We start from the raw sequence: 113,431 nt of genomic DNA on the forward strand, positions 1-113,431 counted from the left end.
ATTCTTCTGCAAGCCTTTCACTCTACACGGGCCGTTCACAGGTTCTTCAATTCAATTAACCTGTTTGTTAATAATCAAAAGATTAGATCTCCTCGTTGTAACCCACAACTAACTAAATTCTAACGAGGAGAATTAAAGTGAATATTTCAAAAGCTAAGCGTGGGATTGCTGTTATTTCAGCTACTGCGTTTCTAGCAATTTCAGCGGCGCCCGCCAATGCGGCTGCACCTGTTTACATGGAGGCTGTTGCTACATCAGCAACACTCACTCCAATCACCTCAGCCGGCGACATGATCGGCACCTACCTAGTTCCGGGAATTCCTGACGGATTAGGTGTAATCAAGAACGGAAACTCACTTCGCATCATCACAAACCACGAATGGAGCGCAACTAACGCTGTTGCTGCAGGTCGTACAACAGCTGGCGGACTCGTCTCAGGTTCATTCTTGAGCGATATGACCTATGACATCGCATCAAGTAAGGTGACCAAGGCTGTTGATCTATTTAAAGATGTCGTTTGGTATGACTACGCATCCGGCAAGTACGGGCAGAACCCAGGCGCTCCTGCAAGTGCTGCAGTTAAGGATTCTTACGGAACCCTAAATCACTCTTACCTACTTAATCGTTTCTGCTCAGGTTCTCTAGCTCCAGCAGGATCATTTTTTGACAAGACATCTGGCTTTGGCGTTAACGATGCAGTGTTTCTTGCCGGAGAAGAAGGCGGAGATGAATCTCGCGCATTCGCTACAAACTTAACAACTGGTCAACTAGTTCAGCTTCCAGCTCTTGGGTTGGCTGCTTGGGAAAACGTCATCCCTGCGCCAACTAAGGGTAAGACAACTGTGCTTATGACCAACGAAGATGGCGCTGCGACAGATAGCCAGCAATGGATGTACGTCGGAACAAAGACCAAGACTGGTGCCTGGTATGAAAAAGCGGGCTTTACAAATGGAAAGTCATACGTTCTAGCAGCGGCTGCAGATGCAGTTGTAGCAAATGACAATGAAATCCGTGCAAAGTACGGAAAGAACACTCCTTTCCCAATCACATTCGCTGAAGTGAACACGAAGGCAAATGGTAAGGATCAGAATATCGAAGCCAACGCTAAGGGTATTGAACTCTCACGCGTTGAAGATGGTCACTTTGATCCAAATAAGCCAAATGATTACTACTTCGTAACAACTGAATCAAATAAGGATCCAAAGGCAACTGCTGCTAACCCAGCAACTCCAACAGTTTCACGTGATGGTGGAGCCCTATGGCGCATACGCTTCAAGGATGTTTCAAAGCCACTAAGCGGCGCAACTCTAGAGATGTTGCTTGATGGTTCAGAAGATATCTACATGTCAAAGCCAGATAACATTGCAGTAGATTCACTTGGAAACGTCCTAATCCAAGAAGATCCAGGCAACAATGCACACGTTGCACGTATCGTTTCTTACCGCATTAGCGATGGCAAGCTAGCAACAATTGCTCAATTCGACTCAAAGTACTTCGATTCAACTCGCCCTAACTACATCACTCAAGATGAAGAATCATCGGGAATTATCGACGTCAGCAATGAATTGCGTACTTCAAAGAACGATAAGGCTAGTTACTACATGTATGTAGCTCAGATCCACGCAACACCTGCAAAGGCTCGTCCAGATATGGCTGCAGATGATGCAACCCTGGCCAAGGCTGTTGAAGGTGGACAGTGGTACATCTTGAAGATTACGAACTGGACCGACGTCTACAAGTAATACTTTCTTGCGAGGGATAAGGAAAGAGGCCAGACGATCCTGGCCTCTTTTCTTTTGCTTACCAAGAGCTTGTGCCTAGGCCACCATCGAAGTCGTAAGTACTTCCGGTGGCCCAGGCATTTGCATCAGATAATAAAAATTCAGTAACACCGACTACTTCGATAGCTGTTGCATAGCGAGCCAGGGGAGTAGCAGCTTTCCAAGCAGCAACGCCTTCTGGCCAAGCTTGATCAATTCCGTCACGACCGATTAAACCTAAACGCAGTCCAAGTACACGCATTGGGGCATGTGCGCGAGATGCTGAACGAGTTAAGACATCTAGGGCTGCTTTACTTGCGCCATAAATTTCGTGGCCCGCGCGCGGATTTAGCGCTTCAACAGATGAGATATTCAAAACAACCTGCACACCTGACTTTGCTGCTTCATCGATAATCTCTTTAGGCGCATCAACGTTGATACGCATCATAAGTTCTATTTCAGAGCGCGATGCGGCAGCCGGATCGAGGATCGCTTGGTTAGCCGCATTATTGATTACATAATCTAACTTTCCCGCACGTGCGAGTGCTTCTTGTACAAGTGAATTTCCTGATTTAGTAACAGATAGATCTTCGGCAATGACATGTAAATTTGGACGGGCATGGATCTCGCCAGTATTTACTTGGGCGCAGACGGTGAAGCCAAGTTCTAGAAAGCGATCAACGTAGGAGCGCCCGATAAAGCCAGAGGCACCGGTGATTAGGATGCTGTTGCCAGCAAAGTTCATCGAAGTGGGTCCAGCGCTTTTACTCGATGATTTACCCGCTTAATCAAATCTGTTAGATCGATCTTGGTGCTGGTTCGGTTAGCAACTACTTGATCACCTGCCACCCAGACATCCGTGACATCGCCGCGGCCTGCTGCAAAGACCAAGAGCGCGTTGACATCATGCACTGGCGTTAAATGTGCGGCATGAAGATCAATGGCAATGAGATCTGCCTCTTTACCAATTTCGATACTTCCGACTCGGTCGGCTAGTCCTACCGCGTGCGCTGCTTCGATAGTTGCAGCGCGCACAATAGAAGTTAGATCAACATCGGCAGGGGATTGGCGCAGTGCAACAACATGGGCTGCCATACGCATAACCGAGAACATATCTAGATCATTAGATGAAGAACAAGAATCAGTGCCAAGGCCAACTTTGATGCCAGATTTACGCAGGTCATTAAAACGCGCAAGGCCTGAGCCAAGTTTTAAATTACTGCCTGGGCAATGGCCTACTGATGCGCCTTTACTTGCCGCAATCGCCATATCGGAATCTGATAAATGCACGCCGTGTCCGAAGATAGTTGGGACATCCAAGATTCCAGTATCGCGACAAACTTCGGTTGGAGTCTTGCCGTAACGAGTAGCCACATCGTCGTTCTCGGCTTGTGTTTCCGAGACATGTAAGTGAATACGTACGCCAAGTTCTTTAGCGATCGCAGCTACCTGCGTTAAGTTTTCTGGTGAATCTGTATATGTTGAATGCGGCATTAAATATGTCGGAATATATGGGCCACCGATTTCAGCAAGTACTGCCTTCCACTGATGTGCGCGTTCGATGCGTTGCTCCCATTGCAGACCATCTAGGCCTGGGAAATCAAAGAAGATCGGCCCTGCGATATGGCGCAGACCAACCCGCACTGCGCCACGATGTGTTGCGGCAGGATTTAAATACATATCCATTGTCGTTGTTGTGCCAGATAGCAAAGCTTCCAGCGCACCGAGTTCGGTACCTAGTTCGCAGGTTGCCTCATCCATGATCGCACCTTCAGCGGCCCAGACGCGTTCTAGAAAACCTTGCAGGTTTACGCCCTCTGCCCAACCGCGCAACAGCGACATTCCTAAATGGGTATGGCTATTAATAAAACCCGGAGCGATTAACTTGCCCGATGCGTCATATGTTTTTGCTGCAGCAGGTTTATCTGTGCCCATGTATGCGATCTTGCCGTCTTTGATACCGATCGAGATATTTTCTAATATCTCATCGCTACCGTTAGAGGTTACTGCGTACCGCGCATTGGTGATTAAGAGATCCATGGTCAATTTTTCCAACTAAGAAGCCAGGATTTTTATCGCACCATCAATGATTGTGATTACATTTCCCGCACAGCCCTTAATGACTTCACCGACGCCTTCGTGGCTAATCTCTTCCTTAGAAAGGCCTGCTGCTGGGTTGGCAACAGCTGCAATTGCTGCGTAACGAAGACCTGCCTCACGAGCCAAAGTTGCTTCAGGTACACCTGTCATTCCGACAACAGTTACACCCAACATCGCGCACATGCGGATTTCAGCCGGTGATTCAAAACGGGGACCGTTATAGACGGCGTAGATTCCACCTTCGTGCAATTTGATATCTGCTTTCTTCGCAGATTTTGCAAGCGCCGTTTGAATCTTCTTGTCATAGATATAGGTCATATCAATATGTTGAACGCCGCCTTCTTGGACACCATCAAAGAAGGTATCTGCGCGACCATGAGTGAAGTCGATGAAATCATCAACTAACTGCAATGCACCCGGCTTTAACTTCTTATCAACGCCGCCAACAACGTTTACGCCGATAACGAGTTCTGCGCCCCAGTTCTTTAGCGCTTGAATATTTGCGCGATAGTTAACTTGGCTAGGTGGCACGGTGTGGTTAACGCCATGGCGAGTTAAGAAAGCAACTTCTGCGCCATGCCATTTACCCGTTGTGATAACTGCCTGACCGTATGCGGTGTCGACAGTTGTAGGGGATTGGCCTTCGAGCGCTGGAAGGTTGTAGAAACCTGTGCCAGCGATGATTGCGATCTTCAATTTATTACTCCTTTAGACCGGCCATGAGACGGCCGATGTAGTTGCGATCTGCATCTTTGGAGTCAACGATCGCAACGATCTTTCCACCCGACATAACCGCGATGCGGTCTGAGAGGGAGAGAATTTCATCGAGTTCGGCAGATACCAAAAGTACGCCAGCGCCGTTATCGCGCGCTGAAATTAACTGGTTATGGATAAATTCGATTGAACCAACATCCACACCGCGAGTTGGCTGAGCTGCAACCAGAACAGGAAGTTCTTGGCTTAGCTCACGCGCCACAACAACTTTCTGCTTATTTCCACCAGAGAGTGAACTCGCTAGATTAAAGGCTGAAGGTGTGCGGATATCGAACTTCTCAACAAGTTGTTCGGCATTCTTAGCAACTTCGCCAAGGTTTCGAATCCAACCTTTAGCAAAAGGCGCTTGATCGAATTGGTTTAACACCAAGTTATCGGCGATCGAGTAATTAGCGACTAGACCATGCTTTTCACGATCTTCAGGTACATGTGAAATACCAGCTTCATGAACTGAATGTGGGGCCATATCTCTAGAAGCAACGCCGCTGATTAGAACTTCGCCTTCCTCGCGATGGCGCATACCGCAAATTGCTTCGACTAATTCGCGCTGACCATTTCCTTCCACGCCTGCAACACCAAGAATCTCGCCTTTATGAAGTACGAGATCTACTCCCTTAACTGACAAGATCTTGCGATCATCGCGAACTTGTAGCCCTTTAACTTCTAGAACAATTGCGCCGCGTTTGGCCTCAGTGCGATTGACCTGCAGAACAACAGAGCGCCCCACCATCATCTGCGCCAAGCCTGCTTCGTCGGTCTCTTTAGGAGTTGTTGTTCCGACTAGCTTTCCACCACGCAAAACGACTACGCGATCGGCAACAGCCATAACTTCGTGGAGTTTGTGGGTAATCAAGACAACGCCAACGCCTGATTTAGCGAGGTTACGAATAACACCTAATAGTTCATCAATCTCTTGTGGAGTTAGAACTGCAGTTGGCTCGTCGAGAATCAAAAGCTTTACATCTTTACGCAGCGCCTTAAGAATTTCCACGCGCTGCTGCATACCAACTGGAAGATCTTCGATTACCGCATCAGGATCTACTTCGAGGCCATAACGCTTTGATAGCGCGATGATTTCTGCGCGTGCTGCCTTCTGATTGATAAATAATCCGCGCTTTGGTTCATCTCCCAAGATCAAGTTTTCAGCAACAGTCATAACCGGTACCAACTGGAAGTGCTGGTGAACCATACCGACGCCACGTGAGATAACTCCTGCGGTATCGCCGAAGACGATTGGAGTGCCACCGATCTTGATCTCGCCAGAATCTGGCTTAATCAAACCAAATACTGCTTTGAGCAAAGTGGATTTTCCGGCGCCATTTTCGCCAAGCAGTGCAACAACTTCGCCAGCGTTAACAGTTAGCGAAACATTGTCGTTTGCAACAACTCCGGGATAGCGCTTGGTTACGCCAGTTACTTCAAGAAGAGCGCTCATTGTTACTGTCCCTTCTCATATGGTTGACCTTCTGCGGCAGGTGGTCGCACCTTGCCGGCAGAAATTGTTAAGACAACGATCGTTAAAACATATGGAAGTGCCGCGGTAAATTGAGAAGGAATATTCACAACCTGATCGATCATCAACTGGCTGGCATAAGCCTGAGTTAGCCCGAAGAAGAGCGCTGCTGCGAGTGCACCGAGTGGATTCCAGCGGCCGAAGATCATCAAGGCAAGTGCGGTGAAGCCCTTGCCGGCGATAAAGCCGCGTTCAAATGAACCAACTAGTTCGAGTGCCAGGTATGCGCCAGCAAGTGCACCGATCGCACCTGCGATCGTGACGTTGATGTAGCGCAGACGAGCTACTGAAACACCTGCAGTGTCAGCGCTAGATGGGTGTTCGCCAACTGCACGAGAGCGCAAGCCCCAAGGCGTGTGATAAATCCCCACATAGAGAATCAGAATTATCGCAAGACCTATGAAGGTAAGTGCTCCGTGGATAAAGAGAACTTGTCCAAAGAATGGAATCTTGGAAAGTAGTGGAATTTCAAATGATTGGAAGACCGAGGGAATTGTCTTTCCCTGAACGTAGAGAAATGAAGTCAGTCCAGTAGCCAAAATATTAATAATAGTTCCGGCGATAATCTGATCCATGCGCCAAGAAACTGCCATCAACGCCAAGATAAAGCCCATCAGCGCACCAACCATGAGAGCGGCGATGAGTCCGATGACGATGTTTTGAGTCAGATAAGAAACAAAGAAGGCGACGAATGCTGAGATAAGCATCGTTCCCTCAATACCAATATTTACGATACCGGTACGTTCGCACATGATTCCGACCATCGCTGCGAGTGCAAGGGGGAGTGCGAAAGCAGTACCTGTTGCGTAAACGGAAGTTGTTATATCTGCGTCACGAGAGTAGAAGAAAGCTGTCGCAGCAACTGCGAGCAAGATATAAATATTGCGCTTGGTGAGGTGTTTCATAATTAGTTACCCCATCCGCTAGTCATAGATTTATTCGAACTATTCTTAAAGAAGCGCGTAATTAGCGGCGCTGTTACAAAGAGCAGAATCAGCGCCATCAGGAGATCCACAATTTCTGGGGCAACGCCGGCATCAAATTGCATATTGGCAGCACCTGCTCGCATGCCACCAATCAAGATTGCGCCCGGGATAATTCCGATCGGATGAACGCGGCCCAGTAGTGCAATTGTGATTCCATCAAATCCCAAACCTAAGTTAAATGCTGGTGCGTAGCGATAAGTGATACCCAAAGTTTCGATTGCACCACCCAAGCCAGCAATCGCACCAGACACGACCATCGCTGAAACAACTGTGCGCTTCACCGAGATACCTGAATACCAAGCGGCATGGCGGTTGCGACCAACGGTTTCGATTCGGAAACCGCTGGTTGTGCGACCTAGAACCCACCAGATAAAGACGCCAAGGATTACTGCGATAAAGAATCCTGAAGGCAAGCTTCCAATGATTGGAAGCCTTGCACTTTCTGCAATCTCTGAAGTTCGCGTTAAGAATTGACCTGGCTCGCGCAATTTTCCTGATGCCAAATAATCAGCAATTGCCATCACAATACTGTTAAGCATGATCGTTGTAATAACTTCATGGACACCGCGGTAGGCCTTCAATAGACCTGAAATTGCGGCAACAATTGATCCGAAGAATGCGCCGATTATCAACGCAACTGGAATGTGAATATATCCAGGAAGACCATCAAAGGTAACGCCGGCCCAAGCAGCCGCAAGTGAGCCAGAGAGAAGTTGTCCTTGAGCGCCGATATTAAATAAGCCAGCGCGTAAACCAACTGCAACTGCGAGTCCGCTTAAGACAAGAGGAGTTGATTTGCCAAGCGTTGCTCCAATTCCTTCAATGGAACCAAAGGCGGTTTTAAAGAGTGACTTGTAAGCAACAACTGGATCGAGTCCTTGCAACTTTATTAATATTCCGCCAATAAAGAGCGCAATAAAAACTGCAATTATCGGAATCAACCAAGAGCCAACATCAAACTTTTTATCTGTCTTTTCCAGATCGGTTTTTATGGATTTCGTCTCGCTCATAATTGGCTATCTTATTGGTTTTTTGTAATAAAGAAAGAGGAAGGAAACTGTAAAGATGGCTGGAGAAATGAAAGAGCGGGTGTGCATTTGCACACCCGCTCTTTCAACTAACTCTCAGATTATTAATTAACCCTTGAAGCCAGTTGCAATTGAACCAGCAAGAACTGCTGTTGTTGTCTTCTTCAAACGTACCTTGACTGCTGCAGGAACTTTTGATTCCAAGTCGTGGTGTGGTGCAAGACCAACTTGACCTGTGTAGTTTCCGCCCTTGATTGTTCCGGCCTTAGCCTGACCAACAAGTGTTGCAACTCCAAGTACTAGCTTCTTCTCTGCAGAAGTGACGAGACATGACTTTGCTTCAGGAACTGTGTAGTACTGATCGATGTCAACACCGATGCAGAGCGCGCCAGCCTTTTGGGCTACCTTGCCGATAGCACCGTTACCAGTTGATCCACCTGCACCGAAGATAACGTCGTATCCCTGTGTAAGTAGCTGGTTAGCAGTTGTTGCGCCCCATGCTGGATCTGAGAAAGCGTTATCGCCAGCTGCGTGGTAAACAACAGTTGACTTGATCTTCTTGCTGCGCTGCTTAGCTGCGTATGCAATTCCGCCTTCGTATCCTTCACCGAACTTGCGAACAGGAAGTACTTCCTTCATACCGAATACTGCGCCGACCTTGTTGGTCTTTGTTAGGTATCCAGCGAGGTAACCGGCCAAGAAGCCAGCCTTATCTTCGTCGAAGATCAAACCTGTGTAGTTAGTTTCTGTTGATGCGTTGAACTGATCAACACCGATGAACTTGATCTTTGGATAAAGCTTTGCAGCAGCTGCTGAAGCATCACCCATCAAGAAGCCGACAGTTACGATTGCGTTGTAACCCTTGTCAGCGAAAAGTTTGATGTTCTTTGCGTAATCTTTTGAATCTGTAGTTTCGATGTACTTAGCGAAACCGCCGGCTTTCTTAGCGCCTGCTACAGCGCCTTCCCATGCTGCTTGGTTGAATGACTTGTCGTCAATCTTTCCAAGGTCAGTTACGAGACCAACGCAAAATTCGCCAGCCTTACCGCAATCTGCTTCTGTTGTTGCAGCATTTGCTGGAACAATGAAGCCAACTGTTGCAAGAGCGAGTGCAGCTGTAATGGCTGAAATTCTCTTAATCAAGTGGAGCTCCTTATATAGACGCGGTCGATTAGGGCAATCGACCTACAAAACGTTTGTGGGGTAAGAGTAACCGAGCCCAAGAAATGCGCTATTCACCCGCCGTTTTATGCACGTTAATCTTTATTACTTTTTGATTAACTTGAACCTTCAACTTGAGGTTTAGGTCCTATGATTTACGCATGAGATCAAAGAGATTGGCAGCATTCGCAGTGCTAGCGCTCTTATTCTCGGGTTCGCCCACCGCTGAGGCTTTATCTAAAGGCTCTTTCTACCTAGAGCTAAAGACTGGTTGCTATAGCGCCAATAAAGCGCCAACTAAATCAAGCCGCTGGACCGATACAAATTACAAAACTCTTTATCCAACCGGTTGCACTGACCCACATCATTACGAAGTCTTTTACATCGGCAAGATAAAGGCGAAAGATTTAAATTCTGATGCTGCAAAGAAAGAGGCGGGAATCGCTTGTGATAATGCCGCGATTGCCACGCTTACTGGACAGAAAGAGTTGCCACCGACTTTAACTTATGGATATTTCTTTCCAGATCCTGGAGCTGAAGAGAAGAAGTACGGCAAGAAGATCTTGTGCTTCTTTAGAGTTGCCGATCCCAAGAACGACAAGTTAACGCTTTCGATCAAACGCACTTTCCGCGAAGTCAGTTACGTTTAATTCCTCTCGCTCGCGCCCTTACCGAAGTATCTCTTCTGCGCTTTGCGCGCCTCTGAATAATGCGCGTATGCCTTCTGGGTGCTTTCCAAAGTAGAGACTGCAGGAATCGGAACTTCCCACCACGCTTCTCCACCCGGTGCATAAAGCAGCGGATCGCTATTTATATGGATCAGCGTTGCAGTTGGGTGCGCCTTAGCAACCTTCATCGCTGCAGATAGATCTGCAATGGCGTTAGGAGTTTCAGCGATGCGAATTACATTCATTCCGAGGCTCTCGGCATTTGTTGCAAGATCAACTGGCAAGACATCGCCGGTTTCGTGGTTATTGGCTTTCTTATCGCGGAAGCGGTACTTGGTACCAAAGCGTTGTGAGCCAATATCTTCAGAGAGATGGCCGATCGAAGCAAAGCCATGGTTCTGCACCAAGACGACAATAAATTTCAGGCCTTCTGCAACCGCGGTAACGAGTTCGGTATGCATCATTAAGTAAGAGCCATCACCCATCATCACAACTGGTGTACGTGATGAATCAGCGCGAGCGACACCTAAACCTGCAGCGATCTCATATCCCATACAAGAGAAGGCATATTCCATGTGATATCCAAGTGGATCACGTACGCGCCATAACTTATGGAGATCACCAGGAAGTGAACCGGCTGCACCAACCAGAACATCACGCGGATCGGTTGCCGCCTGTACTGCACCGATGATCTCGCTCTGGCTTGGCTTGGCTAACTTTTGATCAATAAAAGATGCATCAACAATTGCATTCCAGGTTGTCTTCTCTTCAGCAATCTTCTTGGCATATGCCGCATCTAGCGCATATCCATTTAGCTCTTGTAAAAGTTCAGTTAACGCCTCGCGCGCATCGGCAACAACCGGAATTGCGCTGCCATGCTTAAAGGCATCGAAGGCGGTTACGTTGATATTGATGAATTTAACATCTGGGTTTTGAAAGACGGTGCGTGATGCGGTTGTGAAATCGCTATATCGAGTGCCGATACCAATTACTAGGTCCGCATCTTTAGCTAGTCGGTTTGAGGTAGTTGTTCCTGTTGCGCCCACTGAACCGCACATTTGTGGGTGATCCCAATTAAGTGAACCCATTCCGGCTTGTGAAACACCAACTGGAATACCAGTTGCTTCCACGAACTTAGTGAGCGCTGCATGTGCATCGGAGTAGATAACTCCGCCACCAGCAACGATAAATGGACGCTTTGCGTTGCGAATCGCCTTTGCAGCAACTGCGCTGACACCCGCATCTGGGCGTGGACGGCGGATATGCCATTCGCGATCTGCCAAGAATTCTTCAGGAACCTCAATCGTTTCGGCCTGCACATCTTCTGGAAGACAGATAGTTACTGCACCTGTTTCGGCAGGATCGGTTAACACACGCATTGCGCCAAGCAGCGAACTAAAGATCTGCTCTGGACGGTTGATGCGATCGAAGAATTTAGATAGCGGCTTAAATGCATCATTAACCGACATTGTGAAGTCATATGGTTGTTCTAACTGCTGCAGAACAGGATCGGCAACGCGGTTAGCAAAGGTATCTGCCGGAAAGAGCAACACAGGTAAACGATTCGTCGTTGCAACTGCGGCACCTGTGAGCATATTTGTTGCTCCTGGCCCAACCGATGATGCGCAAGCAAAGGTAGAACGGCGACGAGTCATGCGGGCATAAGCCGATGATTCGTGAACCATTGCTTGTTCATTACGCGCCTGGTGATACGGCATTAAATCTGGATCAGTCGTTGATAACTGCTTTAGCGCTTGTCCGATACCAGCAACGTTGCCGTGTCCAAAGATTCCAAAGACACCCTGAATAGTTCGCTCGCGATGTGTGCCATCAACTGTGTATTGACGTGCCAAGAATTCGACGATTGCTTGACCGACGCTCATCTTACGAGTTGCCATTTGTAGCTCCCTTGATGTCTCTATTAAATAGTTCTAGATCAATTAGTTCTGTGGGAAGCCGAGGTTGATTCCACCATGGCTTGGATCTAACCAGCGGCTAGTAATCGCCTTGCCGCGAGTAAAGAAGTGAACGCCTTCTTCACCGTGCGCCTTAGTGTCACCAAATAACGATTGTTTCCAACCACCGAATGAGTAGTAAGCAACTGGCACAGGAATCGGAACGTTAATTCCGACCATGCCAACTTGAATCTCATTCTGGAAGCGACGCGCTGCGCCACCATCGTTGGTAAAGATCGCAGTTCCGTTGCCGAATGCACCGCTATTAATTAGCGCAACGCCTTCGTCGTATGTCTTTACGCGAACAATAGAAAGGACTGGACCGAAGATTTCATCCTTATAAACACTTGAAGTAGTTGGTACTTGGTCGATCAGGGTTGGTCCAAGCCAGAAACCTGCAGCCTCACCGTCGGCCTTTACGCCGCGACCATCAACAACAACCTTTGCACCATCTTTAACAGCGACATCAATGTATGAAGCGACCTTGTCACGGTGTTCTTTGGTAACAAGTGGACCCATATCGCAACCACGGCGACCATCACCGGTGCGAAGCTTGTCCATACGAGTAACAATCTTCTCGATTAGCGCATCTGCAACTGGCTCAACTGCAACGACAACTGAGATCGCCATGCAACGTTCTCCCGCAGAACCAAAGCCTGCGTTGATTGCTGAATCCGCAACGAGTTCAAGGTCGGCATCTGGCAGAACCAACATGTGGTTCTTTGCGCCACCTAGTGATTGCACACGCTTTCCAGCCTTCGCACATTCTTCGTAGATATAACGTGCAATTGGAGTTGAACCAACGAATGAAATTGATTCAACATCAGGGGAGTGCAGCAATCCATCTACTGATTCTTTATCGCCATTGAGAACGTTAAAGACGCCATCAGGCAGACCCGCTTCTTTCCAAAGCTTTGCAATCCAGATTGATGCAGTTGGATCTTTCTCAGATGGCTTCAATACAACTGTGTTACCGGCAGCGATTGCGATTGGGTAGAACCACATCGGAACCATCGCTGGGAAGTTAAATGGAGAGATGATGCCAACTACGCCAAGTGCCTGGCGAGTTGAATAAACATCCACACCTGTTGAAACGTTTTCAGAGTAATAACCCTTAATAAGTTGTGGCATTCCAACTGCAAACTCGACTACTTCTTGGCCACGGGTAATTTCACCGAGGGCATCAGATAAAACTTTTCCGTGCTCGCTAGTGATGATCTCGGCGAGCTCACCCTTTTTAGCATTTAGAAGTTCGCGGAATTTAAAGACGATCTGTTGACGCGCTGCGAGTGAAGTCTTTGACCAACCAGGAAATGCCTTCTTCGCAGATGCGATAGCAGCGTTGATCTCTGCCGCATTTGCCAGCGCAACGCGCTTTGTCTCAACACCTAAAGCAGGGTCATAGACAGGAGCTGTGCGTCCTGATGTGCTTGGTACTTCTTTATTATCAATCCAGTGGCCAACAGTTGTAGTCATAGCCTCATCCTATGACGGCAACCCCAGATTTATAAACGGTCCGAATCTTGATACTGGCCACATCGTGCGGCGCGATTGCCAGCGGGTTCTGCTCCAGAATCATCAAATCCGCCTGCATCCCGACAGCGATCTCACCGAAGCGCTTTTCATTAAAGCCTTGGTAGGCAACGCCTGCGGTGTAGAAAGACAGACTCTCTTCAATCGTTATCGCCTCGTGTGCGCTCCAACCTTCAGCCGGCCATTTATCAGGCGACTGGCGATGGGTTGGAACAGCCAGCGCCAATAAAGGAATGTATGAGGTAACTGGCCAATCGCTTCCGTAACTCATACGCGCACCACTTTTGATCATCGACTTCAGTTGATATTGACGATTATTTCGCTCATCACCAATGCGCGGTGCAATAAGTTCTTTATTCATCGGATCTAGATAAGTCCACAAAGGTTGATAATTTGCGATCACGCCAAGAGATGCAAAACGTGGCAGATCTGCTTCATCAATTAACTGCGCATGTGTAATTACCGGACGGCGATCCCACTTGGGATTTACTGCAACCATCTTTTCAATCGTATCTAACGACTGACGCACCGCAGCATCGCCGATGGCGTGCATATGTAATTGAAAACCTAGCGAATCAAATAGAACAGCGGCATCCAAGATTTCGTCATCGTTCCAGATCAATAGACCCTTTGATGTTGGATCATCTAAATATGGAGATAACAAAGCAGCAGTGCCGGCAGATAAAGCACCATCGCCAATAATCTTTATCGTCTTACATGCCAACTTCGACTTTGGACCAAGTGCCTTAACTTGTTCGCGAATCTGCCCGAAGTAGTTGACGTTATCTCGCCATGAATCAGGCTGTGCCAACAGATATAGGTCCATATCAATCTTTAGCGCACCACTTTTATCAGCGGCCATATATGCCTCTGCCATACCCTCGCGAACCCACGCATCAACGGATGCGGTTACTCCACTTTCTAAGTAGCGCTGCGATGACCAAGCAATTGCTGCCACATCATCTTCCAGCGTGCGCTCTGGCGCATGTTTCATAATCAAATCCATGGCAGATGGCTCGCGAAGTGTGCCGCGTGCTGATCCATCAGGGTTGCGGGCAATCGTTCCGCCATCAGGATCAACGGTTGCAACGGTGATTCCAGCAATCTCAATAGCTTTGCTATTTACCCAAATCGTATGGTGATCAACTGCCTGCAATACAACAGGACGATCGCTAACAACTTCATCTAACCAAGTTGCTAAGAAGTCTCCACCGTTAACAGCGGCAGCTTCATAAGCGCCGCCAATAATCCACGGCGTATTTGGATTGGCATCTGCAAACCTTTTTACTTCGGCAACCATTTCAGCAACAGTCTGCAGACCATTTACCAGCGGTCCTTGCGCTTCGCGTCCACCAAATAACGGATGCGCATGTCCATCCATAAATGCTGGTGCCATAAATGCGCCTGCTAAATCGACAACGTTATCTCCAGGTTGAGCTGCACCATTTACCTCAACGATCTTCTCGCCATCGATGCGCACAGAGTCTGCAACACAACCGATGCCACACCAGATAGTGCCGCCGCTAAAGAAAGTTGCCACTTGTGCTCCCGCCCTAGTTTCTAGAAAACTCTAGAAAAGAATTGGCGCAAGTCTAGGGGTTACTTCTTTTTATATCCCGCCGGGCACTTAGGACTAACTGCCGTTACCTTCTTAGTGGTCTTTCCCTTTACGCAAGAGATTGTGATCTTCTTAGAGGCGACCGGCGCCACAACCTTCTCCTGAGAAAGCTTTACGTTGATAGTTGGCGCAGAGAATGTAAATCCCTTAGCAGAGAGATAGAGCCATCCGTTCTTCTCGTTAACGATAGTGGTGGCAACTTTCTTCTCACCTTCATCGGAGGTAATTGAAATCTCTGCCTTGATCGGAGCGCTTGAGAAACCATAGAGACAACGCGCAATATCGCTACGCATCGACAAGTCGTAACTTCCGGAGGCGAGAGAGCCATTTGCTTCATAATGCGGTGAAGCAACTTTATAGGTGAGCGATTGCGATTCTTTATCAAATGTCGGAGGACCAGGTAGATAAGTAAGGGCATTGGTTGTTACAAGACCTGCAACGTTTCCTGTGTTATCTGAACATTTCTGAACATCACTGGAATTCTGGCCGTAATTCATTGCTTTAAAGGCCCAAGTTGTGTTTGTCGATGTTGCCTTATCTTTATATGCGGGGGCAAAGGCCGCAGCTAAATCAACCATTACAGCTGAAGAGGAACCGTCGTTGATGCGTGCTTCTCTTATTCCATCCCCGCTCTTTCCGAAGTATCTATCAGTAAAAACAATGTCTCGAACTTTCTGTGGAATCTCTGCATTAGGAACAGAGAAGTTCAACGTTGGAACACGTACTGGTTCGGCTTCGACTGAAATTTCCTGTCCAGTTTTCCAATTCTTAATCGTTACATCAGGCAGTGCCAAACGTCCGTGGTACCAACCAGATAACTTTGTTCCCATGCGCAGCGAAACACCAAAGCGATAGCCCGCTGGAAATTCACGAACGGCTTCACAGACATTTACATCAGTTCCGACACAACGCGAACCGTCTGGCAAATACCAATTTCCAGTATCGCCCCAGTTAACCCAAGAAGCACGAGCGGTGCCGTTATCACGCGGCTGAATCAATCTATATTGCCCAGGAATTTCTTCGACAGGCGATATTCCAGTCTTTAGCTCGCTAAGGAAAATCTTTCGTGCACTAATTGGCTCACCAACTTTCTTCTCTGGTTGAGCAAGCATAAATTGAGATGATACAAAGTATGTATCTTTACCTGCGCTATTGATGACGCCAGGTATTTGCCACAGCGCACCTTGCCCTGTTCCATCCGGCAAATTGATCGCAACATTTTCTTTAAATGTAAATTTCCCGTAATCCAGTGGAACAGATTTAACTAATTTTCCAGGAATCTTTTTTCCGGCCGAGTCAACCGCCCAAACATCAGCGATACATGCAACGCTTGATGCATCGGTACAAACAGTGAGATTTACATATCCGATAATTCCAGCCGCATCAGTGCAAATCTTGTCCTCGAGATCATCGCAACGAAGCCAAGTTTCCTGCGAATCCAAGTTGCCTTTACCGAAGACAACATTTGGTGAGCGACCAAACTCCAACCCATCTTCGATTAGCAGTCCGAGTAGAGGAATATCTGGAGCGAACTTCATTCCGGCGTTAGCCGTATTGGCCTGAACCAACGAACCCAACAAAAGCGCAGCAACTAGAGCTGCTCCATATTTACGGACTGACTTCACGTAAAACCCCATTCGCAACTGACCGATACAGCCTAGTTAGGCCTATATATCTGCCGTCAATTACCCCCGCGATTTATGCAGGGCTATTCCAGTTCCTTGGGCGCCTGCATCGTAAGCGGTGGGATCGCAGGCTTATCTTCCTCGAGTTCCTTCATATTCTTATCTATCTCCTGGATTACCCGATCGATGCCGTACTCGGCGGCAATCAGGGCGCAGGATAAGAAGCGGTTAAATTCGCGGCCATCGCGGGCGCCAAATAACACCCCCGAAGTCTTCTGGCGATTGCTGACGTGGAAGATGTAATCGGTTTCATCGGCACTTGCCGCAGCACCGTTCCACTTTGAGAAGGCCCACTCTTTGGTATTAAACATTCCGTTAAACAAAACGCGCTGGGTCGTTAGCAGAACATCGCCGACTTCAGCATATTTCTGAATCGGATCGCCTGAAACATAAGTACCGCGCGTTGCGCCAACGCGATAACGAATACCGGCAACCACCGGAATGCTTAGCCCTTGGCTAGAGCCTTGAAAACTTCCGGCGCCTCGACCTGCTTCGTGGAATTGACCTTGCGCTGTCCAGAGAACTATTTCGCCAGCCTTTTGAATCGTCTGATTAACAACAACATCTTCACCTTTAGCCGCCAATAGAAATGCATCGCGCGCCTTCTGAAAGATTTCAATATCGCTCTGCCAATCGGTTAACTCGGCATCGTAAACTTCCATCGCGCCTTTATATGCGCGCTTAGCTTTCCAATTAGCGATAAATCCCATGGCCTAATTCTGCCCAACTAGCGCCGGTTTGTCCGAACTTTCATCAACTAACTTCCATTTAATTGCTAGACGGATAGCAAAACCTTTAAACCACCGCGGAGCCCAGATCTTACGTGGCTTTGAAAAGTAGAGGATCAGGAGAGCAGGAAAGAGAATCATTAAGAAATCTGAAAATGGCGATGTCAGCCCTTCCCAGAATGGATATGAAGTCGGCGGGTTATCAGCCAATTTTGGGGGAGTTTTATCAAAAACAACGCTCCAGTCCATTAGCGCGTGCACCAACACTGGAACCCAAATGCTGCGCGTTGCAATCATGATCGCGCACATCAAGAAACCAAAACAGAAAGCGCTCATCACATGCCAATAGGCCAACCATGGATCCCAGTCACTGCCCGTGTAGAGATTTAAATGCATGAGCCCGAAGAAGAGCGATGAAACAAATATCGCTGCCTTATGGCTCCGCCTCTTTAACACGCCATATATAAAGCCACGAGCAACGATTTCTTCACCGAAACCTATAGAGAGCAAGAAGATAATCCCGGGCACCGCAACTTTCCACGGTTTCATCACGTTATCTTCATTAGAGATAACTGAAATCAAGATCGCAGCAGAGAGAGCCATGGCAAAGATTGAACCAGGTGAAATACGAGGCAATCCAAAGTATTCAAGCGTTGGCAAATTAAATCGCTTAATGAAAAAGAGAAATACCAAACCCATCACAACGAAAGCCGCGATATTGCTGGCGCTTCCAGACGGATCCATAAATGGAACGCGCACATATCGCAGCAACAAAATTGCAAAGAACGAGAACCCCGCTAAGGAGAACCCGATCTGTAATCGCTTCATACCTGCAAAGCTAGCGAGCCCCACTGACAAACGTGGTTCATATCTATCCACAGCAAAGTAAAAAACCTAAGTCAGCAAACTTCTACTGACTTAGGTTCCGTCCTGCGTACCGCTGTAGCTCATTGGATAGAGCATCCCACTAACTACGGGAATGGTAGCGGGTTCGAACCCCGCCAGCGGTACGCACACCTAATGGCCACGCCGTAGTAAAGCGTGGCCATTAGTATTTTCTAACGCAGAGTAACTATTTACTTAGCAACCAAAGACCCAATACTTTTGGCTATGAAACTTCGCGCAGTAGCCGTGGCCTTAGCCCTCTGCGCATCTACCTTTACTCAACCTGCCAACGCTGGATTAAACGCAGAAATTGATCTCTCCAATCCGCGAATTGTTCCGATCTATGGCTCTGATTCGCCGACACCTCCCAATATTGGTGATCAGGCTTCTTACTCGGGCTTTCTTTATTCATCACGAATAGTTTTCTCGGCCGCTCATTCTGAATATCAATTCGATCAGCAAGGAAACAAGATCCTATTCGGTTCCAAGTATTTATTTGTTGGTCTGCCTAATTCGACAGCAGGAGACTATAAGGGTGCTGTAAAAGTAGAATTGAGATTAGTCGCAAAAAACTACAGATCTAAAAATGGCAATCTCGATGATTTTGCGATCTATGTTCTCGAGAAAGATTTAATTCCAGCGGATCCAGTCAGGCTGTTAACCCTAGAGCTTGAAGCTGAAATTCGTGAATCCAAGACGCCAATAAAGATGCATGGTTATGGAGAATATATAGATCGCTGCGATGTCAACGAAAAACTGCCGTGTACATCTAAGTACCAAAAAACCTTTCAGCCCAGATCTTTAACTACCATTTTGCGAACTCTTAAAGAGGCCGAAGCGATTGTTGGTTATGAGCGCCAACAATTACAAAATCATCTAGTAATGAACAATGGAAAAGCAGGATTCGGGTGCAGTGGTGATTCAGGAGGCTCCATCACATCAACTTACAAAAATGAGTTGATTTACATGGCTACAACGCCAAACGGCATGAATGCCTATTCATGCGGAGCGGCCGGAGATCACGACGGCAAAGGGGGAATCAACTACGCATCTCCTGTTTACAAGCACCTTGATATTTTGAAGGAAGCCGAAGATTACGTCGCTGCAGCGCTAGCCAAAGAGGCGGAAGCAAAAGCCGCACTCGTTAAAAAGAAATCAACGATCACCTGCGTTAAAGGCAAGACTTCAAAGAAGGTAACTGCCGTTTCACCCAAGTGCCCAACTGGCTTTAAATTAAAGAGGTTATAAAAGGTAACCTTTTGCCACCTCGTCTGGTAGGCTGAACCCGTTGAATTAAAGGAGGCCGCCTTGGCACAAACTGTAAAACTCTCCGATGAACTCGTAGAAGATGCCAAGCGCATCGCCGCCGTTGAACACCGTTCCGTTCCGCGCCAGATTGAGTTCTATTTCCGTATGGCGCTGATCGCAGAAGAAAACCCTGATCTTTCATTTTCGTTGATCAGAGAGATTATGAAAGCCGACGCCGAGGAAGCAACTGAGGAATACACCTTCGGCTGATGAAGATTAGCTATGGTGCTCAGTTCGCTCGTTCTCTAAATCGCCTTCATAAGAATCAAAAACGCGCCCTAGATAAAGCGGTCATGGCGATCGCAGCAAACCCAAAACTCGGCGATGCCAAAATCGGCGACCTCACCGGCGTCAGCGTTTACAAATTCAAGGCTAATCAAACTCAATGGCTTCTTGCCTACCGCATAGTCTCCCGCCAAGAAATTACATTGTTGGTTTTCGGCCCACATGAAAACTTTTATCGCGATTTAAAAAAATCCGATCAATAGCCAATTTATAGATTTACCGAATACGATCCGATTATGACAATTTCACTTCAGCGCGCACTCGAACATATGGCTTGGGCCAATCAAGAGATCTACAAGTTAATTGCCGAGCTACCCGATGAAGCGCTCGATGCCTATGCAACTGACCCAGAATTTCCGGTCCGCGAAATCCTGCGCCACATCGCATCATCATCCGGCAGTTACGCATCGCGCCTCGAAGAGACAGCCCCCGTCGTACTAGAGCAGCCAAAGAACATGGCCGAACTCCGCGAGCTCTCAAAAATTCTTGCAGTAAATGATGCTCGCCTTTTGAAACTTGTTGATCTCGAAGATAAAACAATTTCAATAACTCGCGATGGCGAAACCACACATTGGTTACGCTCGACAATCATCACTCAAGCGGTGCACCACTCAATCGAACACCGCGCTCACGCAGTTTCTGCACTAGAAGCCCGCGGCTACAAAAAAGTTGATCTAGACGTATTCGACGTCTGGGGCTTTGAACTCAGCCTGCGCTAGCGAGTCTGTGAAGCGCAGAACGGGCAAACGCTCTTAACTATTGCTACCTTTGTCCTCATGTTCAGGGCCAAAGCCGTAGCCGCCAAGTACAGCGGTGCGTTAGCAATATCGCTAGCTCTCTTTTCGGCCGGCTTTGTCATGGTCCACGCTTGCCACACAGATCAAACCTCTCATGAAAGCGTGAGCGGCCACCATCAGGCTGATGAGGCTGCCTCAACTATTTTTACTAGCGATAATTCATTAGTAGCGAAGGTGTGTTCAGCTACATTCTTTTTTGTCTTGATATTTGGCCGTAAAGTTAAATTAAAGAAAATTAACCGATTACGCCTTGAACTAGTATCACAAGCGACATTCCGAGTGGCCTCGTTACGAAGCCCACCAAATTTGAAGTATGCATTATCTATTTCTCAATTAGGAGTTATTCGAATCTAATCCAACCTCGTTAAAACTTACCTGTTTACCTAACGAGCAAAGGATTATTTATGTTGAAAAAAGTTGTTGTTGCATTCTTATTTACCATCTCGCTATTGCCCGCTAACCCTGCGGTAGCGAGTTCTCACGCCAAGTCGCTTAGCAATCTCAGTGGTACCGACATCATGTTCGCGCAAATGATGATTCCTCACCACCAACAAGCCGTCGACATGTCGAAATTTGCCCTGAAAAATAGCTCCAATAAGGCGATCAGGTCCCTTGCCACTGCCATCGTATCCAGTCAGGGTAAAGAGATAGCCCAGATGAAATTTTGGTTAAGCGCCACTAAATCATCGGCAACGATGGGTCACCACATGGATATGAACGGGATGATTTCTGATAAGCAGATGAAGGCTCTCGGTGGCTTAAAAGGAGCAAAGTTCGATAAGGCGTTCATTACCGCCATGATTGAGCACCATCAAGGCGCTCTTGAAATGGTAGTCATGCTGGAAACATCAAAGAACTCCGAAGCCAAAAAATTGGCCAAGGATATTCTCCGCGTCCAAAAATCCGAGATCGCCACCATGAAGAAACTTTTAGCGACATTCGCTTAAAGCGGATTTACAATGATGCGCGCATTACTTACTTTGGCGATATTTCTTACTTCTTTAATCGCTTCCCCTATGGCGGTTGCCGCTCCTTCGGTGGCCTCGGTTCAGCGAGATGTTGACCGCTTAAGGACCTTGGCTGCCGAAAAGTACGAAGCAGCCAACGAAGCCAATATCCGAATTAAGCAACTTGAAAGAGAGAGCGTCACTCTTATTGCAAAAGAGGCGATACTGAAAGAGAAGTTGAATGCTTCTAGCGAAATTCTCGCGCGCATCGCTATAGCAAATTTTCAAGGTCACGGTTTTGGAAAAACTATCGACTTAATGTTTTCGGCTGATCCCACTCAGTATTTATCTGATGCTTCAGTATTGGACATAATTACTCGTGGTTATTCTCAGGAGCTGCAAGAGTTCAAGAGAAATAAACAAAAGGTGGAAGCTTCGCGATATGTGGTTTCCGACAAGACCGCACTTTTAAAGCGGGAGAAATTGCGCCTGAACAAAGAAGTTGCATCTGCTAAATCTGCATTGGCAAAAGCTGAAAAATTATTGAAATCGCTAAAGAAGGAAGATCGGGAAAAGCTCGCTCAGCAAGAGGCAGAACGTGAAAATAAAATACTCAGCGATTCAAAGAGATTTGCCGCCAATTATGCAGGTGATAATTCACGTGGATCTATCGCTCTCAAATACGCACTGAAACAAATTGGTGACATCTATGTTTGGGCAGCGGCCGGCCCAACACGTTGGGATTGCAGTGGATTGACCATGCGGGCGTATCAGACCGCAGGTGTCTCTCTACCGCATTCATCGCGAATCCAAGTTAAGTATGGAAAATCTATTTCCTATAACTCTCTCAAACCCGGAGATTTACTTTTCTTTGGCAAGCCAATCAGCCACGTATCCATGTATATGGGTGGTGGAAAAATGGTGCAGGCGCCTAGACCGGGAAAACGTGTTGAGGTTGTTAATTTAACGAAGCGTTTTGGTTCAAAGCCATTTGTAGGGGCGAGACGGCTATGACGAGATTTAAGCTTGCGATTACTTCTACGTTAGTTCTCATACTAGCTTTTTCTTCGGGTGTTACGCCGCTGCTTGCAACTAATCACAAGCCGACTCTGGCTCAAATTGAAGCAGCTAAGAAGGCCGAACTAGCTAAGAAGAAAATTGCCGATGAAGCCTTTAAGAAGTTAGCCAAGGCGCGTGGAAACTTAAAGGCGCTAATCCAGCTGGCAAATGCGGCTGATCAGAAATATCAAAGAGCAAGAGCGGCTCTAGCCATTGCGGTTTCTCAATCTCAACAAGCGCAGGCAGCCTATGAAGTGGCAGTGGCGGCAGTTGCCGGAACACATCGTGAGATAGGCAAGCTCGCTTTGAATGCGTATATCTCTGGGGGCGGTTTAACCGATCTCGAATCAATTCTTAGCTCTAATGGCCCGCAAGATGTAATTGATCGCTTATCAACTTTAGATAATTTAGGAGAAGGCAACAGAACTGCACTAAAGCGTTTTAAAGTCGCAGAAGATATTGCCGAGGCAGCGAAAACAAGAGCCGAAGTTGCCAAAGCAAATCAAGCGGCGGTCACCGTTCGAGTCGCAGCCGCAAAGAAAGAAGCTGACGATGCACGTAGTGAACAACAAAAAGAAGTTGATAAATTACAAGCAGTTCAAGATAAGTTGCAACGTGATCTAGCTTCTGCAAAGAAAGTGCGAATTACCCTAGAGCAGAAGCGCCAGTTGGCAATTCTAGAAGAAACCCGTGCCAATGAAGCGACCAAAACAAAGACCCAATCAAAAATTTGGAAAGGCGGAGGACCAACTGGTGTCTCCCGGATCAGAACCACGGAAGAACAACGTTTAAAGGTTGTTGAATTTGCAAAGAAGCAAGTTTTGGCTGGCAAGCCATATATATGGGGTAGTGAAGGTCCAAACGCTTTCGATTGTTCTGGTCTGGTTTATGCCGCCTTTAAATCAGTTGGTCTCGGTTGGCCGATTTGGGATCGCCTAAACTCAAGCCTTTATTACACCTACACAAAACAGATTCCAATCGCAGAGATGCAACCCGGCGATCTAATTTTTTACTCATACAAGGGAACCCAGAGCACCATTCATCACATGAGCATCTACGCCGGAAACGGGATGATGTGGGAAGCGCGTTCCACTAAAACTGGCCTTCGTTATTCCAATATCTACAGCGTCGAAGGCATGATGCCTTACGCGGGAAGAGTGTAAATGCGACCAGTAAAAGTTATGGCAACGGTATTTGCGCTAGCGCTTACACAAATCTCACCATCGAGTGCCGCCACCTTTGATTCGGTCTCACATATCCACGGGATCAAAGCATTTAATAACACAATCTTGATGGGAACTCACGAAGGTTTATTTGAGTTCGTTGATCAAAACAAGATGCAACCAATCGGCAAAGATCCCTTCGACATTATGGGTTTGGATGCTAGAGGCAAAACGCTATTTGCGAGCGGGCACCCAAGTGCAGTTTCAAAGTTACCTAATCCTCTGGGGCTACTAAGTTCTGGCGATGGAGGTAAGACTTGGAAGTCAGTGTCACTACTGGGAAAAGTTGACTTCCACTTCCTGGAAGTTTCTGGCTCCCAGATATATGGCGGTAACGCCACTGATGGTTCTCTGATGTATTCCAAGGACCTGGGAAAAAATTGGAAGCGACTTGGTGAAATGAAATTCACAGACATTGCTGTTTTATATGGCTCGCACGGTGGTGCCTTAGCAATTGATAATGGCAAGCTGTTTAAAACCAGTAACTCTCTCACTAATTCAACTCCGCTAACCTTCAAATCTAAAGTTGCCGCTGTGGAGAGCATCGGCAAGGATATTTACATCGCATCAAAGAATCAGATCTTTCGCTCAACCGATGCGGCCAAGAGCTGGAAAATCTTTAAAAGCTACAAATCCGAAGTTTCAGATATCTCGGTCTCTTCAAAAATATTGGCAGCAATAGTCGCCGGAGAGGTTTTGACCATTAAAGTAGGTACATGAACGCTATTTACTTCACCCAATTCAAGGGACCACTTGAAATCAAAGATATCTCGGTCCCAACTGCAACAAACGATGGCGTCGTTATAAAAGTTGAAGCAACTGGTTTATGTCGTAGCGATTGGCACGCTTGGATGGGCCACGACTCTGACATCGTCTTGCCACATGTCCCGGGCCACGAACTCGCGGGTGTTATCTCCGAAACCGGCAGCGCAGTTACCAAATTTAGAGTCGGCGATCGCGTAACCGTTCCCTTTGTCTGCGGCTGCGGCAAATGCCAATACTGCACACGCGGTGATGCCCAAGTCTGTCCCACCCAAACTCAACCCGGCTTTACCGGTTTCGGATCATTTGCCGAATATGTCGCGATCAATAACGCCGACTTCAACTTAGTAACCATTCCCGAGAACGTTTCCTTCGCAACTGCCGCAGCGCTGGGTTGTCGCTTTGCAACTTCTTACCGCGGCCTCATAAAACGCGCGCACGTCAAAGCAAATGAGAAAGTTGTTATCTACGGATGCGGCGGCGTTGGCCTAAGCGCAATCATGATCGCCAAAGCCCAAGGCGCAAACGTTTACGCCGTCGACATCAACGATGCCGCTCTTGCAATCGCACAATCACTCGGCGCCGAAACAATTAACTCCAGCAAAGTCGATCCCGTTGCCTTTATGCAAAACCTCGGGGGAGCAGATGTTGCAGTTGATGCACTCGGCAGCCAACAAACCGCTAGCGCATCCGTACTTTCACTTGCTCGTTGCGGCCGCCATTTACAACTCGGCCTATTACTTACAGCAAACGGTTTAACCGATATCCCAATGGCCCGCGTAATCGCTTGGGAGTTAGACCTACTCGGTTCTCACGGAATGGCCGCAAAGGATTACCCAGAAATGTTGGCACTCGTTGCCAGTGGCAAACTAAATCCAGCATCACTGATCACGCGCGAAGTTGGCCTAACTGAAGGCGCTAAAGCACTCGCCGAATTGAATAGCCAGCCATTCGGTGGCATCACCGTCATCAAGCCCAGCGAGAAATAACCAGTTACTTCTTCTTATAACCCGTAGGACACTTAGGCGATACGGCAGTCACTTTCTTAACCAGCTTGCCCTTCACGCAAGTTATCGACTTGGTCGCAGCCTTTTTAACTGGCGCCGGCGCAACTACCGCTTGCTTTTCCTGCGTTAACTTAACGCGGATTGTGGGCGTAGAAAAGGTAAAGTTCTTAGCCGACAAAAATAACCATTCTCGTTTAGCATCTTCGCGCACCGTTTCGGTACCGATTATCTGCTCACTTCCGTCTGCGTTAATAACTGAAACCGATGCCTGAAATGGCGCACTTGTGAATCCATAAACACAGCGCGCAACCGATGATCTAATCGCCAAGTCGTAACTTCCCCGCGTTAGCGTCTTGCCATCTTCCATAAAGTGCAAGCCCGCAACCTTGTAACTTAGCGCGCCATCTTTAAACTCTGGCGCAGAAGGGGAGTAAACCATCGCATTAGTTGTCACGATTCCAAGCAACTGTGTTTTGTCATCAAAACAAGCATTACCGCTGGTTGCCTGATAACCGTTGGCACTTGCACCGGAAGAGACAATCCACTGCGCGCGATAACCCGCCTTGGTCTTCAAAATCGGCTCAAACGCAGCGAAATCTTCGAAGTTTCCAACTGGGTCATACCCATCAACGATCGAACCTTCACTTTGCAGCATCATGTTGTACCCAAAGACCCCAGAACTTAAACGCACTCGGGCATCAATCTTCGGGTTACTGGCTAACTCACTCTTCTTTATATAACCAAATGCACCCGGAGCGTTTACAGGAAGAGCTTCAATCTTGATTCGATTATTCTTCGCATCAATCGGATCGACTTTAACGTCGACATCCTTCATGCGGCCATAAAGCCAACCAGTCATTTCAGCGCCCATACGCATCGTCAAAGCAACGCGCGTGTTATCGGCAAAATCTTCATACTTTGCGCAGAAACCTAATTCTGTCCAAGCGCAATCTGCCAAATTGTCGTAATCGTTTCCAGTTTGCCGCACGCCAAAAGTAGCGCCACCATCGGGATTAACCGATGTGTAACTTTCAAGCGGGTAATACTTCCCAGCCTTTTGAGTAACTGGAATAACGCTTAAGTTCATTGAGGTCAAAGTTATCGGTGCATTAGCTTTTCCTGCCGCACCAACAGCTTCACGATTCTGTCCATACACAACCCGCGCAATTACGCCGTAAGTAAAGTTGCCAGATTTGTTGGCAAACTTTGCCGACTTCCACAAACTCGGACCGCCACCACGCGGTAAACCAAGCGCCACATCTGCCGGAGTCGTAAGCGATCTAACTTCGTGATCCAAAACCGCAAATAAAGTGCAAGCCCGCAACCTTGTAACTTAGCGCGCCATCTTTAAACTCTGGCGCAGAAGGGGAGTAAACCATCGCATTAGTTGTCACGATTCCAAGCAACTGTGTTTTGTCATCAAAACAAGCATTACCGCTGGTTGCCTGATAACCGTTGGCACTTGCACCGGAAGAGACAATCCACTGCGCGCGATAACCCGCCTTGGTCTTCAAAATCGGCTCAAACGCAGCGAAATCTTCGAAGTTTCCAACTGGGTCATACCCATCAACGATCGAACCTTCACTTTGCAGCATCATGTTGTACCCAAAGACCCCAGAACTTAAACGCACTCGGGCATCAATCTTCGGGTTACTGGCTAACTCACTCTTCTTTATATAACCAAATGCACCCGGAGCGTTTACAGGAAGAGCTTCAATCTTGATTCGATTATTCTTCGCATCAATCGGATCGACTTTAACGTCGACATCCTTCATGCGGCCATAAAGCCAACCAGTCATTTCAGCGCCCATACGCATCGTCAAAGCAACGCGCGTGTTATCGGCAAAATCTTCATACTTTGCGCAGAAACCTAATTCTGTCCAAGCGCAATCTGCCAAATTGTCGTAATCGTTTCCAGTTTGCCGCACGCCAAAAGTAGCGCCACCATCGGGATTAACCGATGTGTAACTTTCAAGCGGGTAATACTTCCCAGCCTTTTGAGTAACTGGAATAACGCTTAAGTTCATTGAGGTCAAAGTTATCGGTGCATTAGCTTTTCCTGCCGCACCAACAGCTTCACGATTCTGTCCATACACAACCCGCGCAATTACGCCGTAAGTAAAGTTGCCAGATTTGTTGGCAAACTTTGCCGACTTCCACAAACTCGGACCGCCACCACGCGGTAAACCAAGCGCCACATCTGCCGGAGTCGTAAGCGATCTAACTTCGTGATCCAAAACCGCAAGCTCCATATCAGAAGCAGAAGTTCCAATACTTAATCCTTCGACGCACATCAATTGATTTGCCGTTTCACATGGCGGCAAGATTAATTGCGCTCTAACGAATGAACCTTTCGCACAGTTTGCATCACTTAATGACGAGCAAAGAAATGTGTTAGGCGGAGTACCAGGCTGGGCAGAAAGGTTTGAAGTAATGATCGAAACATTCTCACCAGAAGTAGGTTGGCGCTCTGAAAAATCAACGCCTAAATAACCTTTACTCGTTGCACCACCCGGCAGCAGATCCAACAAACTCGCACCTTGAGTCGGTGCCAGTGTTGTAAATGCGAGAGAAATGACGGAAAAAGCGATCACAAAAAACCTGGCGGCAAATTTCTTCGGCATCTGATACAAACCTTTCAAAGTGTTAACTAAGGGTACTCCGCACCCGGCGCTAACCTTCTCCAGTGATCGCAAAGACCAAGAACGGCTTCCCGCCAAAGATCTGCGCGCGATGTGGCCTACCCTTTGAATGGCGTAAGAAATGGGCGCGCGATTGGGAGAACGTTAAGTATTGTTCTGAAAAATGTAAGACCGGAAAGTAATTAAATAGTCCGGCCGCGATCAAGCGGCAACGACCAAGGGATCTTCACACCCAACGCCTCTGCCGCGTTCATCGCCCAACGCGGATTGCGCAACATCGCACGCGCCAAGAAAACCGCATCTGCTTCTTCGGTCTCAATTATGTATTGCGCTTGCTCTGGCTCGGTAATCAAACCAACTGCCGCAGTTGCAATCCCTGCCTCTTTACGAATCGCAGCCGCAAAGGGAACCTGAAAACCAGGCGTTGCCTTAATCGGTGCGTTATGAACTGCGCCCCCTGTTGAAACATCAATCAAATCAACGCCAGCAGCCTTTAACCTAACTGCTAATTCAATCGAATCAATTAAGTTCCAACCGTCATCAACCCAATCAGTTGCCGAGATACGAACAAAGAGCGCCACCTGATCGCCAATCGCAGCGCGCACCGCATCGGTTACCTCCATCAAGAAACGGATCCGATTATCAAAGCTGCCACCGTATTCATCGGTGCGATCATTCGAAACCGGTGAATAGAACTGGTGCAACAAATAACCATGTGCTGCATGTATTTCAATTACATCAAAGCCAACTGCCACAGCACGACGAGCCGCATCAGCAAACTCACTTACCAACTGCGCAATCTCGGCAACCGTTAAAGCACGCGGCGCCGGATATCCCTCAAATGCTTTATCGGTTGAAGAAACCGCTTGCCATCCACCTTCACCAATTTCCGCCATCCGCTTTGTATCCCACGGACGCATCGTCGATGCCTTGCGCCCAGCATGTGCCAACTGAATTCCCATCTTCACACCCTGCGAATGCGCGAACTCAACCATCGGTGCAAAGGCCTTGGCATGCGCGTCATCTTCAATCGTTGGACAACCAATTGAGATTCGCCCCTCTGGAACAACACCAGTTGCCTCAACCATGATCAACCCTGGCGCACCCGTTGCAAAGGCTCCCAAGTGCGCGCTATGCCACGCACCCACAAAACCATCAGTTGCGCTGTACTGGCACATAGGGGAGACCCAAACACGATTCTGAAATGTAACCCCGCGCAGAGTAAATGGATCAAAGAGTGTGTTCATATCTCGATCTTACTCGGTAATAAATTCGCATACCCACTACTCTTATAGAAAGACCAATCAAACAAGGAGCAACAAATGGGCGCTTGCACATGCGGATATACAACCGATCCAGAGAAGAACTGCAACGGCACTCACAATGTAGTCAAGGCTGTTAAAGCCGACATCATCGCCAAGCTTGAGGCTGAAGGTTTTGCAGATGCCGCGGAGTCGCTGAAGGTTAAGTAAAGTTTTATTTCTCTTTGATTATTCTAGATTTCTCCCTTGGAACTAGCTATTTTTCATTACCTTGTAGTCATATCCAAGGGCATCTAAGTCTGAATCTTCAATCTTCCAAGGTGAGATGAAAATAACCTTTCCACCTTTTGCCGATGGTGGCTCGCTTCGATCTAGATCTATTTGGCTCACGACGATAAGCGCATTATTTGGATGCTCTTGGCGGTGAAGAAGAACTTCATTTCGGGTGAGTACAACTTTCTCACCTAACGACATCGTTCCCTTAACCTCGATGTAAAAATCGATGTCATTCAACTTTGCGGCGATGTCATAGGAACGATTTTTTCCGACATCTTTAATGTCCGTGAAACCCTTCTTTCCCAAATGCTTCATGGCTACTTCAACTGCGTGCTCTTCAATGACTTTCTTATGCGCTTGCGGTAAACGCGAGCGCCCTTGGCGTCGAGGTCCGGTTAGATCTCTTCCAGCGGCTTGTGCGATTGCTGCGACAGCTTCTTTATGCTCAGGACTTTCGGATCCGGGGATCGTGGCATCCGTTTCCTGCAAAAAATAAATCTTAGATAGCATCTCCAACAAGAACTCGATATCCGTGAAAATCTGTTCGTCAGAGGGAACGCTTTCTTTGCGATATTCAAATCCACATAAACTGGTCCGATCATAAGCTTCAGCAAGATTTCCTTTTGCCTCTAGATTTCGTGAGAACTTAAGTCTCGGATTCTTAACCTGATCAAGATTTAACTTTTCGCGGCCCCACGTCATTAGCGCGGCAGCAACCTCAGGTGCGAGAGCTTTTTGATATCTCCGCTCCATGGAATCACCATCGTAAGTCGTGCTGGCATGCCCAAGACTTAGGTAACAGTTAGATCCGGTGGCTGAGAACAAGAAAACGACGTACCAGCCTTTTGTGGCACTTGGACTGAGTTCTTTAGATGCTAGACGCACCCAAGGAATCTCTGCTTTATTTCCGTCGCCATCTTTACCTTGCACCCAGAGATCTTCGATAGCTATTTCGTACTTGGATTTGAAGCGATCTAAGTTTTCGCTCAGCGAAGAGGCAATCTCTTTGCGGATCAGGATTCCACGTCTTTGCATAGCCGGAGTGTTCTTTGAGGTGTATTGCCTTTGAAGCTCAAGAACTTCTCGAATCTGGGAACTGATCATGCTGGAAGGTTACTCAGGGTAACCGACATCTGCCAGATGCTTACGGAGAGTAGTTTTCGGCTATAGCCTTAACTCGTGCTGGCATATCTCGCTACGAAGAAGAAATTTCTGGAGGACGCCCACATCATTGAAGACCTTGTCAGGGATGCCGTAAAGCAGAATTTGGGCCTAGGTGTCGGGCAAAATGAATATTCATCCTGGCGAAACTCACTCGGTAACGGAATGTCTCACATTATTGCGAGTCCAGATATACCGGATGATGCAGGAATTGCTATTGAGTATCAAATAAATAAACTCAAAAACCGAATCGATTTCATAGTTTCTGGAAGGCAAGCGGACGGGTCCGAATCAATTGTAATAATTGAACTTAAGCAGTGGACAAGTATTGATTATTCCGAGCTGCCGGAACATGTAAACACCTTCGTAGGCCAGAAGAATCGAGATGTCGTTCATCCTTCTTATCAGGCACGAAGTTACGCAAGCTTGTTAGAAATGTACAACGAATATGTCTACGAGACGCCCGTTAGAATTACTTCGTGCGCATATTTACATAATTGTCCTGAGTTAGATGTTGTCAATGATTCTCGTTACGAAGAAGCGCTTCGAAATACCCCTGTTTTTATTAAAGGACAAAAGAAAGAAATAGTCGCACTAATTTCTGATCGAATTAAGAGTGGTGATGGAGTAGAACTACTTAAGAGAGTCGATGCCTCACCAACAAAACCTTCACTTCAGCTAGCTGATGCAGTAACAAATATGCTTCAAGGCAAAGAAGCATTCGTTCTCATTGATGAGCAAAAAACGGTCTTGGAAACGATTGTCAAGACTTCACTCCAGGGCTTGAAGGGGCCAAAGCAAGTCGTGATAGTTAAAGGTGGACCAGGGACAGGTAAGTCAGTTATTGCGATAAATTCACTTTCGAGACTTATGGGTCAGCGATTGATTGCTCGCTATGTAACGCCGAATGCCGCACCTAGAGCAGTTTTTGAAGTGAAGCTTAAGTCGGCTTTCAAAGGTGGAGAGATTAAAGAGCTTTTTAGCGGATCTGGAAATTTTACGGGAATAGAAGCAAATGACTTCGATGTACTGATTGTCGATGAAGCGCATCGACTAAAACTAAGAACCCAATATTCGAAGGGAGGCGATAATCAGATTCGCGAGGTTATTCAGGCCGCGAAAACTTCTGTTTTCTTCCTGGATGAAGCGCAGAAAGTAACCTGGAAGGACATAGGGGAGTCATTCGAGATCGAAAAATTCGCCAGGGCCATGGGGGCCGAGATTCATCATCTTGAGTTAAAGTCTCAGTTTCGATGTAACGGTTCCGATGGGTATTTAACCTGGCTTGATGAAAGCTTAGGGATTGCGGAGGACTCAGGTAACTCCTTCAACGATGCCAATTATGATTTTCAGGTTTTTGACGATCCATCGAAACTGTACGCTGAAATTCGAAAGCGAAATAAACTGAACAACAAATCGAGAATGTTGGCGGGTTACTGCTGGGACTGGATAAGTAAAAAAGATAAATTGAAATTTGATATTGAATTTCCCAAGTTTAATTTTCGAGCGAAGTGGAACTTGGAGTCTCGTGGAAGTGCGTGGATAATCGACCCCAATTCTATTGACGATATTGGCTGCATTCACACATCACAAGGTTTAGAACTTGAATATGTAGGTGTAATCATCGGCCCAGACTTTAAATTAATAGATGGTTGCTTAGCGACAGAACCCTCAGGTCGGGCAAGCACCGATGTTTCACTGCATGGATATAAAAAAGAGTTCAAGGAGAATCCCGAATTAGCCACCATCAAGGCAGACCAGATAATCCGAAATACATACAGAACTCTCATGACGCGAGGTATGAAGGGTTGCTATATTTACTGTACTGACGAGCAAGTAGCTAGTTATTTCCGAGATCGACTAGCAAGATAGGTTAGCTATGAACGAAATTAATCAACTAATGGCTGAAATTCGGGCTTTTGCTGATGCACGAAAATGGGAGGTTTTTCATACTCCCAAAAATCTGTCTATGGCAGTAGCAGGTGAAGCGGGTGAGCTGGTCGCAGAGTTCCAGTGGCTTACCGCAAGAGAGTCGGAACGCTCAGAGTTATCTGCTGAAAAACTGATCGATATCGAAATGGAAATCGCTGATGTGGCTATGTACTTGTTAAGACTGGCAGACGTTTTAAATATAGACCTCTCAGAAGCTGTCAGAAAGAAATTGGCAATTAACGAATCCCGTTTTTAGCTTATCAATCGAATAGCGGGGGAACTGTGGACGCTGATCTTGCACTTCGCAAGAGTCTCGGATTAACTCCATCAGATTCATTTGAGAGATATTCAGAATCTGAGATTATTGATTTGGTAATCAAGTTTGCGATTTGGCCATTGGAAGATTCTTTCCGACATGCGCCTTGGTTAGCTCGATACGCGGTTAGAAGGCAGCGACACAGAATTGATGAGAGAGCGCCAGGAGAAAAAAGAGATCTTTGGGGAATGCCAGATGAATCAGGCTATTTCGCTGACGATAATTCTCTGTTGAAAAGTACATTTATGAACCTACCGATTTTAGGGAAGAACAACCCCTACGGAAATTCCCGCATCTCTTCCGGATTAGTCTGCTGTCATATTTGGCCGAAGACGACTAGTGACCCACTTCTATTTTCATTTCTTCCAAATTTGGTTTGGATTCCAAAAAGCCTTTCAAGATTTACCGATGTATTTGGCGATAAGGCTACCCATAAAGTTCATTTCGTATTGCAAACACTTTCGCATTCTCGATATAGAGAATTGGAAGTTTTAACGGGGGAGGGGCAAGTAGGCGATGCATGGAGGCAACTCACTAACCCTTCAATAGATATTGATCGCGAGTTCCAATTCAATGAAATGATTTCAGAGCCATCTTTGTCTAAACGCGTTAGAACTAGGCATGACCGGCTGATAACCTTTTTGACTTCTGCGCTGGAAGATGGACCCGGATTACAGCGCAGATTCAGTAAGCGCTATCACTTAGGTTGGGGCCCGGGTATCGACAAAACTATCCCGTCGATAAATGAACTTGTGAGCAGGAGCAAGATTCTGGAACTAAAGAGAATCATCGAAGAGACATCTCCAAGACTTTAATTCTGATTTTGGTAATCAATTAACTGAATAAACCTAATTAAACCCGATGCTTCCCAACCTGCTTTAACTTCCGCAGCGCTTTCGGCGTGATCTTGCCACCGAAAGTTCCGCGCTTTGGTGCAGTGAGAAAGCCGATATCCATTGCAGTGCTCACGCATTCTCCGATGAATTCTTCGGGGAGGACGAGTTCGTAGGCGAGGTCGATAACGGGGATCTGTGAACCAGTGAGGACTACGCGGTTATAGAGCCAAGCGATTTCAAGGAGGTATTCCTCGCTATCGGAGTCGGGTGTAAGGGTGCGGGCGCGTTCGAGTGCGAAGTCCATGTGGGGAATCTATGGGTGGGGTGTGACATGGGGAGAGAAAGCGAAAACCCCGCCATTGCTGACGGGGTTTTCTGCTGTTGCTCAATAATGCATCTCTTTGACTCAGAGAACATAAGTTTAGCAGGCAAACAAAAAGTCCCACAGATGATTCTGCGGGACTTTTTTGCTGTGCTCTGGATAGAGCGCACGCCAATGACTAAGTGAGCAAAGGTTACCAAAGAAATTTCAAGTTTGATTGAAAAGTTATACACAGATGAGTGACCAAAAAATTACTCGTAACAGGAAAACATTTAAGTTCCGCATGTGTCTCGCTGTAGCTCAGCGGATAGAGCACGCCAATGACTAAGGCGTAGACGCGGGTTCGAATCCCGCCAGCGAGACCACTCCTTAGAAGCCCTGGGAATTAGTCACCTGGGGCTTCTTTGTTTTCCCATTAAGTTATGCGGAAAAGCGAAAACCCCGCCATTGCTGACGGGGTTTTTCGTTGTAGCTGCGGATAGAGCGCCTCTTGACGAAGGGAGTTTATTTTAACAAACATTTATCAGTGTGCGCCAGTACTCTTAGGGCATGTCATTTGTTATGTATTCAACTAGCTGGTGTGGTTACTGTAAGCGTTTGAAATCTCAATTAGGTGAACTCGGAGTTACATTTGAAGAGATCAACATTGAGGAAGTACCGGGCACGGCTGAGATCGTTGAGAAGGTAAATGGTGGCAATCGCACGGTGCCGACATTGGTGTTCGCAGATGGAAGTGCGATGACCAATCCTTCGGCCAAAGAAGTTGTTGCGAAGTTGGCTGCGCTTTAAAGGAAATTTGAGGAGCCGCGTGAAAAAGTTAATTGCCGCCCTGCTGGCTTTGAATTTGCTTGGCATGGCGCCAGCATCTGCGCATCAACCGGTGGATTTGTTAAATAGCGACACCACGCCAAGTGCTGGGCCTCTGTTGGTAGATGGCACAGTCTCGTTTGCGGTACGCGCATCATTTACTAAGGCTGGACAGAAGAAGGCATTTCGCGCCGCCTTAAAAGAAGGCGATCAGTTGGATGTTCAATACTTAATCATTGATAAGAAGCCAGAGAATAAACTGAAGAATTCTAAATTACCGCTACTGGTTATAACTTCGCCGTCGGGTAAGAAGACAACAATGAAATTCACCGAGCGAACTGAGTTCTTGGAAACTTATAGTCGCACTATGTATTTGTATTTATCGCGCATTAGCGAAGTCGCTGAACCTGGGATCTATAGCTTCATGATCACTGCGCGTACTAAATCTGCGATAACGCTCGGGGTTGGTGCGAGAGAAGTGCCTGGCGAAGTTCTGCGCGGGCAATGAGATTCGTCAAAGGTTTTGCACGGGTTACTCTAGGAATTGCTCTGGGGTATGCGGGGTTTACCCATTTAACTTCTAGCCGTTTGGAATTTCAGGCACAGGTGCCGAACTGGGTTCCGTTTAGCGCTGATTTTGTGGTGCTGGCATCTGGTGTGGTGGAGATTGTCTTGGGTCTGGCGTTGGTCTTTTTAGTTAAGTACCAAGTGCAGGTGGGTTGGGTTGTGGCTGCGTTCTTTGTGGCGATCTTTCCGGGAAATATCTCGCAGTATGTAAATGGGATAGATGCATTTGGGTTAGATACCGACCGCGCGCGATTGGTGCGTTTATTCTTTCAGCCGCTGCTTGTGGCGTGGGCGCTATGGGCAACTGGGGCGTGGCGAGCGGTTCGACGGGCGAGGTAAAGAACGCGGGTGTACCGTTTTCTATGGCAAAAAAAGAGATTGAATCTGAAGATAAAGTCTATGGAGAGAAATCCATCCTTCCACTGAAGTACGTGGACATGATGGAAGATATTTTTCACGCAGTTCTTGCACTCGCCTTGCTGGGTATCGGCATTGGCGCATTTTTCTTTAGCATCAAACGCTTAATTGAGACTGCGCCCTTCTTTCCAAATGGAATGATCCAAGGCGTAAATGACATCTTGTTTATCGTCATCATTCTTGAAATCTTGCGCACTGTTATCTCGCGCTTTACCGATGGCGTTTACCAGCTCGATAAGTTTTTGATTATTGGTGTAATCGCTGCCGTGCGACATATCTTGACGGTGGGTGCATCGCTTACCTTGCAGACAGGTAAGAGTGATGTGGCATTTGAGCGCGCGATTTACGAGATGGGGTTAAATGCCCTGATAGTTGTTGCTTTGGTATTTGCGATCTTCTTATCGAAGAGCGCACATCGCCGTAAGTAGAACTACTCGAAATCTCCGCCGCGGCCGGTAAGGCGCTTCGGGTTTTTGCGCGGCCGATCAAAACGCGTTGCCAGAGCAATGACCGCTATCGCATTGATGGCAATTAAGACAAGACCTATCTTCATTAGGCGCCTAGTACTGCCCAGACAACGAGAGCGAAGATTGCGATATCAAATGCGATGATCGCAATTGCTGACAGTGAAACAAGGCCGCGTGAATCTGCGATCTTTTCAGTCATTGCAGATGGCTTCTCAACTTTGCGAAGATCAATGATCAACGCTTCGCCTTCGCGCACTGCTGCGTATTGGCTGATAGTTGCAAGAATTCCGGTAACGGCGGCAACGCCAAGGGCTAAGTACTTAGCGCCATCTGATGCGGTTTCAAAGGAACCGATTGCAGCAAGGGCGACAATTGCAATAAGAACTAGAGCCGGGGCAACTTGTGCCTGAATGATTTGAAGACGTAGTTGGTTCCACTGCTTAATGAGCGACTTCTCTTCCATGAGCGTTTCCTCTCCAAGAAACTCTGTTATCCGTTTGGATACCTTAAAGGTTAGGCGTACGGAAGGAGAAGTGCGACCTGAAAAAACCTTGTGGATTTTGGTTCTAGCGCGCATGGCGGATCGGGCTGGTTTACCCTTTCGCTATGAAAATCTATGCGATCGCCACTGGCGCAGCCGTTGCACTGGCTCTAGTTGTTGCCCCATCTGCCTCAGCCGCTGTTAAAGAAGGTGCGGCATGTAAGAAGGCGGGACAGTCTTCGACAGTATCTGGTCGCAAATTCACTTGTGTGAAAAAGGGAAGTAAGTTGGTTTGGAATAAAGGTGTGGTGATTAAGAGCGCACCAACTGCATCGGCAACTGCTGCTGCGAGTGCGGCTCCTATGGCGAGTGCAACTCCAATGGCAACAAAATCTGCAGAACCAACAAAATCTGCAGAACCAACCAAATCTGCAGCCCCAGCTTCAACGGGTTACACAATGGAGCGCGTTAAGGCCAACGGCACAACTTCAAGTTGTTGGGCTGTAATTAGTGGAAACGTTTATGACTTAACTAAGTGGATTGGTTCTCATCCAGGTGGATCAGGTGCGATCGCATCTTTATGTGGCACAGATGGCACATCCGAGTTCAACTCGATGCACCGTAATCAAAATAAACCAGAAGCACGCCTAGCGGGTTACTTGTTAGGACCGCTGGCTAAGTAGAATGGGGAGATGAAACGGGCTTTCTCAACTCTTGTTGTAGTTGTATCTCTCGCGGTATTTGCCTCGAATGCACAAGCAGTTGTTAAAGCAGGCAGCGCCTGTTCTAAAGTTGGCGCTACGAGCGTTGCATCGGGAAAGAAATACACCTGCGTTAAATCTGGAAAGAAACTCGTTTGGAATAAAGGCGTAACCGAAAAAGCGGCGAACAAACAGTCTGCATCACCCGTACCTGCTGATCCTGTGACACCAACAGCAGAAACCTACTCATTTAATCATTATTGCGATCCTGATCCTTTTATCCCTGCAAAGTGGAAAGCTTGGCAAGACACGGAAAAGCGCCTTAACGGTTGCCCTCCGCCTTACCGTTATTTGGTAAAGGAGTTAGGTTCTGCCGCTCCTAAAATTGCGCAAAGCGATCTGAGTGAGTTGCAAAAAATTGAAGCATGTAAAAATCTAGGCAGTCGAGTTCGTCCAGGGCGCTCATTTATCGGTGCCACAAAGGCTCGCCCAACGATAATTCAGGTAGTGCCTTTCTATATGAATAATGGAACGCCAACAACTACGCCGGCGCAGGATTGGGCGGATGCTCATAAATTTGCTCTCGATGCGATTGCTAATATGAGCGATCAGGGTTCAGATATTCAGATTCGAATGCCAGATTCATATATCTACGTAAATGATGATTTAAAGCGATTTAATCTAGGCAATAACACGATGCATGGCGATACCTCTGCAACCGAAAGTCGCTGGGATTTGATTAATACTGTTACAAAAGTGGCTGATCCTGGGATTGACTTCTCAGAAGCAGATGCCGTCTGGTTCTTGGCGCCAAGTAATGTCAAACGAACTTTGCTTTCAAATCAAATTGCATATGGCAGACAACTCATCACAAAGGAAAAAAGCTTTAATCAAAGCTCATATATTTCCTCACCAATTTCTGATTTTTCGAATGAAGGCTTCCAGGCACGAGAACCCTTTGGTTTCGTTCACGAGTTAATGCATATATTTGATACCGCTGACGATCACTATGGGGATCACAAAAACGATTTAGGAACAGGCGGCTGGGGCAACATGTCTGGTGCTCAGGTCGATTTCTTAGCCTGGGATAAATGGACTTTCGGGTGGATTGGTGATCAGCAAGTTAGATGTGCGCCGGCTGGCACAACCAGTATTCATTGGATTAAACCTTCAACCGTTAAAGGTGCATATGAAAAATTATTGATGATTCCGATCAGCAATACTAAATTCATTGCAGTCGAGTCAGTGCGTAACAGCGGGTTTAACTTTAAAATTCCAGTTCCAATGCTTGGTGCAATTGTATACACAATCGATACCAAAGTACTTGATCAGCAAGTTGTATTCGGAACGGGCATTAACGTTCTATGCCCTAAAACACGCTCTTGTGATTACGCTCCTATGGCTCGCAACTTTCCGCTTAGTGGAGCAGCGCTAAAGGTAGGCGAGTCAATAACCGCACTGGGTTATCGAATAAGCGTTGTAGAAAGCGGAGATTTTGGAGATGTTGTAAAGGTTGAAATCGCTTAAGGCTAAGAGCGAATGAATTGAGCAACTTCTGGGTTGCTCTTCATCTGCGCTAGATCTTCAGGTGTTGGCAGAGTTGGGCGATCGCGTTTTACTTTGACCATACATAAGAAGCCAAGTACTTCGTTTTCGGCGGCGCGGAATTGGTGCCACGCCCAAGCTGGAACATAGACCAAGTCATGAATTGCTAGCGGCAGAACTTCATCGTCGACTAAACAGGAGCCTTTGCCCTTAATCGGAATAACTAAATGTGTGTGTTCATGTTTTTCTAGAGTTGTGTGGCCGCCGGCATCTACTTCGAAGTAGCGGACCTCCATGCCATCCTGGTGATCTTCACCGAACAAGATGCGACGGGTTACATCTTTAAATGTGGCAGCGCCATCTTCATCTTTATAGACGAGCTCTTCAACGTTACGCCAGCGATGAGGTTCATCCTGGGTAACGTGGTATTTACTCTTGCTCATTCGGCGATTATAGCCACGATAAGGAATTGGTGTTTAATTAGATTATGAGCGAACACAAGTGGGGCTTTAAAACTAAGGCTCTGCACGCCGGCACGCAGCCAGATCCACAAACTGGTGCGCGCGCACTTCCGATTTATCAATCATCGGCATTTGTCTTTGAAAATACCGAAGATGCCGGAAATTTATTTGCGCTGCAGAAGTACGGCAATATCTATAGCCGAATTGGTAACCCAACCGTTTCGGCCTTTGAAGAAAAGATTGCAGCCCTTGAAGGTGGCATTGGCGCTGTTGCAACCTCTAGCGGACAAGCAGCGCAGTTCTTAACTTTCGCAGCTCTTGTCGGTACCGGCGATCATGTAGTTGCATCATCTGCTTTATATGGCGGCACGTTGACTCAGTTAGATGTCACCTTGCGCCGCTTTGGTGTGGATACAACTTTCGTGAAGTCGGATAAGGCTGAAGATTTTGCCGCGGCAATCACCGATAAGACCAAGTTTCTTTATGCCGAGATGGTTTCCAACCCAGCGTCACAAGTTGGCGATATCGAAGCACTGGCAAAGGTGGCACACGATGCTGGCCTGCCTTTAGTTATCGATTCAACTGTGGCAACACCATATTTAGTGCGCCCAATTGAATTTGGCGCCGACATTGTTCTTCACTCAGCAACTAAGTTCTTAGGCGGACATGGCACAACGCTGGGTGGCGTAATCGTTGAATCTGGAAAATTTAATTGGGGTAACGGCAAGTTCCCAATGATGACCGAGCCAGTTCCTTCATACGGTGGCGTCTCTTGGTGGGAGAACTTCGGTGAATTTGGATTCTTAACCAAGGTTCGCGTTGAACAGTTGCGCGATATCGGAGCATCGCTAAGTGCGATGTCAGCATTCTTATTGGTGCAGGGCGTTGAAACGCTGCCACAACGTATGCGCGATCACGTAATCAATGCCAAAGCTGTCTCTGAATGGTTGGAAAGTGATTCACGTATTGCCTGGGTTAAGTACTCAGGGCTTGCTAGCCATCCACATTATGCGCGCGCCAAGAAGTACATGCCTGAAGGTCCGGGATCAGTATTTTCATTTGGCGTTAAGGCATCTGGTGATTTATCTGGACGCCAAACCGGTGAGAAGTTTATTAACTCAGTGCAGTTAGCTAGCCACTTAGCCAATATCGGCGATGTGCGCACGCTAGTGATTCACCCAGCAAGCACCACGCACCGCCAATTAACTGATGACCAGTTGATTGAGGCTGGAGTTCCACAAGACTTGGTTCGTATCAGCGTAGGCTTGGAAGATATTGAAGATATCTTGTGGGATCTAGATCAGGCGTTAACTACTGCAACAGGATCGGTGCGCTAATGGCATTTACTGAACCAAACGCGATGGAGCGCTTGAAGTACATGCAGGATGCCACGACTGTTGCAATCGTTGGAGCATCAGATAACCCATCACGCGCTAGTTACTTTGTTGCGACATATTTACTGTCGGCTGCGCACTTTAAGTTGTTCTTTGTAAACCCAAAACTCAACGAAATCTTGGGCCAGAAGGTTTATAAGTCTCTAGCTGATATTCCAGAGCCAGTGGACATTGTCGATGTCTTTAGAAAAGCATCAGATATTCCAGGTGTGCTTGATGAGGCAATTGCCATTAAGGCAAAGACTTTCTGGATGCAGCTCGGAATTAGTGATGATGCATCTGCCGAACGCGGCGTGGCGGCAGGGTTAAATGTTGTGCAAGATAAATGCATCAAGATTGAGCATGCGCGCTTTGCTGGCGGACTTAACCTGGCCGGTTTTAACACTGGGGTTATCTCATCCAAGCGCAATAAATCTATTTAACTAAATAGTTCCTGCATCTAAACCCTTTAGAACTTCTTTCGCGCGCACCTTTAGCTCAGGTAGATCAGATAAGCGATTAAGACCGAAGATCTGCTGGCTCATGCGGTGGTTCTTCTTAAAGGTTTCAGAGTGACGATCTAGGAAATCCCAATACAAAGTAGTAAATGGACAAGCGGTATCGCCGGTGCGCAGTTTGGGGTTGTAGGCGCAGCCTTTACAGTAATTAGACATGCGCGAGATATAGGCACCGCCTGCCGCATATGGCTTAGTCATCATCGCACCGCCATCTGCGTGAACGCCCATACCAATAACGTTGGGAACCATTACCCATTCGGTGGCATCGATAAATACTTCGCGCATCCAATCGAGAAATTCTTGTGGGTTAGTGCCGGTGATCAGGGCTAAATTACTTAAGACCATAAGGCGCGGGATGTGGTGAACCCAGGCGCGATCTTGAATATCTGTGACGATAGTTTTAACGCAGTTCATCTGGGTCTTGGTGGGATCGCTAAAGAGCGGCAGAAGTTTCTTGGTGGCGTTAAGTTGATTGTTATCGCGGTATTCAGGGCCTAAGTACCAGTACATGCCATTTACATATTCGCGCCAGCCAATTACCTGACGGATGAATCCTTCGGCAGATTCGATCGGAATATCACCGGTGTTGAACTTCTTTACTGCGGCATCGATAACTTCGCTGGCGTGAAGAAGTCCATTGTTTAGGTATGGGCTAAGAAGTGAATGGTGGAGCGCCCAGTTATCAAGTGCCATGGCATCTTCATATGGCCCAAATGTTGCAAAGTGGTTTTCGATGAAGTTATTTAACTGAGCAAGTGCGCCTTTGCGAGTAGTCGCCCATGTTGTGGTGGGAGTGAAGCCCAGTTCTTTACCAACCTCAAGATCAATCGCATCTGGTTTATGTTCTAAATACTTGGGCCAGGTGTAATTTTTTGGGGGAGGCAAGCGGTTCTCTTTATCGAAGTTCCACGCACCCCCGGTTGGTTTGCCGTTTTCGATCAAGATATTTAAGCGAGCACGTTGAGCGCGATAGAAAGTCTCCATCAGATAACTCTTCTGCGAATCTGCCCAGATAAAGAAGTGCTTGCGGGTGGTTAGGAAGAAGTCGTTTTCTACTAATTCTGCGCCGAATCCTTTGAGTTGTTCCATCTGGCGATGAGATGAAGGTTCGGCGCAGATTAACTTGTGGGTCTTATATTTCTTTTGAACCTTGGTTATGCCATCGATTGTGGTTGGAGCTTTCTCATATTCCACGGTGAAGCCTTCATCGCGCAGTGATTGTGCAAAGTGGCGAGCGGAGGAGATAAGAAAGTGCAGGCGCTGTGGGTGCCAGTTCCGGCCGGTGGTCATGCGCGCACTTTCGACCATCACAATTACATCTTGCTTAGGGTCAGCGTTCTTTAGCGCGCCAAATTTGCGGTGCAGGTGATCAAAAGGAAGATAGATCAGCTGCGACATGCGTAAAGAGTAATTGGATCAGCGTTTTTACGCGCCTTTTAGCTACTTCTTTTTAAAGCCAGTTGGGCACTTAGGTGGTGCGCCGGTTACTTTCTTGGAGGTCTTGCCTTTGACGCAAATGATTGTGGATTTCTTTGGCGCAACTGTTTTAGTAGCCTCCGCTGGCTTCTTAAAGCTAACTGCCAATCGCGGTGATGAGTAAGAGAACCCGTAGGCACGCAGATTGATCCAATCGTTCTTTGCGTCATAGGTCGCAGTCACTGTTGCAACCTTCTTGGTGCCATCGTCATAGGAAACTTCAACTTTGGCATATCCGGCAGCGATTGCTGGGTCGATACCCCACCAATCACGTGCGCGATTTCCTTTAACTTTCAACTCCAGCCAGCCTTCGATCTCTTTGCCGTTTTCATCAAAGTGAACGTTGCCAACCTTTACAACGATCTGCTGGCTATCGCGATCAAAGCGGAAATCACTTAGACACCACCAGCCGTTGGTTCCGAGGATCACATCATCGGCGCGAGTATCTGAAGTTTTATTTCCTGCATCCCAATAGACCATGTTGACTGCCATATTGCGTTGAGTTGATGCGGCTTTCAAAAGATTAGATTCGCAGACCGGATCGTTCGGGCGGGCTGCCGGGCTATTTTCAGGGAGTCCCTTAACGGTAATTAAATCTCCAGTGACGCTAACTTGTGGATCGCGAACATTGGAGAGCACCCATTTGATTCGCTTGGAAAAGCCTGGGCTCTTTAAAATAAATTGAAAGTAGTAGCCCGCTGGAAGAGAAGCCTTATTCATATCATTTGAAGTTAAATAGATCTGCAGACTGCTATTCATCAAGTGAACGCTGGCGCTGACTTCACTTGATCCATCAGTAGTTGTTACACCAGCAGGTAGAGTCCAGATATGAGCTAATCCGCCGAAGTCCTTTACTGAAGAGTAATTCTCAATTTGTTCTCCTTGAGGAGATGAAATCATTTGCCACTCTTGAACGGCAGTAGTTGGGTCGAAGTTTGGTTGCTTCTTGTATTTCATTTCACCAACTTCGGTGCCATCTTCTTTAATAACCTTGATGCTCTGAGTGCAATCTGTTGTGATCTTCCACTGCTCATCGCAAGGGAGCCAAACTCCGTAACGCACATCGGTGATGCCAGTTTGCTTCCACCACTTTGGTTCAGGTGGCATCGGAAAAGGATCGGCGGCGCTGGCGGGGGTAAGAGTGGTTGCAGCCAGGAGTAAGGCGATTGCGATGCGAAGCGCTGAACGAGTTTTCATGGCTACTTCACCGTTTCTTTTGCCACTTTTTATGCGCCCAGTGCGGTTGTCGGCGCGCTGGATTAGAGTCTAAATCTAGGTAGTCCTATGCCCATCGGCAATAGCAGGTGGCGAACTTGTACTCACAAGGAGGCAGAAATGTTCGAACTATTGGCTCTTACGGCGGTTATCTATCTCTTTATCAATCGCAGGAAGAAGGTGCGCAAGCCGCGGGGGATCGATGCCGAACTCCGCGAGCTAGTCGAGAGCACTTATTACTCCGATGCGATGGCCGCTGAGATCAAGGGTTATCTGCTTTCAGTTGTTGGCGATGATCGCGATGGCGCCGAGAAATTTTCCGATGCACGAATTGCGCAGGCGCAATCTATTTTAGATAAGGCCGGGCCTTCCGCTTTTTACTGGATGACTGAAATCGCAACGCAATTAGCGGTTTTATCTGCCGCCAAGATCAATGGCATCGCCACAAATGTTGAAAGCGAGATTGGCGCTGACCCAGTAACGCCGGAAAGCGTTGTTCGCATCGTCGTTCAAGGTTAAGAAAATTACAGAAAGTAGTTTTAATTATTTGATTAAATTATTTGATTGCACTTGCAGAGAAAGAATTTTGATATATATTTAGTGGACCGCGCCGGTTCGCCAGAACCGACACGGCCGCCAGATGCGAATTAAAGATTGCTGAGATCCGGCCCGTCGTTATTTCGACGGGCGCTTCGCATTTCCACGTATCTAAATACGAGGTCGGCTAAGGCAACGACAAGCGTCACCCAATCGGTAGCTCTCATTTCATTTGCACTCCTTTCTCCATTCTCAGCCTTTGCTGAGTGAACAAATGGGTCGCTGGCGGCGCGCATCTGCGTGGAGTTAAGGATTAAGGCGTGCGAAAGGTATTGGTAACAAGCCGCCAAGATTCAGATTTCTCCTTGGCTGTGGATATATCTCAATCAGCCGCTCGGATTAGTTAATTAATTGGCCGCTGATTAGAATGCGCAGATGAAGCCAGAATCGGCCGGAAGTAAATTTAAGAAGGCGCTGCAGGAAGAGAAGCCACTGCAGATTGTTGGTGCAATAAATGCAAATCATGCGTTGCTGGCAAAGCGGGCTGGATACCGCGCCATTTACTTATCTGGTGGTGGGGTCGCCGCAGGTTCACTGGGTGTTCCAGATCTTGGAATAACAACTTTAGAAGATGTCTTAACTGATGTTCGTCGAATAACTGGAGTTTGTGATCTGCCCCTGTTGGTTGATGCCGATACAGGTTTTGGGCCATCGGCTTTTAATATCGGTCGCACTGTAAAAGATTTAATCAAAGCAGGCGCAGCTGCAATGCACATTGAAGATCAGGTGCAGGCAAAGCGTTGTGGCCATCGCCCGAATAAAGAGATTGTTAGCAAGGGCGAAATGGTTGATCGCATTAAGGCAGCCGTTGATGCGCGCACGGATGCAGATTTTGGAATCATGGCGCGCACAGATTCGATTGCAATTGAAGGTATCGATGCTGCGATTGAAAGAGCACTTGCCTACATTGAAGCTGGTGCTGATTTTGTTTTCCCTGAGGCGATCCGCGATCTGGAAAGTTATAAGAAGTTTGCCGCCGCTGTTGGTAAGCCGATCTTGGCTAACATCACCGAATTTGGTTTAACCCCTTTATTTACTCGTGACGAACTCGGCGCCAATGGCGTGGGAATGATCTTGTATCCGTTGTCAGCTTTCCGCGCGATGAACAAGGCGGCCGAAAACGTTTATGAGGCGATTCGCCGTGATGGAACCCAAGCCGGTGTCATCGATTCGATGCAGACCCGCGAAGAGTTGTACGAGCGAATTAATTATTATGAATTCGAAAAAGCGCTAGATCAATTCCAGAGCGAAAAGGATAAGTAATGTCGGCAAATATCACCCGTGTAAATCAGGAGTTCGATAAAGAAATCGTAGATATCGTCGATTACGTCTTTGATTACGAAGTTACTTCGGATCTGGCATATGAAACTGCGTGGTCATGTTTGATGGACACCTTGGGTTGTGGCCTGGAATCACTCGAATACGAAGCCTGCACCAAGTTGCTTGGTCCGCTAGTTCCAGAACTTCAGGTTAAAGATGGTGTGCGCGTTCCGGGCACCGCTTATCGCTTAGATCCAGTGCAGGGTGCATTTAATATCGGTGCCCTTATCCGTTGGTTAGATTTCAATGACACCTGGCTTGCCGCTGAATGGGGACACCCATCAGATAACTTAAGCGCGATCTTGTCTGTCGCTGACTGGATCTCGCAGCATCCGCAATATGGCACCGGTAAGAAACTCACTATGCGCGATGTAATGACTGCGATGATCAAGGCCCACGAAATTCAGGGCTGCATCGCACTTGAAAATTCATTTAACAAAGTTGGTCTAGATCACGTGATCTTGGTAAAGATCGCATCCACCGCTGTGGTTTCGCAGATGCTCGGTTTAACTCGCGAGCAAGCGCTTAACGCGGTTTCACTTGCTTGGATCGATGGACATTCACTTCGCACATATCGCCATTACCCAAATGCGGGATCACGTAAATCTTGGGCGGCAGGCGATGCCACATCTCGCGCGGTGCGTCTTGCACTTATGGCCAAGTTAGGTGAGATGGGTTATCCATCTGCACTAACTGCCAAGACCTGGGGTTTCTACGACACCTTGTTCCGCGGCAATCACTTTAAATTCCAACGCCCATACGGTTCATATGTAATGGAGAACGTGCTCTTTAAGATTTCCTACCCAGCAGAGTTCCACTCACAAACAGCGGTAGAAGCCGCCTTTACGCTGCATAAGCAGATGGTTGCTGCAGGAAAGACCAGCGATGACATCGCCAAGATCAGCATCCGCACCCACGAAGCATGTATCCGAATCATCGATAAGAAGGGGCCGCTCAATAACCCAGCAGATCGTGATCACTGTATCCAGTACATGGTTGCGGTGCCGTTGATCTTTGGTCGTTTAACTGCCCGTGACTACGAAGATGTAATCGCCGATGATCCACGAGTTGATGCGCTACGCGCAAAGATGCACCTGCGCGAAGATGAAAGCTTTACTGCAGATTACTTTGACCCAGCAAAGCGTTCGATCGCTAACGCGATGACCATCGAATTTAACGACGGCACCGTGCTTGGTGAAGAAGTCGTCGAATATCCAGTGGGCCATGCACGTCGTCGCGCCGAAGGAATTCCGTTGCTCGTTGAGAAGTTCAAGATCAACTTAAATCGCATCTTCGCCGCCAATCAACAGAAGAAGATCTTGGACCTTTGCTTAGATCGCAAAGCCCTGGAGGCCACAGAAGTTAAGGACTTCATGGCGATGTTGGTCAAGGAATAAACCTTTGAAGAAATTGCGCGGCCTGCTTAAAGCCTCACACTTTGGGCCGACGCTAATTGTTACTGCCATTTCTTGGTTCTTTGCCGCGCATTACTGGTGGGAAGGACCTGCCTATGTAATCGCTTTTGGTGTATTTACCGGCCAATTAGTTGTCGGCTGGAGCAATGATCTATATGACTATAAAGATGATTTGATGCATAACCGGCAGAACAAACCACTTGTATCTGAACTTATCTCGCAAAGCTATTTAAAGCGCTGGCTTACCTTCATGGTGCCGTTCTCATTTGTGGCAAATTTGCTTGGCCCGCTTGGGTTTAAAGGCGGCTTGGTTTATATGTTTGGAATCGCAATGGGAGTTGCTTATAACTTCTTCTTTAAATTTAACGTCTTCTCATGGCTCCCATACGCTCTGGCCTTTGCAGCGCTGCCTTCATGTATTGCGATTTCAAAAGATGTAACTCCACCAGTATGGATGTGGCTTGGGGGAGCGTTGCTGGGATCTGCTGCACACTTTATAAATGTAATTAAAGATATGGATCAAGATCGCGCAAGTGGCATTGGTGGTGCGCCACAGCGAATTGGTAAGCGCAACTCAATAGTTGTTGCAGGGCTGTTGATCGCCCTAGGGCTTTCAACGCTAGTTGTATTTAATTAATTTTTAACTAGCGAACGCTACGCATAACAGCAGTGACTTTGCCCAAGATCTCGCAGTTATCGCCATTGATTGGCTCGAATGCGGGGTTGGCAGGAAGCAACCAGATGTGGCCGTTCTTGCGTTGGAAAGTCTTTACGGTTGCTTCGCCATCGATCATCGCGGCAACGATTTCGCCGTTGTTGCAATCCTTCTGTTCGCGAATAACAACGTAATCGCCATCGCAGATTGCGGCATCGATCATTGATTCACCGACAACTTGCAACATGTAGAGGTTGCCCTTACCGACCAAAGTTTCAGGGAGGGCAAAGGTAGATTCAACGTTCTGTTCTGCGGTGATTGGGCCACCGGCTGCGATACGACCAACGAGTGGAACCTGCTTGGTGGCTTCGACTTCGAGTTCGGATTTCTCGCCAGGCATTAATACTTCAAGTACTCCGCCGCGAGTTGGGTGGGCGGTGATAAAACCTTTTTCCTGCAAGATCTCGAGCTGGTATTTGACGGAGGCAGGGGATGAAAGGCCGGCGGCCTTAGCGATCACACGCATTGACGGTGGGTAACCCTCGTCGTCCATGCTCGCCTTGATGACCTGGAGGATCTTGAGCTGGCGGGCGGTTAGCTTCTCCTCGTCGGAGGTGAAGTCTGGGAGCTCGGTTACTTTGCTGGATGCGGGTTTCTTAGCCATGGGCTAATCGTCCCACGCCTAGGAAAAAAAATCAAACATATGTTCGAAAATAACTTGCCGATGTCGGTGGCATGGGGTTTAATTGGCCTTGTTCGAACAACTGTTCGAATACCTTCCCCAAGGTAGTACCAGCAGGAGAAAACCATGAGCACAGTTTCTTTAAACGCAACAAGCGCGCAAACCCTTATAAATCAAGGGTTTCAAGGCTATTCAACCAATCCGTCCGGCTTTCGTTTAAATCGCCGTGGTCGCCTAGCCCGTACGTTCGTGGTTCTCTCACTCGCTGTGGTCCTAGCCAGCGTCTTTGGCTTCCAGGCCGGGGCCGGCACAACCGACACCGTTGGCGCCCCAACATCTTTTATTGAGATCACCGCAGCCCCTGGGGATACCCTCTGGTCGCTGGCTACCCGTATGGCAGATGGCGGAGATGTTCGCGCGCTCGTAGATGAGATCGCTTCCGTTAACTCGCTGGCAACGGCTGAGCTCCAGGCAGGCCAGAAGGTACGCATCCCGCTCGATTAGTTTTGAATTAGTTTTAAGAGATAGCCCCGACACGCCCTAGCAATGGTTAATGCGTACTCATCAGGAAAACTCTCAAGATTTGCTTTATAGTTCCCACTATATGTAGGGGTCGAAACGAAGAAAACTTCCATAAGTAGTGTTTTTAGGGTAGTTTCAGCGGTTCGCCAATACATCTAAATTTGGGAATATCTAGTATTTCGAAGGGAGACACGCCGAGATGATTTGCCCGTTCTGCAGCCACGATGATTCTCGAGTTGTTGACTCTCGTCCGGTCGAAGATGGCACTCAGATCCGCCGTCGCCGTGAATGCCCACAATGTGGCGAGCGCTTCTCAACTCAGGAAGTCGCTCTTCTCAACATTATTAAACGATCTGGTGCAACCGAGCCATTTGCTCGCGAAAAAGTTTTGGTTGGCGTACGTAAAGCCTGCCAAGGTCGCCCAGTCGGCGAAGATGATCTAGTCCTGTTGGCCCAGCGCGTTGAGGAAACCCTTCGCCGCACTGGCAAAGCAGAAATCGAAGCTCAAGAAGTGGGCTTGGCAATCCTTGCGCCACTTCGCGAACTCGATGAGGTGGCTTACCTGCGATATGCCTCGGTATACCGTAACTTTGCCTCCCTTGAAGATTTCGAAGGCGAGATCGCGTTACTGCGAGCAGTGCCTTCGAGCGCTAATTCCCACGGCGCAAACGAAGTAAATGAAAAAAGCGATGCCCCATCGTTAAAAGAAAATCAAACAACAACGAGCAATCGTTAAAAGAGAAGACGGGAAAATAAAAATGTCAGATACGGTCATCAACCGACCAATCAAGATCAAAGCTCATAACACCGTAAAGGGTAAGGGCTTAACGATCGAACGTATTTATACAAATGAGGGAATTCATCCATACGATGAAGTTAAGTGGGAGCGTCGCGATGTTGTCCAGGCTAACTGGAAGACAGGCGAGACAGTATTCGAACAACTCGGTGTTGAATTTCCAGATTTTTGGTCAGTAAACGCATCAACAATCGTTACTACCAAATACTTCCGCGGGGCAGTGGGAGCAGAAAATCGCGAGTGGTCTCTTAAGCAGGTCATCGATCGCGTAGTTCTTACATATACAAAGGCCGGAAAAGAATTCGGTTACTTTGCAACAGATAAAGATGCAGAGATCTTCGAGCACGAGCTAACACATATGCTCTTGCACCAGATCTTCTCCTTTAACTCACCAGTTTGGTTTAACGTCGGAACAGCAGCACCTCAGCAAGTAAGCGCATGCTTCATCTTGTCGGTTGATGACACGATGGATAGCATCCTTAACTGGTACCGCGAAGAAGGAATGATCTTCAAAGGTGGATCAGGTGCAGGACTAAACTTGTCACGTATCCGTTCATCAAAGGAACTTCTAAAGTCCGGTGGAACAGCCTCTGGCCCAGTTTCATTTATGCGTGGTGCAGATGCATCTGCAGGAACAATCAAATCTGGTGGCGCAACCCGTCGCGCAGCCAAGATGGTTGTTCTAGATGTTGATCACCCAGATATCGAAGAATTCATCGAAACCAAGGTCAATGAAGAAGACAAGATTCGTGCACTACGCGATGCTGGCTTTGATATGGATTTGGGAGGCAAAGACATAATCTCTGTGCAATATCAGAATGCAAATAACTCAGTCCGCCTTTCAGATAAGTTCATGCAAGCGGTTGAAAACGGAGAGCAGTTTGGTTTAACAGCTCGCTCAACTGGCGAAGTTATCGACACAGTTGATGCGCGCGAACTCTTCACAAAGATTGCACAAGCTGCATGGGCATGTGCTGATCCTGGAGTTCAATTTGATGACACCATCAATGATTGGCACACAACTCCAGAGTCAGGTCGCATCAACGCCTCAAACCCTTGCTCTGAGTACATGTCACTAGATAACTCATCATGTAACTTGGCTTCACTTAACTTGATGAAGTTCCTAAAGGATGATGGATCATTTGATGCAAAGACATTTGCTCGCGCATCTGACTTGATCATCACTGCAATGGATATCTCAATCTGTTTCGCAGATTTCCCAACTGAAGCGATCGGCGACACAACTCGCGCCTTCCGTCAGCTCGGAATCGGATACGCAAACCTTGGCGCACTTCTTATGGCTTCAGGTCTTGCATACGATTCAGAGGGTGGACGCGCTCTAGCGGGTGCAATCACTTCACTTCTAACCGGAACAACATATAAGCGCTCAGCAGAACTCGCTGGCATCGTTGGTCCATATGCAGGCTTTGCACAAAATGCTAAGCCTCATGCCCGCGTAATGCGCAAGCATGCAGCAGCATCATCTGCAGCTAAGCAGCTTTCAACTCTAGATATCGATGTCTGGACAGAAGCAAATAAGGCATGGGATGCATGTCTAACAACTGGCGACAAAAACGGCTGGCGTAACGCACAGATCTCTGTGCTTGCACCAACCGGAACAATCGGTTTGATGATGGATTGCGATACAACTGGTATCGAACCTGACTTCTCATTGGTTAAGTTCAAGAAGCTCGTCGGCGGTGGCTCAATGCAGATCGTTAACCAGACAGTTCCAGCAGCCCTTCGCAAACTCGGATACACCGAAGAGACAATCGAAGCGATCGTCGAATTTATCGCGGCAAATGGCCACGTAATCGATGCTCCGGGGCTAAAGACAGAGCACTACGAAGTATTTGACTGTGCACTAGGTGCGCGTTCAATTGCTCCAATGGGCCACGTACGCATGATGGCTGCTTGCCAGCCGTTCCTTTCAGGTGCGATTTCAAAGACAGTTAACCTCCCAGAGGATGCAACTGTTGAAGAAGTTGAAGAAGTTCACCTTGAAGCATGGCGTATGGGCATCAAGGCACTTGCTGTCTACCGCGATAACTGCAAGGTCGGTCAGCCACTTTCAGATGGCAAGGCTAAGAAGAAAGATGCACCTGTTGAAGCAGAAGCACTTGCTACTCCAGTTCGCAAGCGTCTTCCAAAGTCACGCCCATCAACTACAACATCATTCTCTGTTGGCGGCGCCGAGGGTTACATGACCTCAGGTGCATACGCTGATGGTGCACTTGGTGAAGTATTCCTAAAGCTTGGCAAGCAGGGTTCAACTCTTGCCGGTGTAATGGATGCATTCTCAATCGCAGTTTCAATCGGACTCCAGTACGGCGTTCCACTAGAAACATTCGTTGAGAAGTTCACAAACTTGCGCTTCGAGCCAGCAGGTATGACAGATGATTCAGATATCCGCATGGCGCAATCCATGATGGATTACATCTTCCGTCGCCTGGCACTTGATTACTTACCATTCGATCAGCGTTCAGCGATGGGTCTGTTTACAGCCTCAGAGCGTGCACGCGCACTTGAAACAGGCGAGTACACACAAGATGCAGCACCTGCGAGTGCTGATACCCCAAAAGCGGCTGTAGCTGCGGCGGCTCCTGTGGCTGCTCCAGCACCAAAAGCAGTTGAGGTAAAGATCGAACCAGCACCACTTGATCGAGCAATCGGTTCATCATCTGATCTCCTTGAATCAATGGGAATCAAATCAGATGCACCGCTCTGTATGACATGTGGCGTAAAGATGCGTATGTCAGGTGCATGTTTCGTATGCGAAGGCTGCGGAAATACATCTGGTTGCAGCTAATTCTTTAAACCAACCCCGTTAAAAAGCCCCGCTGATTAATTTCAGCGGGGCTTTTTTATTAAACAGTTCAATTCGCTAGATTTCTTCAAATGCAAGGGCTTGGCAAAGATAAGATATGTACTTCGCAAGTTTAGGAGAAGTAATTGCCACAAGCCCTGCCCCGCAAGTTGGTGCATCGCTTGGTGACCCTAAATGCAATGAGCTCCTTCTTAATGGGCTCAATCGGATTTTCAATTCAACTAATTAAGCGCGACTTTGAGTTAACCCGCGTAGTAGCCAGTTGGCACAACATCGGCTGGGCGGCAGCCTTGGTATTTATCTCATTTATATTGCTCGGTCATGGCCATCGCCGGCCTGCCCACCAAACTATTCGCTTTGGTTGGGCGCTATTAATTCTTGGTTCACTTGTCTATTGCCTTAGCCCAAATATTTATTTCTCAGTACCTGCAGTGATCCTTACTGCAACTGGTTCGGTTATCGCAGGCAACACAACGACGGCAATCTTGGGCGCGCATTCAAAGACGGCGCTGAAGAATATGTTCCGATCAACCGGAGTCGGTTTGTTTGCGGCATCCGTTTCTCCAACGGTAATTGGCATTACGACGCAGGCAGATATTCCTTGGCGCGCAACAGTTGCAACAACTGCTGTGCTTATTGGGCTAGTTGCCTTAAAGATCGTTCCTGAATTAGAAGCTCGTCCAGAGCCAGACCATGCCGATAGCAAGATCATCTGGAATAACACGATGATCGCAATTCTTCTCTTTGCTTTTATGACGATAACAATGGAAGTTTCACTATCGGCTTGGGCGCTAGATCTTTTAACTGAGCGTGGATCAGAGGTTAAATCTGCGGTTCTATTTGCAACCATCGCACCTTATTTCGTGGCGCTAACTCGCATCTATCTTTCAACTAAGAATGAACATAACCTGTATCGCATCTGGCGATTCTCATTTGTGGCGATCGGATCAGGTGTATTGCTCGTTATCTTTGCATCATCACCAACGCTTACCTTGGCAGGTTTGATTATTGCCGCTGCAGGTATTGGGCCATGTGCATCTATTGCTATCGCAAACGCATCTTCGACCGCGCAGGGTTCAGATCGCGGTATCGCCGCCTTTGTGATTGGTATGGGCATTTCAAATGGCACATCACCATGGATCATGGGATTTGTCAGCGAGAACTTTGGATTTGCCGCAGCCTACGGAGTCATCTTGCTTGCACTAATTGCTGCAACTTATTTCTTTGCAACTATAAACAAGAAAAATTAACGAGGAAGGCGAAGTCCTTGCATTCCGCCATCTACGCCAAGTGCGGTGCCCGTTGTAGATGCTTGTGCAGGATTTGCCAGAAAGACAATCGCGCTAGCAACTTCTACAGGTGAAACAAGACGCCCGATTGGTTGGCGCGCTTGCAAGGCGGCATATTCCTGATCAGGGTTATCTGCCTTAGAAAGTAAGTTTTTAATCCAAGGGGTATCTGATGTTCCAGGGTTAACGCAGTTAACGCGAACACCGTGAGCAATTCCATCGGTTGCCATAGCAAGAGTAAGTGCGTAGATCGCACCCTTGCTGGCACCGTAAACCGCGCGATTTGGAACGCCAGCTGTTGCAACTAGCGAACAAGTGTTAACGATTGCGGCATGTGAACTGGCCTTTAGGTATGGCATCGCTGCAGCGCTCATGCGCCCTGTGCCAAAAACATTTACATTGAAAACTCGTAGCCATTCTTCTTCGGTGGCTTGCTCGACGGTGCCGATAGCGCCGATGCCAGCGTTGTTGATCAGAATATCTAGCGTCTTGCTCTGGCTGGCGAATTCAACAAATGCTTTCTTAACGCTATCGGGGTTGGCGATATCGCATTCAATAAATGTTGCTAGCTGACCCATATCACCAGAGCGAAGATCAAAGCCGAATACCTTCGCACCTTGCTCAGTTAACTTACGGGCAACTTCTAAACCGATACCAGAGCCTGCGCCTGTAACAATGGCGGTTAAGCCTGCGAAATCTTTACTCACTACTTTGCTCCCGCGTTATAGGCTTTAACGTGGTTGGTGATCTCACCGATACCTTCAATGCCCGTCTTAAGAACATCGCCAGCCTTTAGATAAATCGGTGGCTTAAAGCCCATGCCTACACCGAATGGCGTTCCGGTATTGATGATGTCACCTGGGCAGAGCTCCATAAATTGGCTGATGTACCAAACGATGTGGTTGATTCCGTATAACAAGTCATCGGTATTGGAATCTTGTTTCATCTCATCGTTTACTGAACACCATAAGCGCAGGTTATGAGCGTTAATTGAATCTGCTGAAACGATTACTGGGCCGACTGGATTAAATGTGGGGAATGACTTGCCCTTAACCCATTGACCGGCGCGCTCCATCTGCCAGTGGCGCTCTGAAACATCCTGCGAGATTGAGTAACCCAAGATGTGCTCTGCAGAATCTTCAGGAGAGTTTAGATAAAGCGCGGACTTGCCAATAACAATTGCGAGTTCAACTTCGTAATCTGTGGCCGCGCTATTTGGTGGAATAACAACATCATCATTTGGACCGGTAATCGAATCTGGAGCCTTCATAAAGATAACTGGCTCAGGTGGAGTATCGAACCCCGCCTCTTTGATATGCGCTAGGTAATTAAGACCTACGCAAATAATCTTGGTTGGCTTATTGATAACTGCGCCGTAGCGAAGACCGGCAAGCGGTGTGCGGGGAAGTGAATTCAGATCAGCGTTGGCAACGCGTAGATAACCACCGGCTTCTAAATTTTCGCGATCCCAGTCGCTGACAAGTGAATCAACATAGATTGCGTTATCACCATCGATAACTGCTGGGCGTTCTGATCCGCGTTCACCAATTCGTGCGATTTTCATTATTCCTCCAGGTCTTACACAACCTTATATGAGCAAGTAAGGCTTGGTCACGGGTGGTGTCACTGATTTTCGCTACTGTGGCCCAGTGAGGATTGAACTACAAATATGAGTGATCTATCGGCGAAAGTGCGTTCGGCCCTGGATGCCGCAGTCGCCGCCATTGGGGGATCACCACGTGAAGGCCAGATCGAAATGGCTGAAGCGGTGGCAAATGCGCTCACCGATCGCCACCATTTAATGGTGCAGGCCGGCACTGGTACCGGAAAATCACTGGCTTATTTAGTTCCAGCACTTGTCCATGGCCGCAAAGTTTTGATTGCAACGGCAACTCTTGCGCTGCAACGGCAGTTAGTGGAACGTGATTTACCTGCTGTTGTGCCAGCACTTGAAAAAGAGTTAGGCCGCGAGATTACTTATGGAATTTACAAAGGCGTCGGCAACTACGTTTGCTTACAGAAGATGAATACCGATGAACCAGATCCCGATGGCGAAGTTTTGCTGGAGGTAAGTTACTTAGAAAAAGATGCCAAACGTTTACATGCCTGGGCAAAGACTCCAGGCGTTTCAGGTGATCGCGATGATGCACCTGATGTCGATCGCAGAGTCTGGGCGGCAAATTCACTTTCTGGACGCGAATGCGTTGGCGCCGATGTCTGTAATTACGGGCCACAATGTTTTGCAGCACTCGCTAAAGCGAAGGCACAGACCGCAGATGTTGTAGTCACCAACCACACCTTGCTTGCGATCGAAATCGTTGATTCACATCCGATCTTGCCCGAACGCGATGCGGTGATCTTGGATGAAGCCCACGAGTTTATGGATCGCACTACGCAGGCAGTGACCGAAGAGCTCACATCTGCGCGCGTGATTCGCGCAGCCGCGATGGCGCGCAAACATATGCCGGGCAAGTTAGCTGATGCGCTCACCAAAGCGGCCGATAATTTCCACGATGCGATGGCAGATTACGGAGATCAGATCCGCGGTGACTTTGCCGCGCAAGGTCGGCTTGAAGAAATTCCATCTTCACTTGAAGCACCTATCCGTAAAGTTAAAGATGCGGCAGCTGCGATCGTGCAGATCATCAACGCCGATGACGACATTATCGATTCTGATGCGATTGCAGAGCGCGCCCGTGTAAAAGGTGCGGTCTCTGAGATCAATACAACTTGTGGCAAATTGTTAAAGATGGGCAATACCCACGTGCTCTGGTATGAACCAACCTTTTCAACACTGCATTTAGCACCGCTTTCTGTCTCTGAAGTTCTCCGTTCAAACCTATTAACCAAGACTCCAGTGATTGCGACATCTGCAACGCTCACCGTTGGCAATGGCTTTGATGCGATGGCGCGCAGTATTGGTTTCGTCGTTGGTTCAGATGCAGACACTGAAAGTGAAGATGGCGATATTGATCCGGCAAATGTGCAGATGCTCGATGTTGGCTCACCATTTGATTTCGCCAATCAAGGCGTTCTATATATGCCAAAGCATCTACCTGAACCAGGTCGCGATGGACCAAGTCCTGAAGTCTTAACTGAACTCGGCGAGTTAATTGATGCAGCGGGTGGACGCACCTTGGCGCTATTTAGTTCATGGCGCGGTGTTGAAGCAGCCGATGCCCATCTGCGCAGCGTTTTAAAAGAGTTACCGATCACCATAATTACTCAGAAACGTGGAGATGCAGTTGGTCCGCTCGTTGAACGTTTTGCGAAAGATGAAACATCAATTCTGCTCGGCACGATGTCGCTCTGGCAGGGCGTTGATGTTCCAGGTTCATCTTGCATCTTGGTTGCAATTGATCGAATTCCATTTCCGCGTCCTGATGAACCGGTTATGTCAGCTCGTGCATCGTTGGCAGATGCCGCAGGTGGCAGTGGCTTTATGCAAGTATCACTACCGCGCGCAGCGCTACTGCTGGCGCAAGGCACTGGCCGCTTAATTCGCAGCGTTGATGATCGCGGGGTAGTGGCCATTTTAGATTCGCGAATTGTGACCAAACGCTACGGAAGTGTCCTACTTAACTCAATGCCGCCGCTGTGGCGCACCAGCGATCGGGCTGTGGTCATTGATTCACTGCGCAGGCTTTCGCAAACCATGAAATAATTTTTTTATGCCCAAGATTTCCACGCAAGATCTAGCCTCGCATCGCGATTGGCGCCGTATTCAATTGATTTCAGCGGCTACTCAGATCGCACTTGAGGAAAGCTCTGCCAGCATTTCAATCGCCGCAGTTGCAGCGCGCGCTGGGCTATCGCGAACTTCGGTCTATGAATACTTTTCTAGCAGCCAAGATCTCGTTGCTGATCTGTTAATTGAAGAGCTAAAGAACTTTGGCGAACTCTTGCGCAGCGCAATCGAAGATGAAAGCGATCCAATCGCAGCGCTAACAATCTGGATTGAAACATCTCTTAACTACGTAGGCGATGGACGACATCTGCTTGCCAAGTCACTTCACGCCACAACTTTGCCGCGCGAGCGAAACGCTGAAATAGGCGCCGCCCACCGTCAGATGCTCGCGCCACTTAGCAAAACTTTTGCTGCCCTTGGCATCACAGATACCGCACGCGCCTTAGCGCAGTTGCAAGCGATTACAGATGTAGCAACCCGCCGCATCGAATCAGGTGCCGCAACGGCGCAAGATGAGATCGCAGTTACAACCGATTTCTATATCGCCGGAATTAAAGCTTTAGCTAACTCTAATTCTTAGATCTTGCTTAAGGGCTAGCCACATTCCTTCTTTAGCTGGCGCTGTAGCAACGATGGTGCAGACCCCTCGCTTTTGAGACTCGATTAGATTTAACTCAACGCGACAGTTCTTACTCAAACTCTTGTAAGTAATTACCTCACCGAAATTGCTTTCAGCAGGCATCGCCTTTGGTTTACCCTTTTTGAGTTCCTTGGTGGCGCGCTCTACTTTCTGGGTGCCAGGTTCGAGGATAAATGGATAGTTTGCAGAACTTGCTGCGAACTTATCGTTGCCGGCAGTTCGGTGAGCAAGTGCGCACTGTCCAGCGCCCTTGAGTGCAGTTAGCGTTCCATTTACGTATGAACATTCTGGAGTCAATGAAGTTAACGTCACTGGCAGACCAGATTGCGCAGTTGCAACAATCTTTGCGCTCTGGCGATAGGCAAGTGCCATCGGAACATTTCGGGTTAGCGGCTTGGTATTTAAAGTAACGGTTACTACATCAGCCGGTAGCAAAGGCGCGGCAGCACCTTCGCGGAAGGTAATTGGAAGGAATAAATCTTCGCTGGTATCTGCAGTTGCAGAACGATCTAGGCGGAAGAAGATTCCGCAAGATGTTTTGGTGCAGTCAACAGCTACGCCGCGCCCGGTAATAGTTGAGGCAACTTTAAATGCGATTGGCCCTGTTGCACTTACTGAACCAACTTCACCTTTAGTGCTGATCCAGAGCTGTAATTCATCGCTGCAGGTTGCAGGACGAGCACCAGCGACTGGGGCGATGCATTGCTGCATATACATTCCGCCCTTGGTCGTAAATTTTGTAAAGCCGCCATTGACGGTGGCACCTGCTGGATCAAGATTTGTTAGCGGGCCGCTCTGGAAGACAAACGTCTCCGCGCTGGCACTCGGCGCCGTGAAGACAGGTATAGCCAGTGCTAATACTGAGATTAAGGTGATCATTTTCTTCATTTCTATTTCCTTTTCTTAAATGTGACTGGAATAAAAAGATCGCGCGATCTATCCCCTTCACGTAGATGATCTGATCTAACTGTTAAAGCGCATTTACTTTTGCGGCAATCGATCTTGCCGATTTTTTCCGAGACTCCAACGTTCTTGGTAAATCTGCCACCGGCGCGGAAAGGTTCTGCCAGATTGGCTGCATAGGGTGGTGCATTTGATGAGATCCAGTAAGAAGCATCGCCGATTCCGGATTTGTTAACGCCACCGCCACACGGAGTCGGAGCAGCACCCGATTTTGGCATTACGCAGTACGCAAGGTAGATACCGACAGTTTCATCAAAACCTTTACCAGTGATGACAATCTGCGCCTGACCATTTTTATCAACCGTTATATCTCGCGCTTGTGCGCTAATTGATTCGCCGAACTGGCCCTTAACCAATTGCGGTTTCTGCGCAGCGTTGCTCGGTGCCACACTAAGTGAGATCAGAAGCAGCGCAGATACGGCTGTTGTGAGAAAAGCCTTTGTGCGCATGAGAAAACCTTACTTTTATCTCGTTACCGTCTTATCCGACAACCCACCTATATCTGTCAGGTAAAAGGCTGAGATGATTTAAGGGTGCTAAAGAATGGTCGATACCGGCATCTGTCAGTGGCTCTGGCCACAGCGCTTTCTTTAACCGCATGTAGTTCCGGTGAAGTTGCTGTGCAAGAGATTAAAAGCGCTGCCGCGATAAGTATCGAAGATGGCGGTACTTCTTCAGCAACGCGCGTAATCGCACTTGCAAACGGATCTGCAGAAATTTTGGTTTCTTTAGGCTTAAAGCCAATCCTTATTGGACGAGATATCGCCAGCACTGAAGAAGTACTTTTAGATATTCCAATCGTTACCTCTGGCCATCAAGTTGTTGCGGAAAATATTTTGAATTTGAACCCAGACTTGGTTCTGATCGACGATGCAACTGGACCGCTCGCTGCAATTAAGACCCTGCGCGAAAATGGAATCAAGATTGTTCAGGTGCGCCAGGCCTGGACGCTCTCGGATATAAATCTAAAGATTGCCGATATTGCAGGGGCTGTTGGAGCAATTCCATCGGGGGCTGCCTTGAGCGAGAAGATCAACCAGTCACTTTCTGAAGTTAAGAAAGCAGATCGAAAAGCACGAATCGCCTTTCTCTATCTCCGCGGCGGAAACTCGATCTATCTCCTTGGAGGGAAAGGTTCAGGAGCAGATTCGCTAATCACGGCGATAAATTCCGTTGATGCCGGCGCAGAGTTTTCGAAAGATCCCTTTACGCCAGTTAGCGCCGAAGTTCTGGCTGAGTTAAACCCAGATGTAATTTTAGTTATGAGCAAAGGTCTGGCATCGGTTGGGGGAGTTGCAGGTTTAAAGGCACTTCCTGGAGTTGCCCAGACAACTGCTGGAAAGAAGGGGCGCATCCTTGCCGTTGATGATTCTCTTTTACTCTCCTTTGGCCCCCGCACACCAGATCTGATTCTTCAGATGGCAGCTTCTGTAGATGAGTTGATGAAATGAAGTTACGTTTCTCGCTAATTGTTATCGCGCTAAATATTGCGGTGGTGGCATCTCTATTGCTCGGTGCAACGCAGGTAGAAAACATCTGGCGTTATCTATTTAACCCCGGCTTTGACAGCGCAAGTACCAACCATTTAATTCTCTGGCAGATTCGAATTCCACGCATTCTGGTTGCGCTCTTAATTGGCGCAGCACTTGGCTTAGCCGGTGCGATCGCACAATCTGCGGCAAATAACCCGTTGGCAGACCCTGCAATCTTAGGAACATCAGCAGGTGCAAGCCTGGGCGTTGTAATTGGCGTTCTCTTAAACCTTGCTGAAGTTGGTTCAGTGTCGGCAGTTCTCTTTGCAACTATTGGAGCGCTGATTGCAACGGCGCTCACTTTTACTTGGGCTCGCTCAGTAGGTGCCTTGATCATTATCGGAATCGGTACCTCGGCGCTCTTTTCCGCAGTTGTTGGGCTACTAATTACCGCCACAAATAATCCAGAGATCCGTTCGATCTCATTCTGGTCGCTCGGTTCATTAGCGTTAGCGACATCAGAGAGCCTTTTGATTCTTACGCCAGTATTTCTGGTCTGCTTCTTCTTCGCCTTTAAAATCGCTCCACAGTTAGATCTACTCTCACTCGGTGATATCTCAGTACGTCACTTAGGACTTTCTGCGAAAGCGATTCGCTTGAAAGCATTCTTGATAATCGGTTCATTGGTTGCAGTCAGCGTGAGTACCGTGGGCTCAATCTCCTTCTTGGCGCTGGCCGCCCCACATATTGCGCGCATTCTCTTTGGTGGAAAGAACCGAATATTGACGATCGCATCTTCGCTAATCGGTGCGCTGATCTTGCTGGTCGGTGACACGATCGCACGCAGCGTTCTTCCCCCATACGAACTACCTATCGGCCTGATTACATCTTTATTGGGTGCACCAATTCTTATCCTGCTAGTGCGAAAGGCGGCGCTGACATGGAAATAATTGAGATCAAAGATCTAACGCTGCAGCGCAATAACCGCGAACTCTTCACGGGGTTAAGCGCCACTATTGCTAAAGGCTCAATTAGCGCAATTATCGGCCCTAATGGTTGCGGCAAGAGTTCGCTGCTCTTGGCTATCACCGGTGACCTAAAGCCAATTAGCGGTTCTATCTTTATCGCGGAAAAGAATTTGCAAGAGTTAAGCGATCTCGAACAATCGCACCTGCGCAGTTTGGCGCTGCAAGAGCGCACCTTCTGGCTACCGATGACTGTTCGCGAAGTACTAGCCTTGGGGCAGAGCGATGAGGCCATGAATCAAATTGAGAAGATAGCGGCCGACTTGGGGCTTACCGAATTGTTGGGGAACTTAGTGACTACGCTTTCTGTCGGACAGGTGCAGCGTGTTGAAATCGCCCGCACCTTGTTGCGCGACTGCCCGATCTACCTTTTTGACGAACCATTTGCGGCACAGGATCTGGCAAGTAAAGAGAAGTTAATTGAAATCTTTAAGCAACAGCGCAGCGCAGGAAAGACCGTCATTCTGGTCGCACATAGTGAAGTTGAAAAACTATCTTGGTGTGATCAGATAATCCAACTGGGCTCTTAAATCGCGCCAAGATTTTGCAAAGCTGGGGTGTAGCGGCAAGCGAGTTACATCATCAAATAAAACCCAACGCACTTCATGTGATTCATCATTTAACTCGTGCGCCACAAGTTCGCTCGTTGCCTCAGCGATAACGGTGTCATAAGACCAGTTACCGTGGTTATCGTTATGGGTTTGGCGCGGGGTTAACTGCTGTGGATCAATACCGGTCTCTTCTACCGCTTCGCGAATTGCGCCATCAATAACGCTCTCGTGTGAATCACGCGCACCGCCTGGGATTCCCCAAGTGTCTCCGTTATGAACCCAGGGTGCGCGGTGCTGTAACAAGATTGCGCCATCGCGATAGATAAGTAAACCTGCTGCGCCATGCAAGCCCCAATGTTTAGAGCCGCAACTGCACTCGACCCAACCATCTCCATCGCGCGCAGCCATGTTCCTACCTTTCCATATGAGCCGTTAACTATCCACATGGAGTAGGTGCGGGGCGTTTTTTATCAGTTGCAAGATCTATCTTCCCGCAGATGAAGCTCCCATTAATTCTGATTACAGCGTTGGTAATTTCTCTACAAACTCTCACTTCGCACGCAGCAGATTGCGTCAAAGCCTGTGTTGATGTCTATACCCAAGATGGGCAATTGGTTATTGAAGCGAGAAAGGGAAGTGGCCCAAGTTCGGGCAAGGTGACCAAACCCAAAGTTGTTAAGCCAAAGGTTGTTGCTAAGCCTAAAGTTGTAGCCAAACCTAAGCCGGTTGTAAAGCCTAAAGTTGCTGCACCGGTTAAGAAAGCACCAGCGAAACCTGTAAAGAAACCAGTTAAAAAAGCGGCACCGAAAGTAGTCGCAGCAACTTCACTCAGTGATCGCTTAAGTAAATCACTTCCCACCGGCGGCATTTCATATCAGCCAAATTTCAAACCGCTAATTCACACTCCGGTCTATTTCTGGAATGACTTGCCATCGGTCTTCCGCACCCAAGTTAATTTAATTGGCGAAACCATCGATGTGGTTCTGCGCCCTTCATATTTGTGGTCCTTCGGTGATGGTTCATTTCTTGCGACAACCGATCCAGGTGGTCCATTTCCCGAAGGCAAGATCACACATATTTATTCACAGCCCGGCATTTATCCGGTGCTTTTAACAACAACTTGGAGCGGCAGTTTTTCTCACAATGCCGTAGAACGCGCCATTACTGGCCAGATCAAAAAAGTTTCAGCGCTGACCATCACCGTGGTGGCAGCTCCAACCCGCTTTATGAATTGAGAGAGATGACTACGCTTACATCACCACATGACCTACTTGCCGCAATTCCCTTTCTAATTGGTTACCACCCTGAAGATTCATTGGTTGTAGTTTCAATTAAAGATAACACCGTTGGAATGGCGATGCGGATTGATTATCCAGTTGATATTCCCGAAGGTGCTTACGACTTATTGGCTTCACATCTACAGCGAGATTTGGCAACTGGGGCGCTGTTAGTTGCTTATGTTCCAAGCGATCGCAGCGATGGGGAAGTTGTTCTTGCCGATACAAGGGCGGCGTTAACCCGAATTAGTATTGCTACTGATGAATCTCTGCTTATCCAAGGCGGGCGTTATCGCTCTGTTCTATGTCAGGATCAAGGTTGTTGCCCTGCTGAAGGAAACTTAATTCCCGAGATCGATGGTTCGCGTATTGCCGTTGAACATGTTGTTGCAGGTCGTGCGATGCCCTTTGCCAATCTGCAAGCACTCACCGATTCAATTTCATCGTTGCCGGTAGCAACCGAGGCTAAATGGTGCGAATTAGTGGACAGTTTTCTAATTCCCAAAGCTATGGATAACTTGCCGAAGTTACAACGCGATGGCGCAACTGCGGTAATTGATTTAGCAGGTGAATTTGCCAGTGGACGCATTGGCCAAGATCTCGAACTAACCGCGCGGGTTATCGGTCGGTTAAGCGATATCCAGGTGCGCGATTTTGCACTTGGCAGCCATGATGAAGAGAACGTTGATACCTACTTTCAGATGTGGCGCCACTTAATGCGGATCGCACCAAAGGGATATGTGGCACCGATTGCATCTCTGTGTGCCGCGCTGGCATATGAAAGCGGTGATGGCGCACTTGCCCACCGCGCGCTAGATCGCGCCCTCGAAGATGCCAATGGTTATTCCCTGGCGCTCTTATTGCGACGCGTCTTTACAGCAGGTTGGCCGCCGGCATCCTTTGCGGCGATGCGCAGAGAACTACATCCCAAAGTCTGCGCTGGAATTTTTGGTGAAGATCTACCGCCCGGATTCGGGCTTTAACAATTACTTTGTTGGAAAGAAGCTATCTAATTGAGCAAAGACTTTAGGGGATGCAGCAATTATCTTGCCGCCCAGGTGCAGTCCATTGTCAGCGATAAAGTCATTAACTCTTCCGCCTGCTTCAGAGACCAATAAAAGAGCAGCTAAGCAATCCCAAGAGTTGATGTGATATTCGATGTAACCAATGAGTGCGCCACTTGCCACATAACAAATACCAAGTGCTCCTGAACCATTTCGGTGGTACATGCCACCGTTTTCAAGCAGGCCTTTCATCATATGAATCAACTGCGCTGGGGAAGTGCGGTTGGAGTAACCAACGCTAACGATGCCATCGTTTAGAGTCTGGGCATCGCGCACTTGAATTCTCTTGCCGTTTAACGTTGCGCCTTTGCCTTTTTGGGCGATGAAGAATTCATTACCTGCAGGGCTATAAACCAAGCCGATTTCAATTTGAGATTGACTTACAAAGGCGATCGAAACACACCAACTAGTCATCCCCATCAAAAATGGCTGCGTGCCATCAATTGGATCAACTACCCAGATACCTTCTGCGCCTTCAATTCCAGTTGGCCCGGTTTCCTCACCAAAGAATGCATCATCTGGGAAACGTTCCTTGATAGCACTTTTGATCAAAACTTCAGTGTTGTAATCGGCTTCGCTAACAAAATCCTGCAGCCCTTTGCTCTTAACTTCTAGAGTTTCCAGCGATTTCCAATATGTCATGGCTAGATCACCGGCGCGAAGAATTAGCTCTTTGCCGAATTCAAAGCGCTGATCAATATCTACTTGCGAAAGGCTCATCTGGAGAGTCTAATACCCGTCTTTATTGCCATAACCAGGCAGCGCCGCGAACACCACTTGAATCTCCATGTTTTGAGCGAACAATTGGTGTGGCAAAGACTGGCGAAAATGTGTACTGACCAATTTTTCCTGGAAGATCGCGATACAACTCATCGATATTGCTCATTCCGCCACCCATGACAAAAACATCTGGATCCAATGTATTTACAACTACTGAAAGTCCGCGTCCAACGCGGTCAATCCAACTTTCATAATTTGCGATAGCAATTGTCTCTCCACCGCGTGCACGTTCCATAATCTCTGAAGGCTTTAGATCTGCGCCACCGCGCCTTTGATAATCTCTGGAGAAGCTATATCCCGAGATCCAAGTTTCCATACATCCCTTTTTGCCACAGTAACAATCTTCTCCAGGAAGTTCATCGGCGGTAGCAAATGGCAGCGGGTTATGTCCCCAATCACCAGCGCTGTTATTAGGGCCGTGATGTGCGCGCATATTTACCGCAACACCTGCTCCTGCACCGCTAGCGATAATTACTCCGAAGACAACTGCGTAACCTGCACCGGCTCCATCACGGGCTTCAGATGATGCAAAACAATCGGCGTCGTTTACAACGCGAAGTGGTCGTCCAATTACTTTGTTCAAATCTGCTTCAACGGGCTGGCCGTTTATCCAGGTTGAACTTCCGCCTTTACCTAAACGACTAATTGGTTCAAGAGATCCCGGAATTCCAATTCCGATTGAACCGCGCTGACCGGTCTTCTCCTCGATCTCCACGATTAATTCGGCAATCGTCCTTAAGCAAGCCTGATAGTCACCGCGCGGAGTATCGCGCCTGATGCGCATTAGTTCGGTGCCATCGGGTTCTAGGGCAACGATTTCAATCTTGGTTCCGCCCCAGTCAACCCCGATCAACATAGTTCTAGAGTAAGTCAGATAGAGAATGCGCGAAAGACCCACGTGGTTTTTTGGGTTAGAATTTGGACAGGTCACGAGTTCTAATCGATAGCCCCGGCTGATTAGACGGCAACCCTCCACCGCGGTGGGGTGCTCCGGGTGACGACCAGGTTTGCATCACACGATGTGAGCAAGTGCGTGAAGGAATTAAATGTCGAACTCGATTACTACAGCAGTTACAGGTGCATGGCTGGAAAGCCATGATCCCGGCGATCGCAAATTTGTAAAGATCGGCTTTCTCTTACTTGAAAGCGGCGAGACGCTGCCCGATATCACGATTGCTTATCAAACTTGGGGCACGTTAAGCGCTGCAAAAGATAATGCGATTTTAATTAACCATGCGATGACTGGTTGGTCTGATGTAACTAGTTGGTGGCCAAATATGGTCGGCCCAGGTCTTCCTTTTGATACCGATAAATATTTCATCGTCTGCCCTAATGTGATTGGCGGATGTCAGGGAAGTACAGGTCCATCGAGTATTGCTCCTGATGGCAAACGTTACGGCTCACGTTTTCCAGTTGTGACAGTGCGTGATATGGCCGCGGCCGAACTTTTATTTAGCGATGCCATCGGCATAAAGAAATATCGTTTGGCTGTAGGTCCATCCCTTGGCGGAATGCGCTCGCTGGAATGGGCGATTGAATATCCAGACCGCGTCGGTGCTATTTGCACGATCGGTTCATCAGCAGTTGCAACCGGCGATCAGATCGGCGGATTCTCAGTGCAGATCCGCGCAATCAAGAGCGATCCAAATTTCAACGGCGGCGATTATTACGAGCAAGCAAGGGGCCCAATCGAAGGCTTGGGTATCGCCCGACGCATCGCGCATCTGACTTATCGCACCGAATCTGAGATGGATGTGCGCTTTGGTGGCCAGATGCAGGGCGATGACACCGGGCGCTATGCCGTTGAGTCATACCTTGATCATCAGGCGGTTAAATTGGCCAAGCGCTTTGATGCCAATACCTATATCTCGCTAACTTCAGCGATGGCATCCCATGATGTGGGCCGCGATCGCGGGGGAGTCGTGGCTGCGCTGGAATCGATCAAGATTCCGGTCGTTGTGGTCTCAATTGATACCGATCGCCTATTCCCACCTCGACTTCAGGTTGAGATTGCCGAGCTCGTTCCTAAGGCGCAACCGCTAATTACTATCTCATCGGACTTCGGACACGATGGCTTTTTGGTCGAATCTGAGTCAGTTGGCGCCGCAATCGGCCAAGCGCTGAGTATAATATAGCCATCGCTTCGAGCAGTTCGAAACAAAGGTTTCGAAGATAGTTCGAAAAACCAAAGGACAATTGTGGCTGTATTTAGTGCGCTCAAAAACAAGGCAAAGTCAGCAAAGGCAGCGAAAAATGCTCCTGCCAAGAAAGCTGTTGCTAAGAAAGCACCTGCAAAAAAGGTAGCCGCCAAGAAGGCACCTGTTAAGAAAGCGTCAGCGAAGAAGGTCGCAGCGAAGCCTGTTAAGAAGGCCGTCGTTAAGCCAGTTAAGCCAGTAAAGGTTGCGCTGAAGAAAGATTTATCTGCCAAAGAAGTTCAACAACTTGTAAATTTGAAGAACGACGTCGCTCGCCACAAAGAGATCGTCGAAACACTTGCTGCCAGCGGTATCGATAACTATCGCAAAGCGGTTAAGAAAGAATTTTTGGCGCTCGCCCAAGAAGCGCGCCACCTTGATGAAGTTATTGCAACTGACTCTGAGAAAGCACGCAAAGCAGGACTCGGAACATCTGCGCGAATTCTCTCTAAAGCCCAACTCGCACTAATTGCGCCACCTCCAGCACCTGTTGCTCCAAAGAGCGAAGGTAAAGCCGGCAAGGCTGCGGTGGTTCTAGATGATGAAGGTAACGAAATCGTCGTTGAAGAAATTGAACTTGAAGATGTCGAAACTCTTATCGCTGAAGTCGCTGAAATCATCGACACAGAAGCAGAAGATAAATCTAATCAGCCACGCGTTGTAAACCTGGCTGAAGAAGCATCTGGAAACGAAGAAAATGCCTTCACCCTAAAGGCCTCTGAAGAAGATGATGCACCTGCGCAGACAGTTATGACTGCTGGTGCAACCGCTGACCCAGTAAAGGATTACCTAAAGCAGATCGGCCGCGTAGCACTCCTTAACGCTGAGCTCGAAGTAGAGCTAGCAACGCGTATTGAAGCCGGCCTCTTTGCCGAAGAGAAGATTAAAGAAGATAAGAAGATGGAGAAGAAGTTCAAGCGCGAACTTGAATGGATCGTTGAAGATGGCAAACGCGCTAAGAACCACTTGCTTGAAGCAAACCTTCGTCTCGTTGTATCTCTTGCAAAGCGTTACACCGGTCGCGGCATGTTGTTCCTTGATCTAATTCAAGAAGGAAACCTCGGCCTTATCCGCGCAGTTGAAAAGTTCGACTACACAAAGGGTTACAAGTTCTCTACCTATGCAACTTGGTGGATCCGTCAGGCGATTACTCGCGCGATGGCAGACCAGGCTCGCACAATCCGTATTCCAGTTCACATGGTTGAAGTCATCAACAAGTTGGCTCGCGTTCAGCGCCAGATGTTGCAAGACCTCGGCCGCGAACCGACTCCAGAAGAGCTCGCTAAAGAACTTGATATGACACCTGAAAAAGTTGTTGAAGTTCAGAAGTACGGCCGCGAACCAATCTCACTTCACACACCACTTGGTGAAGAAGGAGATTCTGAGTTCGGAGATCTCATTGAAGACTCTGAAGCGGTTAAGCCTGAAGAATCTGTAACTTTCACAATCTTGCAAGAACAGTTGATGCAGGTCCTTGGCGGCCTCACCAACCGTGAAGCAGATGTAATCAAGGCTCGTTACGGACTTACAGATGGTCAGCCAAAGACACTTGATGAGATCGGCAAGGTTCACGGGGTAACTCGCGAACGTATCCGTCAGATCGAATCTAAGACTATGTCGAAGTTGCGCCACCCATCACGTTCGCAATCACTTCGCGATTATCTAGATTAAAACTAGATTAAAAAGAAATCGAGTTCTAACGTGGATAAGCCAAAGGTTTTCATAAACCCCAAAAGTGGTTCTATCCGCATAACCGGTGAAGTTGAAATGGTCGATGCCGATGGCAACGTTCTGGAGACTTTAGAAAATCCAAAGTTCTGCGGATGTGGCCAATCAAAAGAAAAACCCTTCTGCGACGGATCGCACAAGGGTCTTCTTAAAAAAGATTAATTAGTTCTTAGATTCAACCAAGCGCTCTGATTCGTCTTGGATTGCAACTGCCACAGCCTTTAGCTTTTCAGCGTATTCCTTGCCGTGATGTGCACAGAACATTAGTTCGCCACCTGTTGCGAGGGTTGCTCGCACATATGCCTGAGCGCCGCAACGATCGCAACGATCAAGTGCATTAAGAGGTGTGGATTCGAGGATTACTTGCTCGGTCATCGCGCTCTCCGTTCATTTAGGTGGGAAGTGGTACTTCTTATGGAACATCAAACCATGTCTCTTTATTCCCCGCAGGAAATAAATGGAGGAATATTGTTACTTTTGCGTTGCAATTCACAGACTTTTCCGATTTTTCGCCCGAAAGAAGGAAATTACCAATATTTGAGACTATTACGGCGCGTTAACGCAAGATCCTTGCAACTACGCCGATAACCTTTGCCTCCGTGGCCGCCAAGAATTCTAAAGATGCTGGAGATCAACTCGATCTCACTGCTCTAGGCGACGCCGAAGATTCCTATACCGCCAAAGACCTGGCAGTCCTTGAAGGACTTGATGCGGTTCGTAAACGCCCAGGTATGTATATCGGTTCAACCGATTCACGCGGGCTCATGCACTGTCTCTGGGAAATTATCGATAACTCCGTAGATGAATCACTTGCAGGTCATTGCAAGAAGATTGAAATTAATTTAGAGGCCGATGGTTCCATTGAAGTCCATGATGATGGTCGCGGTATTCCAGTTGATAAAGAACCAAAGACTGGATTAACTGGAGTTGAAGTTGTTCTTACAAAGCTGCACGCAGGTGGAAAGTTCGGCGGCGGTTCATACGCTGCATCTGGCGGATTGCACGGTGTTGGTGCATCAGTTGTAAACGCACTTGCCGAACGTCTTGATGCAGAAGTAGATCGCAATGGCAAAATTTACTGGATGTCATTTAAGCGCGGCGTTGCCGGCATCTTCGATGGCGAAGGCCCAAAGGCAGAGTTCACTCCACAATCAGGACTTCGCACAATCGGAAAAGTTTCCGCAAAAGTTACTGGTACCCGTATTAAGTGGTGGGCAGATCGTCAGATCTTCTTAAAGGAAGCATCCCTTGATATCGAAGAAATTTACGCTCGCGCACGTCAGACCTCATTCTTAGTTCCAGGATTAACGCTGATCGTCAATGACAATCGCACCAAAGCTGTCACAACTCAAACTTTCTATCACAAGGGTGGTATTTCTGAGTTCTGCGAATTCTTACAACCAGATCAACCAGTAGGCGAAGTAATCCGCATCTACGGCACCGGCCATTATCAAGAGACTGTTCCAGTCCTTGACGATAAAGGCCACATGGTTTCAACTGAAGTAGAACGCGATATGGAAGTAGATATTGCGATGAAGTGGGGCGATGGCTTTGATGCCACCGTTCACTCCTTCGTAAACATTATTTCGACGCCAAAGGGTGGAACCCACGTTCAAGGTTTCGAGCGAGCGATCACCAAAGCATTTAACGAATCCCTTCGCAGCACTGGCACTCTGAAGAAGAACGAAGCCGATGTTATTAAAGATGACATCATGGAAGGCCTCACCGCTGTCATTACAGTGCGTATGTCTGAACCACAGTTTGAAGGACAGACCAAGGAAGTTCTCGGCACAGCGGCTGCAACACGAATCGTCTCTGCAGTAGTTGCCGACAAGATGAAAGAGTTCTTCAACACAACTCGTCGTATCGATAAGGCCAACGGCCGTTTGATTCTCGAGAAAGTTGCTGCTGCATCACGTACTCGTATTTCTGCACGTACTCACAAGGACCTGCAACGTCGTAAGAACGCCCTCGAATCATCTGCGCTTCCAACCAAGCTCTCTGATTGCCGTTCTGAAGATGTAACTCGCACCGAACTTTTGATCGTAGAAGGTGACTCAGCACTTGGTACCACCAAGGCAGCGCGTAACTCTGAATTCCAAGCGATCCTGCCTATTCGCGGCAAGATCCTTAACGTACAAAAGGCATCGCTTTCACAAATGCTAGATAACTCCGAATGCGCATCAATCATTCAGGTAATCGGCGCCGGTTCTGGAAAATCATTTGAACTAGCCGATGCGCGCTACGGCCGCATCATCTTGATGTCCGATGCGGACGTTGATGGTGCGCATATTCGCTGCTTGCTCTTAACTCTTCTCTATCGCTATATGAAGCCGATGATCGATGACGGTCGCGTCTTTGCAGCGATTCCACCACTTCACCGCATCGAGCTAATGGGTAGCGGCGGCAAAAAGGGTGAGTATATCTACACATATTCAGATGATGAGATGAAGAAGTTAACTGCTGAGTTTAAAAAGGCTGGCAAAAAGTGGAAAGAACCAATCCAGCGCTATAAAGGTTTGGGTGAAATGGATGCTGATCAGCTCCGTGAAACCACTATGGACCCAGCGGCGCGCACCCTACGCCGCATAACAATTAAAGATGCCGCAGCAGCGGAGGCGATGTTCGAGCTTCTAATGGGTAACGATGTAGCCCCACGTAAAGAATTTATCTCAACGGCTGAAATCGATCGCGATCGGATCGACGCTTAACTTATTTAACTTTAATCAGGTTCTAATCAATAGAAACTAGATCGAAGTATTCATCTTTCCAAATATCTTCATCGCCATCAGGCAGCAAGATCACGCGCTCTGGCTTTAGGGCCTGAACGGCGCCTTCGTCGTGAGAGACCATGATTACTGCCCCTTGATATTCACCAAGTGCGCCCAAGATCTCTTCACGAGATGCGGGATCTAAGTTGTTTGTTGGCTCATCTAGCAAAAGAACGTTTGCGGCAGATACAACAAGAGTTGCGAGTGCTAAACGAGTTCTTTCGCCACCAGATAAGACCTTCACTGGCTTATGAACATCATCGCCAACGAATAAGAATGAACCAAGAACGTTACGGGCTTCTGGTTCGCGCAAGTCATCCTTGGAAGACATCATGTTTTCCAGAATTGTGCGATCAAAGTCGAGCATTTCATGTTCCTGGGCGTAGTAACCAAGTTTTAAGCCATGGCCATGTTCAACTTTTCCAGTATCGGATTCGAGTTGATTGGCAAGGATCTTTAGAAGAGTAGTTTTTCCAGCACCGTTAAGTCCCAAGATAACAACGCGTGAGCCCTTATCGATAACACAGGAAACGTCGGTAAAGATTTCAAGTGATCCGTAGTTCTTAGAGAGCTCTTCACCGGATAGGGGAGTCTTTCCGCAAGGTGCTGGTGTTGGGAAGCGAAGTTTGGCGACCTTATCCTTAACGCGAACGTCATCGAGTGAGGAACGAAGTTTCTCAGCGCGACGTAACATGCCTTGAGCGGCAGTTGCCTTAGAAGCCTTAGCGCGCATCTTCTCGCCCTGCTTCTGCAAGATTTCAGCTTTCTTTTCGGCGTTGGCACGCTCTTTCTTGCGGCGATGTTCATCTTGCTCGCGCTGCAAGAGGTATTGCTTCCAGCCCAAGTTATAAACATCGATCACGTTACGGTTGCCATCGATATAGAAGACCTTATTTACAACTTGTTCGATCAAGTTAACATCGTGAGAGATGATGACAAGTCCGCCTGAATAAGTGCTGAGGTAGTTGCGAAGCCAGATGATTGAGTCAGCATCTAAGTGGTTCGTTGGCTCATCCAGAAGCAGAGTTTCTGCGCCCGAGAACAAGATACGTGCAAGTTCGATACGACGGCGCTGACCACCAGATAGTGTGTCTAGTTGATTGCCAAAGACTGCTTCAGATACGCCAAGTGAAGTTGCGATCGCTTCTGCTTCAGATGTTGCGGCATAACCACCGGCTGCTTGGAACTCGGCATCGACGCGTGAGTAACGCTCCATCGCCTTTTCGAGTGCTTCACCTTCAGTTGTTGCCATCTCTTCTTCAACTTGGGTCATACGCGCTGCGATCTGATCTAATCCGCGCGCCGATAAAATTCTTTCAATAACAGTGCCTTGATCTTCACCAGTGCGGGGATCTTGTGGCAGATAACCGATCTTGCCGGTGCGTTGTACTGCGCCACCTGCGGGGAGTGTTTCACCAGCAAGTACCTTGGCGAGCGTAGATTTTCCTGCGCCATTGCGGCCAACGAATCCGATGCGATCTCCGTGGTTGATGCGAACATTTACTCCTGAGACCAGAAGTCGCGCACCTGCGCGTAGTTCAAGAGCACTTGTAGAGATCATTTGACGAAGTCTCCCACAGGGGAGAAGTTAAACGAAATTAAGCAGCGCCAATTCGTGTGCGACGCGGGGTAGCGAATGATTTTCCGACTGCAGTTAGCTCGGTTGCAACCTGCGCCTTGATATTTTCTTCAGATTTTAGAAGAGCGCTAAGCGCGGCGATAGTTGTTTTGAGTTCTTTCTGTTCAGTCTCAAGTTCGAGTTTGCTCATCTTGGTCAAACGACGAAGCGGCATGTCGAGGATATAAGTTGCTTGTTCATCATTTAACTTAAAGTCCTTGATCAACTTCTCTTTGGCAGCGGCTGCATCATCGCTACCGCGAATAATCTTGATTACCTTATCGATATCAATGATCGCCTTAAGCAGACCATCGACCATTGATAGGCGACCTTCGGCCTTGGCTTTGCGATATTCAGAGCGACGACGTACAACTTCGATGCGGTGATCGATAAAGACTTGTAGCAATTCCTTAAGTCCAAGAGTTTGTGGGCGACCCTTAACCAAGGCAACAGCGTTAATGGCGAAGGCATCTTCCATCGGAGTTAACTTATAGAGCTGTTCTAGAACTGCCTCTGGTTCAAAGCCGTTCTTTAGCTCGATAACTACGTTGGTTCCGGTCTGGCCATCAGTTAGATCGATGATGTCTGAAATACCTTGAATCTTCTTCGCCTTAGCAAGATCTGCAATACGTTCAACAACTTTTTCAGGGCCGATGTTAAATGGAAGTTCCTTAATGGTGATACCCATCTTGCGAGAGGTAACTTTGCTGATTTCAACAGATGCGCGAACCTTAAATGAACCCTTACCGGTGGCATATGCCTCGCGTACGCCTTCGGCGCCAACGAGTTCTCCGCCAGTTGGAAAGTCTGGCCCAGGGATGTGCTTCATCAACTGATTAAGCGTCGCCTTAGGGTTATCAATTAAGAACTTAGTTGCAGCGATAACTTCACCTAGGTTATGTGGCGCCATATTTGTCGCCATACCAACTGCGATACCTGAACCGCCATTTACCAAAAGGTTTGGATACGCGGCAGGAAGAACAAGTGGCTCAAGCAATTGGCCGTCGTAGTTTGGACCAAAATCAACGGTGTCTTCATCGGCTTCAGCAACCATCGCCATTGCAGCGTTGGCTAGACGAGCTTCGGTGTAACGCATCGCTGCAGGGCCAGAGTCGAGTGAACCAAAGTTTCCGTGGCCGTCGATTAGTGGAACCTGCATTGAAAAAGATTGCGCCATACGAACAAGTGCATCGTAAATCGCTGAGTCACCGTGTGGGTGCAACTTACCCATTACTTCACCGACAACACGTGCGCTCTTCACATGGCCGCGCTCTGGACGAAGACCCATATCGGCCATCTGGTGCAAGATGCGGCGGTGAACTGGCTTTAAACCATCGCGCGCATCAGGAAGTGCTCGTGAGTAAATAACTGAGTATGCATATTCAAGAAATGATTCTGACATTTCAGATGAAACATCGATATCTACAATCTTGCCGGGATATTCACCGGGCTTTGGACCAACGACCTTCTTCGCCTTGGTCGATGCTGCGGCTTTCTTTGCTGTTGCCATGCGCGCATTCTGCCAAGATAACTAGCTAAATCGCGGTACCTACACGCGGTCTGCCGCCGACGATTGCAACACAACCTGCCGCTAACTCTCCACCTGCCTGTAAAGCAGCGGTTAAATCGTGGTTCATCGAATATGAGGCGATAAATCCGGCGGCAAAACTATCTCCAGCCCCTGTTGTATCAACAACGGTAGCTGCAACTGCAGGAAGGCTAATGGAATCAAAACCGCGTGCTTTGGCGATAGCGCCAGCAGAGCCGCGTTTAATTACGACAACCTGCGAGAAATCAAGCAGGTAATCAAGAGCGCGTTCAATATCAACTGAGCCAGTTAAGTAAATCGATTCTTCTTCATTTAGGAATAAAACATCCATCATTGAAAACCAGTTATGTAACTCTTTATCTGCAACATCTTTCATCGCACCAACAGATGCGGGATCAAAATAAATCGGTAGCCCATCTGCCTTGATCTTCTCAATCATCGCTAAAACACCATCACGGGCTAAGGGATTGAGAAGCGCGTAACCAGAGATGTAAACAGCTTGAAATGAACCCAGATCAGGTAGGTCTGTCACGGTTAGTCGTGAATTTGCACCTTTATCCGGAAACATAGTGCGCTCACCTGATGAGTCAACAAGAACTACAACAACGCCGGACGTTTCACCTGGAATTATTAGATCTCCATGGTTTACGCCTAAGGCATCGAATTCTGCAACGATCGCAGCACCTGCTGGATCATCTCCAACGTGGCTAACGATTGTGCTCCGTGCATCGGTACGAGTTAGCCAAGCGGCGACATTTCCTGCGGCTCCACCACTGCTGGTGCTGATGCGGCTTGCGGTATCGCTACCGAAATTAATTTTTTGGGGAGAAACGTTTATGCGGGCGATGACATCGAGCATTACATCGCCGATACACAGAACGTTAATTGTCATTTAAATACCTAAGAGTTAGTGCTGCTGCTTAGCAACGGCGATATCAGCGGCAAGTGCTGAGTTCGATTTAATAATTTCGATATTTACTGAAAGCGATTCGCCTTCGCTGGCGGTGTGGAAATGCTCGAGAAGGAAAGGAGTTACCGCCTTGCCGACAATCCCCGCTTTACGTGCACCGGCTAGTCCGCTCTTCAAAATCGCATCATGGCGCTTGCGATCCATCTCGTGCTTTACCGGATTTGCGACAACCAACGCGCTCTTATTGGTCTTTAGCGCCTCACGTGAGTGAATGATTTGTGCGATCTCGGTAGCGCTTTCCACGCGATGTTCGATTGTAAAACCAGAATCAGTTAGGTAGAAACCTGGAAAGGCCGTTGTCTTATATCCAACTACGCCAATGGCTAGTGTTTCTAAACGCTCTAACGTTGCTGCCACATCGAGAATCGATTTAACACCAGCACATACAACAGTGATATCTAATTGTGAAAGCGCCGTAAGGTCGGCAGACTCATCAAAAGTTTCATTGGCATCGCGGTGAACTCCGCCCAAACCACCAGTTGCAAAGACTCGGATTCCAGCAAGTGCGGCTAAATGTGCTGTTGCAGCAACTGTTGTCGCTGCGCTCTTCTTGCTCGCCGAGATAATGGCCAAGTCGCGACTAGATGCCTTAGCGATGTCATCGCGATTAGCAATTGCCTTTAATTGGTCATCGGTTAAGCCAATATGAACAACTCCATCGATTACCGCAATAGTTGCTGGAACTGCGCCATGATCACGGACGATATCTTCGACTTCACGCGCTACCTCTAAATTTTGTGGGCGCGGCAGACCATGACTGATGATCGTTGATTCGAGTGCAACTATTGGTTTTCCTTCAGCCAGCGCTGCAGCAACTTCGGGCGATGGAGTAAAAGGCATACGGTGGCTCATAAGCCCAACCTTACCCGTGAGAAGATACCTCCGTGCATCTCTCGCAAATCACTCCTTCGCTCTTTGCCAGCCTAGGTTTAGCCGATGCCAGTGATCAAATAAATTGTGGTGCTAGCCCCAACGGCCGCGAACTTCTCTTTCTTGTAGATGGCTTAGGCGCAGATGCAGTTGAAAAGTTTTCTAGCTATATCCCAACACTTTCCGCGCTGATTCGCCACGGCGCTGTGCGCACTTCGTTTCCTTCAACGACGGCGACAAGCCTGGCAACGCTAACTACAGGTGTTAATCCCGGAACCCACGGAATGTTGGGTTACACCGTGCAAGTTCCACGCAGTGGTGGTCGCATTCTTAACTCACTTAAATGGGATGAACGCGTTGATCCAACAATTTGGCAACCTGTCCCGACTTTATTCGAGCGCGCAACGGCTGCAGATATCAACGTTACCCATGTTGCGGCAAAGCGTTATGAAGATACTGGTTTCACGCGCGCAGTCTTTCGCGGTGCAAATTACCGCGGCGCCAATATCCACGAAGATTTAGTTACCGAAACTGTTGAGGCGTTAAAGAAGACGCCATCATTTGTTTATCTCTATGTAAATGAACTAGATGTTGCTGGCCATAGCGATGGAGTAGGTTCAGAGAAATGGTTGGCTGCTCTTGTTGCAATCGATCAGCTAGTTGCGAACTTACTGAAAAAACTTCCACGTAAAACCAGGCTTTGGTTAACTGCCGATCACGGCATGATCAATGTCGGAGAAAAGATAGTTATTGGCCAAGACAATGACTTAGCCACTGATATCGCAACGATTGCCGGCGAGCCTCGTGCGCGCCACCTTTATTTGGCAGATGGCGCTCCGCTTAGCGCACATAAAGAAGTGGCATCGCGCTGGGAAGAATATTTGGGGGAGAAGGCCACTATTTATTTACGCGATCAAGCGATCGCAGCAGGGCTCTTTGGTAGCGATGTCTCACTTGATGCATCAGATCGCATGGGTGATGTAATCGCAATCGCACATGGCGAAATGATCTTGATCGAAGCCGAACGCGAAAAACAAGAAGGCGCAATGGTTGGCCACCATGGCGGAGCAACAGATATTGAAAGCTTTGTACCGCTGCTAACTCATGTAACGAGTTAGTTTTCGGGGGTTGGTTCCTCGGTAGTTTTACGGCCAAACATAATTTCATCCCATGAAGGAACTTTGGCGCGTGCAGTAATTCCATCTTGGCTATCGCCAGGTGCAGGGGTCTCGCGAATTGAAACCAATCGTGGTGTTTCACGGCTTACTTCTGCTTCAAATTCTTCATCTGTCGGATCGTTATCTGGAAGATCATCAAGGATGGAAGAGATGCTGCGCACTGGTGCGCTATCGATACGAATTGGTTCGCGTGGTTCTGTGCGTTCTTCAATACGTGAAGGATGTGATGGCTCAGCATAAACCAAACCAGGTTCGATACGGCGTACAGGTGCTGCTTCACCGGTCATCCACGCCGCGTTGTCATCGAGCGGAGTAATTGAACGGCGATGGGTATCAAATGAGAACTGTGCAGATCCAACGCCATCGCGGTTTGGATAGTGGAGTTCGATTGTCCAACTGCCATCTTCTAAACGCCAGGTGTTCCAATCGATCGCATCGATATCTACGCCGCGTGGTGCAAGTTTTGAAATAACGATGTCGAGAAATGTTGGCGCATCTTTAGCGGTCTCTTTACCATCGCGACGTGGAGTCAGACCATGTACTTGATCGATAATAAATAAACGCTCTTGCAGAATTGGACCAGAAAAACGTTCGACTTTATCTACTGAAATATTTCCATCGCGTGCAATTACTTCCATAGTTTCGCCTGCGCGCAGACGACGTTGAATCTCTTTAACGCTCATCACTTCGTTCTCGTCGCCAACTGGGACTGAAGTCAAACGTGGTTGGTTTACCGTGGCGCGCAAAGTGTCGCTGATTCGCAAAGTGTGTTCATTTCCATCGTTATCGGTGAGCGCTAGGTGCACCCCATCTGGGGTCTTGCCGGTTAGGCGTAGCTCACTCATGTGGGCGAGAATACCCGCAGAGGGTGAGAAAGTCGGGCAGGGTGAGCCCTCGGCTGAGCGGGAGGAACTGGCCGATTTACGCTCGACGCCCCTTCTATGGCAAGATACGCAGTCTGCACAACACTTTTAGTTACGCTTGTAAACGCTTAAAAATAGATGAGGACCTTACGATGAATATTCTCGATGCCGTTGATGCGAAGTCACTTCGCCATGACGTCCCACAATTTCGCGCTGGAGACGAATTAAAGATCCATGTCCGCGTTATCGAAGGTAGCAAGAGCCGTATCCAGGTCTTCCAAGGAATCGTTATCCGTCGCCAAGGCGATGGCGTTCGCGAAACTTTCACAATCCGTAAGGTCTCTTACGGCGTTGGAGTAGAACGTACCTTCCCAGTACACACACCAGTTATTGAAAAGATCGAACTCGTAAAGAAGGGCGATGTACGTCGCGCCAAGCTTTACTACCTCCGCGATCTTCGCGGTAAGGCTGCCAAGATTCGCGAAAAGCGCGATGGCATCGAAGGCTACGGCGATGGAATCCTTTCAACTCCTGAGAAGGAAGTAATCGTTGAGGCGCCTGCTGCCGTGGTTGAAGAAGTAGTTGTTGAGGCTCCAGTAGTGTCCGAGCCAACTGCGACCGAAGTTGTGGCAGAGGTTCCAGCTCAAGAAGCGACTTCAGACGTTGTGGTTGAAGCTGCAGCTGAAGACAAGCCTGCTAACTAAGTAACTCTTCTCTAATGCCACGCAAGGGCTCGCTATTACGCGAGTTACCTATTCTTGTTGTTGTCGCGCTCGCAGTTTCGCTCGTCATCAAATCATTTCTAGTTCAGTTCTTCTACATCCCTTCTGGGTCGATGGAGAACACCCTTCAGATAAATGATCGCGTTGCGGTCAATAAAGTCCCATTCATTAGCAAGTCAATTAATCGCGGAGATGTAGTTGTCTTTCGCGATCCAGATAACTGGCTACCTGAGCCATACAGTGCAGATGGAAATAAATATATAGCCAAGATTAAAGAAGGCTTTGTTGCCGTTGGCGTCCTACCAAATCCAGCAAAGCAATATCTGGTTAAGCGAGTAATTGGCGTTGCCGGCGATAAAGTCGAATGCTGTGCCAAGAGCAAGAAGTTAATGATCAACGGCATTGAAATTGATGAGCCGTATATCTTCGCGGGAAATACACCGAGTGATACTAAATTTAATGTCACCGTACCTGAAGGCAAAATCTGGGTTATGGGAGATCACCGTGGCGCCAGCGCTGATTCACGTTTCCATCAAGACGATATAAATCAAGGAATGGTGCCAACTTCTAAGGTAACCGGACGGGTTATCGGAATCATCTGGCCGCTAAAGAATTTTGGATTAGTTGGCTCTTACTCTTCACTTAAGTAGTTAGTTGCTTTAAATGGTGAAGGTAATTGAATCGCTGCTAATTGAAGCGGGGATAACGCCACTTGCCGGAGTAGATGAGGCAGGACGCGGTGCATGCGCCGGACCCCTAGTGATTGCATCAGTTGTTTTAGCCGATCCCTTTGCGCCAGAGTTAGCAAAAGTTCGTGACTCTAAAGACGTATCTGAAGCAGAACGAGAAAAGTTGTTTGATCTCGTAACTTCTGCGGCGCTTTCTATTAGCGTGATAACAGTGCCTGCGGCCGAAGTTGATTCTCGCGGTGTGCACGCGGCAAACCTCGATGGCATGCGCCGTGCGGTGCAGGGCTTATCGGTCACACCTAACTACGTGCTTACAGATGGTTATGCCATTGAAGGTTTAGCGATTCCCAATGTGGCAGTTTGGAAAGGCGACCAAGTCGTTACATGCATTAGCGCTGCTTCAATTATCGCTAAAGTTACTCGTGACCGCATAATGCGCGAATTAGATACTGAATTCCCAAATTATGGCTTTGCCAAACATAAGGGCTATATCACCAAAGTCCACACCGAAGCGTTGCAAGAACACGGCCCGTGTATAGAACACCGCCGCTCTTTCGCAAATATTGCAGTGCTCCTTTAATTATTACCCACAAGCGCTTTCAGCTTTGGATTAACTGTCTGGACCTTTCTCTAACCTGCGCGCCATGGGCAAAGTAGGCGAGAAGAAGAACAATCAAAAGACTGGTGCATTTGGCGAACAAGTAACCGCTGATTACTTAACTGCGCGCGGTGATGAAATTCTCGACCGCAACTGGCGGGTGCGCGAAGGCGAGATAGATCTAGTTTCGCTAAGCAGCGATGGCATCTTTCACTTTATCGAAGTTAAGACTCGTTCTTCACTTGCCTTTGGCCACCCCTTTGAGGCAATCAATCGCGATAAAGCCCATCGCATGCAACGTTTAGCACTTGCTTGGCTTGCCACCCACGGATGTCTAGGTTGCGAATATGCGATCGATGTTGTGGCTGTTCTTATTGCAGTCGATGGAACACATACCTTGGAATATCGAGGGGCGATCCTATGAGCCTTGGTCAAACGACTTGTGTTGCTCTGCATGGCCTCGACGGTGCGATTGTCACTGTTGAAGTAGATATCGCTGATGGCCTGCCGATGTATTCGCTACTTGGATTACCGGATGCGGCGCTTAACGAATCTCGCGATCGAGTACGTGCAGCGCTAATTAATTCAAATGAAGTCTGGCCCAACAAGAAAGTAACTGTCTCGCTATCGCCTGCTTGGTTACCAAAGAGCGGTTCGGGTTTTGATCTATCTATTGCGCTAGCGATTTTGATCGCTCATGGTGCGCTGCCGCAAGAACCACTCGAAGACGTTGTTATCTTGGGCGAGCTGGCACTTGATGGTCGTATCCGTTCGGTGCGCGGAGTACTGCCAGCGCTAATTGCGGCATATAAATCAGGGATCAAAAGGGCTCTTGTTTCGCCAGAAAATTATGGGGAAGCATCGCTCATGACACAGATGGAGATCTTAACTTTCCCAAACCTGGCACAAGTTCTACGTTTCTTGCGAACCGGAGAAATTACATCTGCGCCGCAACTTGATCTAGAACTTTCAGTAGAAGAAGTTCAACCGGATTTCTCCGATGTTGCAGGTCAAACACGTGCTCGATTTGCAGCAGAGGTAGCAGCAAGTGGGGGACACCATTTGCTCTTGATCGGTCCACCAGGTGCGGGTAAGACGATGATTGCAGCGCGGCTGCCAACTATCTTGCCCGCGCTTGGTATTGATCAAGCACTTGAAGTAACGGCAGTTCATTCAATTGCGGGTTCTCTTGGAACTCGTTCGCCAATGTCTTTAGTTGCGCCAATAGTTTCGCCACATCACAGCGCATCACGCGTTGCCATGGTTGGTGGTGGATCGCATGCGATAAAGCCAGGTGCTTGTTCGCTGGCACACCACGGGGTTCTCTTTATCGATGAAGCCCCCGAATGCGCAGTTGGAGTCTTAGATTCACTCCGCCAGCCGTTGGAATCCGGAACGATCACGATTGCACGTAGCGTTGGCAGCATTACCTTTCCCGCACAATTTCTCTTGGTGCTTGCCGCTAATCCTTGTCCGTGTGGAAAGTTCACCGGTAAAGGTCGGGCATGTATCTGTTCCTCACTTGCGGTGCGGCGCTATCTCGGAAAGTTATCTGGACCGTTGATGGATCGTATTGATATGCGTGTACAAGTCGAGCCCGTTAGCCGCACTGAAATGGCGCAGACCGAACTCGGAGAAAGCAGCGCAGTTATTCGCAATCGGGTGGTATCTGCAAGAGCTACTGCAGAAGAGCGATTTGCAAACGAGAGTTGGAAGTTGAATTCGCAAATTCCATCTCGGGCACTGCGCACGACATATAAACCTGAACGCGCTGCCATGAATTTTCTCCACGACCAATTAGAGAAAGAGTTGCTCACTGCGCGCGGATTACACAAGATCATCCGCCTTTCGTGGACTCTGGCAGATCTTGCCGGCCACACAATTCCCAACCTTGCAGATGTGCAACGCGCTCACCAACTACGAGAGGGATAAGAGCTATGAAAGAAATCCAGGCCCGGCTCGCACTCTTTGCCGCGATTGAAGGTGGTCATGTTTTCTGGAGCCAAGAGGTCGCAACTTATGGTTCAGATCATGTCTATAAGAAGCTAATCGCAGACGGTTATGACGGAGTTAAATTCGGAAAGACGATAGACCGATTGCGCGCTCTTAAGGTAGACGAAATTGCCAAAAGCATTGAAAGCGCAGGTGCGATCTTCTTAACGCCAGAAATGGCGCAATGGCCCGAGCAATTAAATGAACTCGCCGCTCCACCAATTGGTTTAATTGTGAAAGGCGATATTGATGTATTGCAAGAACGTGGCCTCGCAATTGTCGGAACGCGCAATCCCACGCCTTATGGAATCCGTAATGCTGGAGATTTCGCTGCTGGCTTTGTAGATCGCGAATGGACGATTATCAGCGGTGGAGCATATGGAATTGATTCAGCAGCACATAAAGGTGCGCTTATTGCCGAAGGATCAACAGTTGCGGTGCTTGCTGCTGGAATAGATGTTGCATACCCGGCAGGAAATGCTCGGCTATTTGCTGAAATCTGCGAGAACGGTGCACTGGTCTCAGAAGTTATTCCTGGCGCCCATGCAATTCCGTCACGTTTTCTAACGCGCAATCGAATAATTGCTGCGCTTTCCCAAGCGACCTTAGTCGTTGAAGCAGCCTTTCGTTCGGGCTCACTTCGCACTGCACGCGATGCCGCAGAGCTAATGCGCCCAGTGATGGCGATACCTGGGCCGATAAGTGCGCCAACATCTGAAGGCTGTCATCGCTTAATCGGCGAACGCGCTGCTGAGTTGGTTACATCTGTTGGAGATGCGATTGAGTTGATTTCTACCCTCTAAAAATTTGGTTTAGGCAATGCAAGCGCTTAATGAGAGAATAAGCGCATGAGTGAATTCCGTTCGGGCTTTGTTGCAATTGTCGGCCGCCCTAACACCGGAAAATCAACTCTCATCAACGCACTTGTCGGTAGCAAGATCGCAATAACCTCACCGCATCCCAACACCACGCGCCATGCCATTCGCGGCATCGTAAACCACCCAACTTTCCAAGCAGTGCTCGTTGATACCCCAGGTATCCATAAACCAAAGACTCTGCTCGGTCATCGCCTAAATGCAGTTGTCGGCGAGAGCATGGATTCAGTAGATATCGTTTTGATGTGCCTGCCAGCAGATGAAACTTCTGGGGGAGGAGATGTATTTCTTGCCCAAGAGATTGCCAAACACCCGCGCGCTAAGAAATTCGCACTAGTTACTAAGACAGATTTAATCTCTAAGGAGAAATTGGCCCTGCGTCTAGCCGGAATCAACGATCTCGCTAAGGGATTTACATGGGATGAGATCGTTCCGATCTCTGCAGCGATACATTCGCAGATCGATTTATTGGCCGAACTTATTGGTAAAAGCCTGCCGGTTGGCCCAGCCTTCTATCCCGAAGGAATGAAGAGCGATCAAGATCAGCAGCAGTTGATCTGCGAGTTAATTCGCGAAGCAGCCATGCGCGATGCTCGTGAAGAACTTCCGCACTCGATTATGGTGACAATCGATGAGATGTCAGAGCGCGATGAAAAAGGCTCACGACCATTCTTTGATATTCATGCAACTATCCACGTCGAACGCGATTCGCAGACCGGGATCATCTTGGGCCATAAAGGCGAACGGTTAAAAGATATTGGAATGCGCGCACGCGCAGATATCGAACGCGAACTTAACGCGCGAATCTTCTTAGGGCTACATGTAAAGGTATCTAAAGAATGGCAGCGCGATCCTAAGTTGTTACAGCGTTTAGGATTTGGCGAAAACTAAGCGCTAGTTCTGCGGCTTGCTAGATATGAGCCGATCAAAACCAGTGGTAGTCCAACAATAATTCCAACGGTTAGCGGTTCATTTAAAATAATTACGCCAAGGATTACCGCAAAAGCGGTATTCATATAAGTAACCAGCGATGCGCGGGTTGGCCCGATTTCAGCCATCACTGTGAAGAAGACGGCAAATGCGACTCCGGTTGATAAGACTCCGAGTGCGATTAGCGAATAAATCGCCTCATTACTTATCGCGTGATCTGGCCAGAAGAAGAGCGCTGGTGAGTAGAAGACGGCAGTCATCACCATGGCGATACCGTTGATCGCAATGCCCGATCCATCAGGCATCTTGCGCGTAATGTAGATAACGGCGAAGGCGTAGCCGATAGATGCGGCGATTACCATCAAGATTGATAGCGGATCAGATGAACCGGTGATGCTCTCAATTCCTACAAGTAAGAAGACGCCGAGAAAACCGATAGCGATTCCGAACAAGCGCTTTGGTTGCCAGACAGATTTATCACCGTAACGAGATGCAATAAGCGTCGAAAAGATAGGTACTGAGGAAACGAGCAAACCAGCTAGCCCAGATGAGATCTTCTGCTCTGCTGTTCCGATCAGAATCCACGGACCAACCATTTCAAAGAGGGCATAGACCGCTATGAAGCGCCAATGCTTAATCGCGGAAAAGAAAGTTTTGTCGTAGATCGCAATTGGAATCAGAACTAGCGCTCCGATAAATACACGACCGAAGACGACGATGGCGGGAGTGAATCCGTCTTGCGGATCAACTGCGACCTTAATAAATAAATACGGGATACCCCAGAGAAAGCCAGCCAAGATAAAGAGGATCAAATTACGGCGCGACATGAGTCGGGGTGCTCCAGTGCTAGAAAGTGTTTTGAATTAACGCAGCACGCTGCGATAGAGCGCAATAGTAGCCTGTGCAACAGCATCCCAGCCAAAGTGCGTTGTGGCGCGTTCGCGACCTGCTTTTCCATAGCGCTTAAGTAGTTCTGGATCTGCCAATAAACGAGTAATCGCTTGCGATAAATCACACTCAAATTTGGCGTGATCTTCGGTGTATTCAACTAATTCACCAGTTTTTAAGTGATCGACAACTTCTGGAATACCGCCTACGCGTGAAGCCAGAACTGCGGTTTGGCATCCCATCGCCTCCAAGTTAACGATTCCGAGTGGTTCATAGATTGATGGACATAAGAAGAGTTCGGCTTGAGTTAACACAGCGGTTAACTCATCGTGCGGCAACATATCTTTGATCCACCAGATGTTTTTGCGAGTTTTCTGTAGTTCAGCAATTAGATCAGCAACTTCTGCGCCAATACTTGGTTCATCGGGGCTTCCGGCGCAGAGTACTAATCCATATTCGGCAGGAACAGATTTCCAGGCTCGCAGCAAATGAGCTAAACCTTTTTGACGAGTAATACGACCAACAAATGTGGCATAAGGCCCAGTGATTCCATACTTTGCCAAAACCGATGGATCAGGATTTGGCGCAAACTTTGCAACGTCTACTCCATTGCGAATGGTGTGAACTTTACTTGGATCAACGCTTGGATAGGCGCTTAATACATCAGCGCGCATTCCATCGCTGACTGAGATAATTGCTGCCGCGCTTTCGTAAGCTGTCTTTTCCGCCCAAGAAGAAATCTGGTAACCACCACCGAGTTGTTCGGCTTTCCATGGGCGCAGCGGTTCAAGTGAATGCGCGCTAACAATGTGGGGGATTCCGTAAATCAGTGATGCGGTATGTCCTGCCATATTTGCATACCAAGTATGTGAATGTACGAGCTGCACGCTCTCGAGATTTGTTGCGATTGCCAGGTCTGTTGCGATCGCTTGAAGTGCAGGATTTGCAGATGTGAAGCCGCTGGGAACGTCATATCCAAAAGCGCCGTCGCTACGTTCTCCACCAAAGCAATGCACATCTACCTCAACACCGCTTACGGATCGAAGCGCTTGCGTCAATTGGAAGACATGGACGCCGGCTCCACCATAGACCTGAGGTGGCCATTCTTTGGTGACAATGCCGACTTTGAGATCGCTGCTCATAGATCAGAGCCTAAACCAACTTGTCGCAATTTCTACTGTCGCGTTGGAAGTAACGCGAGTAGATTTAATCCATGAAGCGGAGAGAGCGACCACTAGGAATTGTCCTGGCTGGTGGCGAAGGTAAGCGCTTAATGCCGTTGACCGCAGATCGCGCTAAACCTGCAGTGCCATTCGGTGGCTCCTACCGATTAGTGGATTTTGTACTATCCAATTTAGTAAATGCCGAGATGCGCAAGATCGCTGTTCTGACTCAATACAAATCTCACTCTCTCGACCGCCACATAACAACTACTTGGCGCATGAGCACTTTGACTGGCAATTACATAACGCCAGTTCCTGCACAACAACGCCTTGGACCTCGTTGGTACACCGGCAGCGCAGATGCAATCTTGCAGAACTTCAATTTAATTCACGATGAAAATCCAAACCATGTTCTTGTCTTTGGTGCGGACCACGTCTATCGCATGGATCCAGACCAGATGTTTGAGGCGCATATCGAATCTGGTGCGGGTGTAACTATCGCCGCTATCCGTATGCCGCGCGCTGAAGCGCACGACTTTGGCGTAATTGAATTAGCTGATGATGGAATCTCAATTAAAGCATTCCACGAAAAGCCATCGGACCCACCTGCCATGCCAGGTCACCCTGATCTATGTTTAGTTTCAATGGGAAATTACATCTTCCGCCGCGATGTTATGGAAGAAGCGTTAATTCTGGATTCTGAAGATCTAGAAAGTCGCCATGACCTGGGCGGAAACATAATTCCGATGCTCACCGCCAATGGCAGTGCAAAGGTTTATGACTTTGCAAATAACGTAGTGCCGGGTGAAACTGAACGCGATAAAGGCTACTGGCGTGATGTGGGTTCAATCGATGCTTATTACGATGCTCATATGGATCTAGTCTCGATCCATCCAATTTTTAATCTCTACAACCGCGAATGGCCTCTGCTCACCAATCCACCATCACTTCCACCTGCAAAATTTAGCGAAGGTGGTATTGCTCAGGATTCAATCGTTGGCGCAGGTTCCATCATTTCTGGCGGCCATGTAAACCGAACTGTTATTTCTCATGATGTTCATGTCGGAGCCGGCGCAATTGTAGACGGTTCTGTTCTTATGCCATCGGTAAAGATCGGTGACAAGGCGGTTATCCGCAGCGCAATCTTGGATAAGAATGTAGTTGTGGAACCAGGTGCGCAGATCGGCGTTGATTTAGAGCGTGATCGTGCTCGATTTACTATCTCTGATGGCGGAATTGTCGTAGTCGGTAAGGGCGTTCGCGTTACCGCTTAGTTTTTACAACAATTTCTTTTGCTGCAAAATCAAGTGCCAGATGTGATGAAGGTGTTGCGGCAACGTTGGCAAAGAAGCCATGGATCATTCCTGGAAATTCTTTATATATAAATTCGGCGCCATCTTTTTCTAGCTTCGCGCAGTAATTCTCAGAGTCGCTGACTAGTGGATCGTATTGCGCGGTGATCACGATTGATGGGGCAACTCCTGCAAGAGACTTTGCGCGCATGGGCGCAGCATATGGATTGTTATCGTGTTGGCTACCTTGCAGATATTGATCCCAGAACCATTGCATCGCTTGCGTTGTTAACCCGTAATCTGTTGCTGCTTCGATGTATGACTTAGTTGTGAAGTCACGATCCAGGCAGGGATAAACAAGTAATTGATAAGTTAGCGCCACGTTTTCATCACGCGCCTTTAAGGCAACAGCGGCAGCGAGATTTCCACCAGCGCTATCTCCACCAACGCCAATACGGTCTGGATCGACACCAATCTCCTGGGCGTGTGCTTTAACCCAGAGAAGTCCGGCGTAACAATCATCAAAGGGCGCTGGGAATGGATGCTCTGGCGCTTTCTGATAATTAACGCTGATTATTACCGAGCCACTTTGATTTGCTAAGCGGTGAAGTGCGGCATCATAGATATCTAGAAAATTTAATACCCAGCCGCCACCGTGGAAAAAGACCATGGCAGGGGCGTTCTGATCTTGATTTGGGCGATAGATCCGAATTGGCAGATCTGCAGTGGGGCCTGGAATAAAGCGATTTGTTACAGAGAGAATTGGTTCTGGAACGCCTGCAAATGCAACGCGACCTTGCGTCAGCTCACGAATAACAGCAACGGGTGCTTCCCAAACTTGCGGGAGCCCTGCCGCTTTCTGATCTGCAAGTTGCTGAATTATTTCAGGGGCTAAGGTCATTTAATTAAATCCAATTTTCGGTGCGATCGCGCAGCGTGCGATATCGCTCAACTACATCTGGTGTTGCAATTGCAGAAACTTTTTCAATCTTTCCAAGATCCCAAATAGGTGCGCTATCTCCACCAAGTAAAGCCCAAGCTGCTTGGCGGGCTGCGCCATTTGCTACATATTCTCCTGCCGGCGGAACAAGTACTTCGCGACCAAAGAGCGCGGCAGCTATTTGCGAAACTGCAGGGTTCTTAGCGGCGCCACCAATCAAAATAATCCGTTTTACATTTACACCTAACTTCTCAAGCGCATCCACGGCATCTACTAAACCGCAGAGCATTCCTTCGACCATCGCGCGGGCGATATCTGCCGCATTTGAGTTATTTAAGTTCATTCCGCCGAATACACCAGTTGCATGTGGTCGGTTAGGGGTTCGCTCACCTTCAAAGTAAGGAAGGAGCGAAAGCCCGTTGGCACCTGGCTTGGCGGTCAATGCAAGTGCTCCAACTTCATCATGTGTTTTTCCAAGGATGCGAGTTGCTGCATCCAAGATGCGTGCTGCATTTAAGGTGCAGACAAGTGGCAAGAAACGACCAGTTGCATCAGCAAAACCGGCGACTTGACCAGATGCATCATGGGTTGGTGTCTCAGAGACTGCAAAGGCGGTGCCACTTGTGCCCAGTGAGACAACAACATCTCCGGCTTGGGCCTGAATACCAAGTGCAGCGGCTGCGTTATCGCCTGCGCCTGGTGCAATTGGAATTCCAGATGGAGTTGTTCCGCCAAATTGCGCTGGCGAAATAATTTTTGGCAGATATATTTCGCGATCGGTGCGCAGAACCTTTGCCAAAATATCGCGGCGATATTGCGAAGTTGTTGGATCGAAGTAACCAGTGCCCGATGCTTCGCTGCGATCAGAGAAAAGTTTTCCGAAATCTAGAGCTTCACCTTTACTGTGTTGCAGTTGCCAAGATAACCAGTCGTGGGGGAGAGCAACGCCTGCAACCTTTGCCGCATTATCTTTCTCAGAATCCGCCAGCCAACGTAATTTTGTGGCGGTAAATGATGCAACCAATACCGAACCAATTTGTTTGGCAGTTTCTGCATTTCCGCCGAGTTCTTTATTTAGCACTGTTGCGGCATCGGCAGAACGCGTGTCATTCCATAGAAGTGCATCGCGAATTACTTTGCCTTGCGCATCGAGTGCGACCATTCCATGTTGCTGTCCACCGATTGAGATCGCTTCAACGCCATCAAGACCGCCAGCTGCAGAAATAGCGGTATCTAGGGCGCTGACCCAGTGTGCAGGATTAACTTCGGTGCCATCAGGATGAGTAGCGCGGCCTTCGCGGACTAACTCGCCGGTAACGCCATCGCGGATGACGACCTTGCAAGATTGAGTAGATGAATCCACGCCCGCGATGAGTTTTTGGTTAGCCATGGGTAGAGGTTAGACTGTGCCTGTCAACGTTGACCACTTATTCTCAAGTCTAAAATTCATTTTGGCTTAGATTTATAATTTTTTGAACTGGAGTTTTCATGCGTATTGGCGTCCTTACAGGTGGCGGAGATTGCCCTGGTCTTAATGCGGTTATCCGCGCAGTAGTTCGTAAAGGTGTAAAGGAATACGGCCACGAGTTTGTTGGCTTCCGTGATGGCTGGAAAGGCCCACTCGAGAACTACACAATGGAGCTCAACCTTGAGACAACCCGCGGCATCTTGCCTCGCGGCGGAACTATTCTCGGTTCATCTCGTACCAACCCATTTAAAATTGAAAATGGCGTAGAACGCATCAAGCAGAACCTCGCTGATCAAGGCATCGATGCACTTATCGCAATTGGTGGCGAAGATACTCTCGGCGTTGCCACAAAGTTAGATGCACTTGGCGTAAAGGTAATCGGCGTTCCAAAGACGATCGATAACGACCTTAACAACACCGATTACACATTTGGTTTCGACACATCTGTAAACATTGCAGTTGAAGCGATCGATCGCCTTCACACGACTGCTGAATCACATCACCGCGCACTTATCGTTGAAGTTATGGGCCGCCATGCTGGTTGGATCGCACTTCACTCAGGTATCGCAGGCGGAGCCGCTTGTATCTTGATCCCAGAAGTTAAATTCTCAGTAGATAAGGTCTGCGAATGGGTCGAGTCACGCTTTAAGAGCAGCTATGCACCAATCATCGTTATCGCTGAAGGTGCAATTCCTCAAGATGGCGACATGATCACTAAGGATTCAGAGCTCGATGCTTTCGGTCACGTAAAGCTTTCTGGAATTGGCGAATGGCTTGCTAAGCAGATCGAAACCAAGACCGGCAAAGAGGCACGTACATCTGTACTCGGCCACATCCAACGTGGTGGAACGCCAACTGCCTTTGACCGCGTTCTTGCTACACGTTTTGGTTTGCAGGCGATCACCGCTGCATCTGAAGGCGACTGGGGCAAGATGGTTGCACTTCACGGAACAGATATCGTCCGCGTTCCGCTTGCAACAGCGACTGAGAAGCTCAAAACTGTTCCAATCGAGCGTTACAAGGAGTCAGAGATCTTCTTCGGATAATTCTCACCCGAGAAACAATCTGAGCAAACTACTCTTTAACCATGATGAATTCACTAGATACCCTCTTCACCCCTGGCCTCGTAGCGGCGCAACAACCGCAGTGGCCAGGTGGTGTTGATGGCGCTCCAGTGAAATCCGCAGTTGCCCAACTGAAATCTTTTCCACCGCTGGTTTTTGCCGGTGAGTGCGATGACCTAAAGGCGAAGATTGCTGAAGCTGCCGCAGGGCGCGCATTCTGGTTACAAGGCGGAGATTGCGCTGAGACATTTGCAGCCGCAACTGCAGATTCAATTCGCAATCGCATCAAGACCATCCTGCAGATGGCCGCGGTCTTGCAGTACTACTCAAGCCTGCCAGTTGTAAAAGTTGGTCGTATGGCGGGGCAGTTTGCAAAGCCGCGTTCAAATGATTTTGAAACCCGCGGCGATGTAACGCTTCCTGCCTACCGTGGCGATGCCGTTAACGATCTCGAATTTAATGAGGCATCACGTACGCCAGATCCAGATCGCATGGTTCGTGTCTACAACACTTCTGCTGCAACCCTTAACTTAGTTCGCGCCTTTACTCAAGGTGGTTTTGCAGATCTGCGCCAAGTTCACGAATGGAACAAGGGCTTTATCCGCGATTCATCTGTTGGCGATCGCTACGAACAAATGGCGCGCGAGATCGGTCGCGCACTTGACTTTATGAAATCAGCAGGCGTCGACCCTGATTCATTTAAATCTGTTGATTTCTACTCCAGCCACGAAGCGTTGATCATGGAGTACGAGAAGGCGTTGACGCGCATCGATTCACGCACTCAACTTCCTTACGATGTTTCAGCACACTTCTTATGGATCGGCGAACGCACACGTCAACTCGATGGCGCTCATATTGATTTTGCTGCCAAGGTACGCAACCCAATCGGTGTAAAACTCGGACCTAAGTCAACAGTTGATGATGCACTTGCCTTGATCGACCGCCTTGATCCAAATCGCGAGCCAGGTCGACTCACATTCATTACTCGCATGGGCGCAGGAAAGATCCGCGAAGCACTCCCTGCGTTAGTTGATGGCGTTACGAAATCTGGCGCACAAGTACTTTGGGTCTGCGATCCAATGCACGGTAATACCTTTGAGGCAGCAACTGGTTACAAGACCCGTCGCTTTGATGATGTTATGGATGAAGTTAAGGGATTCTTTGAAGTTCATAAGAGCCTTGGCACACATCCAGGCGGAATCCATATCGAGCTAACTGGTGATGATGTCACTGAGTGCCTCGGTGGCGGTGAGCAGATCTCTGAAACTGATTTAGCTACCCGCTACGAAAGCGCCTGCGATCCACGCCTTAACCACTCGCAGTCCCTGGAACTTGCCTTTTTAGTTGCTGAAATGTTGCGCGATCGCTAATTTAGCGGACGTGGCACTTCAGATTTCGCAATACAAATCTCCTATCGGGGTTCTAAATCTAATTGCTGACGATCAAATTCTTCTTGGGCTAAACCTTTCTAATGTGAAGGCCCTTAAAGATGGCCTTTCGCAGGAAGATTACGAAAAGGGCTTCAAGGAAGTTTCAAAAATTCCTGTCATCACAGACTTATTAGGCGATTACTTTGCCGGCGACATAGATGCGATCAATGGAATATCAGTCCGCCAACCTGGTGCGCCATTTTCACAGGCAGCGTGGAAAGCGATGCGCAAAGTTAAGGGTGGCAAAGTTCTTTCTTACGCTGATTTAGCAGATAACGCTGGATCGCCAGCTGCGGTGCGTGCAGCGGGCTCTGCATGTGCCAAGAATGCAATTGCACTCGTTGTGCCATGTCATCGAATAGTAAAAACTGGGGGAGCCCTCGGAAATTACGCGTATGGGCTAAGTAAGAAAGAGTGGCTATTACGCCACGAGAACGCGCTTTAATATTTCAATTGCAGCAGCGCATTGCTCGTCGTCAAAATCTAAATGAGTAACCAAGCGCGCATAATTTGGACCTAGCGCGCTAATCCAAAGTCCTGCTTCACGGCAACGCGTTGCGAGTTCTGCCGCTGTATATGGAGCGTTTGCTAAATCAAGTCCAACGATATTTGTCTCAACTAAAGCCGGATCAACAAAGGATTTATCTATGGCAGCGATGGCAACTGCCAACTCTTTAGCGCGGCGATGATCTTCTGATAAGCGAGCAATATTGTTATCGAGTGCGTAATGCGCAGCACCTGCGAGCAAGCCAACCTGGCGCATCCCGGCCCCGTAACGCTTGCGCCAGATACGCGCCTTGGTCACACGCTCTTTGGTGCTGAGCATTACTGAACCAATTGGCGCACCTAAACCTTTAGATAGGCAGACGCTGATCGTGTCGAAGTATTTTCCATATTCGTTGAAAGCAACGCCACTTGCAACGTGGGCGTTCCAGATACGTGCGCCATCTAAGTGCAGGGCAACGCCAATTTCATCTGCGCCTTTACGAAGCGCTTTGATTTGATCAAGTGGTTGGACAGTTCCGCCGCCAAAGTTATGGGTATTTTCCACTGCAATCGCGGTTGTTGAAACTAAGTAAGGACCCGAATTTGGGCGGGCGATTTCTAGCGCATCTTCGGCAACTAAGAGACCGTTCTTGGCGGGCCAAGTGCGCGTTGTTATTCCGCTAAATACTGCAGCAGCACCCAGTTCGGCGCGAACGATATGAGAATTAGTTTCTGCGATTAACTCTTCGCCAGGGGCAACAAGCATGCGAATAGCCAGTTGGTTGGCTAGCGATCCAGTTGGTGTAAACACACCTGCTTCTTTCCCAAAGAGCGCCGCAACTCGTTCTTCGAGCGAGTTAACAGTTGGATCATCGCTATAAACATCATCGCCAACTTCAGCACTTGCCATCGCTTGGCGCATCGCCTGTGATGGGCGAGTTACGGTATCTGAGCGAAGATCAATTGGGTTGGCCATGGCCTAAGCCTCTCACGCCTCTTTCATCACGATCAAATACATCGCGATCACAACCAAGATTCCGCCAATTGATACTTGAAGTGAGAGAGATTCTCCGCCAAATACAACTGCGAAGAGCGCAGCAAAGACAACTTCCATCGTCAAGATAACTGCCACCTTGGTAGAACTCATATGGGCTTGCGACCAAGTTTGTACGATGAAGGCAACTGCGGTGCAAACAACCGCGGTGAAAATTACTACGCCCCAAACTCCGGCATCTGGCGGGGTTTCATAACCTTGTCCTAAAGAAATTGCGCCAGTTAGGATCGCGCAAATCGTGAGTTGAACAACGGTAAGTGCATAGGCATCTAAACCTAAACTCCATTTACTCAAAGTAACGATATGCGCGGCAAAAGCGATAGCGCTAATGAAGACGAGCGCCTCACCAACCCCGACTGACCAGCCTTGTAGTGAAAGCAACGCAAGGCCAATTGTCGCCAGCACAACACAGAACCAAGTAAAAGCTCTAATTCGCTCCTTTAAAAACACCGCTGCAATTAGCGGTGTTAGAACAACATAGAGTCCAGTAACAAAACCTGTAATCGCAGCCCCGGTGCGAGCAAGTCCAAGAGTTTGGAATATGTAACCAGAGCCTAAGAAGAGTCCGGCCAGTGAGCCTTTCAAAATTAATTCACGATTTAACTTCTGCAAGACACTTGGGCGCAGAATTACCATCGCAAGAACCGCCACCACAAAACGTGTTGCTAGAAAACTATTTACTGCTTGGCGCTCGATCGCTGGTTTCATCAAAACGAAGGCTGCGCCCCAAGATGCTGAGACCGCTAATAGCGCCCAAGGCGCAAGCTTTAACTGGAGTTGATGGCGCGCGCTCATCCACGTAAACCTTTTAGAAGTTCAACCTCTTTACCGTGCTCCGGTTCCATGCCAGGCGTCTCCAAAATTAGGGGAGCGTTCTTAACTGCCGGGTGCTTTAGTAACTCTTTAAAGGGATCTACGCCGATAAAACCATCGCCGATATTTTGGTGGCGATCTTTAAGCGCACCGCAGACATCCATCGAATCATTGGCGTGGATTAATTGGATTCGTTCGGCGCCAGCGACTTCAACAAGTAAATCCAAAGTCTCTTTCATGCCACCTTTTTTAGCTATGTCATGGCCTGCGGCAAAGACATGGCAGGTATCAAGACAGATGCCAACTTTAGGATGGTACTCGAGAGCCTTTAAGTAATATTCCAGATCCTCTAACCGCTTAACAAGTGATTGCCCTTGGCCCGCTGTTGGCTCAAGGAGCAACATCGGAGCATCATCAGTTAGCGCGTTAAGAATCGGCATCATCCCTTTATGGATTTGCTTCCATGCTTTATCAACAAAATCTTCATTTACAGCAGATCCGGTATGAACTACAACGCCATGTGCGCCAATTTCTTTACCGCGCTTAAGCGAGAACTCGGTAGATGCAAGTGAGTTTTTATAAGTTCCTTCAGTTGGAGAACCCAGATTGATTAGAAATGGTGCGTGGACATAAACCTCAAGATCTAACGCTGCTGCCTTTTCACGAAAGAGTGCATCTGCTTCATGGTTGGTCTCTGGCATCGCCCAGCCGCGTGGATTAGAGGTAAATACCTGGATCGCTTCGGCGCCGATAGTTTCGGCATATGCGATAGAGCGCTTAGCCATTCCACCGGTAGTCGGAGTATGTGCACCGATACGCGGTGAGGTTTTTGGCATTTGCCTACCCTACTGTGATCGTAACCGTGCTGCCACGTTTAACCTTCGTGCCGACCTTCGGAGCGATATTTGTGACCGACTTGACCTTCTTGGCACCGATCTTCTTTACAACAACTTTAAGTTCGAGATCTGTAAGCGCTGCGCGCGCCTTTGCTTCAGTAAGTGAGAAGACATTAGGGATAAATACAAATTGTGATCCCTTAGAAATCGTCAAGGCGATTTTCTCGCCCTTAGGTAGCGGTGCTCCGCCTGATGGAACCTGGCTAATAACGGCACCTGCTAAAACGCTTTCGCTAAATTGATCAATTGTTTCGACATCAAATCCAGCTTCAGTTAATTCATTTAGCGCTTGGTCGGCGGACTTTCCAACATAGGAAACGACATCTAGAGTTTCTACGCCCTTACTTACCAAGATATCTACCGTTGCATCGCGCTTTACTTTCTCACCTTGCGCAGGGCTTGATGAGATAACAAATCCCTTAGGCGTTCTATCGTTAAAGACTTCCTTTAACTCGCCAACTTTTATTGGAGATTTAGCTAGAAGATTGACCGCTGCCTCTGGCGTAAGCCCAACTAGCATCGGAATTACATAACGCTCTGGGCCTTTGGAGATGATCGCCTTTACTTGTCCGCCAGCATCAACTTTGCCTCCACCTGCAGGATCAGATTCGATAATCTGGCCATCGCCGACTTCTTCATCAAAGCGTTTTTCAGAGATCACCAGCGTTAATCCGAGAGGAGATAGCGCGCTTAACGCTTGGTTCTCTGTCGCACCGACAATTGATGGCACAACAACACGTGAACCTGGACCGACGAGCGCATACCAACCGAAGATTCCTAGTGAAATTGCCAGACCGGCTGCGATAAAGCGATTACGACGAACTCGCTTACTTATCTTCTTACGCTTTTTAATCTGCGCCGTTGTTTCGCGCTTTGTCGGCTCTCCCTTTTCAGGTAATTCATTTGAGTCTTCACGATTTTTCTTTAGCGACACAGTCTTTTCCTTTTCGGCGCGCGCACGTTCACGGCGACTTGGTTTCTTCGATGCCGGGCGCATCGGAGCAATAGGAATATCTAGCTCCAAACTCATCTGTTTTTGATTTGGGTCAAGCGATTGTGCGATAGCGCTGAGCGCGGCATGGAATTCGCCGGCATCTTTGGGGCGGCCATCAGGATCTGAATTTGTAGCGCGCTGAATCAGTTGATCGAGTTCGGCAGGAATACCGGTTTTCTTTGTACTCATTAGCGGCACGCGTTCGTTAACGTGCATATATGCGATCTGTATTGGCTCATCACCTGCGAATGGTTTTTCGCCAGTAAAGATCTCAAATGCGGTAATTCCAGCGGAGTAAACATCGCTACGTGCATCTGCAATTCCGCGTTGAACTTGCTCGGGGGATAGGTATGAAACGCTGCCGAGTATGACGCTGGATTCGGCGGTCATCGTTGTGCCAAGCAGCGGCCCCTTTGCTAAACCAAAGTCCGCGATCTTGATTCTTCCTTCTTTAGAGATCAAAATATTTTCGGGTTTAATATCGCGATGGACAATGCCAACTTTATGCGCTGCAGCAAGTGCGCTCAAGACAGGTAACAGAAATTGAATTCCGTTAGCTACCGAGAGTGAACCTTGCTCATTTAAATATTCGCGAAGGGTGTGGCCCTCGACCATCTCCATTACTAGAAAGACTGCAGGCGTACCGTTCTGATTCCACCCTTGATCTTGTACCGAAACAATGTTGGGATGAGATAACGCAGCTGATGCTTTGGCTTCGCGAATAAAGCGTTCTACAAATTGTTCATCCTGAGCAAGATGGGGGTGCATTATCTTTACCGCCACTTTGCGATCTAAGCGGGTATCAACTGCCTCATAAATTGTTGCCATTCCACCTGCCGCCATCTGGCGAAGGAGCTGATAGCGCCCATCAATTAGCTCGCCAGTTAGATCGGACATATCTGCAATTTTAGGTAGTGAGAATGAAATCTGCCTTTTCACGCGTTGAGTGTTGTAAGAAATATTCGGCTTGTGTTCCAAGCCACTTTTGCATCCGCTCATGCATCTGCGCGCCATCGCGATCTATTACACGTTTTAAGCCATCTGTGGGGTCAATCTCCATCCAAATTAGAGCTGCAAATCGATCTTGCAACTCTTTATCTCCGCAACCAACTCCCTCGAGAATTAGGAGATCGCTAACCGGCAGTTCTTCACTTTCACCGAAGGAAGAACTCTCCCAGTTATACCTTTGAATTTTGGCGGGAGATTTTGCTTCATGTTGGCTAACTAGGTATTGCAGAATCGTGGAAAGGTCTTTCGATAGAGCGTTATCCCAGCCGTCGTACAAGTCATCCATATGAATAACTTGTAAAGACATCTTGTTACTTAGGGCTAAGAAAATTTCATGAGCCAAGGTTGTTTTCCCCGCCCCAGCTGGCCCATCAATTGCAATGACGGGCCGCGACTTCTCCTTACAGAGATCGGCTAGCGCTGCGATGAGCTCCATACCATTTGCTCCATCCCATAGCCGCTAGCACTGTGAAAGTAATATAAAGCACTGAAGTAAAGAGTAAATCCTGTGATGCATAAAGTGCTACATATCCAGCATCTACGACCAACCAGATAATCCAACTTTCAAACTTTTCATAAACCATCAAAATCTGTGCTGAAAGTGAACCGAAGAATAGAATCGCATCAGCAAAGGTTGATGCCGCACCCCAGTATTTAAGTAGCGGTGCTAGAGCCAGGGTTGCCAAAATTATTGCAATTACAACATATGCGCGATGGCTGCTCTTCAATCTTCCAGGCTTTGCGCCACTTGGTTCCCATCCAAACCAACCTGCAATTGCAGCGATGATAAATACGATTTGAAGGGCGGCGCTGGCGTAGAGCTCCCATTGGAAGAAGAGAATTCCGTAGAGAACTGAACTTAGCGCCCACCAGGGCCAAGTAATTCGTTTACCGGTTATGCCAAGTGCAACTCCGATGAAAGAGGCCATTACCGCGATTAGTTCGAGATAAGACAGTTCGTATCCCCAAATAGTTAAAAATGTAGATGACATAGTTTTACCCTTTCCGCATCCGCATTACCGGACGGGTCAAGCGGTCGATCTGAATTTCAGATCCTCTCAGCCGTTTCAGCGGCTCCCGCGAGATTTACTTTAGCGCAAACGCGCTGCAACGGCGCTTATATAAGCCGCGAAAGCCACTCGCGCTCTGCGAGCTGTCGAAGTCTTGGCGCGCTTATTAAAGATGTCGTAACCAATTTTTTCTACTTCATCAACGATTCCACAGTACAACTCACTGGCTGCGCGGATACATGGCTGGCTGGTCTTATCTAGTAGCGCAATACCTGGTTCGGCAGCCTTCTGTAGTTGGCGAACGCGAGCGATCTGAAACTTAAGAGCGCTAATTATCTCCGGAGTTAACTTACGCGCTTCCAACATTTGACGAGTTACGCCGTGTTCGGCAAGTTCTTGTAGCGGCAAGTAAACGCGGCCGCGATCTAAATCCTCACCCACATCGCGAATAAAGTTAGCGAGCTGGAAGGCAACGCCCAGATTCTTTGCAGCTTCTAAAGAATTAACAGTATCTCCCCCCAAGATCGGCACCATCTGAAGACCAATAACTGCTGCAGATCCATATACATATTCATAAAGATCATCAAAAGTTTGGTACTCAGTAACAGTTAGGTCCATCTCCATCGAGTGTAAGAAATCTACGAAATGTTGGTGGGGGATATCAAAGCGCTGCACCGTATCAATTAGCGCACGACCAACGAGATCTGAACTTTCACCGGTTTTTAAACCGCGCAATACATCAGAACTCCATGCGCGAAGTACTTCTGCTTTCTCTTGAGCAGTTAACGTTGAGGCTAAATCATCGACGATCTCATCGGCATAACGTGCAAAACCATAAAGCGCGTGAACAAATGGTCGCTTGCTCGCTGGTAACAAAAGAGTTGCTAGGTAATAAGTCTTGCCGTGCAGAGAGTTGAGACGTTTGCACTCGGAATAAGACTCCCGTAGTTGCGGGTCGGTAATCCCTGCAGCGCTTAACTCACTCACTTACTTAACCGGACCTACGATTCGCTCTGCCGCTAAACGACCAGAAATCAAAACCATCGGAACGCCAACGCCTGGTTGGGTACCTGAACCGGCAAAGACGACATTTTCAAAACCAGCTGCGATATTGCGGGGACGGAATGGTCCGGTTTGGAAGAAGGTATGCGCGCTAGCAAATGGTGCGCCGCGTTCCATGCCTTGTGCTTGCCAATCAAGTGGCGTGGTCATTACTTCGGTTTCAATTGAATCGCCAAAGCCGGTGTAACCGCGATCTTCAAGAGTCTTGATCATGTGATCACGATATGGACGCGCTTGAGTCTTCCAATCAATATCGGCATCCAAGTTTGGAGTCGGATAGAGAATGTAATAACTCTCTTTTCCAGCAGGTGCCAACGCGGCATCATCCTTAGTCGGAATAGTCACGAGTACCGAAGGATCTGACATCAAGGTCTTCTTCTTGATTAGCTCATCAAAGACGCCATCCCAAGATTTTCCGAAGTGAATATTGTGGTGAGCCACGTGGTCATACTTCTTAGAAGAACCAACTAGCAAAGTTGCACAAGATGGTGAGTACTTAAGGCGCTTAATATTTAGCGGAGTTTTACCAAGTAGATCGCGCCAAACAACGGGTAAATCTGGGTTCATGACAACCACATCGCATTCGATGCGTTCGCCCTTATCGGTGATAACCGCTTTGGCGCGCCCGTTCTCTACTTCTAGGCGAGTGACCGTGGTGCTGTATTTGAAAGTCACGCCATGCTTCTCTGCAGCAGCAGCAAGTGCGCGAGGTACAGCATGCATTCCACCCTTAGGGAAGAAGACGCCATTTACTGAATCCATATAAGCAATAACTGCATAGATTGCTAGCGCCTGTTGTGGGCTAACGCCTGCATACATCGCCTGGAATGAGTAAACCTTTTGCAGGCGAGGATCTTTAAGAAATTGATTTACTTTTGGAGAAAGTTTTCTAAATCCACCGAGTGCGATCAAGCGTGCCAAGTTGGGGGTCAACAAATTAAATGGAGAATCGATATTGCGATCGATGAAATCGTTCATCTCGTACTTGTACAACTTGGTTACAAAATCTACGTAACGGCGGTAGCCCAGGGCTTCTTCGGCGCTAACTGTGCGACGGATCTCTTCTTCCATCTCAGCGGTATTGGCATGGACATCGATCTGCGAACCATCGTGATAAAAAGCGCGATAAAGTGGCTTAAGCGGTGAAAGCTCTAGCCAATCCTTCATATCTTCACCGACGCAGCTAAAGGCATCTTGAATTAGCGAAGGCATAGTTAAAACAGATGGACCGGTATCAAATGAGTAGCCATCTTTTTCTAGCAAACCGTTGCGACCGCCCGGAACAGATTCGCGTTCTACGACCGTTACTTTGCGACCTGCGCCCGCTAAGCGAAGTGCAGCGCTTAACCCAGCAAGTCCTGCACCAACTACGACTACGTGATCAGTTGGTCCCTTTACCTTTGCCGGCATTTAATGGCTCCTACGAGTTGCGCTAGTTGCGAGTTCGATTAATAACTCGCGGGCTGAAGGGTCAATTTCATCAGAGTTTGCCGCAGTTAGCGCGTTGGAAAGAAGCCCCTCGATGAGATCTTCGACAACTTTAACTGCGCCTGTTGCGGTGATGAGCGCGCGGATTTCTTCAATCTGATCGGAAGTTAGATCTTCGCGGCCAAGGGCTGCAGTGATCTTGGCAGCGCTTGCTTGGTCGGCGCGCTCTAAAGTCATCGCCATCAAAACGGTGCGCTTGCCTTCACGAATATCATCGCCGGCTGGTTTACCAGTAACAGATGGATCGCCAAAGATTCCGAGCATGTCATCGCGCAATTGGAATGCCTCACCAAGTGGCAGACCATATGCGCTCAAGATATTTGTTAAATCTTTTCGTTCTGCCGCATCTGTAATCGCAAGCGATGCGCCCAGATGCAATGGTCGTTCAATTGTGTATTTGCCTGATTTGTATCGGGCGATACGAAGTGAGCGATCAACGCTAGGGGAGCGCTCACCTGCTTCACGAACATCTAAATACTGTCCGGCCATAAGTTCGATACGCATCTCATCGTGCACCTTTAGCGCCGATAAGAGCGCGCTATTTTCAACACCTGATGTATGGAGCAAGTGATCTGACCAAACTAAAGCTAAGTCACCAAGAAGTACTGCTGCTGCTTCACCAAATTGATCTGCCAAACCGCTCATCGCTTCTTGTTGATGCAAGTTCTCAAAGTGGCGATGTATCGCAGGTTTTCCTCGGCGAGTATCTGAACGATCCATTAAGTCATCATGGATAAGCGCACATGCTTGCAATAGTTCGAGGCTGGTGAATGCGCGAATATCTGCAGCGGTTGCAACCTTGCCAGTTGCCGCAAAGCCGGCATATGCAAATAGCGGGCGCAGGCGCTTTCCACCTTCAAGCAAGAAAGATTCGAGGGCATCGCATACTGGGATTAACTCAGAGCCGATGCCACTTAAATATTCGCGCTGCAAGGTCAGATAAGAAGTTAGTTCGCTTTGAACCGTCTCGCGTACCGCTAAAAGCGTGCCACGTGCATCGTTAACCACGGCGCAACGGTACCCTGACCGCGTGGAGATGCGCATGAAGGAGATCGGCGAAGGCGTTACTTACTCCTTCGAGTTCTTTCCTCCGAAAGACCCAGAAGGTGAAGAACGCCTTTGGAGCGCTATGGGCGCGCTCGAACTGATCGCCCCAGATTTCATCTCAGTTACTTATGGTGCAGGCGGCACAACCCGCGATCGCACAATTCGGATAACTTCCGAGATAACGCAGCGCACTCATATTCCAACGGTTGCGCACTTAACTTGCGTTGGTTCAACGCGAGACGAGTTAATCGAAATTTTGGCGCGCTACAAGCAAGCCGGCATCCACAATATTTTGGCGCTGCGTGGAGATCCAACTGGGGGACCGCGTGCGCCTTGGACACCAACACCTGGCGGTTTAAATCACGCCGACGAATTAGTAACGCTCGCTGCTGAAGTTGGTGGATTCACAATTGGCGTCGCCGCATTTCCCGACGGACATCCCGCATCAGGGTTAAATTTCCATGAAGATATTGAAGTTCTGCTCCGTAAAGAAAAAGCCGGTGCATCATTTGCAACGACACAGTTCTTCTTTGAAGTTGATAAATGGAAAGCGCTCGTCGATCGCTTATCGGCACGCGGCTCAAAACTGCCGATCATCGCAGGCATATTGCCGGTCACAAATGTTGCTCAGTTAAATCGTATGGCCGAGTTAAGCGGCACACCGATTCCACCGGCTATCGCTGCGCGTTTTGAAGCGCTGAAAGATTCACCAGATGATGTCCGTAAGTTAGGTGTAGAAATTGCTACCGGTCTCTGTGAAGATTTATTAGATGCAGGAGTTCCGGGTCTTCACTTCTACACAATGAATACCTCATCAGCAACGCGCGAAATATTTGAGCAGATCAAAGATAAGAAACGCGGATGAACCAGACCGATTTTTTCGCCAAGTGGAGGGAGCTCCACGGTAACGCTGAGATAAAGGGAATTGTTAAGGCTTGGCTCAAGATCTCATTCGCATCGGCTAAATTCGTTTCAGCACTGCGCTTAACTCCGAACTTACTCACGCTGCTAGGAATTGTTTTTGCTATTGCGATGGCGGTTAATCCACTATCGCTCTGGGCGATTCCGCTTCTGGTTCTCTCACTCTATGCCGATGGAATCGATGGCAGCGTTGCTATCTACCAAAATCGCGAGAGCCGATTCGGTGCGGTTCTGGATTCAGTTGCCGATCGCATCAGCGAAGCGCTCTGGTTCTACGTCGCTTACCGCATCGGCGCTCCAGCATGGATTGTTCTTCTAACTTATGTAACTGCATCAACGCAAGAATATGCGCGTGCCCGTTTAGGTGGTTTAGGTATCAGCGAAGTTGGAGTTGTTACGCCAGCAGAACGACCTGTGCGCGCTAGTTTTATCTTTATCGCCCTGGTTGCCTACGCAATCGGCTTTAACTTAGTAACTCCAGTGATGGCAGTTCTCGCCGCACTTCAACTATTTAGCTTTTACTTAGTGGGTCGTTGGGCCCACAACTGCTTGCGCAACAATTTCAGCGCTTAGCCCAACTAACGGTAAGCCTCCACCTGGATGAGCCGATCCACCAACGCAGTACAAACCCTTTAGTGGAGAACGATTCTTGGCGCGCAAAAATGCCGAACGCGCTCCGTTGCTGGAAGTGCCATAGATCGATCCACCTGGCGCCATCACTGTGCGCTCGAGATCTGCAGGTGTGCGAATTTCCAAAACTTCTAAGCGGTCTCTAACTGATATTCCGCGCGCTTCAATGGCATCAATAATCTTCATCGCATAGCGGTGGTTGGCATCTTTATCGTTCCAGTTAAAGCCATCGCTATCGCCATGGCGCGGTGCATTAACCAGCACAAACCAAGCTTCGTGCCCGGGGTGTTTAACCATCGCATCGTCATTTGGCGCGCAGATATAAATTGTTGGATCTTCAACTGGCACCTTACGGCTGAAGATATCTTCAAACTCTTCATCGTAATCTTTGGGAAACAAGACATTGTGATGCGATAAACCTGTTGGCTGATCGGTGGGGCGAAGCCCAAGTAGAAGTGAGAATCCAGCAAGCGACGGTTCAGCTTTGGCCAAGTTCTTACGGGTGCGCTTTAACTTTCCTACTTTGCCCGAAATTAAACTGTTATAGACCAGTGAAGCATCAGCGTTAGCTATGACCACTTCATATTCAATTAATCGCCCATCACCACGAGAGACGCCAGTTATAGATTTACCATTGTGGTTAATAGCAGTAATGGGAGAGTTGAATTCAAATTTAACTCCGCGATCAAGACAACGTTGATAAACGGCATCGGCTAGCTTTCCAACCCCGCCTTTAATATGCCAAGCCCCGAATGCTTCTTCGACGAAGGCGATAGATGCCAGCACCGCAGGTGCAACGCGTGGATCAGATCCGCTATATGTTGCATAGCGATCCAAGATGTTTCGTAGATGGATATCTTTAATCTTTAGCCCGCGCAGAGTTTTCCAGGGAGCAATGATTCGGATGTCGCGCAGCAGAGTTGGACGCTTCAGTAATGAAGCGATAGAACGCAGTTCAGATTCGATAAACGGTTCACGCGAGACATCCCACATCGCCTCAGCGGTGCGCATTACGCGATCCCACTCTTGCCCTGCTTCTGCGCCGAGCGATTCAGTGATTGCCGCCAGAGTCTCTTTCCGAGATAAGTTGGCAAACTTAACTGACTTGCCATCGGCAAAACGATAATCAAATGATGGATTAACGGGAACAAGCTCTAGAACTCGACCCATGACTTCACCGGTGCGCTGAAAGAAATCGCGATAGACCGCAGGAAGAGTTAAAAGTGATGGGCCGGTATCGAATGCGTAATTGCCGATCCATTCAGTGCGGCACTTACCGCCATGACGATCGGATGCTTCATAGACAGTTACTTGGTGGCCAGCCTTTGCTAAACGCGCTGCAGTTGTCATTCCGCCCATGCCGGCACCGATTACAGCAACGGCAGGTTTATTGGAATTACCTTTGCTCACAGGGTGCGACCTTTCCACGTTACTGCGCCACGGGCGCGCCAACTGTAGATAATCAAATAGATCAAGATCGCAGAAGAGATCGGATGCAGAATTGAATCCAGGATTCGCCCGCGCGAACGCGCTGCGCTAAGAGCGCGAGTTATAACTACAAATTGATAGGCGAAGAAGCCCAGGGGATGGCCACCAAACCAAGCAATTACTGGAGCGATGCCAGTGATAAACAGAAATGCGATCGCAGCTGCGCTACCGCTCTGACTGCCGAATGCTTTCCAGAGAGATTTTCCATACCCAGCTTTGATTTCAGAGAAGTTCTTATACATGCGGGTCTGCGCCAGCGATGAACCATCTGCCACGCCACCAAATGCGCCTGATTTAATCAGCGCGCGGGCAAGTTCCATATCGTCGAGAACTTCTGCAGCGATCGCAGTAAATCCGCCGATTTGGTCCAAAGAGTTTTTGCGCACCAGAAAGAATTGACCGTTGGCAACTGCTAAAGAAGTGCGTGTAGATTTCTCGGCAACGCGCAAAGGCACTGTGCTCATCCATGACCATTGCAACAGCGGTTGAATCAATCGTTCTGAAAAAGTCTTGGCGATCTGACGTGGATATGGTGAGATAAATGAGCGATCGCCCAGCATTGCAATGGCTTGTGCAATAGCGGTTGACGTTAAACGAACATCTGCATCAAGAGTTACAACGATTTCACCCTTTGCCTGCAAATATCCTTGCTGCAGCGCCCATGGTTTACCTAGCCAACCATCTAGAAGTTCAGGGGCGTTGATAACTTTAATTTGAGCTCCACCATCTTTGGCTTCCTGCAACTTGTCTGCTGTGTCATCGGTGGATGAGTCGTTGATGAAGATGATCTCTGACTTATTCAAGAACTGTTGTGCCTGCAGGCTAAGTACTAGATCTGCGATGTTTTCCGCTTCATTCCGCACCGGAATCAAGATAGTTACAGTTTCGCTGCGTTCTATGGCGGCAACTGGACGGCGGATCGTAAAGAAGTTTGCGACGGCCAGCCAAAGCAGGGCAACGGATGCAAAGAAAATTAAGTTAGTTAGCACGATTTATTCGATACAAGTTAAATTGTTAAGGGCGCCCGAGCCAGCGTGAGAAGAGATACGGCGCGAGGAAGGCGCCATAAATCGTTCCGAATAAGAATGCGATACCTGGGCGATCAAAGAAGAATAGATTTGAAACGATTCCACCAAACCATGTCCAGATTAAGAAGAAATCAACTGCCGTGTAACTCGCGCTCTGCTTGCGGCGATCGCGCGGTAGAACTAAATGCAGAACTGCAATCAAAGCCATGCCAGATAACAACCACCCAAATGCATTTGATAGTGGAATTTCAGGGGTGAAGGGAACATGTGAGCCAGTTACCTCCCAAGTCCAACGACCACCGCTAACCATCTGTGGATCAAGGAATAAGTCATAGGCCATCATTCCAAAGCCACCGTAGAGAAATACCCAGTTCTTAGTCACTCGGCGTGCAACACATAAGACTGGATGCGCGATCATCGCCCATGCAAATGGAACAACAAGTGGAACGCTAATTAATTGCGGACCAAGTGATGGGTCATATGAATAGACGCCGAATGGCCATCCAGTGGAGACGCCAATCAACTCAATAAAGAAACCGAAAGTTAGCGCGATAGCTAAATATGTAAATACATATCGTGCACCGTATGACAACAGCGCATGTAGCGCCATTGCACCAGCACCCCAATAAACGGTTGCAATTGTTACAACGCGAAGCGTTTCACCTTCAAGAAGTGGATAGGAAACCTGTAAGAGCAGAGCAACGCCAAGCACCAGATAGAGAAAGAGGCGGGAGCGATCCGAGATACCGCGGCGGTGGCGCCTGCGGGGGTTGTAATGACGAATCGACATGGGCTAATTCTGCCCTAGTAATCGCTCCCAGAAATACCTCTATTTATTAAGCGAACCGCGGATATCGCGCACAGAAAAGCGTGCAAAGAGTTCTTCGGCATACCAAGCATGGCGTTCAGTGGCTGCAATCGCTTCTTGGTGGGCGGCGCCCTTGTAAGCAAAGTTTCTTAAATCTGCGCCAGAGCGCCAATGTGAAAAAGTTCCTTGCAGACCTATCGGAGCTTCACCAATTCCGATGGTCTGCAATAAACCAGGAGATGAATGCAGACTCGAAGTTACTGGTGGAACGGCTTTCCAGAAACGCACATTTTGGGCCCATTTGATTCGAGCGCGTGTAATCGCAACAACTTCACCATCACCAGCGCTCTTTACGTAGTCAAAGGGATTTACCTTGGCCCATAAACCATGAGATGAAATTGGATCAACGAGATATCGAACCTCATCACTGCTATTTGCGCGCCAGCGCTTGACTAACTTTGAATTATCTAGCGCCACCAATTGAGATTCTTCAATAACAACTAGCGCGCCCCAGCGAGTTATATCGGCATCGCGGGGTGTAAATGATTCACCTTTTCCCGCACCAAGCATCTTGGCAAAACGCACGCCCTTCATTCTGCGAAGGCCGCCACGATCTAGCGCCATCCGCAGAAGTGCGAAACCTAATTTGCTCTGCTTTACCTTCCAGAAGTAAATAACTGTGACAAGTTCATTGTTCATCTATTAATACCTGCTACAGCAAATATCTCTGCGGCAACCTCCTGCGGGTGGTCCCACATCGGAGCATGGCCACATTCGGCAAATGTTTTCCATTGCGCGTGCGCTGGAGCCATCAATCGTTCTTGGCAGGTTGTCGCCGGCAGAGTTTTATCTGAATCTCCAAAGATAATCGTCACTGGAATCGAGGAATCTACCTTCGAATCAAAACGCTTGTTTAGCATTCCATCCCAAGCCGGAAAATAACCCGGGGAATTAGCCATCGCCAGAGTCGCATCTAAACAAAGCTCTGTAGAAAATTCGCGCCAACGCGGACTAACGGATTCAAAACCTAATTTCCGTGACCACTCGTACTTCAAAAATGTTGGCGCAAGCGGCGCAGAATTCTTCGCCAAATAACGAAGCGTTGAAGTGCCAGGATATCTCTGCACAAATGTTGCTAACCAGAATCCAGCAGGGGCGAGGGCAACAACGCTCTTAACCGTTTGCGGATGTGCGGCGGCCATTTCAAGTGCAATCCAGCCACCCCAAGAATTTCCAACAAGATCAAACTCGTTAACTTGAAATTCTCGCCCGACTTCCTTGACAACTAAATTTGCCAATGCATGCGGATCCATGGACAGAGTTTTATCCATCGGCGTCTTACCGTGACCAGGAAGATCGACGGTGATCACGTTATAGCGAGGTTGCAGCAATGGGATCAAAGGCTTCCAGGCTGTTGCTGCCGAGCCCATCCCATGAACAAGCACAATATGAGGCGCTGATTCGGCCTCAGATGGGAGGAGTTGCATAGAAAGGTTCATCTTAAATTCAGATATTACTCCGTGGCGCTGGTTATTACCTGTTCATCTATGGCCGATGATAGACATGTGAATTTGAGAAAAACCATCGCCGAGGCAGTTGGTACTGCGACTCTTTTGTTAGTCGTTATCGGCTCCGGCGTAATGGCGACCAATCTTTCAAAAGATGTTGGTGTGCAGCTAACAATTAACTCAGCGGCAACCGGATTGATTCTCTACATCTTAATAACCTTGCTTGGCCCAATTAGTGGCGCCCATTTCAACCCAGTTGTGACTGCAATCCAGTTGTTCAAGAAGAACATCACGGCATCTCTTGCCACCGCCTACCTGGCGGCTCAGTTGGTCGGTGCGGTAATTGGCGTTGCACTTGCTAACTTCATCTTCAACTTACCAATTATCGAAATTTCGCAGAAGGATCGAACCGGCGCTGAACTCTTCGTGAGCGAGATTCTGGCAACGGCTGGCCTAGTCTTCATTATCTTTACTGCGATCGTGCAAAAGAGCGAAGCGAAGATTCCAGTACTTGTAGGCGCTTACATATCAGCAGCTTATTTCTTCACTTCATCAACTAGTTTTGCAAACCCTGCAGTAACGGTAGCCAGAACACTGTCAGATACCTTCGCTGGTATCGCCCCAGGATCTGTACTTCCTTTTATTGCCGCACAAATTATCGGAGCTGCGCTTGGTCTGGTACTCAGTACATTTATAAATTCCCCAAATAAAACAGGAAACGAGAAGTAGATGAGCAAACCAACAGTTTTATTCGTATGCGTACACAACGCAGGTAGATCACAAATGGCTGCGGGCTTCATGCGTGAACTCGGGCAGGGACGCGTAGAAGTGCTCTCTGCCGGTTCTGCCCCTAAAGATTCGATTAACCCAGTTGCCGTTGCAGCGATGGCCGAAGTCGGAATTGATATCGCAAATAACACACCAAAGGTTTTAACCCCAGAGGCTGTACAAGAATCAGATGCGGTTATCACCATGGGGTGCGGCGATGTATGTCCGTTCTATCCTGGAAAGCGCTATGAGGATTGGGTACTTGAAGATCCTGCGGGACAGGGAATTGAGCCAGTTCGCGTGATTCGCGATGAGATCAAAGTTCGTGTAGAAAAATTGCTTGCGGAGTTACTTAACTAATCTCCAACAATCATTGGGGTGGCGCCTGTGCAAGTAATTAACTCGGCATAACTAGTTGGGTAGACAGCATGCGGATGTCCAGATGCTGCCCAAACGACCTCGTAGTCATTTAGCGCTTGATCAATCAGGATCTTCTCAGGTTGGCTAATCCAACCAAGTGGTGCAACTCCACCTACTGAATAACCAGAAACTTCTTTTACATAATTGGCATCGGCGCGGCCAAGTTCGGTGATACCTAAATTCTTCGCAACTAAATCAGTATCAACGCGGTGGCGACCACTGGTGATGATCAATAGGGGATTGCCTGAAGGAAGTTTGAAGATAAGAGAAGAGGCGATTTGCCCAACTTCAATTCCTAAACCATTGGCGGCATCGACTGCAGTTCGGGCGGTCTCAGCAAGAACAGTTACTTGTCCTTTAACGCCAAGGTCGGTGGCTGCTTGAATAAAGCGTTTTACCGCTGCCTTTTCGAGGATGCCTTCCATAGTTGCAGGATACCCTTGGCAAATGTCTATCGGAGCACTTGATCAAAACCACCGTGCGAAATTAGCGAGAAATTCTCTGCGGGTCTGCTTCCTCTTGCTCGGAATAGTTTCTATGGGTTGGGTTCCGCGCATTCCCGAGATTAAAGATCTAATCGGGCTTTCAAATGGAGCTTTTGGCTTTGTTCTTTTGGGAAGCACCTTTGGTTCGATTACTGGTGCGCAGCTTGCCGGAAGGTTGATGCATACCTTCGGATCGCAGAAAGTGATTTTCGTTGGAGTATTCATCATGCCTGCTGGGTTAGCGGGTATGGGCCTAGCAACTAATGCAGTGGCGCTTTTTTTAAGTTTGTACACCATGGGGTTTGGGTATGCCTTGATTGATATGTGTTACAACTTTCAGGCAACAGTTGTTGAAAATATTTTGGAACGACGATACATGTCCTCATTTCACGCAATGTGGAGCATGGGCGCGTTTGTGACAACTGTTCTTGGTGGCGCAATTACTCGCCATGTTTCACCGCGCACAAATTTGGTTGCCATTGCGATCGTCTCTCTGATCGCCTATCTCATCGCTGCTTACTATTTGCTTCCTTCATCGATTGATGGGCATAAGGGCGATGAAGAACATCAAGCAAAGATTCCGCTTTTCGGTAAATCTGTTATGCCGCTCTGGTTCTTGGGCGTCGGACTTCTCGCCAGCTTGGTCGGTGAAGGCGCGGCAAGTGACTGGGGCGCAATTTTATTGCGCGATGAAATGGGCTATGGCAAAGGTGTTTATGCATCAGCATTCGCATCCTTTGCTCTCGCCATGATTGTCAGCCGCTTCTTAGGCGATCGCGCACTCGATTATTTCGGTCCAGCGCGTTTAGTAAAACTTGGTGGATATTTCGGCGGAAGTATTTGGGGGATTGCGATGCTAATTGCGATTCCAATGTCGGATTCTTATCCAATTCCTGCGCTGATAATTGTGAATATCGGCTTCATCGCAGCAGGCCTTGGCATTGGTCCAATGTTTCCTGCATTTATCTTGGCGGCAAGTAAGACTCCAGGGATTGCGCCAGCTGTTGCAATATCGCGCGTTGGTGTAATTGGTATCGCAGGCTTCTTCTTCGGTCCAACGGTTACAGGTTTGATCGCCGAATATACAAATCTTTCAATTGGTATGGCTTATCCGGTTTTGATGTTGATTCTGGCGGGCTTCTTATCGAAGTCGATTAAGAGAGGTAAGGCTTAAATCCAAGTTTGCAATAAAGTAAAGATTGCCAATACAACGAGTACGCCGGCAAAGAACTTCTTTGCTAATACATTGCTATGAGTTTGGTGATGAGAAGACCATAAGGCGATAACCATCGCACTAGCTGCCATCACGAGTGGAATTTTCCAATCGACTTCATCCCAGTGTGATTGATGGCCAATGAAAGCGGTTATCGAGTTAAGAGCTATAACAGCTAGTGAAGTTCCAGTTGCAACCCGCGCCGGCGTTCCAAATGCATGCATCAACACGGGAATGACTATGAACCCACCACCGATTCCGAAGAGTCCGGTTATCGCGCCAATACCCAAAGAGAGCAATACCAGGAAGCCAATCGACATCCTGCGCTCTTCTTGTTCTTCAGATTTTTTCAGCATTGAAAGCGCTGCAATAAACAAAGTGATGCTAAATC

The 113,431-nt window shown here is 48.2% G+C and carries 116 protein-coding genes, 2 tRNA genes, 1 pseudogene and 1 riboswitch (1 of these 120 only partly in view); of the genes and pseudogenes, 62 read left to right on the top strand and 57 right to left on the bottom strand.

Annotated elements, in window-relative coordinates; genetic code table 11:
- The first annotated feature begins 137 nt into the window (after positions 1–137).
- Positions 138–1,742: an alkaline phosphatase PhoX gene (locus A1s21148_RS02310; RefSeq protein ID WP_095670870.1), complete on the top strand. Its 1,605-nt coding sequence runs from the start codon at positions 138–140 to the stop codon at positions 1,740–1,742.
- A 58-nt stretch (positions 1,743–1,800) separates the two neighbouring features.
- Here A1s21148_RS02310 and A1s21148_RS02315 read toward each other — a convergent pair whose 3' ends face one another.
- The 7 genes from A1s21148_RS02315 to A1s21148_RS02345 form a co-directional block, all read right to left on the bottom strand.
- A complete protein-coding gene (locus A1s21148_RS02315) occupies positions 1,801–2,505 on the bottom strand; it encodes an SDR family NAD(P)-dependent oxidoreductase (RefSeq protein ID WP_095670871.1) in 705 nt (234 codons plus the stop codon).
- Entirely contained in the window at positions 2,502–3,800 is a 1,299-nt protein-coding gene (locus A1s21148_RS02320; protein WP_095670872.1) for an amidohydrolase family protein, read from the bottom strand. The genes A1s21148_RS02315 and A1s21148_RS02320 overlap by 4 nt, the downstream gene beginning before the upstream one ends.
- 15 nt (positions 3,801–3,815) lie before the next feature.
- Positions 3,816–4,556 (bottom strand): S-methyl-5'-thioinosine phosphorylase, encoded by a 741-nt coding sequence (locus A1s21148_RS02325; RefSeq protein WP_095670873.1) that lies wholly within the window; start codon positions 4,554–4,556, stop codon positions 3,816–3,818.
- 4 nt (positions 4,557–4,560) lie between these two features.
- Positions 4,561–6,069 (bottom strand): ABC transporter ATP-binding protein, encoded by a 1,509-nt coding sequence (locus tag A1s21148_RS02330; RefSeq protein ID WP_095670874.1) that lies wholly within the window; start codon positions 6,067–6,069, stop codon positions 4,561–4,563.
- A gap of 2 nt (positions 6,070–6,071) precedes the next feature.
- The gene (locus tag A1s21148_RS02335) at positions 6,072–7,052 is read right to left on the bottom strand and encodes an ABC transporter permease (RefSeq protein ID WP_095670875.1); all 981 of its coding nucleotides are present in this window, start codon (positions 7,050–7,052) and stop codon (positions 6,072–6,074) included.
- Between the two features lie 2 nt (positions 7,053–7,054).
- The gene (locus A1s21148_RS02340; protein WP_095670876.1) at positions 7,055–8,143 is read right to left on the bottom strand and encodes an ABC transporter permease; all 1,089 of its coding nucleotides are present in this window, start codon (positions 8,141–8,143) and stop codon (positions 7,055–7,057) included.
- 126 nt (positions 8,144–8,269) lie between these two features.
- Positions 8,270–9,304, bottom strand: a complete 1,035-nt coding sequence (locus tag A1s21148_RS02345) for a BMP family ABC transporter substrate-binding protein (RefSeq protein ID WP_095670877.1) — start codon at positions 9,302–9,304, stop codon at positions 8,270–8,272.
- Positions 9,305–9,483: 179 nt separating this feature from the next.
- Here A1s21148_RS02345 and A1s21148_RS02350 point away from each other — a divergent pair, with 179 nt between their 5' ends.
- A complete protein-coding gene (locus A1s21148_RS02350; protein WP_125932382.1) occupies positions 9,484–9,972 on the top strand; it encodes a hypothetical protein in 489 nt (162 codons plus the stop codon).
- Here A1s21148_RS02350 and iolD read toward each other — a convergent pair.
- From iolD to A1s21148_RS02380, 6 genes are all read right to left on the bottom strand, one after another.
- Positions 9,969–11,888, bottom strand: coding sequence for a 3D-(3,5/4)-trihydroxycyclohexane-1,2-dione acylhydrolase (decyclizing) (gene iolD, locus A1s21148_RS02355; RefSeq protein WP_223299414.1), 1,920 nt, complete (start codon positions 11,886–11,888; stop codon positions 9,969–9,971). The genes A1s21148_RS02350 and iolD overlap by 4 nt on opposite strands.
- 42 nt (positions 11,889–11,930) lie before the next feature.
- Positions 11,931–13,421: a CoA-acylating methylmalonate-semialdehyde dehydrogenase gene (locus tag A1s21148_RS02360; RefSeq protein WP_095670879.1), complete on the bottom strand. Its 1,491-nt coding sequence runs from the start codon at positions 13,419–13,421 to the stop codon at positions 11,931–11,933.
- A gap of 4 nt (positions 13,422–13,425) precedes the next feature.
- The gene (locus A1s21148_RS02365; RefSeq protein ID WP_223299415.1) at positions 13,426–15,018 is read right to left on the bottom strand and encodes an amidohydrolase; all 1,593 of its coding nucleotides are present in this window, start codon (positions 15,016–15,018) and stop codon (positions 13,426–13,428) included.
- Positions 15,019–15,077: 59 nt separating this feature from the next.
- The gene (locus tag A1s21148_RS02370) at positions 15,078–16,721 is read right to left on the bottom strand and encodes a hypothetical protein (RefSeq protein ID WP_095670880.1); all 1,644 of its coding nucleotides are present in this window, start codon (positions 16,719–16,721) and stop codon (positions 15,078–15,080) included.
- Positions 16,722–16,804: 83 nt separating this feature from the next.
- Positions 16,805–17,491, bottom strand: a complete 687-nt coding sequence (locus tag A1s21148_RS02375; RefSeq protein ID WP_095670881.1) for a hypothetical protein — start codon at positions 17,489–17,491, stop codon at positions 16,805–16,807.
- Between the two features lie 3 nt (positions 17,492–17,494).
- Complete coding sequence (locus tag A1s21148_RS02380; RefSeq protein WP_095670882.1) at positions 17,495–18,337, bottom strand: CPBP family intramembrane glutamic endopeptidase; 843 nt, start codon at positions 18,335–18,337, stop codon at positions 17,495–17,497.
- A gap of 108 nt (positions 18,338–18,445) precedes the next feature.
- Between A1s21148_RS02380 and A1s21148_RS02385 the strand changes: the two genes are divergently transcribed.
- The 10 genes from A1s21148_RS02385 to A1s21148_RS02430 all read left to right on the top strand — a co-directional run bounded on the left by A1s21148_RS02385 (position 18,446) and on the right by A1s21148_RS02430 (position 25,764).
- Positions 18,446–18,519, top strand: a tRNA-Val gene (locus tag A1s21148_RS02385).
- A gap of 100 nt (positions 18,520–18,619) precedes the next feature.
- Positions 18,620–19,642 carry a trypsin-like serine protease gene (locus A1s21148_RS02390; protein ID WP_095670883.1) on the top strand — a complete coding sequence of 341 codons (1,023 nt, stop codon included), beginning with the start codon at positions 18,620–18,622 and terminating at the stop codon, positions 19,640–19,642.
- A 60-nt stretch (positions 19,643–19,702) separates the two neighbouring features.
- Complete coding sequence (locus tag A1s21148_RS02395; RefSeq protein WP_095670884.1) at positions 19,703–19,912, top strand: TA system antitoxin ParD family protein; 210 nt, start codon at positions 19,703–19,705, stop codon at positions 19,910–19,912.
- On the top strand, positions 19,912–20,190 hold the full coding sequence (locus A1s21148_RS02400) for a type II toxin-antitoxin system RelE/ParE family toxin (protein WP_095670885.1): 279 nt from the start codon (positions 19,912–19,914) through the stop codon (positions 20,188–20,190). Before A1s21148_RS02395 ends, A1s21148_RS02400 begins: the two co-directional genes overlap by 1 nt.
- 33 nt (positions 20,191–20,223) lie before the next feature.
- Complete coding sequence (locus A1s21148_RS02405; RefSeq protein ID WP_095670886.1) at positions 20,224–20,706, top strand: DinB family protein; 483 nt, start codon at positions 20,224–20,226, stop codon at positions 20,704–20,706.
- A 482-nt stretch (positions 20,707–21,188) separates the two neighbouring features.
- Positions 21,189–21,731: a DUF305 domain-containing protein gene (locus A1s21148_RS02410; RefSeq protein WP_095670887.1), complete on the top strand. Its 543-nt coding sequence runs from the start codon at positions 21,189–21,191 to the stop codon at positions 21,729–21,731.
- Positions 21,732–21,743: 12 nt separating this feature from the next.
- Positions 21,744–22,745 carry a C40 family peptidase gene (locus A1s21148_RS02415; protein WP_095670888.1) on the top strand — a complete coding sequence of 334 codons (1,002 nt, stop codon included), beginning with the start codon at positions 21,744–21,746 and terminating at the stop codon, positions 22,743–22,745.
- Complete coding sequence (locus A1s21148_RS02420; protein WP_095670889.1) at positions 22,742–23,953, top strand: C40 family peptidase; 1,212 nt, start codon at positions 22,742–22,744, stop codon at positions 23,951–23,953. Before A1s21148_RS02415 ends, A1s21148_RS02420 begins: the two co-directional genes overlap by 4 nt.
- The gene (locus A1s21148_RS02425; RefSeq protein ID WP_095670890.1) at positions 23,954–24,733 is read left to right on the top strand and encodes a WD40/YVTN/BNR-like repeat-containing protein; all 780 of its coding nucleotides are present in this window, start codon (positions 23,954–23,956) and stop codon (positions 24,731–24,733) included. It begins immediately after the preceding gene.
- Positions 24,730–25,764 (top strand): zinc-dependent alcohol dehydrogenase family protein, encoded by a 1,035-nt coding sequence (locus A1s21148_RS02430; protein WP_095670891.1) that lies wholly within the window; start codon positions 24,730–24,732, stop codon positions 25,762–25,764. Before A1s21148_RS02425 ends, A1s21148_RS02430 begins: the two co-directional genes overlap by 4 nt.
- Before the next feature lie 4 nt (positions 25,765–25,768).
- Here the strand turns inward: A1s21148_RS02430 and A1s21148_RS02435 are convergent, their stop codons facing one another.
- Both A1s21148_RS02435 and A1s21148_RS02440 read right to left on the bottom strand, forming a co-directional pair.
- Positions 25,769–27,079 (bottom strand): hypothetical protein, encoded by a 1,311-nt coding sequence (locus A1s21148_RS02435; RefSeq protein WP_125932383.1) that lies wholly within the window; start codon positions 27,077–27,079, stop codon positions 25,769–25,771.
- Entirely contained in the window at positions 27,063–28,376 is a 1,314-nt protein-coding gene (locus tag A1s21148_RS02440) for a hypothetical protein (RefSeq protein WP_125932384.1), read from the bottom strand. The genes A1s21148_RS02435 and A1s21148_RS02440 overlap by 17 nt, the downstream gene beginning before the upstream one ends.
- Positions 28,377–28,468: 92 nt before the next feature.
- On the opposite strand from A1s21148_RS02440, the gene A1s21148_RS07610 reads away from it, so the two are divergent.
- The gene (locus A1s21148_RS07610) at positions 28,469–28,606 is read left to right on the top strand and encodes a DUF2256 domain-containing protein (RefSeq protein WP_190276909.1); all 138 of its coding nucleotides are present in this window, start codon (positions 28,469–28,471) and stop codon (positions 28,604–28,606) included.
- On the opposite strand, the gene A1s21148_RS02450 is transcribed toward A1s21148_RS07610, so the two are convergent.
- Positions 28,607–29,671 carry an NADH:flavin oxidoreductase/NADH oxidase gene (locus tag A1s21148_RS02450; RefSeq protein ID WP_095670894.1) on the bottom strand — a complete coding sequence of 355 codons (1,065 nt, stop codon included), beginning with the start codon at positions 29,669–29,671 and terminating at the stop codon, positions 28,607–28,609.
- A 75-nt stretch (positions 29,672–29,746) separates the two neighbouring features.
- On the opposite strand from A1s21148_RS02450, the gene A1s21148_RS07510 reads away from it, so the two are divergent.
- On the top strand, positions 29,747–29,896 hold the full coding sequence (locus A1s21148_RS07510; protein ID WP_190276910.1) for a hypothetical protein: 150 nt from the start codon (positions 29,747–29,749) through the stop codon (positions 29,894–29,896).
- Positions 29,897–29,938: 42 nt separating this feature from the next.
- Here the strand turns inward: A1s21148_RS07510 and A1s21148_RS02455 are convergent, their stop codons facing one another.
- Complete coding sequence (locus A1s21148_RS02455) at positions 29,939–31,066, bottom strand: MrcB family domain-containing protein (RefSeq protein ID WP_095670895.1); 1,128 nt, start codon at positions 31,064–31,066, stop codon at positions 29,939–29,941.
- Positions 31,067–31,141: 75 nt separating this feature from the next.
- Between A1s21148_RS02455 and A1s21148_RS02460 the strand changes: the two genes are divergently transcribed.
- The 3 genes from A1s21148_RS02460 to A1s21148_RS02470 are packed head-to-tail and all read left to right on the top strand — an operon-like array spanning position 31,142 to position 34,186.
- Positions 31,142–32,995, top strand: a complete 1,854-nt coding sequence (locus A1s21148_RS02460; protein WP_095670896.1) for a DUF2075 domain-containing protein — start codon at positions 31,142–31,144, stop codon at positions 32,993–32,995.
- A 7-nt stretch (positions 32,996–33,002) separates the two neighbouring features.
- Positions 33,003–33,311: a nucleotide pyrophosphohydrolase gene (locus A1s21148_RS02465; RefSeq protein ID WP_095670897.1), complete on the top strand. Its 309-nt coding sequence runs from the start codon at positions 33,003–33,005 to the stop codon at positions 33,309–33,311.
- 26 nt (positions 33,312–33,337) lie between these two features.
- Positions 33,338–34,186 (top strand): hypothetical protein, encoded by an 849-nt coding sequence (locus A1s21148_RS02470; protein ID WP_095670898.1) that lies wholly within the window; start codon positions 33,338–33,340, stop codon positions 34,184–34,186.
- Between the two features lie 37 nt (positions 34,187–34,223).
- Here the strand turns inward: A1s21148_RS02470 and A1s21148_RS02475 are convergent, their stop codons facing one another.
- Positions 34,224–34,511, bottom strand: coding sequence for a hypothetical protein (locus A1s21148_RS02475; protein ID WP_095670899.1), 288 nt, complete (start codon positions 34,509–34,511; stop codon positions 34,224–34,226).
- A 307-nt stretch (positions 34,512–34,818) separates the two neighbouring features.
- Between A1s21148_RS02475 and A1s21148_RS02485 the strand changes: the two genes are divergently transcribed.
- The 5 genes from A1s21148_RS02485 (at position 34,819) to A1s21148_RS02505 (ending at position 36,748) form a co-directional block, all read left to right on the top strand.
- Positions 34,819–34,894, top strand: a tRNA-OTHER gene (locus A1s21148_RS02485).
- A gap of 184 nt (positions 34,895–35,078) precedes the next feature.
- The gene (locus A1s21148_RS02490) at positions 35,079–35,318 is read left to right on the top strand and encodes a mycoredoxin (RefSeq protein ID WP_095670901.1); all 240 of its coding nucleotides are present in this window, start codon (positions 35,079–35,081) and stop codon (positions 35,316–35,318) included.
- A 19-nt stretch (positions 35,319–35,337) separates the two neighbouring features.
- Positions 35,338–35,844, top strand: coding sequence for a hypothetical protein (locus A1s21148_RS02495; protein ID WP_095670902.1), 507 nt, complete (start codon positions 35,338–35,340; stop codon positions 35,842–35,844).
- On the top strand, positions 35,841–36,242 hold the full coding sequence (locus A1s21148_RS02500; RefSeq protein ID WP_095670903.1) for a DoxX family protein: 402 nt from the start codon (positions 35,841–35,843) through the stop codon (positions 36,240–36,242). Before A1s21148_RS02495 ends, A1s21148_RS02500 begins: the two co-directional genes overlap by 4 nt.
- A gap of 23 nt (positions 36,243–36,265) precedes the next feature.
- Positions 36,266–36,748 carry a phosphate-starvation-inducible PsiE family protein gene (locus A1s21148_RS02505; RefSeq protein ID WP_095670904.1) on the top strand — a complete coding sequence of 161 codons (483 nt, stop codon included), beginning with the start codon at positions 36,266–36,268 and terminating at the stop codon, positions 36,746–36,748.
- A 2-nt stretch (positions 36,749–36,750) separates the two neighbouring features.
- On the opposite strand, the gene A1s21148_RS07590 is transcribed toward A1s21148_RS02505, so the two are convergent.
- Both A1s21148_RS07590 and A1s21148_RS02510 read right to left on the bottom strand, forming a co-directional pair.
- Entirely contained in the window at positions 36,751–36,873 is a 123-nt protein-coding gene (locus A1s21148_RS07590; RefSeq protein ID WP_257789609.1) for a hypothetical protein, read from the bottom strand.
- Positions 36,873–37,250 (bottom strand): hypothetical protein, encoded by a 378-nt coding sequence (locus A1s21148_RS02510; protein WP_095670905.1) that lies wholly within the window; start codon positions 37,248–37,250, stop codon positions 36,873–36,875. The genes A1s21148_RS07590 and A1s21148_RS02510 overlap by 1 nt, the downstream gene beginning before the upstream one ends.
- 143 nt (positions 37,251–37,393) lie before the next feature.
- Between A1s21148_RS02510 and A1s21148_RS07545 the strand changes: the two genes are divergently transcribed.
- Positions 37,394–37,951 (top strand): cytochrome b5 domain-containing protein, encoded by a 558-nt coding sequence (locus tag A1s21148_RS07545; RefSeq protein WP_223299416.1) that lies wholly within the window; start codon positions 37,394–37,396, stop codon positions 37,949–37,951.
- 9 nt (positions 37,952–37,960) lie between these two features.
- Positions 37,961–39,496 carry a metallopeptidase domain-containing protein gene (locus tag A1s21148_RS02520; protein WP_095670906.1) on the top strand — a complete coding sequence of 512 codons (1,536 nt, stop codon included), beginning with the start codon at positions 37,961–37,963 and terminating at the stop codon, positions 39,494–39,496.
- 2 nt (positions 39,497–39,498) lie between these two features.
- Here A1s21148_RS02520 and A1s21148_RS02525 read toward each other — a convergent pair whose 3' ends face one another.
- Positions 39,499–39,957, bottom strand: coding sequence for a cupin domain-containing protein (locus A1s21148_RS02525; RefSeq protein ID WP_095670907.1), 459 nt, complete (start codon positions 39,955–39,957; stop codon positions 39,499–39,501).
- A gap of 44 nt (positions 39,958–40,001) precedes the next feature.
- Here A1s21148_RS02525 and A1s21148_RS02530 point away from each other — a divergent pair, with 44 nt between their 5' ends.
- A complete protein-coding gene (locus A1s21148_RS02530; protein ID WP_095670908.1) occupies positions 40,002–41,312 on the top strand; it encodes an O-acetylhomoserine aminocarboxypropyltransferase/cysteine synthase family protein in 1,311 nt (436 codons plus the stop codon).
- Complete coding sequence (locus A1s21148_RS02535; protein WP_095670909.1) at positions 41,312–41,791, top strand: CoA-binding protein; 480 nt, start codon at positions 41,312–41,314, stop codon at positions 41,789–41,791. The genes A1s21148_RS02530 and A1s21148_RS02535 overlap by 1 nt, the downstream gene beginning before the upstream one ends.
- Here A1s21148_RS02535 and A1s21148_RS02540 read toward each other — a convergent pair whose 3' ends face one another.
- Together A1s21148_RS02540 and A1s21148_RS02545 are read right to left on the bottom strand one after the other, a co-directional pair.
- Entirely contained in the window at positions 41,792–43,264 is a 1,473-nt protein-coding gene (locus tag A1s21148_RS02540) for a cryptochrome/photolyase family protein (RefSeq protein ID WP_095670910.1), read from the bottom strand. It abuts the gene before it with no gap.
- A gap of 42 nt (positions 43,265–43,306) precedes the next feature.
- A complete protein-coding gene (locus A1s21148_RS02545) occupies positions 43,307–44,539 on the bottom strand; it encodes a hypothetical protein (protein WP_095670911.1) in 1,233 nt (410 codons plus the stop codon).
- 138 nt (positions 44,540–44,677) lie between these two features.
- Here A1s21148_RS02545 and A1s21148_RS02550 point away from each other — a divergent pair, with 138 nt between their 5' ends.
- From A1s21148_RS02550 to A1s21148_RS02570, 4 genes are all read left to right on the top strand, one after another.
- The gene (locus A1s21148_RS02550; RefSeq protein WP_095670912.1) at positions 44,678–45,076 is read left to right on the top strand and encodes a hypothetical protein; all 399 of its coding nucleotides are present in this window, start codon (positions 44,678–44,680) and stop codon (positions 45,074–45,076) included.
- Positions 45,077–45,529: 453 nt separating this feature from the next.
- Positions 45,530–46,417, top strand: a complete 888-nt coding sequence (prpB, locus tag A1s21148_RS02560) for a methylisocitrate lyase (protein WP_095670914.1) — start codon at positions 45,530–45,532, stop codon at positions 46,415–46,417.
- Entirely contained in the window at positions 46,417–47,871 is a 1,455-nt protein-coding gene (locus A1s21148_RS02565; protein WP_095670915.1) for a bifunctional 2-methylcitrate dehydratase/aconitate hydratase, read from the top strand. Before prpB ends, A1s21148_RS02565 begins: the two co-directional genes overlap by 1 nt.
- Before the next feature lie 4 nt (positions 47,872–47,875).
- On the top strand, positions 47,876–48,526 hold the full coding sequence (locus A1s21148_RS02570) for a UbiA family prenyltransferase (protein ID WP_095670916.1): 651 nt from the start codon (positions 47,876–47,878) through the stop codon (positions 48,524–48,526).
- A 7-nt stretch (positions 48,527–48,533) separates the two neighbouring features.
- On the opposite strand, the gene lexA is transcribed toward A1s21148_RS02570, so the two are convergent.
- The gene (lexA, locus tag A1s21148_RS02575; protein WP_095670917.1) at positions 48,534–49,208 is read right to left on the bottom strand and encodes a transcriptional repressor LexA; all 675 of its coding nucleotides are present in this window, start codon (positions 49,206–49,208) and stop codon (positions 48,534–48,536) included.
- Between the two features lie 144 nt (positions 49,209–49,352).
- On the opposite strand from lexA, the gene A1s21148_RS02580 reads away from it, so the two are divergent.
- From A1s21148_RS02580 to A1s21148_RS02595, 4 genes are all read left to right on the top strand, one after another.
- On the top strand, positions 49,353–49,730 hold the full coding sequence (locus tag A1s21148_RS02580; protein ID WP_095670918.1) for a LysM peptidoglycan-binding domain-containing protein: 378 nt from the start codon (positions 49,353–49,355) through the stop codon (positions 49,728–49,730).
- A gap of 217 nt (positions 49,731–49,947) precedes the next feature.
- Complete coding sequence (gene nrdR, locus A1s21148_RS02585) at positions 49,948–50,484, top strand: transcriptional regulator NrdR (protein ID WP_095670919.1); 537 nt, start codon at positions 49,948–49,950, stop codon at positions 50,482–50,484.
- A gap of 22 nt (positions 50,485–50,506) precedes the next feature.
- Positions 50,507–53,353, top strand: a complete 2,847-nt coding sequence (locus A1s21148_RS02590; RefSeq protein ID WP_095670920.1) for a vitamin B12-dependent ribonucleotide reductase — start codon at positions 50,507–50,509, stop codon at positions 53,351–53,353.
- A 197-nt stretch (positions 53,354–53,550) separates the two neighbouring features.
- Positions 53,551–54,621, top strand: coding sequence for an MFS transporter (locus tag A1s21148_RS02595; RefSeq protein ID WP_125932385.1), 1,071 nt, complete (start codon positions 53,551–53,553; stop codon positions 54,619–54,621).
- Here the strand turns inward: A1s21148_RS02595 and A1s21148_RS02600 are convergent.
- Positions 54,618–55,367 (bottom strand): SDR family NAD(P)-dependent oxidoreductase, encoded by a 750-nt coding sequence (locus tag A1s21148_RS02600; RefSeq protein WP_095670922.1) that lies wholly within the window; start codon positions 55,365–55,367, stop codon positions 54,618–54,620. The two genes, A1s21148_RS02595 and A1s21148_RS02600, sit on opposite strands and share 4 nt — an antisense overlap.
- Complete coding sequence (locus A1s21148_RS02605; RefSeq protein WP_095670923.1) at positions 55,367–56,224, bottom strand: fumarylacetoacetate hydrolase family protein; 858 nt, start codon at positions 56,222–56,224, stop codon at positions 55,367–55,369. Before A1s21148_RS02605 ends, A1s21148_RS02600 begins: the two co-directional genes overlap by 1 nt.
- A gap of 105 nt (positions 56,225–56,329) precedes the next feature.
- On the opposite strand from A1s21148_RS02605, the gene A1s21148_RS02610 reads away from it, so the two are divergent.
- Entirely contained in the window at positions 56,330–58,324 is a 1,995-nt protein-coding gene (locus tag A1s21148_RS02610; protein WP_095670924.1) for an ATP-dependent DNA helicase, read from the top strand.
- A gap of 7 nt (positions 58,325–58,331) precedes the next feature.
- Positions 58,332–58,928 (top strand): TetR/AcrR family transcriptional regulator, encoded by a 597-nt coding sequence (locus A1s21148_RS02615; RefSeq protein ID WP_095670925.1) that lies wholly within the window; start codon positions 58,332–58,334, stop codon positions 58,926–58,928.
- Here A1s21148_RS02615 and A1s21148_RS02620 read toward each other — a convergent pair.
- Both A1s21148_RS02620 and A1s21148_RS02625 read right to left on the bottom strand, forming a co-directional pair.
- A complete protein-coding gene (locus tag A1s21148_RS02620; RefSeq protein WP_095670926.1) occupies positions 58,908–59,876 on the bottom strand; it encodes a hypothetical protein in 969 nt (322 codons plus the stop codon). The genes A1s21148_RS02615 and A1s21148_RS02620 overlap by 21 nt on opposite strands.
- Before the next feature lie 2 nt (positions 59,877–59,878).
- Complete coding sequence (locus A1s21148_RS02625) at positions 59,879–60,400, bottom strand: hypothetical protein (protein WP_095670927.1); 522 nt, start codon at positions 60,398–60,400, stop codon at positions 59,879–59,881.
- 117 nt (positions 60,401–60,517) lie between these two features.
- Here A1s21148_RS02625 and A1s21148_RS02630 point away from each other — a divergent pair, with 117 nt between their 5' ends.
- Genes A1s21148_RS02630 through A1s21148_RS02640 form a run of 3 tightly spaced genes read left to right on the top strand, consistent with a single transcriptional unit; the run spans position 60,518 to position 62,978 of the window.
- Positions 60,518–61,402: a heme/hemin ABC transporter substrate-binding protein gene (locus A1s21148_RS02630; RefSeq protein ID WP_190276911.1), complete on the top strand. Its 885-nt coding sequence runs from the start codon at positions 60,518–60,520 to the stop codon at positions 61,400–61,402.
- Positions 61,399–62,373 (top strand): FecCD family ABC transporter permease, encoded by a 975-nt coding sequence (locus tag A1s21148_RS02635; protein ID WP_095670929.1) that lies wholly within the window; start codon positions 61,399–61,401, stop codon positions 62,371–62,373. Before A1s21148_RS02630 ends, A1s21148_RS02635 begins: the two co-directional genes overlap by 4 nt.
- A complete protein-coding gene (locus tag A1s21148_RS02640; RefSeq protein WP_095670930.1) occupies positions 62,364–62,978 on the top strand; it encodes an ABC transporter ATP-binding protein in 615 nt (204 codons plus the stop codon). The genes A1s21148_RS02635 and A1s21148_RS02640 overlap by 10 nt, the downstream gene beginning before the upstream one ends.
- Here A1s21148_RS02640 and A1s21148_RS02645 read toward each other — a convergent pair.
- Positions 62,940–63,407 (bottom strand): NUDIX hydrolase, encoded by a 468-nt coding sequence (locus A1s21148_RS02645; RefSeq protein WP_095670931.1) that lies wholly within the window; start codon positions 63,405–63,407, stop codon positions 62,940–62,942. The two genes, A1s21148_RS02640 and A1s21148_RS02645, sit on opposite strands and share 39 nt — an antisense overlap.
- A gap of 89 nt (positions 63,408–63,496) precedes the next feature.
- On the opposite strand from A1s21148_RS02645, the gene A1s21148_RS02650 reads away from it, so the two are divergent.
- Both A1s21148_RS02650 and A1s21148_RS02655 read left to right on the top strand, forming a co-directional pair.
- Positions 63,497–64,234 (top strand): PKD domain-containing protein, encoded by a 738-nt coding sequence (locus tag A1s21148_RS02650; RefSeq protein ID WP_095670932.1) that lies wholly within the window; start codon positions 63,497–63,499, stop codon positions 64,232–64,234.
- A 5-nt stretch (positions 64,235–64,239) separates the two neighbouring features.
- Positions 64,240–65,259 (top strand): DUF4192 domain-containing protein, encoded by a 1,020-nt coding sequence (locus tag A1s21148_RS02655; RefSeq protein WP_095670933.1) that lies wholly within the window; start codon positions 64,240–64,242, stop codon positions 65,257–65,259.
- A 3-nt stretch (positions 65,260–65,262) separates the two neighbouring features.
- Here the strand turns inward: A1s21148_RS02655 and A1s21148_RS02660 are convergent, their stop codons facing one another.
- Together A1s21148_RS02660 and A1s21148_RS02665 are read right to left on the bottom strand one after the other, a co-directional pair.
- Complete coding sequence (locus A1s21148_RS02660; RefSeq protein WP_095670934.1) at positions 65,263–66,060, bottom strand: inositol monophosphatase family protein; 798 nt, start codon at positions 66,058–66,060, stop codon at positions 65,263–65,265.
- A gap of 22 nt (positions 66,061–66,082) precedes the next feature.
- Positions 66,083–66,976: an ROK family protein gene (locus tag A1s21148_RS02665; protein ID WP_095670935.1), complete on the bottom strand. Its 894-nt coding sequence runs from the start codon at positions 66,974–66,976 to the stop codon at positions 66,083–66,085.
- A 69-nt stretch (positions 66,977–67,045) separates the two neighbouring features.
- Positions 67,046–67,158: riboswitch (SAM riboswitch) on the top strand.
- An 8-nt stretch (positions 67,159–67,166) separates the two neighbouring features.
- Here A1s21148_RS02665 and metX point away from each other — a divergent pair.
- The 3 genes from metX to A1s21148_RS02680 all read left to right on the top strand — a co-directional run bounded on the left by metX (position 67,167) and on the right by A1s21148_RS02680 (position 70,205).
- Positions 67,167–68,255: a homoserine O-acetyltransferase MetX gene (gene metX / locus A1s21148_RS02670; protein ID WP_095670936.1), complete on the top strand. Its 1,089-nt coding sequence runs from the start codon at positions 67,167–67,169 to the stop codon at positions 68,253–68,255.
- Between the two features lie 63 nt (positions 68,256–68,318).
- The gene (locus tag A1s21148_RS02675; RefSeq protein ID WP_095670937.1) at positions 68,319–69,986 is read left to right on the top strand and encodes an RNA polymerase sigma factor; all 1,668 of its coding nucleotides are present in this window, start codon (positions 68,319–68,321) and stop codon (positions 69,984–69,986) included.
- A 30-nt stretch (positions 69,987–70,016) separates the two neighbouring features.
- The gene (locus A1s21148_RS02680; protein WP_095670938.1) at positions 70,017–70,205 is read left to right on the top strand and encodes a CDGSH iron-sulfur domain-containing protein; all 189 of its coding nucleotides are present in this window, start codon (positions 70,017–70,019) and stop codon (positions 70,203–70,205) included.
- Here the strand turns inward: A1s21148_RS02680 and A1s21148_RS02685 are convergent, their stop codons facing one another.
- On the bottom strand, positions 70,206–70,418 hold the full coding sequence (locus A1s21148_RS02685) for a DUF7455 domain-containing protein (RefSeq protein WP_095527495.1): 213 nt from the start codon (positions 70,416–70,418) through the stop codon (positions 70,206–70,208).
- A 224-nt stretch (positions 70,419–70,642) separates the two neighbouring features.
- Between A1s21148_RS02685 and A1s21148_RS02690 the strand changes: the two genes are divergently transcribed.
- The gene (locus A1s21148_RS02690; RefSeq protein WP_223298715.1) at positions 70,643–72,754 is read left to right on the top strand and encodes a DNA gyrase/topoisomerase IV subunit B; all 2,112 of its coding nucleotides are present in this window, start codon (positions 70,643–70,645) and stop codon (positions 72,752–72,754) included.
- Positions 72,755–72,776: 22 nt separating this feature from the next.
- Here the strand turns inward: A1s21148_RS02690 and abc-f are convergent, their stop codons facing one another.
- The 4 genes and pseudogenes from abc-f to A1s21148_RS02710 form a co-directional block, all read right to left on the bottom strand.
- The gene (abc-f, locus tag A1s21148_RS02695; protein WP_095670940.1) at positions 72,777–74,375 is read right to left on the bottom strand and encodes a ribosomal protection-like ABC-F family protein; all 1,599 of its coding nucleotides are present in this window, start codon (positions 74,373–74,375) and stop codon (positions 72,777–72,779) included.
- Positions 74,376–74,430: 55 nt separating this feature from the next.
- Positions 74,431–75,942, bottom strand: a pseudogene (locus tag A1s21148_RS02700) (DNA gyrase/topoisomerase IV subunit A); the annotation flags it as partial.
- A gap of 25 nt (positions 75,943–75,967) precedes the next feature.
- Positions 75,968–76,873 carry a carbohydrate kinase family protein gene (locus A1s21148_RS02705; RefSeq protein WP_095670942.1) on the bottom strand — a complete coding sequence of 302 codons (906 nt, stop codon included), beginning with the start codon at positions 76,871–76,873 and terminating at the stop codon, positions 75,968–75,970.
- A 15-nt stretch (positions 76,874–76,888) separates the two neighbouring features.
- A complete protein-coding gene (locus A1s21148_RS02710; protein ID WP_223299417.1) occupies positions 76,889–77,803 on the bottom strand; it encodes a pseudouridine-5'-phosphate glycosidase in 915 nt (304 codons plus the stop codon).
- Positions 77,804–77,835: 32 nt separating this feature from the next.
- On the opposite strand from A1s21148_RS02710, the gene A1s21148_RS02715 reads away from it, so the two are divergent.
- Entirely contained in the window at positions 77,836–78,939 is a 1,104-nt protein-coding gene (locus tag A1s21148_RS02715) for an alkaline phosphatase family protein (RefSeq protein ID WP_095670944.1), read from the top strand.
- Here the strand turns inward: A1s21148_RS02715 and sepH are convergent.
- Positions 78,936–79,844 carry a septation protein SepH gene (gene sepH / locus A1s21148_RS02720; protein WP_095670945.1) on the bottom strand — a complete coding sequence of 303 codons (909 nt, stop codon included), beginning with the start codon at positions 79,842–79,844 and terminating at the stop codon, positions 78,936–78,938. The genes A1s21148_RS02715 and sepH overlap by 4 nt on opposite strands.
- Before the next feature lie 170 nt (positions 79,845–80,014).
- Between sepH and rplS the strand changes: the two genes are divergently transcribed.
- The 7 genes from rplS to era all read left to right on the top strand — a co-directional run bounded on the left by rplS (position 80,015) and on the right by era (position 85,629).
- On the top strand, positions 80,015–80,566 hold the full coding sequence (gene rplS / locus A1s21148_RS07615; protein ID WP_095670946.1) for a 50S ribosomal protein L19: 552 nt from the start codon (positions 80,015–80,017) through the stop codon (positions 80,564–80,566).
- Positions 80,567–80,580: 14 nt separating this feature from the next.
- Positions 80,581–81,234 (top strand): signal peptidase I, encoded by a 654-nt coding sequence (gene lepB / locus A1s21148_RS02730; protein WP_095670947.1) that lies wholly within the window; start codon positions 80,581–80,583, stop codon positions 81,232–81,234.
- Between the two features lie 13 nt (positions 81,235–81,247).
- Complete coding sequence (locus A1s21148_RS02735) at positions 81,248–81,853, top strand: ribonuclease HII (RefSeq protein WP_095670948.1); 606 nt, start codon at positions 81,248–81,250, stop codon at positions 81,851–81,853.
- A gap of 64 nt (positions 81,854–81,917) precedes the next feature.
- The gene (locus tag A1s21148_RS02740) at positions 81,918–82,295 is read left to right on the top strand and encodes a YraN family protein (RefSeq protein WP_095670949.1); all 378 of its coding nucleotides are present in this window, start codon (positions 81,918–81,920) and stop codon (positions 82,293–82,295) included.
- Complete coding sequence (locus tag A1s21148_RS02745) at positions 82,292–83,803, top strand: YifB family Mg chelatase-like AAA ATPase (RefSeq protein ID WP_095670950.1); 1,512 nt, start codon at positions 82,292–82,294, stop codon at positions 83,801–83,803. Before A1s21148_RS02740 ends, A1s21148_RS02745 begins: the two co-directional genes overlap by 4 nt.
- 5 nt (positions 83,804–83,808) lie before the next feature.
- The gene (gene dprA, locus A1s21148_RS02750; RefSeq protein WP_223299418.1) at positions 83,809–84,666 is read left to right on the top strand and encodes a DNA-processing protein DprA; all 858 of its coding nucleotides are present in this window, start codon (positions 83,809–83,811) and stop codon (positions 84,664–84,666) included.
- Positions 84,667–84,711: 45 nt separating this feature from the next.
- Positions 84,712–85,629 carry a GTPase Era gene (gene era, locus A1s21148_RS02755; protein WP_095670951.1) on the top strand — a complete coding sequence of 306 codons (918 nt, stop codon included), beginning with the start codon at positions 84,712–84,714 and terminating at the stop codon, positions 85,627–85,629.
- Here era and A1s21148_RS02760 read toward each other — a convergent pair.
- Together A1s21148_RS02760 and glgA are read right to left on the bottom strand one after the other, a co-directional pair.
- Complete coding sequence (locus A1s21148_RS02760; protein ID WP_095670952.1) at positions 85,626–86,495, bottom strand: DMT family transporter; 870 nt, start codon at positions 86,493–86,495, stop codon at positions 85,626–85,628. The genes era and A1s21148_RS02760 overlap by 4 nt on opposite strands.
- Before the next feature lie 36 nt (positions 86,496–86,531).
- The gene (gene glgA, locus A1s21148_RS02765; protein WP_095670953.1) at positions 86,532–87,698 is read right to left on the bottom strand and encodes a glycogen synthase; all 1,167 of its coding nucleotides are present in this window, start codon (positions 87,696–87,698) and stop codon (positions 86,532–86,534) included.
- Positions 87,699–87,769: 71 nt separating this feature from the next.
- On the opposite strand from glgA, the gene glgC reads away from it, so the two are divergent.
- Positions 87,770–88,993, top strand: coding sequence for a glucose-1-phosphate adenylyltransferase (gene glgC / locus A1s21148_RS02770; RefSeq protein WP_095670954.1), 1,224 nt, complete (start codon positions 87,770–87,772; stop codon positions 88,991–88,993).
- Here the strand turns inward: glgC and A1s21148_RS02775 are convergent.
- Entirely contained in the window at positions 88,983–89,912 is a 930-nt protein-coding gene (locus A1s21148_RS02775) for an alpha/beta hydrolase (RefSeq protein ID WP_095670955.1), read from the bottom strand. The genes glgC and A1s21148_RS02775 overlap by 11 nt on opposite strands.
- A gap of 4 nt (positions 89,913–89,916) precedes the next feature.
- On the bottom strand, positions 89,917–91,341 hold the full coding sequence (xylB, locus tag A1s21148_RS02780) for a xylulokinase (protein ID WP_095670956.1): 1,425 nt from the start codon (positions 91,339–91,341) through the stop codon (positions 89,917–89,919).
- Positions 91,342–91,439: 98 nt separating this feature from the next.
- Here xylB and A1s21148_RS02785 point away from each other — a divergent pair, with 98 nt between their 5' ends.
- From A1s21148_RS02785 to A1s21148_RS02795, 3 genes are read left to right on the top strand one after another with little or no spacing between them, the layout of a single operon-like run.
- Positions 91,440–92,465, top strand: coding sequence for a 6-phosphofructokinase (locus A1s21148_RS02785; protein ID WP_095670957.1), 1,026 nt, complete (start codon positions 91,440–91,442; stop codon positions 92,463–92,465).
- 41 nt (positions 92,466–92,506) lie between these two features.
- Entirely contained in the window at positions 92,507–93,853 is a 1,347-nt protein-coding gene (locus A1s21148_RS02790; RefSeq protein ID WP_223299419.1) for a class II 3-deoxy-7-phosphoheptulonate synthase, read from the top strand.
- Between the two features lie 10 nt (positions 93,854–93,863).
- Entirely contained in the window at positions 93,864–94,358 is a 495-nt protein-coding gene (locus tag A1s21148_RS02795; RefSeq protein ID WP_223299420.1) for a methylated-DNA--[protein]-cysteine S-methyltransferase, read from the top strand.
- On the opposite strand, the gene A1s21148_RS02800 is transcribed toward A1s21148_RS02795, so the two are convergent.
- From A1s21148_RS02800 to A1s21148_RS02840, 9 genes are all read right to left on the bottom strand, one after another.
- Complete coding sequence (locus tag A1s21148_RS02800) at positions 94,335–95,375, bottom strand: threonine aldolase family protein (protein WP_095670959.1); 1,041 nt, start codon at positions 95,373–95,375, stop codon at positions 94,335–94,337. The genes A1s21148_RS02795 and A1s21148_RS02800 overlap by 24 nt on opposite strands.
- Before the next feature lie 12 nt (positions 95,376–95,387).
- Positions 95,388–96,248: a DMT family transporter gene (locus A1s21148_RS02805; protein WP_095670960.1), complete on the bottom strand. Its 861-nt coding sequence runs from the start codon at positions 96,246–96,248 to the stop codon at positions 95,388–95,390.
- Positions 96,245–97,102, bottom strand: coding sequence for a deoxyribonuclease IV (locus A1s21148_RS02810; RefSeq protein ID WP_095670961.1), 858 nt, complete (start codon positions 97,100–97,102; stop codon positions 96,245–96,247). The genes A1s21148_RS02805 and A1s21148_RS02810 overlap by 4 nt, the downstream gene beginning before the upstream one ends.
- 4 nt (positions 97,103–97,106) lie before the next feature.
- Positions 97,107–99,095 carry a Stk1 family PASTA domain-containing Ser/Thr kinase gene (gene pknB / locus A1s21148_RS02815; protein ID WP_223299421.1) on the bottom strand — a complete coding sequence of 663 codons (1,989 nt, stop codon included), beginning with the start codon at positions 99,093–99,095 and terminating at the stop codon, positions 97,107–97,109.
- Positions 99,064–99,600 (bottom strand): uridine kinase family protein, encoded by a 537-nt coding sequence (locus A1s21148_RS02820; RefSeq protein ID WP_095670963.1) that lies wholly within the window; start codon positions 99,598–99,600, stop codon positions 99,064–99,066. The genes pknB and A1s21148_RS02820 overlap by 32 nt, the downstream gene beginning before the upstream one ends.
- The gene (gene pnuC / locus A1s21148_RS02825) at positions 99,566–100,156 is read right to left on the bottom strand and encodes a nicotinamide riboside transporter PnuC (RefSeq protein ID WP_095670964.1); all 591 of its coding nucleotides are present in this window, start codon (positions 100,154–100,156) and stop codon (positions 99,566–99,568) included. The genes A1s21148_RS02820 and pnuC overlap by 35 nt, the downstream gene beginning before the upstream one ends.
- A gap of 99 nt (positions 100,157–100,255) precedes the next feature.
- Positions 100,256–101,161 (bottom strand): phytoene/squalene synthase family protein, encoded by a 906-nt coding sequence (locus tag A1s21148_RS02830; protein ID WP_095670965.1) that lies wholly within the window; start codon positions 101,159–101,161, stop codon positions 100,256–100,258.
- A complete protein-coding gene (gene crtI, locus A1s21148_RS02835; RefSeq protein ID WP_095670966.1) occupies positions 101,162–102,646 on the bottom strand; it encodes a phytoene desaturase family protein in 1,485 nt (494 codons plus the stop codon).
- Positions 102,647–103,732, bottom strand: a complete 1,086-nt coding sequence (locus A1s21148_RS02840; protein ID WP_223299422.1) for a polyprenyl synthetase family protein — start codon at positions 103,730–103,732, stop codon at positions 102,647–102,649.
- A 28-nt stretch (positions 103,733–103,760) separates the two neighbouring features.
- Between A1s21148_RS02840 and metF the strand changes: the two genes are divergently transcribed.
- Together metF and A1s21148_RS02850 are read left to right on the top strand one after the other, a co-directional pair.
- Positions 103,761–104,636 carry a methylenetetrahydrofolate reductase [NAD(P)H] gene (gene metF, locus A1s21148_RS02845; RefSeq protein ID WP_223299439.1) on the top strand — a complete coding sequence of 292 codons (876 nt, stop codon included), beginning with the start codon at positions 103,761–103,763 and terminating at the stop codon, positions 104,634–104,636.
- Complete coding sequence (locus A1s21148_RS02850) at positions 104,633–105,265, top strand: CDP-alcohol phosphatidyltransferase family protein (RefSeq protein ID WP_095670969.1); 633 nt, start codon at positions 104,633–104,635, stop codon at positions 105,263–105,265. The genes metF and A1s21148_RS02850 overlap by 4 nt, the downstream gene beginning before the upstream one ends.
- Here A1s21148_RS02850 and A1s21148_RS02855 read toward each other — a convergent pair.
- From A1s21148_RS02855 to A1s21148_RS02875, 5 genes are read right to left on the bottom strand one after another with little or no spacing between them, the layout of a single operon-like run.
- On the bottom strand, positions 105,215–106,732 hold the full coding sequence (locus A1s21148_RS02855; protein ID WP_223299423.1) for a phytoene desaturase family protein: 1,518 nt from the start codon (positions 106,730–106,732) through the stop codon (positions 105,215–105,217). The two genes, A1s21148_RS02850 and A1s21148_RS02855, sit on opposite strands and share 51 nt — an antisense overlap.
- Entirely contained in the window at positions 106,729–107,799 is a 1,071-nt protein-coding gene (locus tag A1s21148_RS02860; protein ID WP_223299424.1) for a glycosyltransferase family 2 protein, read from the bottom strand. Before A1s21148_RS02860 ends, A1s21148_RS02855 begins: the two co-directional genes overlap by 4 nt.
- Before the next feature lie 25 nt (positions 107,800–107,824).
- Complete coding sequence (locus A1s21148_RS02865) at positions 107,825–108,628, bottom strand: carotenoid biosynthesis protein (protein WP_095670970.1); 804 nt, start codon at positions 108,626–108,628, stop codon at positions 107,825–107,827.
- Positions 108,629–108,667: 39 nt separating this feature from the next.
- The gene (locus A1s21148_RS02870; RefSeq protein WP_095670971.1) at positions 108,668–109,345 is read right to left on the bottom strand and encodes a spheroidene monooxygenase; all 678 of its coding nucleotides are present in this window, start codon (positions 109,343–109,345) and stop codon (positions 108,668–108,670) included.
- Positions 109,342–110,133 carry an alpha/beta fold hydrolase gene (locus A1s21148_RS02875; protein ID WP_223299425.1) on the bottom strand — a complete coding sequence of 264 codons (792 nt, stop codon included), beginning with the start codon at positions 110,131–110,133 and terminating at the stop codon, positions 109,342–109,344. The genes A1s21148_RS02870 and A1s21148_RS02875 overlap by 4 nt, the downstream gene beginning before the upstream one ends.
- Positions 110,134–110,193: 60 nt before the next feature.
- On the opposite strand from A1s21148_RS02875, the gene A1s21148_RS02880 reads away from it, so the two are divergent.
- A complete protein-coding gene (locus A1s21148_RS02880) occupies positions 110,194–110,883 on the top strand; it encodes an aquaporin (RefSeq protein ID WP_095670973.1) in 690 nt (229 codons plus the stop codon).
- A complete protein-coding gene (locus A1s21148_RS02885) occupies positions 110,884–111,282 on the top strand; it encodes an arsenate reductase ArsC (protein WP_095670974.1) in 399 nt (132 codons plus the stop codon).
- Here A1s21148_RS02885 and A1s21148_RS02890 read toward each other — a convergent pair.
- On the bottom strand, positions 111,279–111,767 hold the full coding sequence (locus tag A1s21148_RS02890; RefSeq protein ID WP_095670975.1) for a YbaK/EbsC family protein: 489 nt from the start codon (positions 111,765–111,767) through the stop codon (positions 111,279–111,281). The genes A1s21148_RS02885 and A1s21148_RS02890 overlap by 4 nt on opposite strands.
- 22 nt (positions 111,768–111,789) lie before the next feature.
- On the opposite strand from A1s21148_RS02890, the gene A1s21148_RS02895 reads away from it, so the two are divergent.
- Positions 111,790–113,001, top strand: a complete 1,212-nt coding sequence (locus A1s21148_RS02895; protein WP_190276912.1) for an MFS transporter — start codon at positions 111,790–111,792, stop codon at positions 112,999–113,001.
- On the opposite strand, the gene A1s21148_RS02900 is transcribed toward A1s21148_RS02895, so the two are convergent.
- Positions 112,998–113,431: the 3' portion of a sulfite exporter TauE/SafE family protein gene (locus A1s21148_RS02900; RefSeq protein WP_095670977.1), read on the bottom strand. Its footprint extends 304 nt past the window's final position; the window shows 434 of its 738 coding nt (coding positions 305–738); its start codon lies beyond the right edge, outside the window — the gene reads right to left on this strand; its stop codon occupies positions 112,998–113,000. The two genes, A1s21148_RS02895 and A1s21148_RS02900, sit on opposite strands and share 4 nt — an antisense overlap.

Source organism: Candidatus Planktophila lacus, from assembly GCF_002287925.1.
Lineage (GTDB): Bacteria > Actinomycetota > Actinomycetes > Nanopelagicales > Nanopelagicaceae > Planktophila > Planktophila lacus.

What these genes read in the sequence shown, in the direction of transcription:
- crtI (WP_095670966.1), bottom strand. Translation starts at nt 102,646, where the DNA reads ATGCCGGCAAAGGTAAAGGGACCAACTGATCACGTAGTCGTAGTTGGT.
- A1s21148_RS07590 (WP_257789609.1), bottom strand. Translation starts at nt 36,873, where the DNA reads ATGAAGATAGGTCTTGTCTTAATTGCCATCAATGCGATAGCGGTCATT.
- A1s21148_RS02405 (WP_095670886.1), top strand. Translation starts at nt 20,224, where the DNA reads ATGACAATTTCACTTCAGCGCGCACTCGAACATATGGCTTGGGCCAAT.
- iolD (WP_223299414.1), bottom strand. Translation starts at nt 11,888, where the DNA reads ATGGCAACTCGTAAGATGAGCGTCGGTCAAGCAATCGTCGAATTCTTG.
- A1s21148_RS02335 (WP_095670875.1), bottom strand. Translation starts at nt 7,052, where the DNA reads ATGAAACACCTCACCAAGCGCAATATTTATATCTTGCTCGCAGTTGCT.
- A1s21148_RS02430 (WP_095670891.1), top strand. Translation starts at nt 24,730, where the DNA reads ATGAACGCTATTTACTTCACCCAATTCAAGGGACCACTTGAAATCAAA.
- A1s21148_RS02800 (WP_095670959.1), bottom strand. Translation starts at nt 95,375, where the DNA reads ATGGCCAACCCAATTGATCTTCGCTCAGATACCGTAACTCGCCCATCA.
- pnuC (WP_095670964.1), bottom strand. Translation starts at nt 100,156, where the DNA reads ATGTCATCTACATTTTTAACTATTTGGGGATACGAACTGTCTTATCTC.
- A1s21148_RS07545 (WP_223299416.1), top strand. Translation starts at nt 37,394, where the DNA reads ATGAAAATCTATGCGATCGCCACTGGCGCAGCCGTTGCACTGGCTCTA.
- A1s21148_RS02475 (WP_095670899.1), bottom strand. Translation starts at nt 34,511, where the DNA reads ATGGACTTCGCACTCGAACGCGCCCGCACCCTTACACCCGACTCCGAT.
- A1s21148_RS02650 (WP_095670932.1), top strand. Translation starts at nt 63,497, where the DNA reads ATGAAGCTCCCATTAATTCTGATTACAGCGTTGGTAATTTCTCTACAA.
- A1s21148_RS02465 (WP_095670897.1), top strand. Translation starts at nt 33,003, where the DNA reads ATGAACGAAATTAATCAACTAATGGCTGAAATTCGGGCTTTTGCTGAT.
- A1s21148_RS02660 (WP_095670934.1), bottom strand. Translation starts at nt 66,060, where the DNA reads ATGAGCCTTTCGCAAGTAGATATTGATCAGCGCTTTGAATTCGGCAAA.
- metF (WP_223299439.1), top strand. Translation starts at nt 103,761, where the DNA reads ATGCGCATGAAGGAGATCGGCGAAGGCGTTACTTACTCCTTCGAGTTC.
- A1s21148_RS02610 (WP_095670924.1), top strand. Translation starts at nt 56,330, where the DNA reads ATGAGTGATCTATCGGCGAAAGTGCGTTCGGCCCTGGATGCCGCAGTC.
- nrdR (WP_095670919.1), top strand. Translation starts at nt 49,948, where the DNA reads ATGATTTGCCCGTTCTGCAGCCACGATGATTCTCGAGTTGTTGACTCT.
- A1s21148_RS02500 (WP_095670903.1), top strand. Translation starts at nt 35,841, where the DNA reads ATGAGATTCGTCAAAGGTTTTGCACGGGTTACTCTAGGAATTGCTCTG.
- prpB (WP_095670914.1), top strand. Translation starts at nt 45,530, where the DNA reads ATGAAGCCAGAATCGGCCGGAAGTAAATTTAAGAAGGCGCTGCAGGAA.
- abc-f (WP_095670940.1), bottom strand. Translation starts at nt 74,375, where the DNA reads ATGATCTCTACAAGTGCTCTTGAACTACGCGCAGGTGCGCGACTTCTG.
- A1s21148_RS02615 (WP_095670925.1), top strand. Translation starts at nt 58,332, where the DNA reads ATGCCCAAGATTTCCACGCAAGATCTAGCCTCGCATCGCGATTGGCGC.
- A1s21148_RS02620 (WP_095670926.1), bottom strand. Translation starts at nt 59,876, where the DNA reads ATGAAGAAAATGATCACCTTAATCTCAGTATTAGCACTGGCTATACCT.
- A1s21148_RS02315 (WP_095670871.1), bottom strand. Translation starts at nt 2,505, where the DNA reads ATGAACTTTGCTGGCAACAGCATCCTAATCACCGGTGCCTCTGGCTTT.
- A1s21148_RS02635 (WP_095670929.1), top strand. Translation starts at nt 61,399, where the DNA reads ATGAAGTTACGTTTCTCGCTAATTGTTATCGCGCTAAATATTGCGGTG.
- A1s21148_RS02390 (WP_095670883.1), top strand. Translation starts at nt 18,620, where the DNA reads ATGAAACTTCGCGCAGTAGCCGTGGCCTTAGCCCTCTGCGCATCTACC.
- A1s21148_RS02410 (WP_095670887.1), top strand. Translation starts at nt 21,189, where the DNA reads ATGTTGAAAAAAGTTGTTGTTGCATTCTTATTTACCATCTCGCTATTG.
- A1s21148_RS02525 (WP_095670907.1), bottom strand. Translation starts at nt 39,957, where the DNA reads ATGAGCAAGAGTAAATACCACGTTACCCAGGATGAACCTCATCGCTGG.
- A1s21148_RS02885 (WP_095670974.1), top strand. Translation starts at nt 110,884, where the DNA reads ATGAGCAAACCAACAGTTTTATTCGTATGCGTACACAACGCAGGTAGA.
- A1s21148_RS02320 (WP_095670872.1), bottom strand. Translation starts at nt 3,800, where the DNA reads ATGGATCTCTTAATCACCAATGCGCGGTACGCAGTAACCTCTAACGGT.
- A1s21148_RS02895 (WP_190276912.1), top strand. Translation starts at nt 111,790, where the DNA reads ATGTCTATCGGAGCACTTGATCAAAACCACCGTGCGAAATTAGCGAGA.
- A1s21148_RS02820 (WP_095670963.1), bottom strand. Translation starts at nt 99,600, where the DNA reads ATGGAGCTCATCGCAGCGCTAGCCGATCTCTGTAAGGAGAAGTCGCGG.
- A1s21148_RS02810 (WP_095670961.1), bottom strand. Translation starts at nt 97,102, where the DNA reads ATGCCAAAAACCTCACCGCGTATCGGTGCACATACTCCGACTACCGGT.
- A1s21148_RS02350 (WP_125932382.1), top strand. Translation starts at nt 9,484, where the DNA reads ATGAGATCAAAGAGATTGGCAGCATTCGCAGTGCTAGCGCTCTTATTC.
- glgC (WP_095670954.1), top strand. Translation starts at nt 87,770, where the DNA reads ATGAAGCGGAGAGAGCGACCACTAGGAATTGTCCTGGCTGGTGGCGAA.
- A1s21148_RS02740 (WP_095670949.1), top strand. Translation starts at nt 81,918, where the DNA reads ATGGGCAAAGTAGGCGAGAAGAAGAACAATCAAAAGACTGGTGCATTT.
- A1s21148_RS02330 (WP_095670874.1), bottom strand. Translation starts at nt 6,069, where the DNA reads ATGAGCGCTCTTCTTGAAGTAACTGGCGTAACCAAGCGCTATCCCGGA.
- A1s21148_RS02375 (WP_095670881.1), bottom strand. Translation starts at nt 17,491, where the DNA reads ATGGGATTTATCGCTAATTGGAAAGCTAAGCGCGCATATAAAGGCGCG.
- xylB (WP_095670956.1), bottom strand. Translation starts at nt 91,341, where the DNA reads ATGGCTAACCAAAAACTCATCGCGGGCGTGGATTCATCTACTCAATCT.
- A1s21148_RS02490 (WP_095670901.1), top strand. Translation starts at nt 35,079, where the DNA reads ATGTCATTTGTTATGTATTCAACTAGCTGGTGTGGTTACTGTAAGCGT.
- A1s21148_RS02425 (WP_095670890.1), top strand. Translation starts at nt 23,954, where the DNA reads ATGCGACCAGTAAAAGTTATGGCAACGGTATTTGCGCTAGCGCTTACA.
- lexA (WP_095670917.1), bottom strand. Translation starts at nt 49,208, where the DNA reads ATGGCTAAGAAACCCGCATCCAGCAAAGTAACCGAGCTCCCAGACTTC.
- A1s21148_RS02745 (WP_095670950.1), top strand. Translation starts at nt 82,292, where the DNA reads ATGAGCCTTGGTCAAACGACTTGTGTTGCTCTGCATGGCCTCGACGGT.
- A1s21148_RS02360 (WP_095670879.1), bottom strand. Translation starts at nt 13,421, where the DNA reads ATGACTACAACTGTTGGCCACTGGATTGATAATAAAGAAGTACCAAGC.
- glgA (WP_095670953.1), bottom strand. Translation starts at nt 87,698, where the DNA reads ATGAGCAGCGATCTCAAAGTCGGCATTGTCACCAAAGAATGGCCACCT.
- A1s21148_RS02760 (WP_095670952.1), bottom strand. Translation starts at nt 86,495, where the DNA reads ATGTCGCGCCGTAATTTGATCCTCTTTATCTTGGCTGGCTTTCTCTGG.
- sepH (WP_095670945.1), bottom strand. Translation starts at nt 79,844, where the DNA reads ATGAGTGAGCTACGCCTAACCGGCAAGACCCCAGATGGGGTGCACCTA.
- A1s21148_RS02640 (WP_095670930.1), top strand. Translation starts at nt 62,364, where the DNA reads ATGGAAATAATTGAGATCAAAGATCTAACGCTGCAGCGCAATAACCGC.
- A1s21148_RS02550 (WP_095670912.1), top strand. Translation starts at nt 44,678, where the DNA reads ATGTTCGAACTATTGGCTCTTACGGCGGTTATCTATCTCTTTATCAAT.
- rplS (WP_095670946.1), top strand. Translation starts at nt 80,015, where the DNA reads ATGAATATTCTCGATGCCGTTGATGCGAAGTCACTTCGCCATGACGTC.
- A1s21148_RS02535 (WP_095670909.1), top strand. Translation starts at nt 41,312, where the DNA reads ATGGCATTTACTGAACCAAACGCGATGGAGCGCTTGAAGTACATGCAG.
- A1s21148_RS02625 (WP_095670927.1), bottom strand. Translation starts at nt 60,400, where the DNA reads ATGCGCACAAAGGCTTTTCTCACAACAGCCGTATCTGCGCTGCTTCTG.
- A1s21148_RS02735 (WP_095670948.1), top strand. Translation starts at nt 81,248, where the DNA reads ATGGTGAAGGTAATTGAATCGCTGCTAATTGAAGCGGGGATAACGCCA.
- A1s21148_RS02775 (WP_095670955.1), bottom strand. Translation starts at nt 89,912, where the DNA reads ATGACCTTAGCCCCTGAAATAATTCAGCAACTTGCAGATCAGAAAGCG.
- era (WP_095670951.1), top strand. Translation starts at nt 84,712, where the DNA reads ATGAGTGAATTCCGTTCGGGCTTTGTTGCAATTGTCGGCCGCCCTAAC.
- A1s21148_RS02505 (WP_095670904.1), top strand. Translation starts at nt 36,266, where the DNA reads ATGGCAAAAAAAGAGATTGAATCTGAAGATAAAGTCTATGGAGAGAAA.
- A1s21148_RS02545 (WP_095670911.1), bottom strand. Translation starts at nt 44,539, where the DNA reads ATGAAAACTCGTTCAGCGCTTCGCATCGCAATCGCCTTACTCCTGGCT.
- A1s21148_RS02590 (WP_095670920.1), top strand. Translation starts at nt 50,507, where the DNA reads ATGTCAGATACGGTCATCAACCGACCAATCAAGATCAAAGCTCATAAC.
- A1s21148_RS02380 (WP_095670882.1), bottom strand. Translation starts at nt 18,337, where the DNA reads ATGAAGCGATTACAGATCGGGTTCTCCTTAGCGGGGTTCTCGTTCTTT.
- A1s21148_RS02805 (WP_095670960.1), bottom strand. Translation starts at nt 96,248, where the DNA reads ATGAGCGCGCGCCATCAACTCCAGTTAAAGCTTGCGCCTTGGGCGCTA.
- A1s21148_RS02655 (WP_095670933.1), top strand. Translation starts at nt 64,240, where the DNA reads ATGACTACGCTTACATCACCACATGACCTACTTGCCGCAATTCCCTTT.
- A1s21148_RS02565 (WP_095670915.1), top strand. Translation starts at nt 46,417, where the DNA reads ATGTCGGCAAATATCACCCGTGTAAATCAGGAGTTCGATAAAGAAATC.
- A1s21148_RS02850 (WP_095670969.1), top strand. Translation starts at nt 104,633, where the DNA reads ATGAACCAGACCGATTTTTTCGCCAAGTGGAGGGAGCTCCACGGTAAC.
- A1s21148_RS02870 (WP_095670971.1), bottom strand. Translation starts at nt 109,345, where the DNA reads ATGAACAATGAACTTGTCACAGTTATTTACTTCTGGAAGGTAAAGCAG.
- A1s21148_RS02450 (WP_095670894.1), bottom strand. Translation starts at nt 29,671, where the DNA reads ATGAACACACTCTTTGATCCATTTACTCTGCGCGGGGTTACATTTCAG.
- A1s21148_RS02865 (WP_095670970.1), bottom strand. Translation starts at nt 108,628, where the DNA reads ATGTCGATTCGTCATTACAACCCCCGCAGGCGCCACCGCCGCGGTATC.
- metX (WP_095670936.1), top strand. Translation starts at nt 67,167, where the DNA reads ATGTCGAACTCGATTACTACAGCAGTTACAGGTGCATGGCTGGAAAGC.
- A1s21148_RS02665 (WP_095670935.1), bottom strand. Translation starts at nt 66,976, where the DNA reads ATGTTGATCGGGGTTGACTGGGGCGGAACCAAGATTGAAATCGTTGCC.
- A1s21148_RS02540 (WP_095670910.1), bottom strand. Translation starts at nt 43,264, where the DNA reads ATGTCGCAGCTGATCTATCTTCCTTTTGATCACCTGCACCGCAAATTT.
- lepB (WP_095670947.1), top strand. Translation starts at nt 80,581, where the DNA reads ATGCCACGCAAGGGCTCGCTATTACGCGAGTTACCTATTCTTGTTGTT.
- A1s21148_RS02455 (WP_095670895.1), bottom strand. Translation starts at nt 31,066, where the DNA reads ATGATCAGTTCCCAGATTCGAGAAGTTCTTGAGCTTCAAAGGCAATAC.
- A1s21148_RS02605 (WP_095670923.1), bottom strand. Translation starts at nt 56,224, where the DNA reads ATGAAAATCGCACGAATTGGTGAACGCGGATCAGAACGCCCAGCAGTT.
- dprA (WP_223299418.1), top strand. Translation starts at nt 83,809, where the DNA reads ATGAAAGAAATCCAGGCCCGGCTCGCACTCTTTGCCGCGATTGAAGGT.
- A1s21148_RS02875 (WP_223299425.1), bottom strand. Translation starts at nt 110,133, where the DNA reads ATGCAACTCCTCCCATCTGAGGCCGAATCAGCGCCTCATATTGTGCTT.
- A1s21148_RS02645 (WP_095670931.1), bottom strand. Translation starts at nt 63,407, where the DNA reads ATGGCTGCGCGCGATGGAGATGGTTGGGTCGAGTGCAGTTGCGGCTCT.
- A1s21148_RS02340 (WP_095670876.1), bottom strand. Translation starts at nt 8,143, where the DNA reads ATGAGCGAGACGAAATCCATAAAAACCGATCTGGAAAAGACAGATAAA.
- A1s21148_RS02520 (WP_095670906.1), top strand. Translation starts at nt 37,961, where the DNA reads ATGAAACGGGCTTTCTCAACTCTTGTTGTAGTTGTATCTCTCGCGGTA.
- A1s21148_RS02510 (WP_095670905.1), bottom strand. Translation starts at nt 37,250, where the DNA reads ATGGAAGAGAAGTCGCTCATTAAGCAGTGGAACCAACTACGTCTTCAA.
- A1s21148_RS02400 (WP_095670885.1), top strand. Translation starts at nt 19,912, where the DNA reads ATGAAGATTAGCTATGGTGCTCAGTTCGCTCGTTCTCTAAATCGCCTT.
- A1s21148_RS02595 (WP_125932385.1), top strand. Translation starts at nt 53,551, where the DNA reads ATGAGCTCCTTCTTAATGGGCTCAATCGGATTTTCAATTCAACTAATT.
- A1s21148_RS02685 (WP_095527495.1), bottom strand. Translation starts at nt 70,418, where the DNA reads ATGACCGAGCAAGTAATCCTCGAATCCACACCTCTTAATGCACTTGAT.
- A1s21148_RS02790 (WP_223299419.1), top strand. Translation starts at nt 92,507, where the DNA reads ATGATGAATTCACTAGATACCCTCTTCACCCCTGGCCTCGTAGCGGCG.
- A1s21148_RS02890 (WP_095670975.1), bottom strand. Translation starts at nt 111,767, where the DNA reads ATGGAAGGCATCCTCGAAAAGGCAGCGGTAAAACGCTTTATTCAAGCA.
- A1s21148_RS02880 (WP_095670973.1), top strand. Translation starts at nt 110,194, where the DNA reads ATGGCCGATGATAGACATGTGAATTTGAGAAAAACCATCGCCGAGGCA.
- A1s21148_RS02580 (WP_095670918.1), top strand. Translation starts at nt 49,353, where the DNA reads ATGAGCACAGTTTCTTTAAACGCAACAAGCGCGCAAACCCTTATAAAT.
- A1s21148_RS07510 (WP_190276910.1), top strand. Translation starts at nt 29,747, where the DNA reads ATGGGCGCTTGCACATGCGGATATACAACCGATCCAGAGAAGAACTGC.
- A1s21148_RS02705 (WP_095670942.1), bottom strand. Translation starts at nt 76,873, where the DNA reads ATGACAATTAACGTTCTGTGTATCGGCGATGTAATGCTCGATGTCATC.
- A1s21148_RS02420 (WP_095670889.1), top strand. Translation starts at nt 22,742, where the DNA reads ATGACGAGATTTAAGCTTGCGATTACTTCTACGTTAGTTCTCATACTA.
- A1s21148_RS02530 (WP_095670908.1), top strand. Translation starts at nt 40,002, where the DNA reads ATGAGCGAACACAAGTGGGGCTTTAAAACTAAGGCTCTGCACGCCGGC.
- A1s21148_RS02785 (WP_095670957.1), top strand. Translation starts at nt 91,440, where the DNA reads ATGCGTATTGGCGTCCTTACAGGTGGCGGAGATTGCCCTGGTCTTAAT.
- A1s21148_RS02710 (WP_223299417.1), bottom strand. Translation starts at nt 77,803, where the DNA reads ATGAGCCACCGTATGCCTTTTACTCCATCGCCCGAAGTTGCTGCAGCG.
- A1s21148_RS02415 (WP_095670888.1), top strand. Translation starts at nt 21,744, where the DNA reads ATGATGCGCGCATTACTTACTTTGGCGATATTTCTTACTTCTTTAATC.